Source organism: Variovorax sp. UMC13 (genome assembly GCF_014170375.1).
Classification (GTDB): Bacteria; Pseudomonadota; Gammaproteobacteria; order Burkholderiales; family Burkholderiaceae_C; genus Variovorax.
Genome location: NZ_LZZW01000025.1, coordinates 1 through 110164 on the forward strand (window position 1 = coordinate 1; position 110164 = coordinate 110164).

The window sequence follows — 110164 nt, forward strand, 5'->3', positions numbered from 1 at the left end:
TCCCCCATTGGGGGAAGGAGCCATCCCCCCTTTCCTTCCCATGCTCGTCACCCAAGACCTGACCATTCGTTTCGGCGGCCATGTGGCCGTCAACGCGGTGTCCTGCGCCTTCGCTCCCGGCACCCTGACGGCCATCGTCGGGCCCAACGGCGCGGGCAAGACCACCTACTTCAACCTGATCTCCGGCCAGCTCAAGGCCAGCGCCGGCACGGTGTCGCTCGATGGGCGCGAGCTGTCGGGCTTGTCGCCCTCGGCGCGCACGCACGCGGGCCTGGGACGCGCCTTCCAGCTGACCAACCTGTTTCCCAACCTCACGGTGCTGGAGAACGTACGGCTCGCGGTGCAGGCCACGCGCGCGGGCGCGCACCGGCGCGGGCTCAACCTCTGGAGCATCTGGAGCGACCACCGCGCGCTGACCGAGCGGGCCGACGAACTGCTGCGGGAGATCAACCTCAAGGCCAAGGAACACGCCACCGTGGCCAGCCTGCCGCATGGCGACCAGCGCAAGCTCGAAGTCGCGCTGCTGATGGCGCTCGAGCCGCAGGTCTTCATGTTCGACGAACCCACGGCCGGCATGAACGCCGCCGAGGCGCCGGTGATCCTCGACCTGATCCGCCGGCTCAAGCAGGACAAGACCAAGACCATCCTGCTGGTCGAGCACAAGATGGACGTGGTGCGCGAACTGGCTGACCGGATCATCGTGCTGCACAACGGCACGCTGGTGGCCGACGGCGAGCCGGCCGAGGTCATCGCCTCGCCGATCGTGCAAGAGGCCTACCTGGGCGTGGCGAAGGAGGCCGCATGACGATCCCCATGAATCTCTCCCTCCCCCCACGGGGGAGGGCAGGGGTGGGGGCCGCCGGCCTCCGGACCCTCGCGGCTTCACGACCGCCGCTGGCCCCCATCCCGACCTTCCCCCAGCGGGGGAAGGAGCAAAACCGATGACCACTTCCAACCCTCTCCTGACGCTCGAAGGCGTGCAGACGCACATCGGGGCGTACCACATCCTCCACGGCGTCGACCTCGTGGTGCCCAAGGGCCAGCTCACCATGCTGCTCGGGCGCAACGGCGCGGGCAAGACCACCACGCTGCGGACCATCATGGGCCTGTGGCACGCGTCGAAGGGCAAGGTGCACTTCGCCGGCAAGGACATCACCGCGCTGCGCACGCCCGAGATCGCCGCGCTGGGCATCGCCTACGTGCCGGAAACGATGGGCATCTTCGCGGACCTCACGGTCAAGGAGAACATGCTCTTGGCCGCGCGCGCCGCGAAGAACGCCGACGCGATCGACGACACGCGGCTGAAGTGGATCTTCCAGCTGTTCCCGGCGGTCCAGAAGTTCTGGAACCACCCGGCGGGCAAGCTGTCGGGCGGGCAGAAGCAGATGCTGGCCGTCTCGCGCGCCATCGTCGAGCCGCGCGAACTGCTGATCATCGACGAGCCCAGCAAGGGCCTGGCGCCCGTGATGATCAACAACATGATCGACGCCTTCGCCGAGCTCAAGCGCAGCGGCGTGACGCTGCTGCTGGTCGAACAGAACATCCACTTCGCCCAGCGCCTGGGCGACAGCGTGGCGGTGATGGACAACGGCCGCGTGGTGCACAGCGGTGCGATGGCCGCGTTCTCCGCCGACACGCAACTGCAGCAATCGCTGCTGGGACTCGCGCTATGAAGTACTCCACGTATGGCTCCCTCCCCCTCTGGGGGAGGGTTGGGGTGGGGGCTCGCAGCCTTCGATATAGGGCGGCCTTGCAAGTGCCGTCGGCCCCCATCCCATCCTTCCCCCGGAGGGGGAAGGTGCAAGAAAAGGGCGTGCAGCCATGAAAGCATCCGATCTCGACTGGAAACCCCTGCTGCTGGTCCCCGTGCTCGCGCTGGTCGCGCTGCCGCTGACCGGCTCGCTCTCGACCTGGCTCACGCTCACGGTCGCGGGCCTGGCGATGGGCATGATCATCTTCATCATCGCCTCGGGCCTGACGCTGATCTTCGGGCTGATGGACGTGCTGAACTTCGGCCACGGCGTGTTCATCGCGCTGGGCGCCTTCGTCGCCAGCAGCGTGCTGGGCCTGATGGGCGACTGGACCGGCTCGGGCGAACTCTGGCGCAACCTGGTCGCGGTGTTCCCGGCCATGCTGGTCGCGATGCTGGTGGCCGGCGCGGTCGGCCTGGCCTTCGAGCGCTTCATCGTGCGGCCGGTCTATGGCCAGCACCTGAAGCAGATCCTGATCACCATGGGCGGCATGATCATCGGCGAGGAGCTGATCAAGGTGATCTGGGGCCCGGCGCAGATCCCGCTGCCGCTGCCCGAGGCGCTGCGCGGCTCGGTCTTCGTGGCCGAGGCGGCGATCAGCAAGTACCGGCTGCTGGCGGTGGCGGTGGGCCTGGTGGTGTTCGGCCTGCTGGCCTGGACGCTGGGCCGCACCAAGATCGGCCTCCTGATCCGCGCCGGCGTGCAGGATCGCGAGATGGTCGAGTCGCTGGGCTACCGCATCGGCCGGCTGTTCGTCGGCGTGTTCGTGGTCGGCAGCGCCTTGGCCGGCCTGGGCGGCGTGATGTGGGGCCTGTTCCAGCAGAACCTGATCCCGCAGATGGGCGCGCAGGTCAACGTGCTGATCTTCATCGTGATCATCATCGGCGGCCTGGGCTCGACCGGCGGGGCGCTGATCGGCGCGCTGCTGGTCGGCCTGATGACCAACTACATCGGCTTCCTGGTGCCCACGCTCACGCAGTTCGCGAGCATCTTCCTGATGGTCGCCGTGCTCCTGTGGCGGCCGCAGGGTGTGTATCCGGTGGCCAGCAGTCGCTGAGGAAGAAGCCATGTTGAAACGTCTCCTCTCCAACGACATGCCGCGCAGCCGCGTGCTCGCCGTGCTGCTGCTCGCGGTGCTGCTGGGCCTGGCCTTCGCGCCCTTCGCGTTCCCGGGCGTCAAGGCGCTCAGCGTCGCGGCCAAGATCCTGGTCTTCGTGGTGCTGGTCGCCAGCTTCGACCTGCTGCTGGGCTACACCGGCATCGTGAGCTTCGCGCACACCATGTTCTTCGGCATCGGTGCCTACGGCATCGCGATCGCGGCCAGCCGCATGGGCCCGAGCTGGGGCGCGGTGGCCACCGGCCTGGGCGGCGCGCTGGCGCTGTCGCTGGTGTTGGCCCTGGCCATCGGCCTGTTCTCGCTGCGGGTGCGCGCGATCTTCTTCGCGATGATCACGCTGGCGGTGGCCGCGGCCTTCCAGACGCTGGCCTCGCAGCTGTCGGAGTTCACCGGCGGCGAAGACGGCCTGACCTTCAAGCTGCCCGAGCTGATCTCGCCCAGCTTCGAGTTCGCCGAGGAACCCTTCTTCGGCGTCTCGCTCGACGGCCGGCTGCTGTGCTACTACCTGCTGTTCGTGGTGGCGGTGGTGCTGGTGCTGGCGCTGCTGCGCATCGTGAACTCGCCCTTCGGCCGCGTGCTGCAGGCGATCCGCGAGAACGAGTTCCGCGCCGAGGCCATCGGCTACCGCGTGGTGGTCTACCGCACCACGGCTGCGGTGCTGTCGGCGCTGTTCGCCACGCTGGCCGGCGCGATGCTCGCGATCTGGCTGCGCTACAACGGGCCCGACACCTCGCTGAGCTTCGAGATCATGGTCGACGTGCTGCTGATCGTGGTGATCGGCGGCATGGGCACCATCTACGGCGCGGCCATCGGCGCGGTGCTGTTCGTGATCGCGCAGAGCTACCTGCAGGACCTGCTGCGCCTGGGCAACGAGGCCGCGAGCGGCCTGCCCTGGCTGGCGGCGCTGCTGTCGCCCGACCGCTGGCTGCTCTGGCTGGGCGTGCTGTTCGTGCTGTCGGTCTATTATTTCCCGACGGGCATCGTCGGCAAACTGCGTACGCGTGCTGCACGATGAACCCGACTTCCCACTACGCACAACTTCTCGGCCGCGAGATCCACTGGATGGACTGGGGCCCGAAGGAGGGCGCCGCCGTGATCGCCTGGCACGGCCTGGCACGCACCGGCCGCGACATGGACGAGCTGGCCGCGCACCTCGCGGGCCAGGGCTTTCGCGTGATCTGCCCCGACACCCTCGGCCGCGGCCTGAGCCAGTGGAGCCCGCTGCCCGACGAGGAGTACCAGCTCTCCTTCTACGCCCGGCTGGCCGAGGCGCTGTGCGACCACCTGCAGCTCGCGCGCGTGCACTGGATCGGCACCTCGATGGGCGGCGCGATCGGCACGGTCTGCGCATCGGGCCTCTTCGCGCCGCGCATGAAGCAGCGCATCGCGAGCCTGGTGCTCAACGACAACGCACCCGAGCTGGCCTCGGCCGCGATCGAACGCATCAAGTCCTATGCGGGCAACCCGCCGGCCTTCGACACCGTGGCCGAGCTCGAGGCCTTCTTCCGCACCGTCTACAAGCCCTACGGCTGGCTCAGCGACGCCCAATGGCGCCGGCTCACCGAGACCTCGACCCGCCGCCTGCCCGACGGCCGCGTCACGCCGCACTACGACCCGAAGATGGTGCGCCAGTTCACCGCGCACGACGACGACTACGGCATCTGGCCGCACTGGGACGCGATCGAAGCGCCGGTGCTGTGCCTGCGCGGCGTCGACTCCGACCTGGTGCTGCCCGAGACGGTGGTCCAGATGCGCGGACGCGGTCCCGGCGCGGCCGGCCGGCTGCAGGTGATCGAAGTGCCGGATTGCGGCCATGCGCCGGCGCTCAACGTGCCGGCGCACCTCGATCCGATCGAGGCCTTCTTCCGGGCCGCGCAGCTCTGACTCGAGGGATGTGCGCACGGTCGGCCCGGCCGTGCACGCGGCGGGTCTTTGTGCGACAAGGCACAGTGCTGCCTTTTCGCAGAAAGGATTCGCACGCATGACCTGGCTCTACCTTGCCTTCGCGATCGTGGCCGAAGTGGCCGCAACCTCGGCGCTCAAGGCCTCCGAAGGTTTCACCCGCCTCGGCCCCTCGGTGCTGGTGGTCGTGGGCTACGGCATCGCCTTCTTCCTGCTCTCGCTGACGCTGCGCACCATCAGCGTGGGCGTGGCCTATGCGATCTGGTCGGGCGCCGGCATCGTGCTGGTGTCGGTGGTCGGCCTGGTGCTGTTCAAGCAGCGGCTCGACGGCCCGGCGATGCTGGGCATGGGCCTGATCGTCGCGGGGGTGGCGGTGATCCAGCTGTTCTCCAAGACGGCCTCGCACTGAGGCCGAAGCGCCGGCCGCCCGGCCGGCCCCGGCACTTTCGACGGCGGGCGCTCAGGCCGTGCGCGTCGCCGTGCGCTTCTTCGCGGCGGCGGCAGGTGCGGCCGCCGTCGCCGCGGGCCGCGGACCGAGCCCGTGCCGCAGGAAATTCATGTAGGTGGCAATCACCGATTCGGGAATGCCCGTCTGCGTCGTGGCACGGTGCAGGTGGTACAGGTAGAGGTAGTCGCGCGCCGCGATGAGCAGGTAGGCCAGCGTGTCCAGCTCGCTCTCGGCGTAGCCTGAGATCTCCTCGTCGCCGCGCGCGCGCTGGAGGAACTTCGTGTAGCGCCGCGTCACTTCGGTGTGGTGGCGGCTGAAGGCGGCCGGGGCCTCGACCTCGGCCTCGTTGAGCACGCGCCAGAACCACGGGTTCTCCTGCAGGTACTCGAACACCGCCCGGGCACCGATCTCCTCGATCTCGAAGAAGCCTTTGGCGCCGTGGGCGCGCTCCTTGACCCGCGCGAGCATGTGCAGGCCGAAGTGCGGCAGCAGTTCATCGAACAGCGCCTGGCGCGATTCGAAGTACAGATAGAAGGTCCCTTGCGCCATGCCGGCATCGGCGGTGATGCGCTGGATCGATGCATCGCGGTAGCCGAACTCGCCGACCACGCGTGCCGCGGAGATGAGCAGCGCCTCGCGCGTCTTGGCGGTTCGCTCCTCGCGCGTCAGTTGCGCGCCGGTCGAAACCTTTCGTGTCTTGCGGGTCGTCGAGGCATTTGCCAAGGGCCATTCCTTTGGCGCTTTGCGCCGGATCGTGATCGGTTGAACTCTTCGTTTTTCAGTCTAGCGGAAAGCTTTCGCTCGGCTGCTCTGCGCGTTTACACCTAGCGCCAAAGACCGGGAAATCACAGAAACTGAATGGTGATTCAGTAATCATTTTATTCCCTTCGGCGCTTCGGCGACCGCCAAATCCGAAACGAAGTCCCATGGACAACCCTCCCTCCACGAGCCGCGCCGGGCTGGCGCCGGCCCTCGATGCGGAAGAAGACTTCCGCCGCCAGGTGCGCGACTACTGCCGCGACGAGCTGCCGCCGGCCGTTCGCCGCAAGGTGCTCGGCAACCTGTTCCTGAGCAAGGAAGACAACCTCGCGTTCCTGCGTTCGCTGGCACCGCGCGGCTGGGTCGCGGGGCATTGGCCGCGCGTCTACGGCGGCTCGGAATGGACGCCGCTGCAGCGCTTCGTCTTCGAGGAAGAGAGCATGCTGGGCGGCGCGCCCTGGCTCATTCCCTTCGGCGTGAACTACGTCGGGCCGGTGATCTACACCTTCGGCTCCGAGGCGCAGAAGCGGCGCTTCCTGCCGCCGATCCTGGCGTCCGAGGAGTGGTGGGCGCAGGGCTATTCCGAGCCCGGCGCGGGCTCCGACCTGGCGGGCCTCAAGACCCGTGCACTCCGAGAGGGCGACCACTACCGCGTGAGCGGCCAGAAGATCTGGACCAGCTACGTGCAGTGGGCCGACTGGATGTTCTGCCTGGTGCGCACCAGCGAGGAAGCGCGGCCGCAGCAGGGCATCTCCTTCCTGCTGATCGACATGCGCTCGCCCGGCGTCACGGTGCGTCCGATCCGCACCATGGACGGCTGCCACCATGTGAACGAGGTCTTCCTCGACGACGTGCGCGTGCCGGCCGAGAACCTCGTGGGCGAGGAGGGCCGCGGCTGGACCTACGCCAAGTTCCTGCTCAGCAACGAGCGCATCCTGTCGGCCGAGACCGGGCGCGCGATGCGCCAGCTTGCACACCTGAAGGCTTTGGTGGCGAGCACGCCCAGCGACGGCATCGGCGACCGCGCGGCCTTCGATCGCCGCATCGTGCAGATGGAGCTCAAGCTGCACACCTTGCGCGCCTTCTGCCTGAACTACGCGCGCAGCATGGACCCGAGCCAGCCGCCCGGCGTCGAGGCCTCGATCATGAAGATCCGCGGCACCGAGCTGCAGCAGCTGATCTCCGAGGCCACGCTCGACTGGCTGGGCAGCAGCGCCATCGCCTACGACCCGGCCGACGTGAACGGCGAGGAGGCCGTGTCGCCCGCGGGCCCGCCCGACACCAGCGGCGCGATCCGCGAGTACCTGCACGGCCGCGCCTCCACCATCTATGGCGGATCGAACGAGATCCAGCGCAACATCATCAGCAAAGCGGAGCTCGGCCTGTGAAAACAAGAACCTGGTCCGACGACACCGACGCCGCTCTGGCCGACGCCGCCGCGCGCTACCTCGGAGAGCGCTACCGCTTCGACACGCGCCAGCGCCTCGGCGCGGCCGCGCACCGCTTCAGCCCGGCGTGCTGGCGCGACCTGGCCGACATGGGCTGGTTCAGCGTCGCCACGCCCGAAGCGGCGGGCGGGCTCGGCCTGCGACTGTCGTCGATCTGCCTGCTGGCCGAGGCGGCCGGGCGCAGCCTGCTGACCGAGCCCTTCGTCTCGGCAGGCGTGGTGGCGCCCTTCATCGTCGCGCAGCACGGCAGTGCGGCGCAGCGCGACCTGCTGCTGCCCGCCATCCACGGTGGCGAGAAGCGCGTGGTCCCGGTGCTGGGGCAGGGCGGCGCCACGGCCCTGCGCGAGGAGGGCGGTGCGCTGCATGGCCGCCAGGCCATGGCCATCGACGTGGACATCGCCGACCTGCTCATCGTGCGCACCGGCGACAGCCCATCGCAAGCGGCGTTCTGGATCGTCGACCCCCAGGCCGCCGGTTGCCGCCTCGCGCGCTATCCGCTGCTCGACGGGCGCGGCGCGGCCACGCTGGACCTCGATGGCGCAGCGGCGGTGCGCCTGGGCGACGGCGCTGTCGATGCCGGCGCGGCGCTGCGACTGGGTGCGCTTGCCACCGCCGCCGATTCGCTGGGCGCGATGTCGGCCGCGTTCGAGCTCACGCTCGACTACCTGAAGACGCGGCGCCAGTTCGGCGCGCCGCTGGGCACCTACCAGGCGCTGCAGCACCGCGCGGTCGACATGTACATCGCCCTCGGCGAGAGCCGCGCGCTGCTCGACCAGGCGATCGCCTCGGTGCAGGCAGGCGCGCCCCAGGCGGCGCGCGACGTGCATGCGGCCAAGAGCGTGATCGGCGAGGCGGCGCGGCGCGTCACGCAGGAGGCGATCCAGCTGCATGGCGGCATCGGCGTCACCGAGGAATACGCCGCCAGCCACTTTCTGCGACGCGCCCGCGTCAACGAACAGCTGTACGGCTCGGCCGAGCATCACTTCCAGGCCTTCGCGGCCCTGGCGAGCGACGCCCCCTGACTCTCTTTCCGATCAAGGACATCCCATGGACTTCTCTTCCTACGAATGCATCGAGTTCTCGCGCGCGGGCCGGGTGCTGGTGCTCTCGCTTAACCGGCCGGCGCAGCGCAATGCGGTCAACGCGCGGCTGCACCATGAGCTGTCGCGCGTGTTCACCGATGCCCAGCGCGATGCCGACTCCGACGTGGTGTTGCTCACCGGCAACGGCGCGGCCTTCTGCGCCGGCGGCGACATCGACTGGATGCAGCTGTCGGTCGACGAGCCCGAGGAATTCGAGAAGACCGCGCGCGAGGCCAAGGACATCGTCTACAGCCAGCTCGACCTCGAGAAGCCGCTGATCTGCCGCCTGAACGGCCATGCCACCGGCCTGGGCGCGAGCCTGGCGCTGCTGTGCGACGTGATCATCGCGTCGGACGAAGCGAAGATCGGCGACCCGCACGTGAGCGTCGGCCTGGTCGCGGGCGACGGCGGCGCGCTGATCTGGCCACAGCTGGTCGGCTATGCCAAGGCCAAGAAGTACCTGCTGACCGGCGAGCTCATGACGGCCACCGAAGCCGAGCGCATCGGGCTGATCACCGACGTGGTGGCGCGCGCCGAACTCGACGCCGCGGTCGATGCGCTGGCGCAGCGCCTGGCCGCGGGCGCCACCAAGGCGATCCGCTGGAGCAAGGTCACGACCAACCTGCCGCTGCGCCAGCTCTTCCACAGCTACTTCGACGCGGGCGTGGCCTACGAGTGCCTGTCGAACCGCACCGCCGACCACGCCGAGGCGGTGGCCGCCTTCCGCGAGAAGCGCAAGCCGGTGTTCAGCGGCCGCTGATTTTTTCGCGCAGACAACAAACCAACGAAGGAGACACATCCCATGACCCATCTCGATCGCAGAAGCGTCCTCAAGTACTCGGCCGCCGCCGCCGCCGTGGCCGCCGTGGCCGGCGTGCCGGGCCTGGTGCGCGCGCAGTCCGGCCCTCTGAAGATCGGCCTGATCACGCCGCTGAGCGGGCCGCAGGAGTTCATCGGTTCCTATGTGCGCAACGGTGCCGAGATCGCGGTCGAGCAGATCAACAAGGCCGGCGGCATCCTGGGCCGCCAGGTGGCGCTGGAGATCCGCGACGACAAGGCGAACCCGGCCGCGGCGCTGGCCGCGGCGCGCGAACTGCTGGGCGCGGGCATCAACCTCCACACCGGCGGCATCTCCAGCGCGGTGGTGCTGGCGCTGGGCCCGGTGATGCAGCAGGAGAACGGCGTGTTCATGACCTGCGGTGCGGGCACCGAGAAGATGAATCACGAGAACTACTCGCCGAACCTGTTCCGCCCGGGCGATGCGCCGGACGCGCGCACCCGCGCGCAAGCGCGGCTGATGGCCGAGAAGTATCCTGACGTCACGCGCTGGACCGGCCTGGTGCCCGACCACGAGTACGGCCGCACGACCTGGAGCATCTTCGTCGACGCCTTGCTCGAGTACTACCCGGCGATCGCCAAGAAGAAACCCGTGATCCTCGAGCCGGTGCTGATGCCCTACGGCGTGGCCGACTACCGCAACGGCATCACACAGGCGCTGCGCCAGCAGGCCGACGGCGTCTTCAACTGCACCTACGGCGGCGACGCGATCACCATGTTCCAGCAAGCGCGCGGCTTCGGCCTGATGCAGCGCTACAAGGTGGTGTGCGATGCGGCAAACGAATTCCTGATCGCGCGCGGCATGAAGCAGCAACTGCCGCCGCACTGGACCGGCATGCACTACTACGCCGAGGCCAACAAGGGCAACCCGATGAGCGACCGCTTCGTGGCCGACTACCTGGCCAAGACCAAGGACGCCGAGCCGCTGGGCTGGGCCGCCGAGGCGCATGCGAGCCTCTATGCATTCAAGCAAGCGATCGAGAAAGGCAAGTCGAGCGAGACCCAGGCGGTGATCGCCAACCTCAAGGGCCTGACCTGGGCCACTGCGACTGGCCCGCGCACCATGCGCGCCGAGGACAACCAGGCGATCAAGGATGTGGAATTGGTCTACATCGAACCGGCCGCGACCGACAAGGGCTACAAGGTCTCGCAGTACACCAAGGTCGACGGCAAGTCCGTGATCTTCCCGCCATCGCCGGGCAAGAAGCTCAGCCTCAAGACGGCCTGAGCCGCCGCAACGAAAGCACCTCGTCGATGCAAGCTGCCGACATCGTCACGTTGCTGGTCAACAGCCTGACCTGGGCCATGGCGACCTTCCTGGTCGCGGCCGGTCTCACGCTGGTGTTCGGCACGCTGCACATCCTCAATTTCTCACACGGCGGCTTCTTCATGATCGGCGCCTACGCGGCCTACTCGATCGCCGACGCGCTGGGCGGCAGCGGCTCGATGGCCGTCTACCTGTTCGGCTCGCTGGCCGCTGGCGTGCTGGTGGCGCTGCTGGGCTTGGTGGTCGACCGGCTGGTGCTGCGCCGGCTCGCGGGGGTGGAGGACGCCTATGTGCTGATCGCCACCTACGCGCTGCTGCTGGTCTGCGAGGGCTCGACCAAGCTGCTGTGGGGCCTGAACTACCACAGCGTGATGCCGCCCGCGGTGCTCGACGGTGCATGGATCGCCGGCAACGCGGTGCTGCCCAAGCTGTCGCTGTTCATCGTCGCGGCCGGCGTGGTGGTGTTCGTCGGGCTCGAGTATTTCCTCAACCGCACCGGCCCCGGGCGGCTGGTGAAGGCGATCGCCGCCGACCCCTGGATGGCGCGGCTGCTGGGCGTCAACGTGCGGCTGGTCTACACCGCCACGGTCGCCCTCGGCTTCGCGCTGGCCGGGCTGGCCGGCGGGCTGCTGGTGTCGAACCAGACGCTGTCGCCGACGCTGGCCAGCGCCTTCGTGATCCAGGCCTTCGGCGTGATCATCATCGGCGGCATGGGCAGCATCAGCGGCGCCTTCTTAGGTGCGATCCTGCTCGGCGTGATCGACGCCTTCGGCCAGTGGGTGCTGCCGGGCCTGCCGGGCCTTCCTTTCTTCGTGGCCATGACCCTGATCCTGCTGCTGCGTCCCCAAGGCCTCATGGGCAAGGCGAAACACTGATGCACACCACGCGTTTTCTCGGCGGCGGCCAGCGCCGCGACCACCTGATCCTGCTGGTCTTGATGCTGGTGGCCCTGTGCGTGCCCGGCGTGCTCAACCGCGGGCTGGTGTTCATCGCCGGCATGGTCTGGATCAACGCGGTGTTCGGGCTGTCGTTCAACCTGCTGTTCGGACTCTCCGGCGTGCTGAGCTTCGGTCAGGCGATGTTCTTTGCAGCCGGCGCATACGCGGCCGCGGTGTTTACGCAGCAGATGGCCGTGCCCTTCGTGGCGGCGCTGCTGCTCGCGGCGCTCGTGGGCGGGGTGCTGGCCGCGCTGGTGGGCGTGGTCGCATTGCGGCGCAGCGAGGGCGTGTATTTCGCGATCCTCACGCTGGCCTTCGCGGAACTGCTGCACCTGCTGATCGCCAACACGGCCTTCCTCGGGCGCAACGACGGCCTGGCCGGCCTGGCGCGGCCGAGCCTGGGCTTCGGCAGCTGGCGGATCGACCTGGCCGCGGGCGACAACTTCTACTACTTCATCGTGCTGGCCTGCGGGCTGCTGATCGCCTTCATCCGCTGGATCATCGACACGCCCTTCGGCCGTGCGCTGCAGGCGATCAAGCAGGACCCGGAGCGCGCCGAGTTCCTGGGCATCCCGGTGCGGCTGCACCGGCTGGTGATCTTCGTGCTCGCGGGCGCGACCACGGCCGCGGCCGGCGCGCTGATCGCGCCCTGGGCGCAGATCGTCACGCCGGAACTCGCCCACTGGTCCAACTCGACCAACCCGATCCTCTACACGCTGCTGGGCGGCAGCGCGTACTTCTGGGGGCCGGTGCTGGGCGCGGTGGTGCTGTCGGCGGTGTTCTACCTCACGCGCACGCTGGTGGGCATGTCGGACATGGTGACCGGCCTGCTGCTGCTGGTCGTGGTGGTGTCCTTGCCCGGCGGCATCCTCGGCCTGCTCGCGCGCTGGACGCGGCCGGCGCCCGCCGTCCGCGCGCCGGTGGCGATCGAGACGGAGGGCTCGCGATGAGCACGACGACCACGCTGCTCGAAGCGCGCGCGCTCGACAAGTCCTATGGCCGCATCCGCGTGCTGCGCGACGTGAGCCTGACCATCGGCACCGGTGAATCGCATGTGGTGATCGGGCCCAACGGCGCGGGCAAGACCACGCTGTTCAAGGTGCTGACGGGCGAGCTCTACGCCGACCGCGGCACGGTGCACTTCGGTGCCACCGACGTGACGCGCATGAGCGCGCACCAGCGCATCCACCGCGGCTTCGGCCGCACCTTCCAGGTGGCCAAGGTGTTCCCCAAGCTCAGCGTGCAGGACAACCTGCAGATCGCGCTCGAGGCCCGCGTTCGCCGTGGCAACCCGATCGGCCGGGTGACCGGCGCCGATGCGGCCGGCTTCGCCGAGAAGGCCGAGCGCCTGCTGGCCGACACCGGCCTCGCGGCGCAACGCGACGCGGTGTCCGGCGCGCTGGCCTACGGTGACCGCAAGCGGCTCGAGATGGCGATGGTGCTGGCGCTCGAGCCGGCGGTGCTGTTCCTGGACGAACCCACGGCCGGCATGTCGGCCGCCGAGCGGCAGGCGACGGTGCGGCTGCTGCAGGAGGTCAAGCGCCAGCGCAGCCTCTCGATGCTGATGACCGAGCACGACATGGACGTGGTGTTTGGCCTGGCCGACCGCATCTCCGTGCTGCACTATGGCCAGCTGATCGCGTCCGGCACGCCGGAGCAGATCCGCAACGACGAACGTGTGAAAGAGGTCTACCTCGGCGACGGAGACGAGCATGCTTGAGATCCGCAACCTCCAGGCCCGCTACGGCGACAGCCAGGCGCTGTTCGGCATCGACATCGACGTGAAGGCGCAGGGCGGCGTGGCGCTGCTCGGGCGCAACGGCGCCGGCAAGTCGACGCTGCTCAAGTCGCTGCTCGACGCGGGGCCGCAGAGCAGCGGCCAGATCCGCCTCGACGGCCGCGCGCTCGACGGGCTGAGCACCGAGGCCCGCGCACGGCTCGGCCTGGCGCTGGTGCCGGAAGACCGCCGCATCTTCACCACGCTCACGGTGCGCCAGAACCTCGAACTCGCGTGGCATGCCGGCACGCCGGGCAGCGCGCGCATGAGCGTCGACCATGTGTGTGCGTTGTTCCCGCTGCTCAAGGACCTGCTCGACCGGCTGGGCTACCAGCTCTCGGGCGGCCAGCAGCAACTGGTGGCGGTGGCGCGTGGATTGATGGCGTCCCCGCGGCTGCTGCTGCTCGACGAGCCCGCCGAGGGGCTGGCGCCCAAGGTCGCGCAGGACTTGGCGCGGCAGGTCGGCGAGGCCCGTCACAAGCTGGGGCTGACCGTGCTGGTGGCCGAGCAGAGCATCGCCTATGCACGCCAGTGCACCGAGTACGTCTACCTGCTCGACAGCGGCGTGCTGGTGTTCCAGGGCGACTGGGCCGCATTCGACGCGCAACCCGCGCTGAAGACGCGTTACCTCGCGGTCTGACCGCAAGCAAGGAGTTCCAAAGTGAGACAGGACATCAGTGGCTGGCAGGTGCAGTGGGACGACGCCCGGTCGGCGCAATGGGTGCGCGAGGGCCGCTGGCGCAACCTCACGGTGGCCGACGCCGCGCGTGCACTGGCCGAACGCGAGCCCGGCCGCGTGACGCAGGTCTGCGGCGGCCGCGACGTCACCGCCGGTGAGGTGTGGGAACAGTCGGTGCGGCTGGCGGCGGCGCTGCAGGCCCAGGGCTTCCGGGCGGGCGACGTGCTGGCCTTCCAGGCGCCCAACTGGCACGAATGCGTGTTCATCGACATCGCGGCCTGCATGCTGGGCGTGATCGTGTGCCCGATCGTCACGATCTACCGCGAGCGCGAGGTCGAACTCATTCTTTCCGACAGCCGTGCCAAGGGCATCTTCATCGCCGAGAGCTTCCGCGGCTTCGACTTCACGGCGATGCTCGCGCGCCTGCGCCCGGCGCTGCCGAATCTCGCCCATGTCTGGACCGTGCGCAGCAGCGCGCCGGGTCGCGCCGACGGCGACCTGCGCGACCTCATCGCGCACGCCCCCGCGCTGCCAGCGCTGCCGGCCGTGTCGCCCGACGCCATCAAGCTGGTGCTCTATACCTCGGGCACCACCGGCCGGCCCAAGGCGGTGCTGCATTCGCACAACTCGCTGATCCGCGCGACGCTGCTGTGCGCCACGCATTGGGGCATCCGGCCGGGCGACACCACGCTGATGCCGTCGCCTGTCACCCACGTGACCGGATTCAGCCACGGCATCGAGATGCCCTTCTACGGCGAGACGCGCTGCGTGCTGATGGAGAAGTGGGATGCGGCGCAGGCCGCCGACATCATCGAGCGCGAGCAGGTGTCCTTCACCATCGGCGCCACGCCCTTCCTGCAGGAGCTGATGGACGTGGCCGAGCGCAGCAGCCGCAGCTTGCCTTCGCTGCGGTTGTTCCCCTGCGGCGGTGCGGCCGTCGCGCCCGAAATCATCTATCGCGTGGCGCGCGTGCTGCCCAACTGCCGGTCGTTCCGCGTCTACGGCTCGAGCGAGGCGCCGATGATCACCATGGGCTTCTGCGGGCCCGGCCAGGAAAGGCTGGCCGCCGAGACCGACGGCGAGGTGCTCGACTACGAGGTGCGCATCGTCGATGCCGAGGGCAGGGCGCTGGCGCCGGGCGAGGAGGGCGAGATCTGCGCGCGTGGCCCGGCGATGTGCATCGGCTATGCCGACGCCGGCCATTCGGCCGAAGCCTTCGATGCCGACGGTTTCTTCCACACCGGCGACATCGGCTACCTGACGCCGGAGCACGCGATCGTGTTCACCGGCCGGATCAAGGACCTGATCAACCGCGGCGGCGAGAAGATCAGCGCCAAGGAAGTCGAAGACTTGCTGCATCAGCACCCCGACGTGCTGGCCGCGGCGGTCGTCGCGATGCCGCATGCGCGGCTCGGGGAGACCGTCTGCGCCTATGTGATCGCGCGTCCGGGCAGCGATCCGCAGGCGGCCGACATCACGGCGCTGCTCGATGCGGCCGGCGTCGCGCGCCAGAAGTACCCGGAGCGCATCGTGTTCGTGGACCAGTTCCCGACCACCGCCTCGGGCAAGGTCAAGAAGGATCTGCTGCGCGCCGACGTGCAGCAACGCGCGCGCGAAGGCCGTTGAGGTCCAGCCCACCGACAACCCCAAGGAGACACACGTGCACGACATGAACAGACGCCAGACCCTGGGCGCGCTCGCCGCGAGCGCCGCCACCGGCATTCTTCCCTTCACGGCACACGCGCAGGGCGGTGGCTGGCCACAGAAGCCGATCCGGCTGATCGTCGGCTTCACGCCCGGCGGCTCCACCGATCTGGCGGCCCGCATCCTGGCGCAGGCCCTCGGCGAGCGGCTGGGGCAACCGGTGGTGGTGGAGAACAAGCCGGGCGCCAGCGGCAACATCGCCACCGACTTCGTCGCGAAGTCGGCGCCCGACGGCTACACGCTGATGCTGTGCACCATCCCCACGCATGCGATCAATCCGCACCTGTACCGGAACCTGCCCTTCGACCACCTCAAGGACTTCGCGCCGGTCTCGCTGGTGGCGATGCTGCCGAACATCATCGCGGCGAACCCCCAGTTCCCCGCCAGCAACGTGAAGGAGCTGGTGGCGCTGCTCAAGAAGGATCCGGGCAAGTACAACTTCGCGGCCGTGCCCGGCGGCTCGCCGCACCTGACGGCCGAGGTGTTCAAGGAGACGGCCGGCGTCCAGATGCAGCTGATCTCGTACAAGGGCGCGAGCCCCGCCATCACCGACGTGATCGCCGGCCATGTGCCGCTGGTGTTCGAGAACGTCGCGCCCACCATGGCGTTCCTCAAGAGTGGGCAGCTCAAGGCCATCGCCGTGACCTCGCCGACGCGGCTGCCGGGACTGGAATCGGTGCCGACAGTGGCCGAATCGGGCTTCCCGGATTTCGCGATCGAGGGCTGGAGCGGCGTCGTGGCGCCGGCCGGCACGCCGGCGGCCGTGGTGGCGCGGCTGAACGCCGAGGTGCGGCACGTGCTCGACACCCCGGAGCTGCGCGCAAAGTTCGAGCAGTTGAACCTGCGAACCCGCTCGAGCACGCCGCAGGAGTTCGGTGCCTTCATGAAGGCGCAGACCGACTTCTGGGGCAACGTGATCCGCCGCATCGGCCTGAAGCTGGACTGAGGCCATGGCACGCATCCCCCCTGTCGCCCGCGAGGCCATGCCGGCCGAACTGCAAGACCTGCTGGCCACCCGCCCGCCGTACACGATCTACGGCATCCTGGCGAACGCGCCTACGGTGCTGCCCGGCTTCGTGCAGATGGCTGGCGCGCTGCTCACGCGGACCGAACTCGACCCGCAACTGCGCGAGATGGTGATCCTGCGCGTCGGCGCGCATTGCGAATCGGCCTATGAACTGCACCAGCACCTGCGCCTGGCGCGGCACGTCGGCGTGAGCGAGGCGCGCATCCGCCTGGCCACCGATCTGGGCACACCGCTCGCCGCCGACGGCGGCGCCGATGAGGTGCTGCTGGCCTTCACCGACAGCGTGGTGCGCTCGGTCAAGGCGCCGGTGGAACAGTTCGAGGCGGCACTGGCCCTGTTGTCGCCGCGCGGCATGACGGAACTGCTGCTGACCATCGGCACCTACATGATGGTCTCGCGCGTGCTGGAAAACCTCGAGGTGGAGATCGAGGCCGACGGCGTCGACATCACCAGCCGGCGCTACTACCCCGAGGCGCCGAAGTAGGCCGCGGCGATCGCGCGGCTCAGCGCTTCTTGGCGCCGAAGATGCTGCCCAGCACGCCGCGCAGGATCTCCTTGCCCAGGCCCGTGCCCGCGGTGCGCACGGCCGACTTGGCCATGGTCTGCACCAGGCCGTCGCGCTTGCCGCCGCGCGGGCCGGTGGAGCCGAACAGCAGGTCGTTCAGGCCACCCATCATGCCGCCGGCCTCGGCCGCCGCGGTGCCGGGCTTGCCGCCGGCGGCGACCGGTGCATCGGGCGCGGTGGCGGTGCGTTGCTTGAGCTTTTCGTAGGCCGATTCGCGGTCGACCACCTTCTCGTAGACGCCCGCGACCAGCGAGTTGGCGATCAGCTGCTGGCGCTGCGCCGCGGTGATCGGGCCGAGCTGGCTGGCCGGCGGCAGCACGAACACGCGCTCGGTCACGCTGGGCCGGCCTTTCTCGTCCAGCAGGCTCACCAGCGCCTCGCCCACGGCCAGCTCGGTGATCGCGGCCTCGATGTCCAGGCCCGGCTTCGGGCGCATGGTGGTGGCCGTGGCCTTCACCGCCTTCTGGTCGCGCGGCGTGAAGGCGCGCAGCGCGTGCTGCACCCGGTTGCCCAGTTGCGCCAGCACGGTGTCGGGGATGTCCAGCGGGTTCTGCGTGACGAAGAACACGCCCACGCCCTTGGAACGCACCAGCCGCACCACCAACTCGATGCGTTCGACCAGCGCCTTGGGCGCGTCCTTGAACAACAGGTGGGCCTCGTCGAAGAAGAACACCAGCTTGGGCTGCTCGGGGTCGCCGATCTCGGGCAGCTGCTCGAACAGTTCCGACAGCAGCCACAGCAGGAAGGTGGCATAGAGCCGCGGCGCGTTCATGAGCTTGTCGGCGGCCAGTACGTTGACCACGCCCTTGCCGCCGACGGTCTGCATGAAGTCCTGGATGTTGAGCATCGGCTCGCCGAAGAACTTGTCGCCGCCCTGGCTCTCGATCTGCACCAGGCCGCGCTGGATCGCACCCACGCTGGCCGCGCTGATGTTGCCGTAGGCGGTGGTGAACTGGCTCGCGTTGTCGCCCACGTGCTGCAGCATCGCGCGCAGGTCTTTCAGGTCGAGCAGCAGCAGGCCGTTGTCGTCGGCGATCTTGAACACCAGGTTGAGCACGCCGGACTGGGTCTCGTTGAGGTCGAGCATGCGGCCCAGCAGCAGCGGCCCCATGTCGGAGATGGTGGCGCGCACCGGGTGGCCCTGCTCGCCGAACACGTCCCACAGCGTGACCGGGCAGGCCAGCGGGGCCGGCGGCTCGATGCCGCGTTCCTTGAGCGTGGCGGCGAGCTTCGCGCCGATGCTGCCGGGCTGGCTGATGCCGCTCAAGTCGCCCTTCACGTCTGCCATGAACACCGGCACGCCGATGCCCGACAGCTGCTCGGCCAGGGTCTGCAGCGTGACCGTCTTGCCGGTGCCTGTCGCGCCGGTGACGAGGCCGTGGCGGTTGGTCAGGCCGGGCAACAGGAAGCACTCGGTGCTGTCGTGGCGGGCAATCAGAAGCGGTTCGGCCATGGGGGCTCCGGTCGGGTCGAAAACGGCCAGTCTATCCAAGGCGCCCTCCTATAATTCGCCGATTAACGCCTTTGTTTCGTGAAATCGTTCAGGAGTCTCCGTGTCATCGACCCCAACCCCCTCCGTTCAGACGCCGCTCGAGCTCGAGCTGGCGACCTTGCTGGTCGAATCCCTGAACCTCGAGGTCGCTCCGGCCGAAGTGGACCCTGAGGCCCCGCTGTACGGCGAAGGCCTGGGCCTGGACTCCATCGACATCCTGGAAGTGGCGCTCGAAGTGTCGCGCCGATACGGCTTCCAGCTGCGCTCCGACGACGAGCGCAACCAGCAGATCTTCACGTCGCTGCGCACGCTGGCCACGCACGTGGAACAGAACAAGACCACCGCCTGATGACAGGGCAGGGCGCCGCGGCTTTCGAGGGCGGTCCGCCGACGGATCGCCACACGGCGCGGGCCTGAGCGATGTCGCGTTGGCGCCTGGCGCTCCTGCTGACCGCAGGCGCGGCGTATGCCGGCCTGTCGCACTGGCTGATGCTGTTCCATCCGCATGCGCCCTGGGCCATGGCGGTGCTGCTCGGGCCCCTGTGGCTCACCGCCCTGGGCCTGGGCGGTTCGCGTTTCGGCGGCTGGGGCCTGGCGGGCGCGACCGTCATCGGCGCCCTGGTCTTCGTGCTGCTGTGGCAGGGCGGCGCGGGCGATCCCAATCGCCTCTACGTGTTGCAGCATGTGGGCATCAACGCGGTGCTGGGCTGCTGGTTCGGCGGCACGCTGCGCGGCGGCGGGCTGTCGCTGATCGGCCAGTTCGCGCAGCGCGTCCACACGCTGGGGCCGGGCATGCCCGAGTACACGCGCCAGGTCACCTTGGTCTGGACTGTCTACTTCGCGCTCACCGCCGCCCTCTCGATCCCGGTCTACCTGTGGCTGCCGTTCTCCGTCTGGTCGCTGCTGGCCAACGTGCTGAGCCCGGTGATGGTGGTGGGGCTGTTCGTCGGTGAACACCTGCTGCGCTACCGCCTGCATCCCGAATTCGAGCGCACCCGCATGATCGATGCGGTGCGCGCCTTCTATGGCACCCACGCGCCTGCGGCCGATCCGGCCGCCAAGCACTGAAGCCGTTGCCCACCGGACCGCGCATGTCGAAGAACGATTCCTCCTTCCTGGCGCTGCTGGCGCCGCGTGACCTTGCCGCGCCGCTGGCCTGGCGGGCCGGTGTGCCGGTCTCGGGTCATGCCTTCCTGGCCGACGTCGCGCGGCAGGCCGAGCGCATGCCCGCCACCGGCCCGGTGGTCAACCTGTGCAACGACCGCTACGCCTTCTCGGTGGCGCTGGGCGCGGCGCTGCTGCGCGGCCAGGCCAGCCTGCTGCCGCCCGATGCGCGGCCCGAGACCATGGCGCGGCTGGTCGAGACGCACGGCGCGCTCACGGCCGTGACCGACGAGCCCTCGCTGTCCACCCCGGGCATGCCCAAGGTGCTGGTCGAGGTCGGCGGCGATGCGCCGCGCGAGGGCGACGGCATCACCGTGCCCGCCATCGATGGCGGCCTGCACGCGGTGAGCCTGCTGACCTCGGGCTCCACCGGCACGCCGCAGCCGCATGCCAAGCGCTGGGACACGCTGGTCGGCGACGTGGCGGCCGCGGTGGGCCGGCTGGCCGACTTCCTGCAACGGCCCTCGCTGGCCGGCGTGACGGTGGTGGCCACGGTGCCGGTGCAGCACAGCTATGGCCTCGAGTCCTCGGCGCTGCTCGCGCTGCTGGGCGGCGCGGCCTTCGACGCGGGCCGGCCCTTCTTCCCGGCCGACATCGTGGCCGCGCTGGCGGCGGTGCCGCGTCCGCGCGCGCTGGTCACCACGCCTTTCCATTTGAAGACGCTGCTGCTGTCGGGCCTGGAGATTCCGCCGGTGGACCTGATCCTTTCGGCCACCGCGCCGCTGTCGCCGCAGCTGGCCGCGCAGGCCGAGCAGGCGACCGGTGGCGTGCTGGTCGAGATCTACGGCTGCACCGAGTCGGGCCAGGTCGCGACGCGCCGGCCCACGCAGAGCGAGGTCTGGGAGACCTTCGGCCAGATCCGCGTGACGGCGCAGGCCGGGGCCGACGGCGCCGAGCAGTTCGTCTTCGACGGCGATTTCATCCCCGAGCCCACGCCCATGGCCGACGTGCTCGAGCTGCTGGACGACCGGCGGTTCCGCCTGTTCGGCCGGGCCAACGACCTGATCCACGTGGCCGGCAAGCGCAGCTCGCTGGGCCACCTCAACTACCACCTCAACAGCATCCCCGGCATCGAGGACGGCGCCTTCTGGCTGCCCGACGAGGTCAGCGATGGCGTGGTGCGGCCCGTGGCCTTCGTGGTCGCGCCCGGGCTGTCGAGCGCGGAGGTCATTGCGGCCCTGCGCCATCGGCTGGAATCGGTCTTCGTGCCGCGCCGCGTGGTGCACGTGGCCGCGCTGCCGCGCGAGGGCACGGGCAAGCTCACGGTGCGTTCGCTGCGCGAGTTCGCGCTGTCGCAGCTGGCGTCCGACGACACACCGGTGCAGGTCGGCCACGAGGTGCCGGCCGACCACCCGGTGTTCGCCGGCCATTTCCCGGGCCAGCCGCTGGTGCCCGGCGCGCTGCTGGTGTCGGAGGTGCTGGAGGCCCTGCGGCGCGTGCCCGCGATGGCCGCGCGCCTGGGCCCGCATCCGACCCTGGCGGCGGTCAAGTTCCTGTCGCCGGTGCGGCCCGGCGCGCGCATCGAGATCGCGCTGCAACCCGAGACGGGCGCGGCGCGCGGCGTGAAGTTCGAAGTCCGCTGCGGCGACGTGGTCGCGGCCAGCGGACGCTGGACCGCGTCGGACCCGGCCTGATGGCGGGCGAAGACATCGGCGTGAAGAAGCCGGAGGCCGGCGGCTGGGCCCACCGGCCCGAGCGCAGCAACATGCTCGCGCTGCGCTTCATCTGCTGGCTGGCGCTGACCTGCGGGCGCCGGCTCACGCGGCTGATCCTGCCGCCGATCTGCCTCTACTTCCTGCTCCTCGACCCGACGCCGCGGCGCCACATCAAGCGCTATTTGTTCCGCGCCATCGGCCCGAAGGCGGGCTGGGCCGACGGCTACCGGTTGCTCCACACCTTCGCCTCGACCGTGCTCGACCGGGTCTACTTCCTGCGCGGGCGCATGGACCTGTTTGAGGTGCGGATCAGCGGGCAGCAGGCGGTGCATGCCGAGATCGACGCCGGCCGGGGCGCCTTCATGCTCGGCGCCCACATGGGCAGCTTCGAAGCCATGGGTGCCTGCCGCCAGCACAGCGACGACCAGTCGCAGCTACGGCTGGCGATGCTGATGTTCACCGACAACGCGCAGCGCATCTCGGCCATCCTCGAAGCCATCAGCCTGCCGGAACTGCGCCCGCACATCATCGCGCTGGGGCGCCCGCATTCCATGCTCGACCTGCGCGACTGGCTCGACGGCGGCGGACTGGGCGGCCTGCTGGCCGACCGCACGCTGCCGGCCGGCGAGGAAGCGGCACAGCGCAGCAACGACATCGTGCTGCCTTTCCTGGGCCAGCCCGCGACCTTCAGCGACGGGCCGTTCCGGCTGGCCGCGCTGCTGCGCCGCAAGGTCTTCTTCATGGCCGGGCTGTACCTGGGGGGCGCAAGCTACGATGTCCGCTTCGAGCCCTTGGCCGATTTCAGCGAACGCCTGGCCGACCCGGCCGAACGGGAACGCCGCATCCGCGCCGCCGTCGAAGCCTATGTGCTGCGACTCGAGGCCCTGTGCCGCGAGCACCCCTACAACTGGTTCAACTTCCATGATTTCTGGCTTGAAGATGCGCATTGACGGCGGCCTGCGCCGCGCCCGCTGGGCCGTGGCGCTGTTGCTGTGCGCGGCCGCGCCGGCCTGGGCCTTCGACTTCAACGAGCTGATGGGCCTGCTGGCCCGCCAGAAGCAGGGCGAGGCCACCTTCACCGAACAGCGCTACGTGCGGGGTGTCGACGGCCCGCTGGCGGCCAGCGGCACCCTGAGCTTCACCGCGCCCGACCAGCTGGTGCGGCGCACGCTCACGCCGCGGCCCGAGACCATGGCGGTCGACGGCAACAACCTGGTGCTGTCGCGCAGCGGCCGCACCCGCAACATGACGCTCGACAGCGTGCCCGAGATCCAGGGCCTGGTCGAGGCCATGCGCGCCACGCTGGCCGGCAACCCGCAGGTGCTGCAGCGCTACTTCAAGCCCACCGTGAGCGGCAACGCCGACGCCTGGGCGCTCGACCTGGCGCCGCTCGATGCGCGCCTGTCGTCGCAGATCGCGGCGCTGCGCCTGAGCGGCAAGGCCGGCGAGGTGCTGGGCGTGGAGATGGAATTCCGCGGTGGCGACCGGTCGATCATGACCATCTCGCCCAAGCGATGAACGCCGGCCCGAGCCGCACGCGTCGCATCGGGGTGCTGCTGCTGTGGCTGGCGGCGGTGCTGGCCGGCGTGGCCGTGATCTCGCGCACGCATTTCAGCGCCGACCTCTCGGCCTTCCTGCCCGCCAGCCCCGATGCGCGCCAGCGCGTGCTGATCGAGCAGCTGCAGAGCGGCGTGGCCTCGCGCACGCTGATGGTCGGGCTCGAAGGCGGCAAGGACGCGGCGCAGCGCGCCGACGTGTCGCGCGCGCTGGGCAAGGGCATGCGGGCCAGCGGGCTGTTCGAGCAGGTGCAGAACGGCGACCACAGCGAGTGGAAGGAGGCCGGCACCTTCGTCTTCGACCGCCGCTACCAGCTCTCGCCCGCGGTCTCGCCCGAACGCTTCGGCGTCGAAGGCCTGCGCGACGCGATCAACGACTCGCTGTCGCTGCTGGGCACGCCGGCCGGCAACATGGTGCGGCCGCTGTTCGAGCGCGACCCGACCGGCGAGACCCAGCGCATCGCCGAGGAGATGATCCCGGCGACCTCGCCGCGCACGGAGGAGGGCGTGTGGGTGTCGCGCAGCGCGCCGCGCGCCATGCTGCTGGCCACCACCACCGCTTCGGGCAGCGACCTCGACGCGCAGGCCGCGGGCATCGCGGCGATCGAGGCCGAGTACGCGAAGGCCACCCAGGGCATGGGCGCCGAGGCGCCGAAGCTGCAGTTGAGCGGCGCGCCGGTGTTCTCGGTCCAGAGCCGTGACAAGATCAAGGGCGAAGCGATCCACCTCGCGATCGTGGGCGCCATCGTCATGGGCTGCCTGCTGCTCGCGGCCTTCGCGTCGCCCAAGGCGCTGGTGATCGCGCTGCTGCCGGTGCTGACCGGCGTGGTGGCCGGCACGGCCGCCGTGGCGCTGGTGTTCGGCTCGGTGCACGGGCTCACCATGGGCTTCGGCAGCACGCTGATCGGCGAGACCGTCGACTACGCGATCTACTACCTGATCCAGGCGCGTGGCGCGGCCGTGCGCGGCACCGGCTGGCAGCGCTGGCGCGACCTCAACTGGCCGACGGTGCGGCTGGGCCTGCTGACCTCGGTCTGCGGCTTCGCGGCCTTGCTGTTCTCGGGCTTCCCGGGCCTGGCGCAACTGGGCGTGTTCTCGATCGCCGGCCTGGTGGCCGCGGCCCTGGTCACGCGCCACGGCCTGCCGATGCTCGCGCCCGACGGCGCCACCGGCATGGGCATGCGCCGCCAGATGGCGCGGCTGGCCGGCGGCATCGTCGATGCCCTGCCGCGGCTGCGCATGACCTTCATCGTGCTGGGCATCGCGGCCGTGGCCCTGATGGCCTGGCAGGGCGGCGAGCTGTGGCGCGCCAGCCTGTCGTCGATGAGCCCGATCTCCAAGGCTTCGCAGGAGCTCGATGCGTCCCTGCGCGCCGACATCGGCGCCAGCGACGGCGGCACGCTGGTGGTGATCCAGGCGGCCGACGAGCAGGCCGCACTGCGCGCCACCGAAGCCGCCGGCGCGAAGCTCGACACCCTGGTGAGCGAAGGCCAGTTGAGCGGTTTCGAGACCGTGACCCGCATGCTGCCCAGCATCGCCACGCAACAGGCACGCCTCGCGAGCCTGCCCGACACCGCCACCTTGCGCACGCGCCTGAACGAGGCCGTCACCGGCCTGCCGCTGAAGCCCGAGCGTTTCGAACCCTTCATCGCCGCGGTCGACACGGCGCGCGCGCTCGCGCCGATCACGCGCGCCGACCTGGCCCAGGGGCCGATGGCACCGGTGGTGCGCGCGCTGCTGTTCGAGCGCCCGGGGGGAGGATGGTCGGCGCTGATCGCGCTGCACCCGACCGATCGCTTCGACAAGCGCAAGCTCGCCGCCGCGCTCGCGCCGCTGCCCGAGGTGCAGGTGGTCGACATCGGCGACGAGCTGGGCAGCCTCTATGCGCGCTACCTGCACGAGGCCTTCGTGCAGGTGCTGCTGGGCGCGCTTGCGGTGGTGGTGCTGCTGGGCCTCTACTTGCGCTCGCTGCGCCGGCTGGTGGCGGTGTGCCAGCCGCTGCTGCTGGCGGTGGTGCTCACCCTGGGCGGCATGGCCGTGCTGCAGGTGCCGCTAGGCATCCTGCACCTGGTCGGCCTGCTGCTGATCGTCGCGGTGGGCTCCAACTACGCGCTGTTCTTCGACCAGCTGCAGGAAACCGGCCGCGCCGACGAGGACACGCTGGCCTCGCTGATGCTGGCCAACCTGACGACCGTGGTGTCCTTCGGGCTGATCGCGATCTCCGACATTCCCGCGCTCTCGGCGATCGGCCGGGTGGTGGCGCCGGGCGCGCTCTTGGCCTTGCTCCTGTCGGCGGCATTCGGCAAACGGCGCGCGCGCTGAGGTACAAAGGCGCGTCATGTCCTTCGCCACCGACCCGCCCCCCGCACCGCTGCCGCCCGTGTTCACGGCCAGCGCGGTGGTCCACCTGGCCGCGCTGGGCGCGGGCCTGTGGGTGCCGGGTGCCTGGCCATGGGCCATCGGCGCGGTGGTGCTCAACCATGCGCTGGTCACGGGCGCCGGCCTCACGCCGCGCAGCCGACTGCTGGGGCCCAACGTCACGCGGCTGCCGGCCGCGGCGGTGGCGCGCCGCGAAGTCGCGCTGACCATCGACGACGGCCCCGACCCCGAGGTCACGCCGCAGGTGCTGGACCTGCTCGATGTGCACGGCCAGCGCGCCACCTTCTTCTGCATCGCCGAACGCGTCGCGGCCCATCCCGCACTGGCGCGCGAGATCGTCGCGCGCGGCCACGGCATCGAGAACCACACGGCGCGGCATCGGCACAACTTCTCGCTGCTCGGACCGCGCGGCTATGCGGCCGAAATTTCACGCGCGCAGGATCTGCTGACCGAGGTCACGGGCCGGCGCCCGCAGTGCTTTCGCGCGCCGGCCGGCCTGCGCAACCCTTTTCTCGCGCCGGTGCTGCGCCGGCTCGGCCTGTCGCTGGTGAGCTGGACCCGGCGCGGCTTCGACACCCGCGAGCACGATCCGGCCAAGGTGCTGGCCCGTCTCACGCGCGGTCTGGCGGCCGGCGACATCCTGCTGCTGCACGACGGCAACGCCGCGCGCACCGCAGCCGGCCGGCCGGTGCTGCTGGAGGTGCTGCCCCCGCTGCTGGCGCGCTTCGAGGCCCAGGGCCTGCGCGCCGTCACGCTGGCCGAAGGACTGGCCGAATGAGCGGGGCCTCGACCGACGCGGCCTGGCGCCGCCTGCACGAAACCGCCTCGGCACCGTACCGCCAGTCCGGCCGCTTCGCCTGGCATTTCGCGCGCGGCAAGCTAGGCCGCGACCCGATCTTCCGCGGCGTGATCGAACGCGGCCTGCTCGACGCCACGCGTGCGCGCGTGGTCGACATCGGCAGCGGCCAGAGCCTGCTCGCGAGCCTGCTGTCGGCCATGGCGGGCATGCAGGCGCAAGGGCACTGGCCCGCGCACTGGGCCGCCACGCCCGCGCGTGCCGAGTACACCGGCATCGAACTCATGCCCAACGACGTGGCGCGTGCGCGCGCGTCGATCGCGCACCTGGAGCCAGCGCCGACCTTGCTGTGCGCCGACATGCGCACCGCCACGCTGCCGGCCTGCGACCTGGTCGCGATCTTCGACGTGCTGCACTATGTCGACCTGCACGCGCAGGAGGCTCTGCTGCACCGTGTGCGCGATGCGCTGGCGCCCGGCGGGCGGCTGCTGCTGCGCGTGTGCGATGCCGCGAGCGGGCGCGCCTTCGCGTTCACGCAGTGGGTGGACCGCGCCGTGCTGTTCGTGCGCGGCCACGGCACCGCGCGCACCTGGGGCAGGCCGCTGGCCGAGTGGACCGCGCTGCTGTCCCGGCTGGGCTTCAGCGTGCAGATTGTTCCCATGAGCCAGGGCACGCCGTTCGCGAACGTGCTGCTGGTGGCCGACCTTCCGACCGTCCCTCCATGACCCCTCAGACCCTCGACCGCGCCGGCATCGCCCGGCGCATTCCCCACAGCGGCAGCATGTGCCTGCTCGACCGACTCGACGCCTGGGACGCGGAAGCGATCCACTGCAGCACCGAGAGCCACCGCTTGCCCGACAACCCGCTGCGCACCGCCAGCGGCCTGATGGCGCCCAACCTGATCGAGTACGCCGCGCAGGCCATGGCGCTGCACGGCGGGCTGCTGGCCCCGGAGGGTGCCGAACCCTCGGCCGGCTTCCTGGCCAGCGCGCGCGGTGTGCGCTTCGCGGTCGATCGCTTCGACGACGTCGATGGCGCGCTGCGGGTGCAGGCGCGCCGGCTGTCGGGCGACGCGCGCCAGGTGCTCTACGAATTCGCGGTGAAGGATGCGGCCGACCGCCTGCTGGCCGAAGGCCGCGCCGTCGTCGTGCTCAACACGCCGCTCGCTCCCGCCCCCAACGAATGACCCCCATGAGCCTTTCCGGAAAACGTGCATTGATCACCGGCGCCAGCGGCGCCCTGGGCGCGGCCATCGCGCAACGCCTGGCGCGCGACGGCGCCACCGTGCTGCTGCATGCGAGCTCGCGTCCGCAGGCCATCGAGGAGCTGGCCGCCACCATCACCGCGGCCGGCGGCAGCGCCGAATGCCATGTGTTCGACCTGCGCAGCGACGAGGGCACGGCCGCTGGCTGCGCCGCGATGCTCGCGGGCGGCCCGGTTCAGATCGTCGTGAACAACGCCGGCGTGCACGACGACGCGGTGCTGCCGGGCATGCGGCCCGAGCAATGGCACAAGGTGATCGACGTCTCGCTCAACGGCTTCTTCCGCGTGACCCAGCCGCTGCTGCTGCCCATGCTGCGCACGCGCTGGGGCCGGATCCTCAACATCTCCTCGGTCGCCTCGCTGACCGGCAACCGCGGCCAGGTCAACTACGCCGCCGCCAAGGGCGCGCTCAACAGCGCGACCAAGGCCCTGTCGTTGGAGGTCGCGGCACGCGGCGTGACGGTCAACGCCATCGCGCCCGGCATCATCGCCTCGCCGATGGCCGACGCGGTGTTCGACCCGGCGCTGATCCAGCAGATGGTGCCGGCCAAGCGCGCGGGCACGCCCGAGGAGGTGGCTTCGCTTGCGGGCTTCCTGGCAAGTTCCGAGGCGGCCTACATCACGGGCCAGGTCATTTCGATCAACGGCGGGATGATCTAACGCGTGAAGACCAGCGCCGAGTTCGTGCCGCCGAAGGCGAAGGAACTGCTGATCGCCGCTTCGAGCGCCGGCGCCTGAACGTCGGCTTCGCGCACCAGGTTCAGCGCACAGGCCGGGTCGGGCGATGCGCAATGCGCATTCGGCGGCAGCTGCCGCTCGCGCAGCGCCATCACCGTGATCACGGCTTCGAGCGCGCCGGCGGCACCCAGCAGGTGGCCGTGCAGCGCCTTGGTCGAACTCACGCGCAACCCGTCCAGCTGCTCGCCCCAGACGAGTGCCAGTGCCTCGCGCTCCACCACGTCGCCGATGCGCGTGGCGGTGCCATGGGCATTGCAGTAGCCCACGTCGCCCGGCTTCAGGTCCGCCTGTTTCAGCGCCTGGCGCAGCGCGCGGGCCTGGCCTTCGGCGTCGGGCTTGGTGAGGTGGGTCGCATCGCAGCTGCTGCCCCAGCCGGCCAAGGTGGCATAGACCCGGGTGCCGCGCCGGCGCGCATGCTCGGCCGATTCCAACACCAGGAAGGCCGCGCCTTCGCCCAGCGCGAAGCCGCTGCGATCAGCAGCGAAGGGACGCACCGCCGTGGCGGCTTCGCCAGGCTCGAAGCCCGCAAGGGTCTGCATGGCCTGCCAGGCCAGCACCACGCCGGGCACGATCAGCGCTTCGCTGCCGCCCGCGATCGCGATGTCGACCTCGCCGCGCTGCACCGCCTTGGCGGCCTCGGCGATGGCCAGCGACGACGAGGCACAGGCCACCGAATAGGTCAGCACCGGCCCCTGGGCGCGCTGGCGCATCGCGACGTGCGAGGCCGGCGCGTTCGGCATGAAGGCGGGGATGGTCAGTGGCGGCACGCGGCCGTTGCCGCGGTAGGCGGCGTCGAGTGCGGCCGCGCCGCCCATGCCGCAACCGGCGAAGACGCCGATGCGCTCCGGATCGACGGCGCCCGCTTCGAGGCCGGCATCGCGCATCGCCAGGTCGGCGGCCGCCACGGCCAGCTGGCTCACCCGGTCGACGCCCGCGAGCTGCAGCTTGGTGAACCAGCGCGCGGCGTCGAAGTCGACGGTCGCGGCGGCCGCGGGCTTGGGCAGTTCGGGGAAGACCGGGTGGATCGCGGATTCGGCGCGCAGCAGCGCGGCGAACAGGGTCTCGGGCGTGTCGCCGTGCGGCGCCACCACGCCGAGGCCGGTGACGGCCACGGAATGCATGTTCACGCGACCTTCGCGGCCCGGACCTTGTCCACGAGGGCCGCGAGCTCGGCCAGCGTGTCGATGTTCGGGTTGTCGTCGGGCACTTCGATGCCGAACTTGTCCTCGATCTCGAAGATGAACTCGGCCAGGGCCAGGGAGTCGAGGCCCTTCTCGCGCATGGAGGCCTGCGGATCGAGTTCGGACGACGGGATGCCGTATTTCTCCTGGATCAGATCCTGCAATTCCTTCAACGAACTCATGGTGATAGGGGCCCCCCAGTGCGATGCTTGTTCGATGATGATAGCGGCTGCGGCGCGGGTCTCCAGCGCAGCGAGGGCAGGGCAAACGCGAGGCCCAGCAGCGCGCCGGCCAGCGCGTCGAGCGCCACATGCTGCTTGACGGCCAGCGTCGACCAGGCGATAGCGAGGAACCACAGCAGGTTGAAGGCGCGCAGCCAGCGCGGGGCCGCGGCGTCGCGCAGCACCTGCTCGACCCGGATCACGGTGAACATCGCGGTCGCCACATGCAGCGAGGGGCAGGCATTGTCCGCCGCGTCCACGCCCTGGAGCATCGCGAAGCCGGGGTAGCCCGAGACGTCGAAGCCCAGCGGCGGCACGGCGGTCGGCCAGAAATGGAAGAAGCCGAGGCCCGCGAGGCACATCGCGCCAAGCCACAGGCCGTAGACGTTGAGCTCGGCGAAGCTGCGCTGCAGCCCCGGCCCGACCCCGATGTAGAGCCACAGCGTGAGGTAGATGAACAGCGCCTCGGGCTGGAAGCCGATCCAGCGGTCGAGCGCGGTCAGCGGCATCTCGAACACCGGGTAGGCCGGGTTGCGCAGCACGTGGAAGTAGCCGACGAAGAACAGCGTGGTGATCGCGGTGGTGCCGACCAGCTTGAGCCAGAACAGCTTGCGCATGCGCAGGCCGATCTCGGCGGTCCAGGGGGAAAGGGCGTAGGGCGGCATCGGCGGGGGGTGAGGGTCAGGGGCCCGCGCACGCGCGAGCGCGGACAGGGGAGACGAGGGCGAAACCGGGCCGCATCACGGCTGGAAGGGTGGCAGGCGGCGCAGCCGCTTCCAGGCCAGCCAGGGCAGCCGCAGCACGAATTCGGCCATCAGCCGCGTGTGCATCCACGACAGCAGGATGTTGTCGCGCACGTAGTTGAAGTGCGAGACGCCGCCTTCGGCCGCGCTCAGGTACTTCACCGGCGCGTCGATGTTGATCGGCTTGACGCCGCCCCAGGCCAGGCGCACCACGGCCTCGGTGTCGAAGTCGAAGCGGCGCATCCAGGGCTGGCGCTCCATCACCGCGATCAGCGGCGCGACGGGGTAGATCCGGAAGCCGTAGAGCGAATCGCCCACGCCCGCGCACAGCGTCTCGATGTGGGTCCAGCCGTTGGACAGCTTGCGCCCGCGCACCCGCAGCAGCGGCGCGCTGGCGTCGAAGATCGGGCGGCCCAGCACCATGGTGTCGGGCCGGGCCTGGGAGGCCTGCATGAAGGACGGGATCAGGTCGGCCGGGTGCTGGCCGTCGGAATCCATGGTCAGCGCGTGCGTGAAGCCGGCCTGCTGCGCCACCTTCAGGCCATGCAGCACGGCCGCGCCCTTGCCCTGGTTTTGCGGCAGCACCCAGACCCGCAGGCCCGGGTCCTCGGCCGCCATGCGTTGCATGCGCTCGCCGGTGCCGTCGGTGCTGCCGTCGATCACGACCCAGACCGGGTTCCATTGGGCGCGTGCCGCGCTGACGGTGGAGAAGAGCCGTTCTCCGGTGTTGTAGCTCGGGATCAGGACGAGATGGGTGCGCGAAGGGTCTGACATGCGGGCGGCGCATCGGAGGCGCTCTGTTCCAGGGAATGGCGGAAGTACTGTTCTAACTGCAGCAGCAGCGCGGCGCTGTCGGGCGAAGGCGCAAAGCGCTCGCCCAGGCGCAGCGTGAAGACCAGCGGCAGTGGCGGCACGCGCCACAGGGGCCATCCTTTTCCGAGATAGGGGGAGTCGGTGTCGATGAAGACGGTCTGGATCGGCGCCGGCGCGAGCTTGGCGATCAGCGTGACGCCGGGCCGGAAGCTGTTGAGCGGCGGCTCGACGGTGCGCGTGCCCTCGGGGAAGATCACCAGCTGCCCGCCGCGGCGCAGGTCCTGCACCGCCAGCCGCACCATGGTGTGGGCCGAGTCGTTGCGGATGTAGTGCGCGAGCCGGGCGCCGGCGCCCAGGAACACGTTCTTCATCAGCCCGGCCTTCATGATGCAGGCGCTGCGCGGCAGCCGGGCCACCAGCAGCAGCGCGTCGAGCATGCTGGGGTGGTTGGCGGCGAAGATCAGCCCGGGCTCGTCGCGCAGCGCGTCGAGGCAGCGCGCGTCGATGCGCATCATCCCGCTCAGCGAGGCGATCGTCCAGAAGGCCCGGTAGGCCCCCGCGATCACGCGCCGGCCCAGCGGACGCCCGACGTGGGGCGGCAGCAGGGGCTGCAGCAGCATCGCGGCCAGGTTCCAGCCCAGCGAGATCAGGCCCAGGCCCAGCAGCAGGCTGTAGAGCGGCAGCGCGAGGGCGACCGAGCGGCCCTGGCGCAGCACCTTCCTCATCGGCCCGTCCTGTCGCTCATCGGCGGATGGAACCCGTGGCCACGGCATGCGCCTCGATCTCCACCAGCAGGTCCTGGCGGCAGATGTCGGCCTCGAGGTACACCGCGTGGCGCACGGTCGGGGCCTGCGCGCCCAGCACCGACTCGAGCACCTCGCGCACCACCGGCGCGTCGGCCACGTGGCGCACGTAGACCACGGCTTCCAGTTGGGGCAGGGCGAAGCCGGCGTCGGTGCGCTCGTTGGCGGCGCCGATCACCGCCGCCAGGTTGCGCAGCGTCTCCTCGGTCTGCGCGCGCACGTCGCCCAGGTGCACGGTCTCGTGCCCGACGATGCTGGCCGTGCCCGAGATGAACAGCGCCACCTGGCCGTCGCCCAGATCGGCCAGGGCCGCGCGCGAGAAGGTCGGGGAGCGCGGACCGTAGGTCTCGGGGTAGCGGTAGGCCGAGACCTGGCGCGGGTTCTCGACCGGCAGCGGCGCGATCTGGCCGGCCAGGAAGCGGATGCACAGCGCGCCCTGGCGGATGCCCAGCGCGCAGGCGGCCGGCGCCCCTTCGAAGGCCGCCTGGCCCGCGTCGAGGAAGGCCTGCTGGCGGCCCATGTTGAACTGGCGGTAGCGCTCCAGGCCGCCGCCGTCGCCGTTGATCTGGGGCAGGTAGTTCCAGATGCGCTGCAGGTGCGGGCAGCCGCTCTGCCGCAGGGCGACGAACAGGTCGGTGTAGGCGCGCTCGGCCAGCCGGGCCACGCCCTGCTGCTCGGCCGCCTCGTCGAGGTCGATCGCGCCCAGCAGCCAGTGGCCGTCGGTGCGCCAGCGCACCACGCCGGTGGTGCCGGAGCGCACCTCGCCGCGCGCATGCCAGACGTCGGCCATCGGGCCGCCGTCGGACAGCACGCGCGCATCGACCTTGGGCATCCAGGGCAGGTTCTCGTGCAGGCCGTAGCCCAGGCCGCCGAAGGGCGGATGGCCGCTGTCGGCCATGGCCAGGCCCTGGGCGAGCGACAGTCGCTCGAGCCGCAGCGGCGGCACCTTGACGGGTTCACGTGCGCTCATCGTGTGGGGTCCTTTTCGGGGGAGTTTTCTTGCAGGGTCATCCGGGCTTGACCGCGGTGTATTCGGAGAAGACGCCGAGCTCGACATGGCGCTGCACGTCGTGGAAGCCGGCGGCGCGCAGGGCGTCCATCACCTGCGCGGGCGGGATGCAGGCCTCGATCGTGTCCCAGTAGTAGCGCCAGAGCTCGGCCGTGTCGCTGCGCTTGCCGATGAAGCGGGCGATCAGCGGCACCACGGCGCGCATGTAGCCCTTGAGCAGTTGGGTGCCGAGCCGGCTCTCGGGCTTGCTGATCTCGAGCACGACAACCCGGCCGCCCGGACGCAGCACCCGATGGAACTCGCCGAAAGCGGCCGCAACGTCGCTGATGTGGCGCAGCGCGTAGCCCATGCTGAGGAAATCGCTGCTGGCGTCGGGCCGCGGCAGCGCCTCGGCCTTGCCCTCGACCAGTTCGACACCGGGCAGGTCGATCTGCTTCATCATGCCGGCGCTGGGGTCGACCCCGACCAGCCGGCCCGTCGGGCCGATCAGCGTCAGCGCCTCGCGGGCCACCAGGCCGGTGCCGATGCCCACGTCGAGCACCTGCGCGCCGGCGACCAGGCCGGCGCGTTTCAGGGCGCTGCGGCGGTACCAGGGGCCCGAGCCGAAGGCCAGCACGCGCTCGATGCGGTCGTAGTCGGGTGCGGTGTCATCGAAGATGCGACGCAGGAAGGCTTGATGCTCATCCTCGTCTCCGTAGTAGAGCGGCAGCGGTGCATGCGGGGGCAGCAGGGCCGCGTCGGCGGGCGCAGGGGAGGGCGAGGGCGTCATCGGCGGATTATGACCAAAAGCGTTTCGCGCACCGTCGCATGTGCGGCAGGGGCGCGGACAGTAAACTCGCAGCTGCTTTGACAACACACGACAGCGAGAGAGAAAGCCATGGCCGGACACAGCAAATGGGCGAATATTCAGCATCGGAAAGGCCGGCAGGACGAGAAACGGGGCAAGCTCTGGACCCGTGCCATCCGTGAAATCACCGTGGCCGCACGCGCCGGCGGCGGCGACCTGAGCGCCAACCCGCGGCTGCGGCTGGCGGTCGAGAAGGCCAAGGCGGTCAACCTGCCGATCGACACCATCAAGCGCAACATCGACAAGGCCACCGGCAACCTCGAAGGCGTGAACTACGAGGAAATCCGCTACGAGGGCTACGGCATCGGCGGCGCGGCGATCATCGTCGACACCATGACCGACAACCGCGTGCGCACCGTGGCCGAAGTCCGCCACGCCTTTTCCAAGTACGGCGGCAACATGGGCACCGAGAACTCGGTGTCCTTCCAGTTCAAGCATTGCGGCCAGTTCGTGTTCGGGCCCGGCACCGACGAGGACAAGGTCATGGAAGTGGCGCTCGAAGCCGGCGCCGAGGACGTGCTGACCGACGAGGACGGCGCCATCGAGGTGCTGACCGCGGTCGCCAATTTCGAAGCCGTGAAGAACGCGCTCGAGGCCGCCGGCCTGAAGCCCGAGATCGCCGAAGTGACGATGCGGGCCGAAAACACCATCGAACTGGCGGGCGAGGAGGGCGCGAAGATGCAGAAACTGCTGGACGTGCTCGAGGACCTGGACGATGTCCAGGACGTGTTCCACAACGCGGCCATTTCAGAATGAAAGTTCTAGTCATCGGCGGCGGCGGCCGCGAACATGCACTCGCCTGGCGTCTCGCGCATTCGGAGCGCGTGTCCAAGCTCTACGTGGCACCGGGCAATGGCGGCACCGCCACCGACCGGCGTTTCGAAACCATCGACATCACCGACCCGGTGGCGCTGCGCCAGTGGGCCCAGCAGGAAAAGATCGCGCTGACCGTGGTCGGCCCCGAGGGCCCGCTGGCGGCCGGCGTGGTCGACGAGTTCCGCGCGCACGGCCTGCGCATCTTCGGCCCGACCAAGGCCGCGGCCCAGCTCGAGAGTTCCAAGGCCTTCTCCAAGGCCTTCATGCAGCGCCACAAGATCCCGACGGCCGAGTACCAGGCCTTCACCGATGCCGCGCTGGCCCATGCCTACATCGACGCCAAGGGCGCGCCGATCGTGGTCAAGGCCGACGGCCTGGCCGCGGGCAAGGGCGTGGTGGTGGCCATGACGGCGGCCGAGGCGCACGAGGCGGTCGACTTCATGCTGGTCGACAACAAGTTCGGCGTGGCCCACAACGACGGCGGCGCGCGCGTCGTGATCGAGGAATTCCTGCAGGGCGAGGAAGCCAGCTTCATCGTGCTGTGCGACGGCAGGAACGTCACGGCCCTGGCCACCAGCCAGGACCACAAGCGCCTGCTCGACGGCGACGAGGGCCCGAACACCGGCGGCATGGGCGCCTATTCGCCCGCGCCCGTGGTCACGGCCGAGGTGCATGCGCGCGCGATGCGCGAGATCATCCTGCCGACCATCCGCGGCATGGAAAAGGACGGCATCCCTTTCACCGGCTTCCTCTACGCCGGCCTGATGATCGACGGTGCGGGCCGGCCCAAGACGCTGGAATTCAACTGCCGCATGGGCGACCCGGAGACGCAGCCGATCATGATGCGGCTGAAGTCCGACCTGTTCGAGGTCTTCTGGCACGCCACCGACGGCACGCTCGACCAGGTCGAGCTGCAATGGGACCGCCGCGTGGCGCTGGGCGTGGTGCTCGCGGCCCACGGCTACCCGCTGTCGCCGCGCAAGGGCGACCGCATCGACGGCATCCCGGCCGAGGTGCCGGACGCCATGGTGTTCCATGCGGGCACCACGCTGGACAACGGCGAACTCAAGACCAGCGGCGGCCGTGTGCTCTGCGTGACGGTGCTGGCCGACAACGTGAAGCTGGCGCAGCAGCGCGTCTACGAGGTCGCGGCCCAGGTGCGCTTCGACGGCGTGCAGTACCGCCGGGACATCGGCTACCGCGCGCTGCAGGCGCGCAACAGCTGATGCAGGCCGATCCGGCGGCGGTCGGCGACTACCTGCGCGGGCTGCAGCAGCGCATCGTGGGCGCGGTCGAGGCCGCCGATGGCGGCGTGGCCGTGCGCGATGCCTGGGAAAAGGCGCCCGGCGAGCCCTTGCAGGGCCGGGGCCTGACCTGCATCCTCGAAGGCGGCGAACTGTTCGAGCGCGCGGGCTGCGGTTTTTCCGAAGTGCGCGGCCCGAAGCTGCCGCCCTCGGCCACGCAGCACCGGCCCGAGCTGGCCGGCGCGCCTTTCGAAGCCATGGGCGTGTCGCTGGTGTTCCATCCGCGCAACCCCTATGTGCCCACCGTGCACATGAACGTGCGCATGCTGGCCGCCTTGCCCGAAGGCGGCGCGCCGGTCTGCTGGTTCGGCGGCGGCATCGACCTGACGCCCTACTACGGCTTCGAGGACGACGCGGTGCACTTCCACCGCAGCTGCCGCGATGCACTCGCACCCTTCGGCGAGGACAAGTACCCGCGCTTCAAGACCTGGTGCGACGACTATTTCTTCCTGAAGCATCGCAACGAGCAGCGCGGCGTGGGCGGCATCTTCTTCGACGATTTCTCCGAACTGGGCTTCGAGGACAGCTTCGCGATGCTGCGCGCGGTGGGCGATGCCTTCCTGCCGGCCTACATGCCGATCGTCGAGCGCCGGCGCGGCACGGCCTACGGCGAGCGCGAGCGGGCCTTCCAGCTCTACCGCCGGGGCCGCTACGCCGAGTTCAACCTGGTGTGGGACCGCGGCACGCACTTCGGCCTGCAGTCGGGCGGCCGCACCGAGTCGATCCTGCTGTCGATGCCGCCGCTGGCGAGCTGGGCCTACCGCCAGGTGCCCGAGCCGGGCACGCCCGAGGCCACGCTCTACAGCAATTTCATCGTGCGGCGCGAATGGCTGTGACGGCCGCCCCGCGCATCGGCGTCTTCGGCGGGGCCTTCGATCCACCGCACAACACCCATGTGGCGCTGGCATCGGCGGCGCTGACGCAGCTGGGCCTGGCCGAACTGCGCGTCTTTCCCACCGGCGACGCCTGGCACAAGGCGCGTACGCTGAGCCCGGCGGCCGACCGCCTGGCGATGGCGCGCCTGGCCTTCGGCGGCCTGCCGGGCGTGGTGGTCGATGCGCGTGAAACGCGGCGCACCGGCCCCACCTACACCCTCGACACCTTGCGCGAGCTGCGGCGCGAATTCCCGGGCGCGCAGCCCGTGCTGATCATGGGCAGCGACCAGGCCGCGGCCTTGCCGCAATGGCACGGCTGGCAGGAGATCCTGGCCATTGCTATTGTTTCCATAGCTGAGCGGTTAGAATCCGCCGGCTCCGATGGATCGGCAACCCGCTTCGATCCACGGACGCTGCCCGGCCTTCCGGCCGCTGCGCGCTTCGAAACCCTCGAATTGCCCCCGGCCGACACCAGTGCCACCGACATCCGCGCCCGTGCCGCACGCGGCGAGGACATCGGCCCGCTGGTTCCCGCCGCCGTTGCGCGCTATATTGACCAACACCACCTCTACGCCCCTGCCTGATGACCACTGAAGCCGCCGCCAAGAAAGACACCCAGAAACTCCAGCGAGCCATCGTCGACGGGCTCGAAGACGTCAAGGCGCAGGACATCCAGGTTTTCGACACCGAGCATCTGTCACCGCTGTTCGAGCGCGTGATCGTCGCCTCGGGCACCTCGAACCGCCAGACCAAGGCGCTGGCCGCCAGCGTGCGCGACGCGGTGCGCGAGGCGGGCTTCCCCAAGCCGCGCGTCGAGGGTGAAGGCAACGGCGAGTGGATCATCGTGGACTGCGGCGCCGCGGTCGCGCACATCATGCAGCCGGCGATCCGCCAGTACTACCACCTCGAGGAAATCTGGGGCGACAAGCCGGTGCGCACCAAGCTGGGCGCCGCCAAGCCCGCCGCCGCGGTGAGCGAGGAGGCCGAGGAAAAGAAGAAGCCCGCGCCCGCCAAGACGCTGCGCCGCGCGAGCGCCGCCAAGACCGCGATCCGCGCGGCCGAGCAGGCGGCCAAGGCCGAGAAGGAAAAGGCCAAGCCCGCACGCAAGACCGCGAGCCGCAAGACGACCGGCGCCGCCGCGGCCCCGGCCAAGAAGATCCCGGTGAAGAAGATCGGCAAGCCGCCGGCGAAGAAGGCCGCCGCCAAGAAGGCACCGGCCAAGAAGGCGCCCGCGCGCAAGACCGCTCCGCGCAGCAAATGAAGCTGCTGGTGGTCGCGGTCGGGCAACGCATGCCCGACTGGGCGCAGACCGCCTGGGACGACTACGCCAAGCGCTTCCCGCCCGAGATCAAGCTCGAGCTGCGCGCCGTCAAGACCGAGCCGCGCGGTTCCAAGACCCTCGAGACGCTCTACGCCGCCGAGCGCGAGCGCATCGAGGCCGCCATCGCGCGCGGCATGCGCATCGTGGTGCTCGACGAACGCGGCACCGCGCTCACCACCAAGGCTCTGGCCACGCGGCTGCGCACCTGGCAGGAGGAGAGCGACGACGTCGCGCTGGTGATCGGCGGCCCCGACGGGCTCGACCCGGCCTTCAAGGCCGCGGCCCACGAACGCATCCGGCTGTCCGACCTGACGCTGCCGCACGCCATGGCGCGCGTGCTGCTGGTCGAGCAGCTCTACCGTGCCTGGTCGGTCAACGCCGGCCATCCCTACCATCGCGAATGAGCGCGGCGCCCGACGTGCTTCCGGCACGCCCGCCGCGCCGTGCGGAAGTGATCGAATGAGCGACGCCTTTCTCTACCTCGCCTCCCAAAGCCCGCGCCGCGCCCAGTTGCTGGGCCAGCTCGGCGTGCGCCATGAACTGCTGCTGGCCGCGCCCGACGAAGACGCCGAAGCGCTCGAAGCCGTGCGGCCGGGCGAATCGCCCACCGCCTATGTGCAGCGCGTGACCGCCCTCAAGCTCGACGCCGCCGTGGCACGCCACCGCCGCCTGGGCCTGCCGGCCGCGCCCATCCTGTGCGCCGACACCACGGTCGCGCTGGGCCGCGACATCCTGGGCAAGCCCGCGGACGCCAGGGATGCCGAGCGCATGCTGGCCCGCCTGGCCGGCACCACCCACCGCGTGCTCACGGCCGTGGCCGTACAGAAGGGCCGCAGCCGGCATGCGGCGCTCAACGTGTCGCGGGTGCGTTTCGCGCCCATGACCCGCGCGCAGATCGCACGCTACGTCGCCAGCGGCGAGCCGCTGGGCAAGGCCGGGGCCTATGGCATCCAGGGCGCGGCCGCGGCCTTCGTCGAACACATCGGCGGCTCCTATTCGGGCATCATGGGACTGCCCATGTTCGAGACCGCCGCGCTGCTGCGCAGCGTCGGCCTGCTCAAAAGCTAACCATGACGCTGCCTTTGTCCATCTCCATCTTCATGCCAGGGCCGCCGCAGATCCGGCTCTGCCGGTCTGCCAGCGGCGCCCCCGGGAGGGGGAGGGCGAAGCGACACGCAGTGCGCGAAGCCTGGGGGAGAGTCTGACATGCAGGATATTTTGATCAACTGGTCGCCGCAGGAGACCCGCGTCGCGCTGGTCGAGCACGGCGCGGTGCAGGAACTGCACATCGAACGCACGCTGGAGCGTGGCCTGGTCGGCAACGTCTACCTGGGCAAGGTCTCGCGCGTGCTGCCCGGCATGCAGTCGGCCTTCATCGACATCGGCCTGGAGCGCACCGCCTTCCTGCACGTGGCCGACATCGTGGCGCCGTTCACGCCCGGCTCGCGGCCCAGCGCGCAGCTGCCCGAACGCGACCACCGCGGCAGCGCGATCGTGCCGATAGAGAAGCAGGTCTTCGAAGGCCAGTCGTTGCTGGTCCAGGTCATCAAGGACCCGATCGGCACCAAGGGCGCGCGGCTGTCGACGCAGATCAGCATCGCCGGGCGCCTGCTGGTCTTCCTGCCGCAGGACAACCATGTGGGCGTGTCGCAGAAGATCCCGGTCGACCAGCGCGAGAAGCTGCGCGCTCGCATGCAGGCCCTGATCGACGCCGCGGCCGCGGCCGACAGCGGCGGCGTGGTGCCGGCCAACACCGGCGGCTTCATCCTGCGCACCAACGGCGAGGACTCGAGCGACGCCGAACTGGCCGAGGACATCGCCTACCTGCGCAAGACCTGGTCGCGCATCCGCGAGCTGTCGGGCAAGCTGCCCGCGATGTCGCTGCTGCACCAGGACCTGAGCCTGCTGCAGCGCGTGCTGCGCGACATGACGGGCGAGGACACCCAGACCATCCGCATCGATTCGCGCGAGCAGTTCGAGTCGATGCGCAAGTTCGGCCTCGAGTTCATGCCCCAGGCCGCGGACAAGCTGCAGCACTACAAGGGCGAGCGGCCGATCTTCGACCTGTATTCGGTCGACGAGGAGATCGCCAAGGCCCTGGGCCGGCGCGTGGACCTCAAGTCGGGCGGCTACCTGGTGGTCGACCAGACCGAGGCGCTGACCACGGTCGACGTGAACACCGGCGGCTTCGTCGGCGCGCGCAACTTCGACGACACCATCTTCAAGACCAACCTCGAGGCGGCCCAGGCGATCGCGCGGCAGTTGCGACTGCGCAACCTGGGCGGCATCGTGATCGTGGACTTCATCGACATGGGGCGCGACGAGCACCGCGAGCAGGTGCTGGCCGAATTCCGCAAGCAGCTGGCACGCGACCGCGTGAAGACCAGCGCGGGCGGCTTCTCGCCGCTGGGCCTGGTCGAGATGACGCGCAAGCGCACGCGCGAGTCGCTGGCCCACATGCTGTGCGAACCCTGCGTGGCCTGCGGCGGCCAGGGCATCGTGAAGACGGCCCGCAGCGCGGCCTACGACGTGATGCGCGAGATCCTGCGCGAGGCGCGCCAGTTCACGCCACGCGAGTTCCGCATCGTGGCCGCGCCGCAGGTGATCGAGCTGCTGCTCGACGAGGAAAGCCAGCACCTGGCCAGCCTCAGCGACTTCATCGGCAAGACGATCTCGCTGCAGTCGGAGCCGGCGATGGGGCAGGGGCAGTTCGATATCGTCTTGCTGTGACCACCCCGGTGGCGGCTCACTTCGTGTAGCCGCCATCCCCTCAAGGGGCCACACTGGCGGCCCGGCAAAGCCGGTTCCGCGGCGTTTCACGAACGGGCGTGGCTTCGCCCGCCTGGGGTCAGATCGTCGGGGTTTGACCGGGCGGGGTCGTGCTGACTGCGCGCGTCTGCAGTCGCGCATACAGGCCATCGAGCGCCATGAGCTGCGCGTGGCTGCCCTGTTCGGCGATGCGCCCCTGCTCCATCACGACGATGCGGTCGGCGTGCTGGATGGTCGACAAGCGGTGGGCGACGATCAGCGTGGTGCGGCCCTGCATCAGGCGCTGCAGGGCCTCCTGCACCAGGCGCTCGGAGCCGGTGTCGAGCGCGGAAGTCGCTTCGTCCAGCAGCAGGATGGGCGCGTCCTTGTAGAGCGCGCGGGCGATGGCCAGGCGCTGGCGCTGCCCGCCCGAGAGCTGGGTCGCGTTGTGGCCCAGCACGGTGTCGATGCCGTTCGGCAGTCCCGCGACATGCTCGCTCAGGTTGGCCGCGGCCACGCAATGGGCCACGCGCTCTCGGTCGATCTCGCCGCCCAGCGCCACGTTGGCGGCCAGCGTGTCGTTGAACATCACCACGTCCTGGCTCACCATCGCGAACTGCGTGCGCAGGCTGCCCAGTTGCCAGGCGTCGAGCGGCTGGCCGTCGAGCAGCACCTGGCCGCTGGTGGGGAGCACGAACCGCGGCAGCAGGTTGACCAGCGTGGTCTTGCCCGAGCCCGAGGGGCCGACGAAGGCCACGATCTCGCCCGGCGCGATCGACAGGTCGATGCCGTCGAGCGCGGCGGCTTCCTCCTCGCCGCGGTAGCGCACCTGCACCTTGCGCAGCTCGATCCGGCCTTCGGCGCGCGGCACGGCATGGCTGCCACCGGTCTCGGAGGCCACCTCGTCGATCAGGGTCACGCCGCGCTCCAGCGCCGCCAGGCCGCGCGTGATCGGGTTGGCCATGTCGGCCAGCCGGCGGATCGGCGCGATCAGCATCAGCATGGCGGTGATGTAGGCCACGAAGCCGCCCACGGTCAGCGCCTGTTCGTTGCTCTGCCACAGCGCGATCATCACCACCACCGACAGCGCCACCGAGGCCAGCAGCTGGGTCAGCGGCGTCATCGCGGCCGAGGCGATGGTCGATTTCACGGCCAGCCGGTTCAAGGTGCGGCTCAGGTGCTCGAAACGCGTGGTCTGGTGGGTCTGGGCGCCGTGCAGCCGCACCATGCGGTGCGCGAGCACGTTCTCCTCCACCACGTAGGCCAGGTCGTCGGTGGCGGTCTGGCCCAGGCGCGTGAGGTGATAGAGCCGTTTGGACAGCACCTTCATGATCCAGGCCACGCCGGGCACCAGCACACCCACGATCAGCGTGAGCTTCCAGTTGAGGTAGACCAGGTAGAAGAGCAGGGCGATCAAGGTGAAGCCGTCCCGCGTGAGGCCCAGCAGCGCCTGCACCAGCAGCATCGAGCCGGTCTGCACCTCGTAGACCACGGTGTTCGACAGCGCGCTGGCCGACTGGCGCGAGAACAGCGCCAGCTCGGCCGTGAGCAGGCGCTCGAACAGCACGCGGCGCAGGCGCTGCATGCCGTCGTTGGCGATGCGCGCGAGCGCATATTGCGAGACGAACTGGGCCAGTCCGCGCACTGCGAACAGCAGGATGATCGCGGCCGGCACCGTCCACAGCGCCAGCTGGCCGCGGCTGAAGCCCCGGTCGAGCAGGGGCTTGAGAAGGGCCGGCATCAGGGGTTCGGTGAGGGCGGCCAGGATGGCGGCCCCGATGGCCAGGGACCACCAGCGGCGCGAGCCCCCGAACCAGCTCATCAGTCGGGCGAGGCGTCGCGTCAAGGGGGGACGCACGGTGTCACCGGTAGGGGAAGGCTGCATGGCGGCGGATTCTACGGGCGCGCTCCATGGCAATTTTTTTGTAGGCGCAAGCAGATGGCTTGGCACGATTCCCGAGGAATCGCCGCGCAATGTGTACCATCGCGGTTTGCCGACGCCCGGTAGAAACCCTCGGTGAAACTTTGTCGCCGAAAACCTCTCCGAACTGCATGAAAAAGCTGCTGCCCGTTCCCGCCTTGCCTCCTTCTTCATCATTCAACGCCCGTCGCACCCTGGTTGCGGCCCTGGCTGCCTCTCCCCTGATCCCCGCCCTGGCCCAGTTCCGGGTCGAGGTGTCGGGCGTGGGCCTGACGCAGTTGCCGATCGCGCTGGTGCCCTTCAAGGGCCAGGACGCCTCGCCGCAGAAGATCTCGGCCATCGTGCAGGCCGACCTGGAGCGCAGCGGCCAGTTCCGTGGCGTCGATGCGTCGGGCCAGGCGCTCGACGAAGCCTCGCGCCCGGACCTGACGCTGTGGCGTCAGCGCACCGCCGATTCGCTGGTGGTGGGCAGCGTGAGCAAGCTGGCCGACGGCCGCTTCGATGTGCGCTTCCGCCTCTGGGACGTGGTGCGCGGCCAGGACCTGGGCGGCCAGAGCTACACCGTGCCCCAGGGCGACCTGCGGCTCGCATCGCACCGCATCGCCGACTACGTCTATGAAAAGCTGACCGGCGAGAAGGGCATCTTCTCGACCCGCATCGCCTACGTGACCAAGAGCGGCAGCCGCTACAACCTGTGGGTGGCCGATGCCGACGGCGAAAACTCGCAGGCCGCGCTGGCCAGCCCCGAACCCATCATCTCGCCCGTCTGGTCGTCCAACGGTACGCAACTGGCCTACGTGTCCTTCGAGTCGCGCAAGCCGGTGGTCTACGTGCACAACGTCTCGAGCGGCCAACGCCGCCTGCTGGCCAACTTCCGCGGCTCCAACAGCGCGCCGGCCTGGGCGCCCGACGGCAACTCGCTGGCCGTCACGCTGAGCCGCGACGGCGGTTCGCAGCTCTACACGATCCCGGCCAGCGGCGGCGAGCCACGCCGGCTCACCCAGAGCAACAGCATCGACACCGAGCCGGTGTTCTCGGCCGACGGCAGCACGATCTACTTCGTGAGCGACCGCGGCGGTGCACCGCAGATCTACAAGATGGGTGCCAGCGGAGGCGCGCCGACGCGCGTCACCTTCAGCGGCACTTACAACATTTCACCTTCTGTCAGCGGGGATGGCCGGTGGTTGGCCTACATTTCCCGCGTAGGCGGCGCCTTCAAACTCCACGTGATGGAGTTGGCGACCGGCAACGTGACCGCCATCACCGACACCTCGGCCGACGAGAGCCCGAGCTTTGCCCCCAACAGCAAACTCATCGTCTATGCAACGCAGCTGCAAGGCCGCGAAGCGCTGATGACGACCACGCTGGACGGGAAGATCAAGGCGCGGCTCGCCGGCCAGGCAGGCGACATCCGGGAACCGGACTGGGGTCCGTTCCAAAAGCAATGATTCACTTGAGGAGTTCGAAATGTTGAAACGTACGCTCTATTCGCTGGCCATCGTGGCCCTCATCGCTGGCTGCTCTTCGGGCACGAAGCTGAACGACACCCCCGTGGTGGACAGCACCGGTGGCACCGGCCAAGGCTCCGGCAGTGGCGGCGCGGCCAGCGGTGTGGCGCCTGTCACCATCGATCCGAACGCGCAAAACGCGGCCGGCCCGGTCGGTGTCGCTCGCATCGTCTACTTCGATTACGACAGCTACACGGTCAAGCCCGACTACCAGGCGGTGATCGACGGCCACGCCCGTTTCCTGAAGGCCAACGCGCAGCGCCGCATCTCGATCGAAGGTCATACCGACGAACGTGGCGGCCGCGAATACAACCTGGCCCTGGGCCAGAAGCGTTCGGAAGCCGTGCGTCGTGCGCTGACCCTGCTGGGTGTCAACGACAACCAGATCGAAGCCGTGAGCTTCGGCAAGGAAAAGCCCGCTGCCCAAGGTTCCGGTGAGTCGGTGTGGGCGCAGAACCGCCGCGCCGAGATCACCTACCGTTGATGATGCGCAGTCGTCTTGGCTTGCGCAGCGCGGCACTGGCGGCCGCGCTGGTCTGCATGTCCGTTGGCGCCAACGCGGCCTTGTTCGAGGATGACGAGGCGCGCCGCGCCATCCTCGACCTGCGCCAGCGGGTGGAAGCCATGCGCACGCAGACCGATCAGCGGCTCACCGAGGACAACGCGCAGTTGCGCCGCAGCCTGCTCGACCTGCAGAACCAGATCGAAGCCATGCGCGGCGACATGCAGCGCATGACCGGGCAGAACGAGCAGCTGGCGCGCACCGTGTCCGAACTCCAGCAACGCCAGACCGATATCGACGATCGCATCAAGAAGAGCGAACCGTCGAAAGTCGCGGTCGACGGGCGCGAGTTCACGGCCGATCCGCGCGAGAAGGCCGACTTCGATGCGGCGCTGGGCGTGTTCCGCGGCGGGCAGTTCGCCCAGGCGCAGACCGCCTTCGCAGAGTTCGTGAAGCGCTATCCGCAGAGCGGCTACAACCCCTCGGCGCTGTTCTGGCTGGGCAACGCCCAGTATGCGACCCGCAACTACAACGAAGCGATCGCCAATTTCCGTTCGATGCTGTCGCTGGCACCCGACCATGCGAAGGCCCCCGAGGCCGTGCTGTCGATCGCCAATTGCCAGATCGAGCTGAAGGACACGCGCGCCGCACGGCGCACGCTGGAAGACCTCACCAAGGCCTACCCGCAGTCCGAAGCCGCACAAGCGGGCCGTGAGCGGCTGTCGCGCCTGAAGTAGGGCGGACGGCTGCGCATGGACCACGCCGAGCCCGTGCTCGCCCCGGTGGACGAGGTCGATGCGGCACGCCGCTTCGGCGGGCTCGAGCGCCTCTATGGCGTGCCGGGCGCGCGCCGCATCCGTGAGGCCCATGTGCTGGTGGCCGGCATCGGCGGCGTGGGGTCCTGGACCGTCGAGGCTTTGGCCCGCAGCGGTGTCGGGCGACTGACGCTGGTCGACCTCGACCACATCGCCGAGTCCAACATCAATCGCCAGATCCACGCGCTGGCCTCGACCGTGGGCCAGGCCAAGGTGACGGCGATGCGCGAGCGCATCGCGCAGATCAACCCGGCCTGCGAGGTGCTGGCGATCGACGATTTCGTCGAGCCCGACAACTGGCTCCGGCTGGTGGCGGCCGCCGAACAGGCCGGTGGCCCCTTGAGCGCGGTCATCGACGCCTGCGACCAGGTGCGCGCCAAGGTGGCGATGGCCGCCTGGGCACGTGTCACGCGCACGCCCTTCGTCACGGTCGGTGCGGCCGGCGGCAAGCGCCACGCGCACCGGGTCGAGATCGAGGACCTGTCGCTGACCACGCACGACCCCTTGCTGGCACAGTTGCGCAATCGTCTGCGCAAGGAGCACGGCGCGCCGCGGGACGGCAAGAAGATCGGCGTGGCGTGCGTCTTCAGCCGCGAGAGCGTGGCGCCCCCCGATGCCTCCTGCGCGATCGTCGATGGCGACGGTTCGCTCAACTGCCACGGCTACGGTTCGGTGGTCAGCGTGACCGCCACCTTCGGTCAATGTGCAGCCGGTTGGGTGATGGACAAAATCGCCTCAAAGCTCGCGCTATAATCGCAGGCTTTGCTGGATACGAAGCCGGCAAAAACACCAAGATCGATGCGAATCGATCCGGGACGTTAGCTCAGTTGGTAGAGCAGCGGACTTTTAATCCGTTTGTCGTGGGTTCGACCCCCGCACGTCCCACCATCATTTTCTCGTTGCGCTGCAAGAGCGCAACGTGCCTCGGAACCTTGCGGAACAGACTTCCCGCGATTCCCGGCTCCTGGCGCAACGGCCGGACTTTCTTCCCCACCTTGTGACGAATGCAGTGCGCTGTCGTGCCTTCGGTCGCACGATTGAGCAGTGATTGCGTGTCGCGTGTTCCGCGCCATCGTCAAGGTCGGCCGCGGCCTTGTTCGCCAAGACACTGCCGCACGCGGAGCCCGACGGTCCCGACGTCCGGATCCATAACCGCGCTTTCAAACTGGACACCCCCTTTCGCGGGACGCCCATGACTCGAAGCCACTTGGATCTCACGCCCAAAGGGCTCCTGGCCGGAGTGACTAAAGTCATCCAGGCCCTTTCCCCGCACCCCTAGAATTTTCGTAGAGCGTCGCACCTGCGATGACAACCACAGCCCTACGGAATATTCCCGAAACATGCATCCGATCCCTCGCCTCATCCTCTTGGCCTGTGCGGCCCACGCATTGCTCGCCAGCCCGTTGGCGGCCGCGGCGGACGTGGCCGGCGCAAAGGATCATCCCTTGCTCACCCGCTTCAAGGGGGCAGCGATCGTGGATTACAAGGTCAGCGCGTTCGATGCGGCCGTCTTGCCCGTCAAGCCGATCGCGGTAGCCGACAAGATCGGCGCGGGCGAGCTCGCGAAGGTCGAGGGGAAGATCACCCGCATCGGCTACGCCATCGAGGGCGAGAAGACCGCGCTGGAGGTGATGCGCAACTACGAGCAGGCGTTGAGCCGCGGCGGCTTCAATGTCGTGTTCCAGTGCGCAGCGGAAGCATGCGGACGGGACATGGGCGGATATCTCGCCAACAGCGGCAGGGTGATGCCGACGGGGTTCACAGCGAGCTTCGACGAGAAGATCCGCTACCTGCTCACCCGGCGGTCGGGTCCCGATGGCGATGTGCATGTACTGCTGTGGGTGGTGGAAGACCCCGCCAACAAGCGCACACTGGCCTATCAGCAGATCGTCGAGGGTCGGCCCATGGCCACTGGGCAGGTCAGCGTGCTCAGCGCGTCGGAGCTGAAGAAGGGCCTCGATGCCGACGGCCGGGTCGCCATCTACGGCGTCTACTTCGACACGGCCAAGGCCGACGTGAAGCCGGAGTCCCGGCCATCGCTGGACGAGATGGCCCGGCTGCTGGCGGCGAACCCGGCGCTTCGCGTCTACGTTGTAGGCCACACGGACAACCATGGCGTGCTCGGCGCCAACCTCGAACTCTCGCAACGGCGCGCCGAGGCGGTGGTCAAGGCGCTGGCTGCGCTGAAGATCGATCCACAGCGCATGGTGGCCAAGGGCGTCGCATCGCTTGCCCCGCTTGGCAGCAACATGAACGATGCCGGGCGCGCACGCAATCGACGGGTCGAATTGGTGCAGCAATAGACGCCGCGGTGGAGGGCGTCTGGCGAGAGTGCCGTCGGGCCCATGGCTTCAGTTGAGAAAAGAATCAAACCGTTTTCAAGGTGACTGCGTACAGCTGGGTTCAGGAAAACCAGATGACCTACACCCAAATTTTCGCAACCTTGGCCTTGGTTGCCTTGTTCGTTGCAGGCGTTCGCCTGCGACGGCGGCAGGCCAAGCGCCTGAACGCCAGACTGTCCGAGCGCGTCGAGCTCACCCAATCGGTGCTCGACGCTTTGAATCAAAGCCCGCCATCTGGGCGGCGAAGGCGCTGACGACTTCCTTCACGCGGCCAACGGCCCGGCGTGCGCAATGAACGGCTGGCTCGCTCAGAATGCCACCAGGGGAAATCGCCCAAGGATGGCCGACAGCCGCATCACGCCGGCCGGCCCCGGCCGCACGCTCATTCGATGCTTTCGGTCCTGCTCCTGGAGCCACGCCGCCGCCGTCGGTTGCCGCGTACCTTCCTCCAAGGACAGGGCTTGAATGCGGGCAATCGTCTCCAGGCGGCATGACATCTGCGCAGTGTGTTGGAAGAAGACACGCGTCGACGTAAGGGAAAGGCCCCAGCTCAAGAGGCCCGGTGGCGACGCTCTCATGGTCGCTGCCCCGGCGGCTTGAGCCGGAACACAGAACCCATCACCAGCGTGGCGAGTCAATGAGCCTCTTCCCACCTCCAGGAACCGCATCCCATATCCCCCTCTGATGCGGGAGCCTGCATCAGGGTGCGGCAGTCGGATGCCGGCGCTCTTCCAGCGGGCCCGTCCTGCTGTCGCAAGCAATGTGTCGCTGGCCGCAGCGATACTATGGCCCATGCCCACTTCCTCAACGCCCTCGACCGCGCCTACGACACCTGCCCCGCTGAGCCCCGAAGCGCGCGCGGCATTCGCTGATTTTGTGGTCACGCTGAGGAGCGATGGCCTGCGTCCAGCGCTCGCGAAGCTGGCAAGTCGCTCCGACTTTCGCTTCATCGGCATTTGGCGTTTCCAGGACGGCAAGGCCAATGCAGCCGTGCACTATGACCGCGAGGACCCGTCGGTCGAGAGGGCGTCCGAGGTTGCGGACACCGCGACGTACTGCTGCTACGTCCGCGAAAGCGGTGAGCCGTTCAAGACCCCCAACGCAATGGTGGACGAGCGCCTCGCTCGGCATCCTGCTCGGCAGGCTGTGCTGAGCTACTCAGGGGTTCCGGTGCTGGACAACGCGGGGCAGGTGCTTGGCACGCTCTGCCACTACGACCTGGTTCCCCGTGACACCAGCCAGGTCGACATCCCCCTGATGCTGAGCGTTGCGAGCTATCTCTCGTTGGGTGGACACGTGCCGCCCTATCCCGAGGGCTGAGTCCCTGGAAGTGCTGCGCGCAAGGTGCCGGCATGAACCAGGCACAAACGATTTCGCCAATCCCCGGGGTGGACGCAATCGGGGACATCGTTGATCCAGCGACGGCACGGGCGCCCTCAGACCCGCGAAGGGCAGATGCGCCAGGCCTGCGTCCAGAGGGCCAATCCATCCAGCACCTCGTCGAGGACACCCTCGGCGTCCCGCCCGCTCCGCTTGAGCACGTGGAAAGTGTGGTCTGCCTCCGCAATGTCGAAGCGGGAAGCCATGTCGCCCAGATGCGCGATCACGGGGTCGAAGTGAGGCGCCTCTGCGAGCGCATCCCGGGTGCCACGGATGAAGAGCATCGGAACGTCGATCGAGGCCAGGTGCTGCGCACGTACCGTGTCGGGCTTGCCTGAGGAGTGCAGCGGGAAGCCGAGAAAGATCAGGCCTGCGACGCCAGGCAAGGGCTCGATCGCCTGCGCTTGCGAGGTCATGCGACCGCCGTACGACTTGCCACCGGCAGACAACGGCAATGACCCCCAGAGAGACGCTGCAGTGGCAACGGCTGCGCGCACGGTGGCCTGCGCGACAGGTGCGGCGTCGACGCGCCGCCGTCCTGCCTGCATGTAGGGAAACTGGTATCTGAGGCAAGCGATGTTCCGCGCCGCGAGGCCATCCGCCACGGCCTTCATGAAAGGATGGCCCATGCCCGCGCCGGCGCCGTGTGCGAACACGAAGACCGCCTCGACCTCCTGCGGCAATGTCGCCTCCGCTGACACGGTGTCACCGGCGTCGGTGGTGATTTTCAGTGGCTGAATTCTGCTTGTCTGGGCCTGCATGCCGCTCCTGTCTGCTCACGCGTTCTTTGCATCGGAAGGCTCGGAAGCGGTTGCCGCGGCTTCGATCTCGGCCTCTGCGGCGAGCCAATCCTCGACATCATGGCCGCTCTCCGCGCCACGCTTCTCGTAGCGCGCATACGCGGCCAACCGGACCCGTGCTTCCCGAGCGGCCGATTCGCTCGCGGGCGGGGGCGCGGTGGGCAGGTCATCGACGGGGGCGGCGGCTTCCACATCACCCGACACGCTGCGTCTTTCGCTCATGAGATTCTCCTGGAGTTGAATCCAGACCCTATGCCTGCGGCGCAAAGATGCAAGAGGAGGGCGCGCCGCCTTGATCGGCGCATGACGACGGGTCGTATGACGTGGCAGGCGCGCGCAATTCCTACAGGTTCCGTGCAGTCGGCCGATGTAGCGTGAGCCTTCCACAAGGAGACAGACACCATGCCATTGACGACACAGCTGGACGAGAGCGCCGTGAACGACGACTTGTTGGCGCACGCACGCGCGGCCGGCACGATCGAATCGGTCGCGTCCACCGTCACCGCCCCGAGGGTGCATTGATGCCCACCGCCGACAAATTGACCGAAGCCTACGAGGCCTGGAAGCGGGCCAACGACGAACACGCCGAGATGATGCGCAGCGTCAGTTCTGGTGCCAAGCTCGACGCCGAAGCCATGACGCAAAAGGTCGGTGAACTTGACGTGCTGCACGCGACCTGGATGGACATGGTGATGCGGCGAGACGGGAGTCCCTGATGGACACGCCTGACCCAGGAGGCCACCCCTTCGACGCCATGGATGAATTTCGGCACGAAGGATGGGTGTTCCTGTGCAGTGCCGAACAGTTGCCCGACGGAAGCTTTCATGCCACGGTCCGCTATCGCGTCCAGCCCACGAATGAGATCCGGACGCTCCAACTCGATCACCAGCGATTCGCGGTGGCTGCGGAAGCGGTGTTTCGGGCCAGGGAGATGGCGGTGCTGTGGGTCGCCGACCGCGCCGGTGACGGGCGGGGCGACGGCTAGGCTGCGCGTAGCCCGCCAACAAATGGGCGCATGAAGAAGGCGAGCCGGGGTTGTGTGCGCAGGCCATCGGCTTTCTCCCACACCGAAGCCGCTTCGGGCTGACACGCGCGGCGCGCGCTCCGGCGCAAAGTCGCGCTTTTCACATCGCCCCGGAGTCCCCCCATGCAGCGTTTCACGGACAAGGTCGTCATCGTCACAGGCGCCGGCAGCGGCATCGGTGAAGCCACCGCCAGGCGCTTCTCGCAGGAGGGCGCCAGCGTGGTGCTGGCCGGCGACGAACGCGCCAAGCTCGATCGCGTGGCGCAGGAGCTCCCGCCCGAGCGCACGCTGGTCAAGGTCACGGACGTGTCCAAGTACCGCCAGGTGCGGGCGCTGGTGGAGGCCACCGTCAAACGCTTCGGCGCGCTGCATGTGCTGTTCAACAACGCCGGCATCGCGATCGACGGCAGCGTCACCGAGGCGCCGCTGGATGGCTGGGACCGGATCATGGGCGTCAACGCGGGCGGCGTGTTCCACGGCTGCCGCGCGGCGATGCCGCACCTGATCGAAAGCAAGGGCTGCATCGTCAACACCGGCTCGGTCTCGGGCCTGGGTGGCGACTGGGGCCTGGCGCTCTACAACGCCTCCAAGGGCGCGATCGTGAACCTCACCAAGGCGCTGGCGCTCGACCATGGGAAGGATGGCGTGCGCGTCAACGCCGTCTGCCCCAGCCTCACCTTCACGCCCATGACGGCGGACATGAAGAAGGACCGCAAGCTGATGGCGAAATTCCGCGAGCGCATTCCGCTGGGCCGCGGCGCCGACCCGTCGGAGATCGCGGCCGTGGTGGCCTTCCTGGCCAGCGACGACGCGAGCTTCGTCTCCGGCGTGGCCTTGCCGGTCGATGGCGGCCTGAGCGCCTCCAACGGCCAGCCGAACATGGCCTGAGCCGGCGTCGACATACCCCCAGATCCCAAGGAAAGCCCCATGGCCCATCGCAAAGTCGCCGACCTCGTCATCGAAACCCTGCAGCACGCCGGCGTCAAGCGCTGTTACGGCATCGTCGGCGACACCCTCAACCACGTCACCGATGCGATCCGGCGCAGCGAGATCGAGTGGGTGCATGTGCGCCACGAGGAGGCCGCGGCCCTCGCCGCCGGCGCGGAGTCCTACCTGTCGGGCGAACTCACGGCCTGTGCGGGTTCCTGCGGGCCCGGCGGGCTGCACTTCATCAACGGCGTGTTCGAGGCCAACCGCAACCGCGCGCCGATGGTGCTGATTGCCAGCCAGATCGTGACCACCGAACTGGGCATGGACTTTCCGCAGGAGGTGGACTTCAAGTCGCTGTACGCGGGCTGCAGCGTGTTCTGCGCGCAGGTGCATTCGGCCGACCAGGCGCAGCGCGTCACGGCCCTGGCGGCGCAGGCCGCGCTGTCGCGCCGCGGCGTGGCGGTGGTGATCCTGCCCAGCGACATCGCGCAGACGGAGGTCAAGGAAGGGCTGAGCTTCGCCGTGCACCGCACCGCGCCCGTGGTGCGGCCCAACGACGCCGAACTCGCGCAACTGGCCGAGTTGCTCGGCAAGGGAAAGAAGATCGCCATCTACGCCGGCCATGGCTGCGAGGGCGCGCACCGGATGCTGCTGGCGTTGGGTCAGTGCCTGAAGGCGCCGATCGCCCACACCTCGCGCGCCAAGGATTTCGTGGAGTACGACAACCCCTTCAACATGGGCATGACCGGCATCTTCGGTGTGGAATCGGGCTACCGCGCGCTGCAGGAGTGCGACACTTTGCTGCTGCTCGGTGCCGATTTCGCGTGGAGCCAGTTCTATCCCTCGAAGGCCACGATCCTGCAGATCGACACCGACGGCAGCCACCTGGGGCGGCGCCATCCGGTGACGCTGGGGCTGGTGGGCGACGTGGCCCACACCATCGAGGCGCTGATCCCGCTGCTCGAGGAACGCAGCGACCGCAGCTTCCTCGACGCGTGCCTGCGCCACCGCCAGGACGCGGTCGACACCTTGCGGCGCGACGAGCGGCCGGGCAAGGAAGGGCTGATCCATCCGCAGCACCTGACCCACATCCTCGACGAACTGGCGTCCGACGACGCGATCTTCACCGCCGACGGCGGCAGCCCCATGGTGTGGTCGCTGCGCCACCTGCACATGAACGGCCGGCGCCGCACGCTGGTCAGCCTGCTGCACGGCACCATGGCCAACGCGATGCCGCAGGCGCTGGGCGCGCAGAAGGCCTACCCGGGCCGGCAGGTGATCTCGCTCTCGGGCGACGGCGGCATCGCGATGCTGCTGGGCGACCTGATGACCGCGGTGCAGGAGAAGCTGCCGATCAAGGTGGTGGTCTACAACAACGCCAGCCTCAACTTCGTCGAGCTCGAGCAGAAGGTCGAGGGCCTGCTCGACAACTACACCGACCTGCTGAACCCGGACTTCGCACGCCTGGCCGAGGTGATCGGCTTCTACGGCCAGAAGGTGGAACGCGCGGAGCTGCTGCCCGACGCGGTGCGCGCCTTCCTGGCCCATCCGGGCCCGGCGCTGCTGGACGTGAAGGTCAACCGCACCGAACTGGTGATGCCGCCCAAGGTGGAGTTCAGCCAGGTCGCGGGCACGATGCTGTACTCGGCCAAGGCGGTGCTGAGCGGCCGCGCGGGCGACGTGGTCGACCTGCTGAAGGACAACTTCGCGGAATGAGCCGGCGCGAAAGCACCACGGAGACCGGCGCATGCCCTTCGATCTGGAACGCTTCGTGACGGCCCAGGCGCCGGTGTACGGCGCCGTCCTCGAGGAGCTCGCGGCCGGCCGCAAGACCCGCCACTGGATGTGGTTCGTCTTTCCGCAGCTGCGCGCGCTGGGACGCAGCGCGACAGCAAAGTTCTATGGCATCGAAGGCCTGGCGGAGGCCCGGGCCTATGCGGCGCACCCGGTCCTCGGCCCACGACTGCGCGAGTGTGGCCGTCTGGTGCTCGTGGCGCTGGAGCGCCCGGGGCTGAACGTGCACCGGATCTTCGGCGCGCCCGACGACCTGAAGCTGTGTTCCTGCATGACGCTGTTCAGGGCCGCGGCGCCGGAAGAGGCGATCTTTGCGCAGGTGCTCCAGCAAGGCTGCGAAGGGGGAGGGGACCCGGCCACCCTGGCCTTGCTGGGCGCGGAAACCTAGGCTCCTGCCGGCCGGGCGCTCAGCCCGCGCGCTTCTCGACCTCTTTGGCCAGCGCCTCGTTGACCTTGGTCAGCTCCTGCGCCGACTGCGCCAGCTGCTTCTCGAGCTGGTTGGCGTGTTCGATGGCCTGCGCCACGTCGCCGACCTGCACATGGTCGGGCAATTCCTGCTCGAGCACGGTCGCGACCACGGCCAGATCCTCCGACGCGCTCTGGACCTCGGCGGCGATCGCCTGGTTCTTCTTGAGCGTGCGGTCAAGGGGCGCTGGGCCTGTGGACTGGGCCTGGGATGGGGAGGACATGGGTACTATGGTAGCAACTCGGCCGCCGGCGGGGGAAAGCCAGTTCCGAGCAGGGCAAAAAAAAGGCCCCGTGAGGGGCCTTCATGAACTGGCTGTGTCCAGATGGAAGGTCTGGACATCGATTTTTTGGCGGAGCAGGCGGGATTCGAACCCGCGGAGGGTTTTACCCCTCACACGCTTTCCAGGCGTGCGACTTAAACCGCTCATCCACCGCTCCGCGAAGCCTCAGATTGTAGCAGTTTGAAAGGGCGTCTCAGCTCGAAGCCGCCGGTTTGCCTGCCTGGACCATGCGCATCGCCGATGCGATCAGTGCCGCCGTCTCGCTCATGTTGCTCGGCACGATCAGCGTGGTGGTCGCGTCGGCCGCCACCTTGCCGTAGGCGTCGACGGCCCGTTCGGCCACCTTGAGCTGCACCGCCTGCTCGCCGCCGGGCTGGCGGATGGCGGCGGCCACGCGTTCGATCGCACCGGCAGTGGCCTCGGCCACCGCGGTGATGGCCGCGGCCTCGCCCTGGGCGTTGTTGATCTGGGCCTGCTTCTCGCCTTCGGAGCGGGCGATGAAGGCCTCGCGTTCACCGGTGGCGATGTTGATCTGTTCCTGGCGGCGGCCCTCCGAGGCGGCGATCAGCGCGCGCTTGCCGCGCTCGGCGGTGATCTGCGCCTGCATGGCCAGCAGGATTTCCTTGGGCGGCGTCAGGTCCTTGATTTCGTAGCGCAGCACCTTCACGCCCCAGTTGAGCGCGGCCTCGTCGATGGCGGCCACGACCTGGGCGTTGATGATGTCGCGTTCCTCGAAGGTCTTGTCGAGTTCCAGCTTGCCCACCACGCTGCGCAGCGAGGTCTGGGCCAGCTGCGTCACGGCCACGATGTAGTTCGACGAGCCGTAGCTCGCGCGCATCGGGTCTGTCACCTGGAAGTACAGGATGCCGTCGACCTGCAGCTGCGTGTTGTCGCGCGTGATGCAGATCTGGCTGGGCACGTCGAGCGGGATTTCCTTCAGGCTGTGCTTGTAGGCCACCTTGTCGATGAAGGGGATCAGGAAATTGGCGCCGGGCGTCATGGTGCTGTGGTACTTGCCGAGGCGCTCGCGCACCCAGGCGTTCTGCTGCGGCACGAACTTGACCGACTGGCTGATGAACAGAATGGCGATGACCAGAATAACCAGGGGAACTGCGAAATCCATAGGGATGCTCCTTTTGAGGGTTTCTTGCTAAATCTTGGTGACGACGAGGCGGCTGCCCACCACTTCGACCACCCGGTGTTCGCCGGTCTGCAGATCGGCGCCGGCCTTGGCCACGGCCGTCCACTGCGCGCCGCGGTAGCGCACGGAGGCGGTGCCGTCCGGGTTCCAGGCCTCCACGTGCACGCTCTGCCCGATGTCGAGGTTGCCGCCGCGATTGGCCTGCGCGGGCAGGCGCGCCGCGCGCCGGCGCTTGATCAGGTACCAGCCGAGGACCGCGCCCACACCGACCGCCGAAGCCACGATGAGTTGCGTGATCACGCCGGCGCCCAGATGGCCCGAAAGGGCCGCGGCGGCGAAGCCGGTGGCCAACAGCAGCAGGTAGACGGTGCCCGACAGCAGCTCGACCACGATGGTCGCCCCCGCGATCAACCACCAGATGGTGGAACTCTCCATACAGCCTCCTTTGTGTCGTATCCACCCCATTCTGCGACACCTGTATCAGCACTTGTCTTTTGAATTCCTTACACTTCGCGCCTCTTCTCCCTGTCCGAGCCCCTGCACATGAAATTTCGCTTCCCGATCGTCATCATCGACGAGGACTTCCGCGCCGAGAACACCTCGGGTCTGGGCATTCGCGCGCTGGCGCAGGCCATCGAGAGCGAGGGTCTCGAGGTGCTGGGCGTGACCAGCTACGGCGACCTGTCGCAGTTCGCGCAGCAGCAGAGCCGCGCCAGCGCCTTCATCCTGTCGATCGACGACGAGGAATTCACGCCTGGCCCGGACCTCGATCCGGCCGTGCTGAGCCTGCGCAGCTTCATCGAACAGGTGCGGCGCAAGAACGCCGAGGTGCCGATCTACATCTACGGCGAGACGCGCACCTCGCGCCACATCCCGAACGACATCCTGCGCGAGCTGCACGGCTTCATCCACATGTTCGAGGACACCCCCGAATTCGTGGCGCGCCACATCATCCGCGAGGCCAAGAGCTACCTCGAGGGCGTGCAGCCGCCGTTCTTCAAGGCGCTGATCGACTACGCCGAAGACGGCTCCTACTCGTGGCACTGCCCGGGCCACTCGGGTGGCGTGGCCTTCCTCAAGAGCCCGGTCGGCCAGATGTTCCACCAGTTCTTCGGCGAGAACATGCTGCGCGCCGACGTGTGCAACGCCGTGGAAGAACTGGGCCAGCTGCTCGACCACACCGGCCCGGTGGCGGCCAGCGAGCGCAACGCGGCGCGCATCTTCAACGCCGACCACTGCTTCTTCGTGACCAACGGCACCAGCACCAGCAACAAGATGGTCTGGCACCACACGGTGGCGCCCGACGACGTGGTGGTGGTGGACCGCAACTGCCACAAGTCGATCCTGCACGCGATCATCATGACCGGCGCGATTCCGGTCTTCATGAAGCCCACGCGCAACCACTTCGGCATCATCGGCCCGATCCCCAAGAGCGAGTTCGAGCAGAGCGCGATCAAGGCCAAGATCAAGGCCAACCCGCTGCTGGCCGGCGTCGATGCCGACAAGGTGAAGCCGCGCGTGATGACGCTCACGCAGTCGACCTACGACGGCGTGATCTACAACACCGAGACCATCAAGAACATGCTCGACGGCTACGTCGACACCTTGCACTTCGACGAGGCCTGGCTGCCGCACGCCGCCTTCCACCCGTTCTACGGCGCCTATCACGCGATGGGCAAGAACCGGGTCCGACCCAAGGAGTCCCTGGTGTTCTCGACCCAGTCGACCCACAAGCTGCTGGCCGGCATCAGCCAGGCCAGCCACGTGCTGGTGCAGGACTCGCAGAACCGCGCGCTCGACCGCGACCTGTTCAACGAGGCCTACCTGATGCACTCGTCGACCAGCCCGCAGTACGCGATCATCGCCAGCTGCGACGTGGCCGCGGCCATGATGGAGCCGCCCGGCGGCACCGCGCTGGTGGAGGAAAGCATCCTGGAGGCGCTGGACTTCCGCCGCGCCATGCGCAAGGTCGAGGCCGAGTTCGGCAAGGACGAGTGGTGGTTCAAGGTCTGGGGTCCGGAGAAGCTGGTCGACGAAGGCATCGGCCGCGCCGAAGACTGGATCATGAAGGGCGAGGGCAGCACCGACAGCAAGGCCAAGAGCGCGAAGCGCAACTGGCACGGCTTCGGCAAGCTGGCCGACGGCTTCAACATGCTCGACCCGATCAAGTCGACCATCGTGACCCCCGGCCTGGACCTGCAGGGCAAGTTCGCCGAGACCGGCATCCCCGCCAGCGTGGTGACCAAGTTCCTGGCCGAGCACGGCGTGATCGTGGAGAAGACCGGCCTGTACAGCTTCTTCATCATGTTCACCATCGGCATCACCAAGGGCCGCTGGAACACGCTGCTCACGGCGCTGCAGCAGTTCAAGGACGACTACGCGCGCAACCAGCCGATGTGGCGCATCCTGCCGGAGTTCTGCCAGCAGCACCCGGGCTACGAGAAGCTGGGCCTGCGCGACCTCTGCCAGCACATCCACAAGCTCTATGCGCGCTACGACGTGGCGCGCCTCACGACCGAGATGTACCTGAGCGACCTGACGCCGGCCATGAAGCCCAGCGACGCCTTCGCCCACATCGCGCACCGCAAGACCGAGCGCGTGGAGATCGACCAGCTCGAGGGTCGCATCACCACCAGCCTGATCACGCCGTACCCACCGGGCATCCCGCTGCTGATCCCGGGCGAGGTCTTCAACAAGAAGATCGTCGACTACCTCAAGTTCGCGCGCGAGTTCAACAAGGAATGCCCGGGCTTCGAGACCGACATCCACGGGTTGGTGGCGCGCATCGACGAGAACGGCAAGAAGCGCTACTACGCGGACTGCGTGCGCCAGCAGGCCTGAGGCCGGGACCTCAGCGCCCCAGGTCGCCGCGCACGCGCAGGAAACGCGCGAAGCGCGGCAGGCCCTTGGCGGTGGTGCCGTTGAAGCGGTAGCTGACCCAGCTGCCGACGGCCGGCGGATCGTCGCGCTGCGCATCGGAAAAACCGCCGCCCAGCTTGAAGCGGCGGCCGTCGGGCATCTGGACCATCAGCGCGCCCATGCGGCCCTCGTGCCGGCCCTTCCCGGGCAGGTGCGCGAGCACGCGCGCATCGGCGTCCTCGTAGGGCTTGAGCTTGAGCAGGTCCTGGTTGCGCTCGGCGCGGTAGAGCGAGGCGCCGCGGTGCAGCACCAGGCCTTCGCCGCCCATCCGCACGACTTCCTTCATCTGCGCCATCAGCGCGGCATGGGTGGTGGCGCGCTGCTGGGCCACCGGCAGCACCCAGGGCGCGGCAGGCAGCGGCAGCAGGCGGCGCAGGGCCGCCAGGCGCGTCGTGAAATCGCCCGGCTCGGCGGGCAGGTCGAAGACCATGAAGCGCATCTCGCGCCAGGCGGCATCGACCGGTACCTGGCTGCGCACGGTCGAGGTGGCGAATTCGAAGCGGCCGCGGCCGGCCCAGAGCTCGCCGTCCATGGGCACGGCCGGCAGCGGGGCGGTGAACCAGATCGGCGCCATCACGCGTTCACCGCCGCGGGTCCAGAGCTGGCGGCCGTCCCAGTAGCCGCGCAGGCCGTCGTACTTCTCGCTGACCCAGTAATCGTCGAGCGCGATGCCCTGCCGGTAGACCTCGGCCAGCATCAGCGCGGGCGCCGCGGCGAACACCAGCGAAGCGCAGCCCGCCCAGGCCAGCAGGCCCGTCAGCAGGAGGCTTCGGCGATCCGGCATCGCGCCGCGCGGCGTCGTCGGACGCTATTCCTGGATGCCGCCGACGACCTGGCTGAAGCCGCCGTCGACGTAGGTGATCTCGGCCGAGACACCGCTGGCCAGGTCGCTCAGCAGGAAGGCCGCGACGTTGCCGACCTCTTCGATGGTCACGTTGCGACCGATGGGCGACACCTCGGCGACCGCCGACAGGATCTTGCTGAAGCCCTTGATGCCGCTGGCCGCCAGGGTCTTGATCGGACCGGCGCTGATGCCGTTCACGCGCATGCCCTTGGTGCCCAGCGACTGTGCCAGGTAGCGCACCGAGGCCTCGAGGCTGGCCTTGGCCAGGCCCATGGTGTTGTAGTTGGGCATGGCGCGCTCGGAGCCCAGGTAGGTCAGGGTCAGCAGCGCCGACTTCTCGCGCAGGAAGGGCAGGGCGGCCTTGGCCATGGCGGGGAAGCTGTAGGCGCTGATGTCGTGCGCGATGCGGAAGCCTTCGCGCGACAGGCCCTCGAGGAAGTCGCCGGCAATGGCTTCGCGCGGGGCGAAGCCGATGCTGTGCACGAAGCCGTCGAATTGCGGCCAGGTCTGCGACAGGTCGGCGAACAGTTTCTCGATCTGCGCGTCGTCGCCCACGTCGCAATCGAAAATCAGCTTCGAGTCGAAATCCGCGGCGAATTCGGTGATACGGTCCTTGAATCGCTCGCCGACATAGCTGAAGGCGAGTTCGGCGCCTTGTTCGTGACAGGCCTTGGCGATGCCATAGGCAATCGAGCGATTGCTCAACACGCCGGTGATCAACAGTTTTTTGCCGGAAAGAAAGCCCATGAAGTTGCCTTGTGAAAATCTTGGGCAGAATTCTCGCATGCGAGGTTGGCTGCTCCTTCTATTGGCTTTCTTGGCGCTGCCTTCATGGGCGGCGCACGGTCTGGGCATGGGCTATGAACCCAAATACCCGGCCTCGTTCACGCACTTCGACTACGTGAACCCCGATGCGCCCAAGGGCGGCGATCTCACGCTCTCGGCCAGTGGCAGCTTCGACAAGCTCAACCCCTTCACCCTGCGCGGCCGCCCGCCGGTCGGCATGGGCTACAGCGCGAACGGCTTCGTGTTCTCGGAGTACGGCCTCGTCTTCGACTCGCTGATGACGCCCAGCGAGGACGAACCCTTCTCCAACTACGGCCTGCTCGCGCAGGATGCGGCGCTCGCGCCCGACCGCCTGAGCATCACCTTCAAGCTCAATCCCAAGGCCCGCTTCTCCGACGGCAGCCCGGTGCTGGCGCAGGACGTGAAGCACTCCTTCGACACCCTGATGAGCAAGCAGGCCGGGCCGACCTTCCGCTCGTACTGGGTTGACATCAAGGACGCGGTGGTGGTCGACGAGCGCACGGTGCGCTTCGACTTCAAGCGCCGCAACTCCGAGCTGCACATGATCATCGGCCAGTTGCCTGTGTTCTCGCGCGCCTGGGGCAAGGGCAAGCCCTTCGACCAGGTCGTGACCGAGCCGCCGATCGCCAGCGGCCCCTACGCGATCGAGAAGGTCGACTTCGGCAAGTCCATCACCTACCGCCGGCGCGCCGACTACTGGGCGGCCGACCTGCCGGTGCGCAAGGGCATGTTCAACTACGGCAGCGTCAACTACCAGTACTTCAAGGACCGCTTGGGCGAAGAGGAGTCGCTCAAGGCCGGCTCGCTCGACGCGCTGGAAGAGGTCTCCATCATCGCCTGGGTGCGCCGCTACAAGGGCCGGCGCTTCGATTCGGGCGAGCTCATGAAGGAAGAGATCTCGCACCGGCGCTTCACCGGGATGCAGGGCCTGGCGGTCAACCTGCGGCAGCCCCGCTTCGCCGATATCCGCGTGCGCCAGGCCCTGGCGCTGGCCTTCGACTTCGACTGGCTCAACGCGCACCTGTTCTACGGCCGCCGTGCGCGCACCCAGAGCTACTTCCAGAACAGCGACGACCTGATGGCGCAGGCCGAGATCAGCCCGCAGGAGCAGGCGCTCCTCGACGGGCTCAAGACCAGGCAGCGCTATCTCGACAACACCCAGGGCGAGCTGCCCCGGCCCGCCACCACCGGCGACACCGCCGAAGGCCTTCGCCGCAACCTGGTGCGCGCCCAGGCGCTGCTGCGCGAAGCCGGCTGGACCTACCGCGACGGCGCCTTGCGCGACGCGGCCGGCACGCCGCTGGCGATCGACATCGACATCGCCGACCGCAGCTCCGAGACCGTGCTCGCGCCCTATGCGCGCAACCTGGGCAAGCTGGGCATCAAGCTGCAGTACCGGCTGCGCGATGCCAGCCTGATCAAGAAAAAGCTCGACGATTTCGATTTCGACATGGCGATCAGCCTGCAGGGCGGCTCCTCGAGCCCCGGCAACGAGCTCTACGACGACTTCGGCTCCAAGTCCGCGGCCGAGAAGGGCAGCCAGAACCTGAGCGGCATCAGCGACCCGGTGATCGACGAGATCCTCGAGCTCATCGTCGACAGCCCCGACCGCGCCGCGCTGGCGGCGGCCGCGCGCCTGCTGGACCGCTACCTGCTGCACCAGCACTACGTGACGCCCATGTACTACGGCAAGCAGTACTTCATGGCCCACAAGCAGTACCTGCGCCATCCCGAGGCCGCGCTGCCGCAGCGCCTGCTGGCCGGCTCGGCGCTGCTGACGATGTGGTGGATCGACCCCGCGCAGAAGAAGTAGACCGAGACACCGACCCCACCGCATGGCCGCCTACATTCTCCGACGCCTTCTCCTCATCATTCCCACCTTGCTGGGCGTGCTGATCCTCAATTTCGTGGTGGTGCAGTTCGTGCCCGGCGGGCCGGCCGAGCAGCTGCTCTCGCAGCTCACCGACAAGGAAAGCCGCATCTCCGGCGGCCCCGCGGGCCGCACGCTGGACCCGAAGCAGGTGGCCGAGATCAAGGCGCTCTACGGCTTCGACAAGCCCGCGCCCGAGCGCTTCTGGCAGATGCTGACCCAGTTCGCGCGCTTCGACCTGGGCAAGAGCTTCTTTCAGAGCAAGGACGTCTGGGAGCTGATCAAGGAGAAGCTGCCGGTCTCGATCAGCCTGGGCCTGTGGACCTTCTTCATCAGCTACCTGATCGCGGTGCCGCTGGGCGTGGCGAAGGCGGTGCGGGCCGGCTCGAGCTTCGACTTCTTCACCACGCTGATCGTGCTGATCGGCTATGCGATCCCGGGCTTCGTGCTGGGCGTGGCGCTGCTTGTGATCTTCGGCGGGCAGCTGCAGTGGTTCCCGCTGCGCGGCCTGACCTCGCCCAACTGGGAGTCCCTGAGCTGGGGCGCGCGCATCACCGACTACCTCTGGCACATCACGCTGCCGGTGACGGCGATGGTGCTCGGCAGCTTCGCCGTCACAGCCATGCTGACCAAGAACTCCTTCCTCGAGGAGATCCGCAAGCAGTACGTGCTGACCGCGCGCGCCAAGGGGCTTTCGGAGCGGGCGGTGTTGTGGAAGCACGTGTTCCGCAACGCGCTGATCCCGATCATCACGGGCTTCCCGGCGGCCTTCATCGGCGCCTTCTTCACCGGCGCGCTGCTGATCGAGACCCTGTTCTCGCTCGACGGCCTGGGCCTCCTGAGCTACGAGAGCGTGATCCGGCGCGACTACCCGGTGTTCCTGGGCACGCTCTACATCTTCACGCTCATCGGCCTGCTGACCAAGCTGATTTCCGATCTCTGCTACGTATGGGTGGACCCGCGTGTCAAGTTTGATTGAGACCCCCATGACGCCAGCGGCGCCCGCCGCGGCGAGCGCGCCGAGCACCTCGCTGAGCCCGGGCCGGCGCGCTTGGCTGCGCTTCAAGCGCAACCGGCTGGGCTTCTGGAGCCTCACGGTGTTCAGCGTGCTGGTGGTGCTGAGCCTGTTCGCCGAGGTGCTGTCGACCGACCGGCCGCTGCTGCTGCGCTACGAGGGGCAGACCTATTTCCCGGTGCTGCGCGACTACCCCGAGACCACCTTCGGCGGCAACTTCGAGACACCGACCGACTTCCTCGACCCCTTCATCCAGGAGCGCATCACCCGCGGCGACAACTGGGCGATCCACGCCCCCAACCGCTACGGCCCGCGCACGCTCAACTACTTCGCCAAGCAGCCGAACCCGGCGCCGCCCTCGAGCGAGAACCTGTTCGGCACCGACGACCGCGGCCGCGACCTGCTGGCCCAGTTGATCTACGGCTTTCGCGTGAGCGTGCTGTTCGCGCTGGCCCTGACCGTCATCGGCGTGCTGCTGGGCGTCATCACCGGCGCGCTGCAGGGCTTCTTCGGCGGCAAGACCGACCTGGCCTTCCAGCGCTTCATCGAGATCTGGGGCGCGATGCCCGAGCTCTACCTGCTGATCATCTTCAGCGCCATCTTCAACCCCAGCGTGGCGCTGCTGCTGATCCTGTTGAGCCTGTTCGGCTGGATGGGCCTGTCGGACTACGTGCGCGCCGAATTCCTGCGCAACCGCCAGATGGACTACGTGCGCGCCGCGCGCGCGCTGGGCGTGTCGAACCTGCAGATCATGCGGCGCCACATCCTGCCCAACAGCATGACGCCGGTCGTGACCTTCCTGCCCTTCCGCATGAGCGCGGCCATCCTGGCGCTGACCTCGCTCGACTTCCTCGGCCTGGGCGTGCCGCCCGGCACGCCCTCGCTGGGCGAACTGCTGAGCCAGGGCAAGGCCAACATCGATGCCTGGTGGATCTCGCTGTCGACCTTCATGGTGCTGGTCGTGACCCTGATGCTGCTGACCTTCATGGGCGACGCACTGCGCGACGCCCTCGACCCCCGAAAGCTGGACCGATGAGCGCATTGCTGGATGTTCAGGGCCTCCACGTGGCCTTCGGCGGCAAGCCGGTGGTGCACGGCATCGATTTCTCGATCGCGCCCGGCGAGAAGCTCGCGCTGGTGGGCGAGTCCGGCTCGGGCAAGACCGTCACCGCGCTGAGCCTGCTGCGCCTGGCGCAGAACGCCGACCTCACCGGCACCGCGCGCTTCGCGGGCACGGGGCAGGGCGCCACACGCGACCTGCTCTCGATGCCCGAGCAGGCGCTGCGCGGCGTGCGCGGCAAGGAGATCGCGATGATCTTCCAGGAGCCCATGACCGCGCTCAACGCGCTCTACACCGTGGGCGACCAGGTGGCCGAGGTGCTGGAGCTGCACGAGGGGCTGTCCAAACGCGCGGCACAGGAGGCGGCCGTGCAGCTGCTCGCCGACACCGGCATCGCCGAGCCGGCCCGGCGCGCGCGCGCCTTCCCGCACCAGCTCTCGGGCGGTCAGCGCCAACGCGCCATGATCGCCATGGCGCTGGCCTGCAAGCCGCGGCTGCTGCTGGCCGACGAGCCGACCACGGCGCTGGACGTCACGGTGCGCGCGCAGATCCTCGAGCTGCTGAGCGAACTGCAGCGCAAGCACGGCATGGCGGTGCTGCTGATCACCCACGACCTGAACCTGGTGCGGCGCTTCGCCGACCGGGTGGCCGTGATGGAGCGCGGCCGCATCGTGGAACAGGGTGCCGTGGCCGAGGTCTTCGGCGCGCCACAGCACACCTACACCCGCCGGCTGATCGACAGCCGGCCGGTGCGCGACGTGGCGCCGGCGCAGGCGGATGCCGCCCCCGTGCTGGCGGCCCAGGCGCTGCGCGTGGGCTATCCCGTGTCGCTGCCGGGCGTGCGCGGCTGGTTCCGCAAGGGCGAGTTCGTGGCGGTGCAGGGCGCCGACTTCGCCATCGCGCCGGGGCAGACGCTGGGCGTGGTGGGCGAGTCGGGCTCGGGCAAATCGACACTCGCATTGGCCGCGCTGGGCCTGCTGCCGCACGGCGGCACCGTGGCGGTGGGCGGGCAGCGCTGGGGCCGGGGCGGCGCCGAAGACCGGGCGCTGCGGCGCACCATGCAGGTGGTGTTCCAAGACCCGTTCTCCTCGCTGTCGCCGCGCATGACGGTCGAGCAGATCGTCGGCGAAGGGCTCACGGTCCACGCGCCCGAGCTCGATGCGGCGCAACGCCGCTTGCGGGTGCTGGCGGCGCTGGAGGACGTGGGCCTGACCGAGGTGCAGTTCCCCGCGCTGCTCGACCGCTACCCGCACGAGTTCTCCGGCGGGCAGCGCCAGCGGCTGGCGGTGGCGCGCGCGCTGGTGGTCGATCCGCAGTTACTGGTGCTCGACGAGCCGACCAGCGCGCTCGACGTGACGATCCAGAAGCAGGTGCTGGGCCTGCTGCAGCGGCTGCAGCGCGAGCGCGGCCTGGGCTACCTCCTGATCACCCACGACGTCGAGGTGATCCGCGCCATGGCGCACCAGGTGATCGTGATGAAGGACGGCGCCATCCTCGAACACGGCCCGGTCGACCGGGTGCTCGACCAGCCCGAACACCCCTACACGCGCAAGCTGGTCGCGGCCGCCCTGGCCGATTGAAGACATTTTTCAGCCCACCCATGTCGAATATCGGATACGACCGCCGCGGCGCCTGGCGCGCCGCCCTTGCGTGCATGGTCACGCTGGCGGTGGCCATGGGCCTGGGGCGTTTCGCCTTCACGCCCATGCTTCCGATCATGCTGCACGAGGGCAAGCTGGACCTGCAGAGCGGCGGCGTGCTGGCCTCGCTCAACTACCTGGGCTATTTCCTGGGGGCGGTGTCCTGCGCCGCGATCCGGCTGCGGCCCGCCTTCATGGTGCGCAGCGGCCTGGTCGCGACCGCGGTGCTGCTGCTGGGCATGGGCCTGCTCAACGGCTTCACGCTGTGGGGCGCGCTGCGCGGCGCGGCGGGCGTGGTGAGCGCCTGGACCTTCGTCTTCGCTTCCGGCTGGGGCCTGCGCCGGCTGGCCGAGACCGGCGCCCCGGCGCTGGGCGGCGTGATCTACAGCGGCCCGGGCCTGGGTATCGCCGCCACCGGCCTGCTGGGCGGCCTGACCGGCCGCTGGGGCTCCGACTGGGCCTGGATCGGCTACGGGCTGGTGGCGATCGTGCTGATCGCCGTGATCTGGCGGATCTTCGACGACGGCGCACCGGTCGCGACCACCGCACCGGCGGCGCCACCCCCGGCGGTGGCGCCGGCCGAGCACCAGAGCGATGCGCGCTGGCTGGTGGCGCTGTACGGCCTGGCCGGCTTCGGCTACATCATCACCGCCACCTTCCTGCCGGTGATCGCGCGCCAGGCGCTGCCGGGCTCGCCCTGGCCGGATTTCTTCTGGCCGCTGTTCGGCCTGGCGATCGTCCCCGGCGCGCTGATCGGTGCGCGCGCGCCGCCCGAATGGGACAACCGCTTGCTATTGGCCGTCGCCTATGCGCTGCAGGCGATGGGCGTGGTGCTGTCGGTGGCCTGGCCGACCATCGCCGGCTTTGCATTGGGCAGCCTGCTGCTGGGCATGCCCTTTACCGCCATCACGCTGTTCGCGGTGCGCGACGCGCGCCGTTTGCGCGGGAATTCGGCGGCTGGATTGATCGGTTACGCCACCGCGTCCTATGGGGTCGGCCAGATTCTCGGGCCGCTGTTTGCCGCGCCGCTGGCGCAACGCACCGGCTCCTTCGCCGTGCCCCTGCTGGTCGCAGCCGCGGTGCTGGCGGTCGGTTCGGTGCTTTTTGCCTTCGTCTGGTGGCAGGCCCGGGCAAGGGCGCAGGCTTTGGCGGGTTAAAGCCCCACACTTTTGAGCACTTTTGAGCATATAATCCAAGGCTCACGACCAAACGGGCGGGTACCAACCGCCCGTTTTTTATTGGGCGAAGCATTTCTTTCGACGATTGGCGGGTGTACGGCGCAAGAAGCGGCCAGCATCGCAATTCAGAGAGCAACACCAAAGGCGCATTCAGACACGTGGCATTGCAGCAAACAGTGGAACAAACCGTAGCCGGACTCGGCTACGACCTGGTCGAGATCGAGCGGTCGGCCGGTGGCCTGCTGCGCGTCACGATTGATTTGCCCTGGACCGCCCCCACCTCGGAAGAGGTCGCAGCCGGCGTTCCCGAGCCCTATGTGACGGTGGAAGACTGCGAGAAGGTGACGCGCCAACTGCAGTTTGCGCTCGAGGTGGACGGTGCGGAATACAAGCGGCTCGAGGTGTCCTCGCCGGGTATTGACCGCCCCTTGCGCAACGAACAGGATTTCGAACGTTTCGTCGGCGACGTGATCGACCTGACGCTGAAGGCGCCCATGGGCGCGGCGGCGGGCGGCCAGGTGTCGGCCAGCCGCAAGAAGTTTCGCGGCACGCTGGAGCGTGCCGATGGTGGTGGCTGGCAGATCGTCTGGAGCGATGCCCCCGAACCCAAACCTGGACAAAGAGTGAGCAAGAAGCGCGCGCCTGCACCGTTGCATGCGCTGGGCTTCACGCTGGACGAATTGCGCGAAGCGCGGCTTGCGCCGATCGTGGATTTCAAGGGGCGCAGGCCCAGAACCCTAGAGGGTTCGCTGGACAAGGCCCCCGAGGGCCTTTCGGACATTGGCGGCACGGAAGTGTCGGACTGACAAGAGGAGCGTAGTGGCATGAATCGCGAAATGTTGATGTTGGTGGATGCGATATCGCGGGAGAAGAACGTCGAGCGCGACGTCGTCTTCGGCGCGGTCGAGTCCGCACTGGCGCAGGCTACCAAGAAGCTCCATCAGGGCGACGTGGACATCCGCGTCGCGGTCGACCGCGACAGCGGCGACTACGAAACCTTCCGCCGCTGGCACGTGGTCCCGGATGAAGCCGGCCTGCAACTGCCGGACCAGGAAATCCTGCTGTTCGAGGCCAAGGAAGAGATGCCCGACATCGAGGTGGACGAGTACATCGAGGAAGCGGTGGACTCGGTGCCGATCGGCCGCATCGGCGCCATGGCCGCCAAGCAGGTGATCCTGCAGAAGATCCGTGACGCCGAGCGCGAGATGCTGCTCAACGACTTCATGTCGCGCGGCGACAAGATCTTCGTGGGCACCGTCAAGCGCCTGGACAAGGGCGACATCATCGTGGAAGCCGGGCGTGTCGAAGGCCGCCTGCGCCGCAGCGAGATGATCGCCAAGGAGAACCTGCGCAACGGCGACCGCGTGCGGGCCATGATCATGGAGGTCGACCTGACGCTGCGCGGCGCGCCGATCATCCTGTCGCGTTCGGCCCCCGAATTCATGATCGAGCTGTTCCGCCAGGAAGTGCCCGAGATCGAACAGGGCCTGCTGGAGATCAAGAGCTGCGCCCGTGACCCGGGTTCGCGCGCCAAGATCGCGGTGCTCTCGCACGACAAGCGTGTCGACCCGATCGGCACCTGCGTCGGCGTGCGCGGCACCCGTGTCAATGCCGTGACCAACGAGCTGGCCGGCGAGCGCGTCGACATCGTGCTGTGGAGCGAGGATCCGGCCCAGTTCGTGATCGGCGCCCTGGCACCCGCCAACGTGTCCTCGATCGTGGTCGACGAAGAGAAGCACGCCATGGACGTGGTGGTCGACGAGGAGAATCTCGCGATCGCCATCGGCCGCGGCGGGCAGAACGTGCGGCTGGCTTCCGACCTCACCGGTTGGAAGATCAACATCATGGATGCCAGCGAGTCGGCTCAGAAGCAGGCGCTCGAGACCGACTCGAGCCGCAAGCTCTTCATGGAAAAGCTCGATGTGGACGAGGAAATCGCCGACATCCTGATCAACGAAGGTTTCACCAGCCTGGAAGAAGTGGCCTACGTGCCCATCTCCGAGCTGCTGGAGATCGAGAGCTTCGACGAAGACACGATCAACGAGCTGCGCACGCGTGCCAAGGATGCGTTGCTCACGATGGAAATCGCCAAGGAAGAAAGCGCCGAAGGCATCTCGCAGAATCTGCGTGATCTCGAAGGCCTCGACGCCGAACTCATTCCGAAATTGGCCGAGGCGGGTGTCCACACCCGTGACGACCTGGCCGACCTCGCGGTCGACGAACTCACCGAGATCACCGGTCACAGCGCCGATGACGCCAAAGCCCTCATCTTGAAAGCCCGTGAACATTGGTTCTCGGGCCAAGAGTGACGGTCATGGGAGCACGAAGCACATATGTCCAGCACCACAGTCGCCGAGTTCGCGAACGAACTCAAGAAGACCCCCGAAACCTTGCTTGATCAGCTCAAGAGCGCAGGCGTGGCGAAAGCCTCGCCAACCGACGCACTCACCGAGACCGACAAGCAACGCCTGCTCGGCTTTCTGAAGGCCAGCCACGGCACGGCCGAAACCGAGCGCAAGAAGATCACCCTGGTCAAGAAATCGACCAGCGAGATCAAGCAGGCGGATGCCACCGGGCGCGCCCGCACGATCCAGGTGGAAGTGCGCAAGAAGCGCACCTTCATCCAGCGCGACGAAGGTCCTGCCGCCGAACCGGTGCAGGCCCCAGCCCCCGTCGCCGAACCCGCGGCCCCCAAGGTCGACGAAGCCGAATTGGCGCGTCGCGAGGAGGATGCACGCCGCCAAGCCGAACTGATCCGCCGCCAGGAAGAAGAATTGGTCGAAAAACGTCGCCAACGCGAAGCGGCTGAAGCCGTCGAACGCGAGAAGGCCGAGCGCGCCGAACGGGCCGAACAGCAAGCCAAGGCTGCTGCGCTCCAGAAGGAAAAAGAAGCCGCCGCCGCGCGTCCTCCGGCCCCCGCAGCGCCCAAGGCGCCGGTGGTCGAGACGCAGGCCGCGAACGATGCCGCCACCGGCAAGGCTGCGGCCGAAGCCGCCGCCAACCAGGCCAAGGAAGATGCCAAGGCCAAGGTGGCTGCCGAATCGAAGGCCCGCGCCGACGAGGAAGCCGCACGCGCCAAGGATCTGGACGAACGCCGCCGCAAGGCGCTGGCCGAAGCCGAAGCCATCCGCGCGATGATGAACGCACCGGCCCGCGTGCTGGTGCCGCACAAGGCGCCCGAGAAGGAAGTGCCGAAGCCGGCCGTCAAGGGCACGCTGCACAAGCCGGTCGCTCCCGCGGCCCGCCCGGGTGCGCCCGCCGCTGCCGGTGCCGCCGCAGCACCTGGCGCGAGCAAGGACGTCAAGTCGGCCAAGCTCTCGTCGAGCTGGGCAGGCGATCCGGCCAAGAAGAAGGAAATCAAGACCCGCGGCGATGCCAACGGCGGTGTCAACCGCGGCAACTGGCGCGGAGGCCCGCGTGGGCGTCGCGGCAGCAACGACCGTGGCGGCCATGAAGAACATGTGCAGGCCGCACCGGTGGAAGCGCGTGTGCTCGAAGTGCACGTGCCTGAAACCATCACCGTGGCCGAGCTGGCGCACAAGATGGCCGTCAAGGCGCAAGAGGTCATCAAGCAGTTGATGAAGCTCGGCATGATGGCGACCATCAACCAGTCGCTCGACCAGGACACCGCGATGATCATCGTGGAGGACATGGGCCACACGGCCGTGGTCGCCGCGCTGGACGATCCGGAAGCCTTCACCGACGAGGACGTCGGCGCACAGGCCGGCGAATCGCTGCCGCGCGCTCCGGTGGTCACCGTCATGGGTCACGTCGACCACGGCAAGACCTCGCTGCTGGACTACATCCGCCGCGCCAAGGTCGCCGCGGGCGAAGCCGGCGGCATCACGCAGCACATCGGCGCCTACCACGTCGAAACGCCGCGCGGCATGGTGTCCTTCCTCGACACCCCGGGTCACGAGGCGTTCACCGCCATGCGTGCCCGCGGTGCGCAGGCCACCGACATCGTCATCCTGGTGGTGGCGGCCGACGACGGCGTCATGCCGCAGACCAAGGAAGCCATCAAGCACGCGAAAGCGGCCGGTGTGCCGATCGTGGTCGCGATCAACAAGATCGACAAGCCCGACGCCAACCTGGACCGCGTGAAGCAGGAGCTGGTGGCCGAAGAGGTGGTGCCTGAAGAGTACGGCGGCGAAGTGCCCTTCGTGCCGGTGTCCGCGAAGACCGGGCAGGGCGTGGACGACCTGCTCGAACAGGTGCTGCTGCAGGCCGAAGTGCTGGAACTCAAGGCGCCGGTGCAAGCCGCCGCGAAGGGCCTGGTCATCGAAGCCCAGCTCGACAAGGGCCGCGGCCCGGTCGCGACCGTGCTGGTCCAGTCCGGCACGCTCAAGACCGGCGACGTGGTGCTGGCCGGCTCGACCTATGGCCGCGTGCGCGCCATGCTGGACGAAGACGGCAAGTCGACCAAGTCGGCGGGTCCGTCGATCCCGGTGGAAATCCAGGGCCTGACCGAAGTGCCGCAGGCGGGCGACGAGTTCATGGTGATGGCCGACGAGCGCCGGGCGCGCGAAATCGCGACCTACCGCGCGGGCAAGTTCCGCAACACCAAGCTGGCCAAGCAACAGGCTTCGAACCTGCAAAGCATGTTCACCGACCTGTCGGCAGGCGAAGTGCAGACGCTGCGACTCATCATCAAGGCCGACGTGCAAGGCTCGCAGGAAGCCCTGGCGCAGTCGCTGCTCAAGCTGGCGACCGAAGAGGTCAAGGTCCAGATCGTGTACGCCGGTGTCGGCGGCATCAGCGAGAACGACATCAACCTCGCGATCGCTTCGAAGGCAGTGGTCATCGGCTTCAACGTGCGTGCCGATTCGGGCGCACGCAAGCTGGCCGAAGGCAACGGCGTGCAGCTGAACTACTACAGCATCATCTACGACGCCGTCGATGAAGTGAAGGTGGCGATGTCCGGCATGCTGGCCCCCGAGCGGCGCGAAGAGATCATCGGCCAGGCCGAGATCCGCACGGTGTTCGTGGCGTCGAAGATCGGTACCGTTGCCGGTTCGTACATCACCGCGGGTTCGGTCAACCGCAGCGCGCATTTCCGCCTGCTGCGCGACAACGTGGTGGTCTACACGGGCGAGGTCGACTCGATCAAGCGCATGAAGGACGACGTGCGCGAAGTCCGCGAAGGCTTCGAGTGCGGTATCAAGCTCAAGAACTACAACGACATCAAAGAAGGCGATCAGCTCGAATTCTTCGAAATCAAGGAGATTGCGCGGACGCTGTAATACGGACATCCGGATCCCGAGGACGCAAAGATCACGCGAAGGACGCGAAAGAGAACCTTGAAAGTTTTCTTTCCGCATCCTTTGCGCCTTTTGCCAAACCTTCGCGTCCGGTGCGTCAGTGATCGATCCCGCATTTCATCCATGCCTAAAAGAAAAGCAGCCGCCCCCAACCGCGCCTTCAAGGTCGCCGATCAGATCCAGCGGGATCTGACGGAACTGATCGCGCGCGAGTTGAAGGACCCGCGCGTGGGCATGGTCACGATCCAGGCGGTCGAGGTCACGCCCGACTACGCGCACGCCAAGATCTATTTCAGCCTGCTGGTCGGCGACCCCGTCGTCACCACCGAGGCGCTGAACCAGGGCGCGGGCTTCCTGCGCAACGGCCTGTTCAAGCGCCTGCAGATCCACACCGTGCCGACGCTGCACTTCCTGTTCGACCGCACCACCGAGCGTGCGGCCGACATGAACGCGCTGATCGCCCAGGCCGTCGCATCCCGCTCGAAAGAAGAGTAGGCATGAACGCGCCACGCACCAGGGTGCAACGGCGCCCTGTGCATGGGGTGTTGTTGCTCGACAAGCCGCTGGGTCTCTCCAGCAACCAGGCCTTGCAGAAGGCCAAGTGGTTGCTGCGCGCCGAAAAAGCGGGCCACACCGGCACGCTGGATCCGCTCGCGACCGGCGTGCTGCCGCTGTGCTTCGGCGCGGCCACCAAGTTCAGCCAGCTGCACCTGGACGCCGACAAGACCTATGTCGCGACGGCGCGCCTGGGCGTGAAGACCTCGACCGGCGATGCCGAGGGCGAGGTGATCGCCGAGCGTGCGGTGCAGGTCACGGCCGAGGACCTGGCGCGCGTGGCGGCGCAGTTCACCGGCCCGATCCGCCAGGTGCCGCCGATGCACAGCGCGCTCAAGAAGGACGGCAAGGCGCTCTACGAGTACGCCCGCGAGGGCATCGAGGTCGAGCGCGCGCCGCGCGACGTCGTGATCCACGAACTCTCGCTGACCGCCATCGAACCGGATCTGGTGCGCATCGTCGCCCGGGTCAGCAAGGGCACCTACATCCGCACGCTGGGCGAGGACATCGGCGAGGCCCTGGGCTGCGGCGCGCACCTGCGCTCGCTGCGGCGCACCGCGACCGGCGATTTCGCCGAGGCGCAGTGCGTCACGCTCGAGGCGCTCGAAGCCCTGGGCGAGGCAGAGCGCCTGGCCCGGCTGCTGCCCGCGGAATCGCTGGTGGCCGGCCACGAACGCGTCACGCTCGGCACCGAAGATGCGGCACGTTTCCTGTCGGGCCTGCGCCGGCGTGGCGACTGGGCCGATGCCGGGGAGGTGGCCGTGTTCGGCCGCGACCCGCCCGCCTTCCTGGGCTCGGCCCATGTGAAGGCCCATGAATTGATCCCGGGGCGCTTGCTGAACCCCATCGAAATCCAGCAAATCCTTTTGAACGCATCCATCTGCGAAACGACACCATGAGTACCCAAAAGCAAATTCGCAATATCGCCATCATTGCCCACGTGGACCATGGCAAGACCACCATGGTGGACCAGCTGCTGCGCCAGTCCGGCACCTTCGCCGAGCACGAGAAGGTCGTCGACACGGTGATGGACAACAACGCCATCGAAAAGGAACGTGGCATCACGATCCTGGCCAAGAACTGCGCCGTGACCTGGGAAGGCACGCACATCAACATCGTCGACACCCCCGGTCACGCGGACTTCGGCGGTGAAGTCGAACGCGCCCTGTCGATGGTCGACGGCGTGGTGCTGCTGATCGACGCGCAGGAAGGCCCGATGCCGCAGACGCGCTTCGTGACCAAGAAGGCGCTGGCCCTGGGCCTGAAGCCGATCCTGGTGGTGAACAAGGTCGACAAGCCGGGTGCCAACCCCGACAAGGTGGTCAATGCCGCCTTCGACCTGTTCGACAAGCTCGGCGCGACCGACGAACAGCTCGACTTCCCGGTGGTGTATGCCTCCGGCATCAACGGCTGGTCGTCGCTCGAAGAGGGTGCCGCCGGCGAGCAGTGGGGCCCCGACATGTCGGCCCTGTTCAACACCATCCTGAAGCATGTGCCGTCGCAGAAGGGTGATCCCGCCGCGCCGCTGCAGCTGCAGATCTCCGCGCTGGACTTCTCGACCTTCGTCGGCCGCATCGGCGTGGGCCGCATCAGCCAGGGCACGCTCAAGCCCATGACGGACGTGGTCGTGATGGAAGGCCCGGACGGCAAGGCCATCAAGGGCCGGGTCAACCAGGTGCTGACCTTCCAGGGCCTGGACCGCGTGCAGTCGACCGAAGCCGGCCCCGGCGAGATCGTGCTGATCAACGGCATCGCCGACATCGGCATCGGCGTCACCGTGACCGACAAGGACACGCCCGCGCCGCTGCCCATGCTCAAGGTCGACGAACCGACCCTGACCATGAACTTCTGCGTCAACACCAGCCCGCTGGCCGGCCGCGAAGGCAAGTTCGTGACCAGCCGCCAGATCTGGGACCGCCTGCAGAAGGAACTGCAGCACAACGTGGCGCTGCGCGTGAACGAGACCGACGAAGAAGGCATCTTCGAAGTCATGGGCCGCGGCGAACTGCACCTGACCATCCTGCTGGAAAACATGCGTCGCGAAGGCTATGAAATGGCCGTGTCGAAGCCGCGCGTGGTGTTCCGCGACGTCGACGGTGAAAAGCACGAGCCGATCGAGCTGGTCACGGCCGACATCGAGGAAGGCCACCAGGGCGGCGTGATGCAGGCACTGGGCGAGCGCAAGGGCGAACTGGTCAACATGGAACCGGACGGCCGTGGCCGCGTGCGCCTCGAGTACCGCATTCCGGCGCGGGGCCTGATCGGCTTCACCAACGAATTCCTGAACCTGACGCGCGGCTCGGGCCTGATCAGCAACATCTTCGACAGCTACGAGCCGCACAAGGGCGACATCGGCGGCCGCAAGCAGGGCGTGCTGATCTCGATGGACGACGGTGAAATCTTCACCTACGCCCTGGGCAAGCTGGACGACCGCGGCCGCATGTTCGTCAAGGCGAACGATCCGGTGTACGAAGGCATGATCGTCGGCATCCACAGCCGCGACAACGACCTGGTGGTCAACGCCACCCGCACCAAGCAGCTGACCAACTTCCGAGTCTCGGGCAAGGAAGACGCGATCAAGATCACGCCCCCGATCGAACTCACGCTGGAATATGGCGTGGAATTCATCGAGGACGACGAACTGGTCGAAATCACGCCCAAGAGCGTGCGCCTGCGCAAGCGCCACCTCAAGGAAAGCGACCGCAAGCGCGCCAGCCGCTGATCGGCCAGCCCGTCACCAGGGTCCACCTTGCTGCGGCTCACCCACGGGTTGGCGGTCTGGCTCATGGTCGGCGTGACCCTGATGTGGGCCACGGCCGGCGTGGTGACGCGCCACCTCGAGCATGCGCGCAGCTTCGAGGTGACCTTCTGGCGCAGCGCCTTCATGGCGCTCGCCCTGCTGGTGATCCTGCCGCTGTGGCGCGGGCGCGCCGTGCTCTCCACGGTCCGCCACGGCGGGCGCGCGCTGTGGGCCTCGGGCCTGTGCTGGAGCATCATGTTCACCGCCTTCATGATGGCGCTGACGCTCACCAGCACGGCCGACGTGCTGGTCACCATGGCGGTCGGGCCGCTGCTCACCGCGCTGGCCGCACGGCTCTTCATCGGGCATCGCCTGCCTGAGCGCACCTGGTGGGCGATCGCGGTGGCCGGCTTGGGCATCGCCTGGATGTACGGCAGCCAGATGGGCGCGGGCCAGTGGCTCGGCACGCTGGTCGCGCTCTGCGTGCCGGTGGCGGCCGCGGCCAACTGGACCGTGGTGCAGCATGCCCACGCCCAGGGTCACGACGTCGACCTGGTGCCCGCGGTGCTGATCGGTGCCCTGATCTCGGCGCTGGTCACGCTGCCGCTGGCCTGGCCCCTGCGCGCTTCGCTGCACGACCTCGGTCTGCTGGCCTTCCTGGGGCTGTTCCAGCTCGCGATCCCCTGCGTGCTGTCGCTGGCCTGCGCGCGTGCGCTGACGGCGCCGGAGATGGCCTTGCTGGGGCTGCTCGAGGTGATCTTCGGCATCGCGCTGGCGTGGATCGGCGCCGGCGAGGAGCCCGCGGCCAGCGTGCTGTTCGGCGGCCTGCTCGTGATCGGCGCGCTGGTGGCCAACGAGCTGCTCGGGTTGCGCGAGCGACAGGCGAGATGGCGCCCTCTGCGTCCATAAAAAAAGCCGGCGGATGCCGGCTTTCTCATTGGCGATCGCGTGCCGCTCAGGGGCGCGCGAGCTTCCAGACGCCGCCGACGCCGTCGCCCGTGCGATCACCGGCCTTGCCGTCCTTCGACCAGTAGTAGAGCGGGGCACCCTTGTAGGCCCATTGCTTCTTGCCGTCGTCACGCACCACCACGCTGTAGTCGCCCATGGGACGGGCCGCCTCCGGGGCATCCAGCGCGGGCCAGTTGGTGATGCAGGGGCCGTTGCAGGCCGACTTGCCGCTGCCCACGGTGTCACGCGAGAAGGTGTAGAGGCTCATGCCGTTCGGTCCGACCAGCACGCCATCCGCGGTGCGCGTGGGCGTGTCGGCCGCCATCTTGGGGGCCATGCCGCCGCAGCCGGCGAGCAGGGCCGCGGCCAGAAGGGATGCGCTGAACAGTTTCATGGAGTTTTCTCCTTGGGTTAAAAAAACGTGTGACGGATCGGGCCAGGCGTCGGCATCACAGCTGACGGTACACCACCGTTGCCAGACGCAGCAAGGATTCGCGCGGCAAGGGGCCCGCCAGGGCATAGCCGAAGCCGCCTTCGATCCAATAGAAACTGGGCACGGGGCCCTCGGCCGAGAAGCGGAAGGCCGATTCGCCGGCCTGGGCCACGGCAGCGCCATCGGTCCTCGCGCCGAGGTACAGCGTGATGCGCTGGCCGGCCCCGTCTTCGAACATGAACTGTGCACGCGGGCCGGCGTCGCCGGGCAGCAGCCGACCGCCCACCAGCGTGTAGCCCTCGGCCGACAGGTCGGGCACCTTCAGCGGGCGGTCGAGCCGCCGCGACAGCCACTGCACCAGGTGCTGCTGCTCGGCCGCGGCCACCTCGACCGGATGTCGCTTCTCCGGCGCGTAGACCGCATGCGCGACGGCGGCCGCGTGGACAAACTCGGGGCCCCGCGGGCCGTGCGCCATGAGCCCGCCATGTGCGCCCGGCGACCATTGCCCGCTGGCCAGCCAGCCGGCCCCGAAGGCCAGCAGCAGGCCGGCGGCCATGCCGCCCCAGCGCAGCCAGCGCGCCTGGTCGTTGCGCCGGCGGTCGGCCCGCTCGGCCGCGGCCAGCAGCGCGGGCGGAATGGGCTCGTCGAGCACGTCGCGGTGCAGCGCGCGCAGCGCGTCGCGCTGCTGGGCCCAGTGCTTGTCGTCGGAAGGCTTGGCGTGGTTCATGGGATCGCAGGAGCCCTCATTTGAGTCGGCGCAGCCCGGGGCGGGCCGCGGCCGGCGCGGCGCCTTCCATCAGCTCGTGCAGACGGGCACGCGCGCGCGACAGCCGCGACATTACCGTGCCGACGGGGATGTCGAGCACCAGCGCCACCTGGGCGTACGACAGGTCTTCGAGCGCGATCAGCAGCAGCACGGCCCGCTGGTCCTCGGGCAGCCGCAGCAGGCAGCGCTGCAGGTCGAGCGTCTTGTCCTGGCTGGTGTCGGCACCGGCCAGGTCGTGGGCCATCTCGTCGATGTCCAGCGCGCGCGGCGGTGCCCACCGCAGCTGGTTGGCGAACACGTTGTGCATCAGCGTGAACAGCCAGGCCCGCAGGTCGGTGCCGACGGTCCAGAGCCGCCACTTGAGGCAGGCGCGCTCCAGCGTGTCCTGCACCAGGTCGTCGGCGGCCCAGGCATCGCCCGTCAGCGCGCGCGCGTAGCGGCGCAGGCTCGGGATGTGGGCGACGAGGGGGCGGGTGTCCATGACTACGGGATGAACACCGGCGGCCCCCGGTTTATTCCATCGTGGCGATCAACGGTTGTGCGTTTTCATCGCGCGCTCGACTTCGCGCTTGCCTTCACGGTCCTTGATGGTGTCGCGCTTGTCGTGTTCGGCCTTGCCCTTGGCCAATGCGACCTCGCACTTCACCTTGCCGGCCTTCCAGTGCAGGTTGATCGGCACCAGGGTGTAGCCCTTCTGCTCGATCTTGCCGGTCAGGCGGCGGATCTGTTCCTTGTGCAGCAGCAGCTTCTTGGTGCGCACCGAATCCGGCGTGGTGTGGGTCGAGGCGCTGCGCAGCGGGTTGATCTGCAGGCCGACGATGAACATCTCGCCGTCGCGGATCACCACGTAGCCGTCGGTCAGCTGGACCTTGCCTTCGCGCAGGGACTTGACTTCCCAGCCCTCGAGCACGAGGCCGGCTTCGAAGCGCTCTTCGAAGAAATAGTTGTAGGCGGCCTTCTTGTTGTCGGCGATGCGGGAGGAGGTGTCTTGTTTCTTGGTGGCCATGGCGGTCTCATTTGGGGTCGCATGGCCTCAATACAATCGAAACGCACACACCCTCGATTCTATGAAAACCGTTCACAAGTCCGTCCTCATCTGGTACAGCGCCGAGGAGATGTATGCCCTGGTCACCGATGTGGCGAAGTATCCCGAGTTTTTGCCCTGGTGCGACCGCTCGCGGATCGTCGAGGAAGACGAGGCCGGCATGACCGCCGAAGTCGGCCTGGCCTTCGGCGGCATGCACCAGCACTTCACGACGCGCAACACCCATGTGCCCGGCCGCGAGGTACGGCTGAAGCTGGTCGACGGCCCTTTCTCCAACCTCGACGGCACCTGGAAATTCAACCCCGTGGGCGCCCAGGGCGAGCGCGCCTGCCGCGTCGAACTGGACCTGAGCTACGGCTTCAGCAACTTCGCGCTGCAGGCGCTGGTCGGCCCGGTGTTCGACAAGGTCGCCTCCACCCTGGTCGAGGCCTTCGTCAAGCGCGCCGAACAGGTCTACGGCAAGGCCTGAAGATGCAGATCACGCTGGTGTGCGCCACCGCGCCGCGCGCCGCGATCGAGCAGGTGCTGACGCTGCCCGAGGGCACCACTGTCGACGACGCCATGGCCACCGGCGCGCTGCCGGGCCTCGATCGCAACCGCTTCACGCCCGGCGTCTGGGGCCGCGCGGTCGAGGGTGGGCATGTGCTGAAGGACGGCGACCGCCTCGAGTGGTGCCGCGCCCTGACGGTCGACCCCAAGGTGGCGCGGCGCGAACGCTTCCAGCAGCAGGGCGCCCGCGGCACCGGGTTGTTCGCGCGCCGTCGCGAGGGCGGCAAGCAGGGCTATTGAGCCTGGCGCGCGGCCACCTCGGCTATTTGCAATCGCTGTCGATAACCGACTGCAGGCGCTGCTGCTCCGCCGCACGGGCCTTGTCGTCCATGATCTCGCGCTCGCCCTGGGCATTGACGCGCGCGACGCGGATGCCGCTGTCCATGGTGGCCTTGCCCTGACGGGCGCGGCCGCAGTTGTCGGCCCGGGTCTTGGCGAGTTTCTGCGCTTCAGCCGCCTGCTTGGCCTTCTCTGCCTCCTCGGCCTTGCGGGCCTTCTCCTCGAGCTCCTTGTCGACGCCCGAGGGCTTGGGGCCGCTGGCCGTCGACGGGGGGAGTGGGGAGGGCGCGGCGTCGGGCGTCTCGGCTGCCGGCGACGCCGCGTGGCGCGCCACCGGTGCGCCGGGGCGGCGCACGATGTTCTTGTCGGGGATCTCAGGCGGCGGGGCCTGGTCGCTGAAAACCTTCCGGCCGTCCTTGTCGACCCACTGCCATTGCGCCGCCGCCGCCAGCGGCATGGCACACAGACACCCCAGAACCAGCCATTGCACGATTTTCATGAGCGGCAGTTTAGCGCCGCCTTACGTTTTGCAATACCTTGGCGCCGGGCGGGGGGTCAGCGGCCCTTGGCGCGGCCGGAGAGGAAGTCCAGGAAGGCCAGCCCGAGCGCGGCCACGAGCAGCAGCAGGCTGGCGTGGAAGGTGCCGAAGGGATGGGCGTGAAGGCGTCCGTCGGCCGTCGAGGCGCTCATGTCGAGCAGCCCGAAGACCGCCAGGAAGCCCAGCCCCAGCGCCAGGGCAAAGGCCCACCCCCAATGAAAATGCCACCGTCTCGCGGCGCGACCCGTGCGGCGCCGCGCGCTCGTTTCCTGCTTCTTCATGATGATTCCATCCCTGTACGGATCGATGCGGCCGGTGCCGCCAAGGGCGGCCGGAGCCTGCGCTTCTTCCAGCCGCCGAAGCGGCATGTCTGGCGCACCGGGCACCAGCGTCGGATTCACTTGCTGGCGACGGGCGTCGGCACCAGGTCGAAGTGGTCGTTCTGGTACTGGAACAGCACGCAGTTGGCGCCCGGCTCGCAGCCGCTGAAGTGCGGCAGCTTGCCCGGGATGTAGTAGTACGACCCGGCCGGGTACTGCACCTTCTTGCCGTCCTCGAAGATCGCGTAGAACACGCCGCTCAGCACCACCGTGGGCAAGGCCTGGGTGTGGAAATGGTGCGGGTTGTTCGCGCCGGCCGGGAATTCGACGAAGGCTTCGTAGGGCCCCTTGCCGATGATGTCGCCGCGCACGTTGGCCGCACGGACGCCGCCCGTGCCGGGGACTTCGCGCCACTTCAGGTCCTTGGCGGGCAGCGACACCAGCGCTTCGGACGCGGCCGCCTTGCCGGCCTCCTTCTTCGCTGCGGGCGTGGTGGCCCAGGCCGATGCGGTGACGCCGGCGACAGCGGCGAGCGACAGGGCGCCGATCAGGTACTTGAATTGCTTCTTCATGGTTTCTCCTTGGTGTGACAGCAAAAAAACGGGGCGGCCGGGCGGCCCGGCCGGCATGCGAAGGCTCAGGCCTCGATGGGCAGGCCCAGGATGTCGGCGGTGGTGCGGATCTCGGCCACCACGTCCGACACGCCGCGCAGCGCCGCGCGGTGCAGGTCCTGGTGCCGGAGCACGCCGCCGTCCTCGAGGTCCAGGTCGCGGGTCGCGCAGGCGTCGCTGACGATGATGCTGTGGTAGCCGCGCGGCGCCGCGTCGAAGGCGGTGGCGGACACGCACATGTGCGTCATGAGGCCGGTGATGAGCAGGGTCTTGATGCCGCGCGCCTCCAGGTGCGCCTGCAGGTCGGTGCCCGCGAAGGCACTGGGCGTGGGCTTCTGCAGCACCACATGGTGCGGGGCAGGGCGGATCAGCGGATGGATCTCGAAGCCGGGACTGCCCTCGGCGAAGATCGGGCTGTCCGCCGGCGCGATGTGCTGGGCATGGAGCACCGGGATGCCGTGTTCGTCCGCCAGGTCCACCAGGCGCGTGGCCTGGCGCAGGGCGGCCATGCCGTCGGGGATGGGCATCCGGCCCTCGAAATATTCGTTCTGGAAGTCGATGACGACCAGGGCCGTCGTGGTGGGATCGAGCCGCGTGGTGGCGGTGGCGCCAGTGATCTGGCGGATGCTGGGGTGCTTCATGAGCGGGTGCCTTGTGCTGAATGTGTGACGGGTTGAAGCGTAAAAGAGCCCGGCGCCGCGCGATAGCCGTCCAGCGGCACAAGATTTGTGCAGATCGCGCACCGCAGTGACCTTTCGCGCGCTTCGCGGGGTTCGTTGCCGCAGGGACACTGCAACGGCGCGAGCGGTGTAGGCCGATGCCTCGCTACAATTCGTCTTTTGGAGCCTTCCCCATGCGCCTTCTCGGCAAAGCGCTCACCTTCGACGACGTGTTGTTGGTGCCAGCGTTCTCCCAGGTCCTGCCCAAGGACACCTCCCTCGCCACCCGACTTTCCCGCAACATCACGCTGAACCTGCCCCTGGTTTCCGCGGCGATGGACACCGTGACCGAGGCCCGCCTGGCCATCGCGATCGCGCAGGAAGGCGGCATGGGCATCGTGCACAAGAACCTCACGGCGCAGCAGCAGGCGGCCGAAGTGGCGCGTGTGAAGCGCTACGAATCGGGCGTGCTGCGCGATCCGGTGGTGATCACGCCCACGCACTCGGTGCGCCAGGTGATGGCGCTGTCCGACCAGCTCGGCATCTCCGGCTTCCCGGTGGTCGACGGCGGCAAGGTCGTCGGCATCGTGACCGGCCGCGACCTGCGCTTCGAGACCCGCTACGACGTGCCCGTCAGCGAAATCATGACGCAGCGCGACAAGCTCATCACGGTGCCCGACGGCACCACCTTGGCCGACGCCAAGGCGCTGCTCAACAAGTACAAGCTCGAGCGCCTGCTGGTCATCAACAGCGACTGGGAGCTCAAGGGCCTGATCACCGTCAAGGACATCACCAAGCAGACCACCTTCCCCAACGCCGCACGCGACGCCAACGGCCGCCTGCGCGTGGGCGCGGCGGTGGGCGTGGGCGATGGCACCGAGGAGCGCGTCGAGGCGCTGGTCGCGGCCGGCGTCGACGCCATCGTGGTCGACACCGCGCACGGCCACAGCGCTGGCGTGATCGAGCGCGTGCGCTGGGTCAAGAAGAACTATCCGCAGGTCGACGTGATTGGCGGCAACATCGCCACCGGCGACGCCGCGCGCGCGCTGGCCGACGTCGGCGCCGATGCGGTCAAGGTCGGCATCGGCCCCGGCTCCATCTGCACCACCCGCATCGTGGCCGGCGTGGGCGTGCCGCAGATCATGGCGGTCGACAGCGTGGCCACCGCGCTGCAGGGCACCGGCATCCCGCTGATCTCCGACGGCGGCGTGCGCTACTCGGGTGACATCGCCAAGGCCATCGCGGCCGGCGCCAGCACCGTCATGATGGGCAGCATGTTCGCGGGCACCGAAGAGGCACCGGGCGAGATCGTGCTGTACCAGGGCCGCAGCTACAAGAGCTACCGCGGCATGGGCTCGATCGGCGCGATGCAGCAGGGCAGTGCCGACCGCTACTTCCAGGAATCGACCACCGGCAACCCCAACACCGACAAGCTGGTGCCCGAAGGCATCGAAGGCCGCGTGCCCTACAAGGGCTCGATCGTCTCGATCGTCTACCAGATGGCCGGCGGCGTGCGCGCCAGCATGGGCTACTGCGGTTGCGCGACCATCGCCGACATGCAGAACAAGGCCGAGTTCGTCGAGATCACCACGGCGGGCATCCGTGAGAGCCACGTCCATGACGTGCAAATCACGAAGGAAGCGCCGAACTACCGGGCGGAGTAAGCAACATCTGGCCAGACTTTTGAGTTCTGGCCAGATTTGCTAGAATCCGGACCAGATTCCATTTTCTGGTCCTCATGCAATCCATCGGCATCGCTGAAGCCAAGAACAACTTCTCGGCCCTGATCGATTCGGTCGAGAAGGGCGAGGAAGTTCGCATCACCCGTCACGGCAAGGAAGTCGTGCGCATGCTGCCGGTGCGCCGCAAACCGGTGATCACCGACGAGCAGATCCAGCGCGAGCTGGGCCAGATCGACGCGCTGCACGCCACCATCCAGGCCGGTCCTTCAGCGCGCGCCCTGCGCGAGCAAGGGCGCCAGCCATGACCGCCTTCGTCATGGACGCCTCGGTCACCGCCGCCTGGCTCTTGCCCGAGCACGCCACCGAACACACCCGCAGGCTCTACGCCGCCATCCGCCGCGACGAGGTCGAGCCGCAGGCGCCCAATGCCTGGCAATGGGAGTGCGCCAACATCATTGCCAACGGTGTGCGCAGCGGCCGCATTCCCACCGCCGCGGTCGAAGGCCTGTGGAGCGTGCTCGACGCGATCCGCCACCGGGTCGAACTGCACGAGCTCGCGCCCGCGCAACACAAGGCCGTGCTGGCCGTGGCCATCGATGCCGGCGTGTCGCAGTACGACGCGGGCTATCTGTGGCTCGCCAAATCGCTCAATCTTCCGCTCGCCACCTTCGACGAGCACCTCCTCCAGGCCGCGCCCAAGGCGGGCGTGAAGCTGTTCGACATTTCAACGCTCTGAGTCCAACGCCATGCAACACGACAAGATCCTCATCCTCGATTTCGGCTCGCAGGTCACGCAACTGATCGCGCGCCGCGTGCGCGACGCCCATGTGCTGAGCGAAGTGCACCCCTGCGACGTGAGCGACCAATGGGTGCGCGACTACGCCGCCGATGGCCACCTCAAGGGCGTGATCCTCTCCGGCAGCCACGCCAGCGTGTACGAAGACACCACCGACAAGTGCCCGCAGGCTGTGTTCGACCTGGGCGTGCCCGTGCTGGGCATCTGCTACGGCATGCAGACCATGGCGCACCAGCTGGGCGGCAAGGTCGAGAGCGGCCACAAGCGCGAGTTCGGCTTCGCGGCCGTGCGCGCCCATGGCCACACCGCGCTGCTCAAGGACATCGCCGACCGCACCACGGCCGAAGGCCACGGCATGCTCGACGTCTGGATGAGCCACGGCGACAAGGTCACCGAACTGCCGCCGGGCTTCAAGCTCATGGCCAGCACCGACAGCTGCCCGATCGCCGGCATGGCCGACGAGGCGCGCCGTTACTACGGCGTGCAGTTCCACCCCGAAGTCACGCACACCGTGCAGGGCCAGGCGCTGCTCAACCGCTTCGTGCTCGACATCTGCCAGGCCAAGCCCGACTGGGTCATGCGCGACCACATCGCCGAAGCCGTCGCGAAGATCCGCGAGCAGGTGGGTGACGAAGAGGTCATCCTGGGCCTGTCGGGCGGCGTCGATTCGAGCGTGGCCGCCGCGCTGATCCACCGCGCCATCGGCGACCAGCTGACCTGCGTCTTCGTCGACCACGGCCTGCTGCGCCTCAACGAGGGCGACATGGTGATGGAGATGTTCGAAGGCAAGCTGCACGCGAAGGTGATCCGCGTCGACGCCAGCGACCTGTTCCTGGGCAAGCTGGCCGGCGTGAGCGACCCCGAAGCCAAGCGCAAGATCATCGGCGGCGAGTTCGTCACCGTGTTCAAGCAGGAAGCGGCCAAGCTCAAGGCCGGTGATGGAGGCCACAAGGGCGCGACCTTCCTGGCGCAGGGCACGATCTACCCCGACGTGATCGAGTCGGGCGGTGCCAAGAGCAAGAAGGCCGTCACCATCAAGAGCCACCACAACGTGGGCGGCCTGCCCGAGCAGCTCGGCCTCAAGCTGCTCGAGCCGCTGCGCGACCTGTTCAAGGACGAGGTGCGTGAACTGGGCGTGGCGCTCGGCCTGCCGCCCGAGATGGTCTACCGCCACCCGTTCCCCGGCCCGGGCCTGGGCGTGCGCATCCTGGGCGAAGTGAAGAAGGAATACGCCGACCTGCTGCGCCGTGCCGACGCCATCTTCATCGAGGAGCTGCGCAACTTCAAGGATGAGAACGGCAAGACCTGGTACGAGCTCACGAGCCAGGCCTTCACCGTGTTCCTGCCGGTCAAGAGCGTGGGCGTGATGGGCGACGGCCGCACCTACGACTACGTGGTGGCGCTGCGCGCCGTGCAGACCAGCGACTTCATGACGGCCGACTGGGCCGAGCTGCCGTACGCGCTGCTCAAGAAGGTGTCGGGGCGGATCATCAACGAGGTGCGTGGGATCAACCGCGTGACTTACGACGTGTCGAGCAAGCCGCCGGCGACGATTGAGTGGGAGTGAGGGGTACCACAGCGTTTTTGAGCGAAGCGGGGCGTAGTCGAAGCGGGAACACAATCTGCATTCCGAGCCTTTAGGTCATGCCAGCGCACTTTCATCCACTCGTGGCGATTGGTATCAAGAGATTCACAGATGTCTCCGGCGTTGCCACTACCGCAGCGGCCCGCGAGGCGCAGATGCTGCCAGTGCCACGGCCGATGCGCTCCGCCATCGTCCGAAGCGGTTGCGGACGCGAAGTGCGCGTCATCTGTCACAGTCGTGGGGTTCGATGAAAGCGAACTCCGATAACGATGACCGATACCGTCCGCGACATTTTGCTGGCCTCGGTGGAGCTGCCCACGCGTTGCAGCGATTTAAGCGCGAGCGGGTTGGGCTGTTGGTTTTTGCGCGGATTGCTGCCAGCGGAGAAGTCGTGGAATGGGTCGCCGGACCGTGGTGCGCGGTCTGGCGCTCTCGCGTGATGACCTGCTGCGCCGCACGGTGGTCATGGCGCTCATGTGCCGTGGTCACATCGAGTTCGACGCGATCGGCGAGGCCTACGCGATCGATTTCCGCCGCTACTTCGCGACCCAGTTCGCAGCCCTTGGGTCGCCGGTCGCACAGGGGCTCGTGCGCTTGAGCGACCACGACCTAGCGGTTACAGAGCAAGGCTGTTTCCTAGTGCGCGCTGTCGCCATGGTCTTCGACCACTACTGCAGCGCGAACCGCGCGCGCTTTTCGCGGGTGGTCTGAGCATGCAGTTCGCGCTGGCCGGCCCGCCTTGCTGATGGGCCTTGCCGGCGGTCCGCATTGCGTGGCGATGTGAGGTGCGACGTTGGCGGCGGTAATTCGGATCATGCCGCTTGCACCCGCCGGGCATGGCACCACCGCGGCGGTCGCGATCCTGGCCGCATTCCATCTCGGCCGCATCGCCAGCTATGCGATAGCGGGCGCTGTCGCCGCCGCGGGCGTCGACGGCCTGGTGCAGACCAACACCCCCGTGGCTGCGCTACGGCTGTTCTGGGTGCTGCTACACGTCTTCGTGTTCGCCTGGGCGCGATATTCACCGTCACGGGGCGGCAGCCGCTCTGGGCGCAGCGCGTCGGCCGTGGCCTCGAAGCGCGTCTTCGCCTGATGGCCGGCCGCACACGGCAGGGTGCGCTGGCCACCGGCATGTTGTGGGTTGCGCTGCCCTGTGGATTGCTTTATTCGGCGCTGAAGATGGCCAGCATCGGCAATGGGCCGCTTCAGGGCACGATGCTGCGGACGCTGTTTACGCTCGGCAACGGCGTTTCCCTGTTGCTCGGCCCGCGGCTCTGGCAGCGGTTTCGCCGCGCCGGCGGCGTGCATCAGGCGTGGGGCGCCCGGCTGGCCGGCCTGTTGCTGGCGGGCGTTGCGGCGCACGCGGTGGGTTGGATCTCATTCACCAGTTCGCTGCCTGGTGCCGATGAGCCAGCCGGCGATCCCGGCGAGTTTCAAGCGTCACGGCTGCGGCAATGAAAGCGGGGAAGCCTTTTCGCCGGGTGCGCCCATTCTCAGGGACTTCCATCCCGCGGGGAGGATCTCGAGGACGGTGGCCGCATCCTGGCGCAGGCAGTCATCGCAGTCAAAGTGGGCAGGGGGGATCAGCACCCTGATGTGGCCGGCGGCTTCGAGCACGCGCAGCCTGTCGATCACCTTGGGGTCGGCCTCGATCAGGGGCAACTCCGATGTGGCAAGCCTTCCGAGAAGTTCCATGTCCATCGGGCGGTCTCCTGCGTGCCTCAGTCCAGGGTGACCCACATGACCCAAAGTCGCAATAAGAGCCACAGAACCGCAGCGCCCAGCGTCACGCAGAGCACGAAGATTAACAATGGGTAGCCCGACATCGCATGCCTTGCGTGGTGGCCATGCAGACACATCCGGAACTCAGTTCCCGCGGCGCGGACAGGTGCTGACGCCGAACAGGGAGTAGGCCGGGCAACTGCCGACCACGCCCGTCAGCAGCGGTACCACGCCGAGGTAGCCCCAGTAACCGATGGTTCCTGCGGCCGCCAGCGCGACAAGCAGCAGGCCTGCGCCGACGCGCAGCGCTCGGTCAAGGACTCCGACATTGTTCGAGAGGAAGGACATGGGGCGTTCTCCATGGGATGGGAAGAAGAATCTTGCGCGCAACCCCCTCGCCCGATGTTGAGAAGGATCAAGCCGCGGCCTCTTCGGCCAGTTGCGCCGCACGCTGCCTGCCAGGCGGGCATAGAAGAACCGCTTCGCTATCTCGGCCAGCGCCAGATAGCCCGCCAGCATGCCGGCCAGCCACGCGAAGAAGAGTGCGGGCGGCGGCCCGATTTCGAAATAACGACGGAGCGGCGTAGCGACAGCAGCAGGGCGGTCGCCAGCACTGCCAGCGAGGCCGCCGTGAGCGCGGCGCCGGGCCGGTTGGCCCAGGGCCTTGCGCGCGTGCGGATCACGAAGATCATTAGCACCTGCGTGGCCAGCGACTCGATGAACCACGCCGTGCGAAACAACGTTGCATCGGCGTGCAGCACCTAGAGCAGCCGCCAGACGGTCAGCGCATCGAAGGGCCGAGCTGAGGGCGCCGAACAGCCACATGTAGCGGCGGATGAACTTCAGCTCGAGCGCGCGCGGCCGGCGCAGGTCGCTGTTGTCTACCCGGCCCAGCGGAATGGCCGTCTGCGACAGGTCGTAGAGCACGTTGTTGAGCAGGATCAGCGCCGGCGCGTCGTTGATATCGTCGCCCGTGTAGCCCACCACGTGGCCGCGTGAGCGCAGCGCCAGAACGATGCGGTTCTTCTGCGCCGGATCGACGCGGCAGTAGAGCGTGGTGCGGCCAACGCGTGCGCGCAGCGCAGTGTCGTCCATCGCCGCGATCTCGTGGCCGGTCCGCACGCCCGCCACGGGAATGCGCAGCAGCGTGCACAGGTGTTGGGCCACGAGTTCGCTGTCCCCGCTCACGATCCTCACGCTCACGCCCCTCCTGGCGAGCGCGGCCAGGGCCTCGCCGGCGCCGGCCTTCGGCGGATCGATGAAGGCATAGGCCGCGAAGACCAGCGCGTTCCCGTCGCGTACGTCGGCGTGGGATGGTCCGCGGGCACGTCGCGCCAGGCCACCCCCAGCACCCGCAGTCCCTGGCGTTCGAGCGCGTGGCAGCGGTCGCGCAGCAGGGCCATGGCGTCGGCGTCCAGCACCGCAACCGATGTCGCTATCGTCCCGCTGGAAGCGGTCGCACAGCGCGAGCATGTCGTCCGGCGCACCCTTCACCACCAGCCAGCGCGCATCGCCCCCGGTCCAGCAGCGCCGACGCACCGCCGCTCGAAGTCGAAGGGCACGTCGTCGATCTTCGTCCAGGCGCCGGTGTCCATCGCATGCGCGAGCACTGCCTCGTCCAGCGGGCTCCTCAGGCCGCTCTCGGAGCGGCTGTTGAGGTGGGACAGCATCAGCACCCGCGGGCTGTCGCGGCCGTCCGCATCGGCGCACTGCGCCAGGCGGAGCCTCGGTGAGGGTACCGGTCTTGTCGGTACACAGCACGTCCATCGCGCCCAGGTTCTTGGGCTAGGCATGCGTGCGCGGACCAGCCTTGCGCCCGCTCAAGCTTTGGGCCGCGGGTTCGGGATCGCGTCAGTTGACGCAGCGCAAGGCTGTGCGGGATGGCCAGACCTAAGGTCGGCGCGTCACATCCATCCGTACCGAGGAGCCCTCATGCAAACCCCGAAGTCCATCCTGCTTCACCTCGACAGCACGGCCCGTACCGGAGAGCGCATCCAACTGGCCTGCCAACTTGCCGAGACTTTCGATGCTGAGATCACCGGCCTGCCGTGCACGTTGTCGGCGCTGATGCTCTATCCGTTTTCCGTCGAGGCGGCGGCCGAAGTCGTCGCGATCATGCAGCGACTCGACAAGGCCGCCCGCGACAGGATGCACGCCGCATTCGTCGCCCACAGCGCGGGCTCGCCGCGCATGCACTGGGCTGAGCCGGAGCCCGACGGGCATTGGGGCTTCGCGCGGCGCGCGCTCTATGCCGACCTGATGGTTCTCGGCCAGCGCGACCGGAGCGACCCGCTGGACAGCGAGCTTCCCGGCGACTTCCTACCCAACGTGCTGGTGGACAGCGCCCGGCCCGCGTTGGTCCTGCCCTATGCCGGGCCGCTCGGCTCCGTCGGCCGCAACGTGCTGGTGGCGTGGAAGGAGACGCGCGAGTCCGCCCGCGCCGTGACCGCCGCACTGCCGTGGCTGCGCAAGGCGGCCGAGGTGCATGCCGTGGCCTATGGCGAGGATGCGGAGGCTTCGCTCAAGTGCCTACAGGGCTACCTGCGCGTGCAGGGCGTCCATGCCGTCAAGCTGCACCCCGGCGGCAACAGGGACGAAGACGTCGGCAACAAGCTGCTCTCGTTCGCGGCCGACGTCGGCGCCGATCTGCTGGTGATGGGCTGCTATGGCCACAGCCGGGCGCGCGAGTGGGTGCTGGGCGGTGCCACGCTGTCGGTGTTGCAGTCGATGACGCTGCCCGTGTTGATGTCGCACTGAGACCCGTCATGCGCATCGACTTCCTCGGCGGCACGGGCACCGTCACCGGTTCGAAATACCTGCTGACGCATGAAGGGCGGCGGCTGCTGGTCGATTGCGGCCTGTTCCAGGGCTTGAAGCAACTGCGCCTTCGCAACTGGGATGCGCTGCCGGTCGACCCCGCCAGCATCGACGCCGTGTTTTTGACGCACGCGCACATGGACCACAGCGGCTTCGTGCCGCGGCTGTTGCAGCTCGGCTTCAAGGGGAAGGTGTACTGCTCGGCGGCCACGCGCGAACTCTGCGCGCTGCTGCTGCCCGACTCGGGCCGCCTGCAGGAGGAAGACGCCGACTTCGCCAACCGCCATGACCATTCGAAGCACAAGCCCGCGTTGCCGCTCTACACCGAGCAGGACGCACGTGTCGCCCTCAAGCGCTTCGAGGTCGTAAAGTTCGGCCAGGAATGCGCGCCGTGGCCCGGCTGGTCGTGGCAGTTGCAGCGGGCCGGCCACATCCTGGGCGCCGGCAGCCTGCGCGTAGGCTGGGGCGGCGCGAGCATCCTTTTCTCGGGCGATCTGGGGCGCAGCGACGACCTGGTGATGCGCCCGCCCGAAGTCGCCGCGCCGGCCGACTACGTGGTGGTCGAATCCACCTACGGCGACCGCAAGCATCCGCCGGCGGACACGCTCACCGAACTGGCGAGCGTGATCAACCGCACCGCCGCGCGCGCCGGCGTCGTGCTGATCCCGGCCTTTGCCGTCGGTCGCGCGCAGACGCTGCTGCACTGCGTTCAGCTGCTGAAGCAGGCACGGCGCATTCCCGATCTGCCGGTGTACCTCAACAGCCCGATGGCGGCGGACGCCACACGCATCTACCGCAAGCACCTGGACGAACATCGCCTGAGCGCGGAACAGTGCGCCCGCATGCAGGGCGAGACCATCATCGTTAACACCATCGAGGAGTCACGGCGGCTCAACACGCTGGGCTTTCCGTCGATCATCGTGTCGGCCAGCGGCATGGCCACCGGCGGGCGGGTGCTGCACCACCTGAAGGCGTATGCGCCGAATGCGAAGAACACCATCCTGTTCGCCGGCTTCCAGGCGGGCGGCACGCGCGGCGCAGCGATGGTGGCCGGCGTCGACGCGATCAAGATCCATGGCGCCTATGTGCCGGTGCGCGCCGAGGTCGCGAACCTGGAAACCCTGTCGTCCCATGCCGACCGCGACGAGTTGCTGGCCTGGCTCGGCGCGCAGCGCGCGCCGCGGCGCGTGTTCGTGACGCACGGGGAGCCGGTAGCGGCCGACGCGTTGCGGCTGGCCATCGAGGAGCGCCATGGCTGGCCCTGCACGGTGCCCGACTACCGCGAATCGCGCGAGCTTTGAACCCGCGGGCGAAAGCGTTCAGGGCAGCAGGACCGCGGCGCCTTCGATGCGGCCCGCGCGCAGGTCGGCCAGCGCGTCGTTGGCCTCGGCGAGCGGGTAAGTCCTGACGTGGAGCTGCAGCGGGTGCGCCTGCGCGAAGGCAAGGAACGCCGTGGCATCGGCACGCGTGAGGTTCGCGACGGAAGCCACGCTGCGCTCCTCCCACAAGCCGATAGGGAAGGGCCGGGATATCGCTCATGTGGATGCCCCCGCACACCACGCGCGCGCCCTTGCGCACCACGCGCAGGGCGGCTGGTACCGGTTCGCCGACGGGTGCGAAGAGGATGGCCGCGTCCAGCGCCCAGGGCGGCTGCGCGTCGGAGCCCCCGGCCCAGGCGGCGCCCAGGCTGCGCGCGAAGGCCTGCGCGGCGAGGTCGCCGGGACGGGTGAACGCGGAAACCTCGCGTCCTTGCGCGATGGCCACTTGTGCGACCAGGTGTGCCGCGGCGCCGAAGCCGTACAGGCCCAGCCGGCGCGCGCCTTCGCCGGCCGCCTTCAGGCTGCGCCAGCCGATCGGGCCGGCGCACATCATGGGCGCAATGCGGGCGGCATCGAGGCTGGCATCGGTCGTGGGCATCGCGAGCGGCAGGCAGAAGGCGGTCTCGGCGATCACGTGGCTCGCGAAGCCGCCGTCGCGGTGGTAGCCGGTAAAGCGCGGCGTGTCGCACAGGTTCTCGTGGCCTTCCAGGCAGAACGCGCAACAGCCGCAGTTGTGGCCCAGCCAGGGCACGCCGACCAGGTCGCCCACGCACAAGCCTGCGTTACCCGGACCGGCTTGCTCCACCACGCCCACGATCTCGTGCCCCGGCACGATCGGCAGCACGGGCAGCGGCAGCTCGCCGTCGACAATGTGCAGGTCGGTGCGGCACACCGCGCAGGCCAGCACTCGCAGGCGCAACTCGCCGGGGCCAGGCTCGGGCATGTTGCGCTGCTCCAGTTCGAGCGGCAGCCGTGCAGCGCGCAGCACCATGGCGCGCATGGCCGGAACGTCGGGAGAGAAAAGAGAGGAAGGCCCGGACATCGTCGCCTCAGGCCATGTACTTGCCGCCGTTGATCGACAGCGTGATGCCGTTGATGAAGGCGGACTCGTCGGTGACAAGGAACACGACGCCGCGCGCGATCTCGGCCGGCGTGGCGAGGCGCCCGCCCGGTATGGCCGCCAGGATGCGCGCCATCACCTCGGGCGCGACCGCCTCCACCATGGCGGTGTCGGTGTAGCCCGGCGCCACCACGTTGGCCGTGATGTTGCGGGAGGCGCCTTCGAGCGCCAGCGACTTGGTGAAGCCGACAAGGCCCGCCTACGTGGCCGCATAGTTCGTCTGCCCGACCTGTCCCGACAGGCCATTGACCGAGCCCATGTTCACGATCCGGCCGAAACGCCGCTCGCGCATGCCGCCGATGGTCGCGCGGCACATGTTGAAGCAGCCGCCCAGGTTCACGTCCAGTACCTCGCGCCACTGCTCGAGGCTCATCTTGTGCAGCACGGCGTCGCGGGTGATGCCTGCGTTGTTGACCAGCACTTCGATGGGGCCGAGTTCGGCCTCGACGCGCGCCACACCGGCCTGGCAGGCGGCGAAGTCCGCCACGTTCCAGCGGAAGGTCGGAATGCCGGTGCGCGCGGTGAAAGCCTGGGCCACCGTCGCGTTGCGCGCGAAGTTCGCCGCCACGCGGTAGCCGGCGGCGAGCAGTGCCTCCGCCGTGGCGGCGCCGATGCCGGCGCTGCCGCCGGTGACGAGCGCGACGCGCATGCTCAGGCGTCCACGAGCAGGTCGTTCACCACCACCGACACGCCGGGCGTGGCCCACGCGGCGCCCTGCACCGCATTGCGCTCGGTCCAGGAATGAACCGTGCCGCGCAGCGTGACCTGCGAGCCGTCGACCGTGATGGCGAGCCGGTTGGCTTCGCGATCGGCCTGGCGCGCGAGCGCCTCGTGGATCTTCTTCTCGACGTCGGCCGGGCTCACCTTGGGCTTGACCTTCACCAGATTCGACACGCCGGTCACGCCCATCAGGTCGCGCACGGCGCTCTCGGCGGCGCTGCGCTGGTAGTCCCACTCGACTTCGCCGTTCAGCGTAAGCCAGCCCTTTTCCACCATGGGGCGGATCTTGTCGTTGGGCACCAGCACATTCCATTCGAGCGCGCGCTCCGCCGCCAGGGCGATGTCGGCATCGGTGCGCTGGTTGTCGAAGGGCAGCTTCACCGTCAGTTCGACGGCCAGCGCCTTGACGCCCTGCACGCGCTGCACGGCGCGCTCGATGGCGTACTTTTCGGCATGGCTCACGAGGTGGCCGGTGAGGGTCACGACGCCGTCCTTGACGATCACGCCCACGTCGGACGTCTTGACCTCGGGTGTCCAGTTCAGTTCGGCCTGGACGTCGTTGCGCAGCTGGGTATCGCTTTTCATGGGAGTTCCTTGAAGTGGATGAGTGACGAAGAAGGCGGCCGTCGCAAAGCATTCGAGAGGGCCGTCGCATTCACTGTAGGAACCGCACGCCCCGGGGGTGTTGCGCTGGATCAAGCGCGCGTGCGGTGCACCTCGGCTCAGGCGATGGCTTCCAGCAGCAGGGCCTGGAGCAGGAAGCGCCGGTTGTCTGCCAGCGGGGTGCTGTCGCCGAGCAGTTCGGCAAGCTGGTCGACGGGATGGTCTTTCGTGGCGACGCCGTCGAACACCGGAATGCCGGCGTGCCGGCCGATGGACTTCACGAGCGCGGGTTCCAGCCCCTGGCATTCCACGGCCTCGTAGAGACGCCCGAGCATGCGCGCAGTGTTCTGCACGTCCTGCGCCGTGCTCGCAAGCGACAGGCCCGAGCGCATGACGGCCACGCGTGCGCCGAGTTGCTCGGCGGCGCTGCGGAACAAGGCCTGCGCCTCGTCTGGCTGCGTTTCGCACAGCAGCCCAAGGTTCTTGCCGCGCAGCAACAGCGGGGTGTTCCCGTCCATTGCGGCGTGCTGCAACAGCCGCGCGCGGGACAGCAGGTTCGCCACCTTCAGCGGCTGGAGCTGCGGTGGGGCGTCGGGCGCACGGATCGGTTGTGAAGAGGGCATGGCGATGATGAATGTGCGACCTGCGAAGGGTAGAGACGCACGGCGAGCCCCATTTGATTCAGGTCAAGTCACAGGCCCCTGTGCCTGCGACTTGCTGCATGCAAACGGTCCTTGATACACGCCGGTCACATTGCATTCACCGAGCGTTACCGACCGATTTCGTCCGTTGTCATGGCGTTGTCGATGGCTTCCTAGCATCCATCCACCGACACGCGACAAGACCTCCAAGGAGTCCACCGATGCTGAACACCGTCCCCCCCCCGAAGACCGCACCGGTCCTGCCTATCGCCGGCAACACTTGCGCAGGCCAGCAGACCGCGGACACCTTGAAGCTGCTCTGCGAGCAGCTCGGGCCGCAGCGCCGCGTGGTGCACACGGGCGACGTGATCTACCAGGCCGGCGAGTGCTTCAGCAATCTCTACATCCTGAACTCCGGCTTCTTCAAGATCGTGAATCTCACGGCCGACGGGCGCGAGCAGGTGGTGGGCCTGAAGTTCCGCGGCGACTGGCTCGGCTTCGACGGCATCGCAGGCAGCCACTACGCATGCGACGCGGTGGCCATGGACACCGGCGAGATCTGGATGGTGTCTTACGAAGCGCTGCTGGCCGCCTGCGCCGTGCATCCCGCGCTGCTGCAGGTGCTGCACAGTGCGATGAGCCGCGAGATCGCGCACGACCGCGACTCGCTGATGTCCGTCTGCACGCTGCCGGCCGATGCGCGCGTGGCCGAGTTCCTTCGCCACTGGGCCGATTCGCTGGCCGAGCGCGGCATGCGCACCGACGAGATCACGCTGCGCATGACGCGCGCGGAGATCGGCAACTACCTGGGCATGACGCTGGAGAGCGTGAGCCGCGCGCTCTCGCGCCTGGCACGCGACAAGGTCATCGGCTTTGCCTCGAAGGGGCGGCGCGACGTGCAGATTCCCGACGTGGGCGCGCTGTCGGCCTTTGTGCAACGCTGCCTGGCCCCCCCGCCCGCCATGCTCCAGTAGGGAGCGCCGACGCGCTCAGGCGCGGCCGGCCAGCACCTTGGCCATGGCCTGCGCCAGTTCGGAGCGCGTGCAGGGCTTGCGCAGCAGCTCCCAGCTCGGCGGCACTTCGCGGTCGGCATCGAGCAGCTCCGACGAGAAGCCCGACATCAGCAGCACCGACAACTGCGGAAAGCGCCGCTGCACTTCGGTGGCGAGCCGCGTGCCGCGCATGCCGGCACCCAGCGCGATGTCGCTCAGCAGCAGGTCGAACGGCCCCGCGCCCGCGTCCAGCGCCGTCAGCGCCTGCTCGGCCGTGGCCACCGCAGTCACCTCGCAGCCCAGCGTGGCCAGGAAGATCTCGATCACCTTGCGCACTTCGGCGTCGTCTTCCACCAGCATCACGCGCAGCCCGGGTGGGATCGTTTCGTCGGCGCGCTCTTCCACGGCGACGGGAAGGTGGGCTTGCGCCTGCTGCGGAAGATAGAGCGTCACCGTCGTGCCGTGGCCCACCTTACTGTCGATCGCCACCGCGCCGCGCGACTGGTTGATGAAACCGTACACCGTGCTCAGGCCGAGGCCCGTGCCGCGGCCTGTTTCCTTGGTGGTGAAGAAGGGCTCGAAAGCGCGTTCCTTCACCTCGTCCGACATGCCCGTGCCGCTGTCGGTGATGGAAATGGCGACGAAGCGCGCGGCGGCATCGCTGTTCGGAGCGCTTCGCATGGCGGGCGGCAAGCTCCCGCACACCTCGGTGCGGAAACGAAGCGTGCCGCCCTCGGGCATGGCATCGCGCGCATTGATGGCGATGTTGAGCAGCGCCGACTCCAGTTGCCCCGGGTCCGCCATCACAGGCGGGCAACCGGGTGCGGTGTCGATCTCGATGCGGATGCGCTGGTCCAGCGTGCGGCGCAGCATGTCGGCCAGCGAATGCAGCAGCGCCCGGGTGTCGACGGCGCTCGGCTGCAGCATCTGCCGCCGCGAAAAGGCCAGCAGCTTGCCGGTCAATTCGGCGCCGCGACGCGAGGCGCGCGCGGCCGCGCTCAGCAACTGCTGCGCAAAGGAATCCTGCGCCAGCGCGGGCAACTCCTCGAGCACCTGAAGGTTGCCTTGGATCACGGTCAGCAGGTTGTTGAAGTCGTGCGCGATGCCGCCTGTGAGCTGGCCGACGCTCTCCAGGCGCTGCGCGTGGTTGAGCGCCTCCTCGGTCTGCACGCGCTGCAGGCTGGTCGTGAGCAGGCTGGACAGCGATTCGAGAAAGCGCACTTCCTCGTCGCCAAAGCGCTTGGACTCTTTCGAGCGGACCGACAGCATGCCGATCACGCGACCCAGATCCGTCAGCGGCACGGCGAGTGCGCTGACCAGGCCGGCGTCGAGGTAGGCCTGGGGCACGGAAAACCGGTCTTCCTTGCGGTAGTCCGGCACCACGACCGGCCGGCCCTGGGACAACACGAAGCCTGGCGGCGTGTCGTGACGGTTTGCGATGCGCGCACCGATGTCCTCGCCGGCGACCAGGCCGACACCGCTGGCCACGCGAAACTCCAGGCGGTTGCTGTCGAGCAGCCACAACACGGCGACCTCGACCTGCAGGGCCGTGGCGATGATCTCAGGCACATGCTGCAACACCACCTGCAGGTCGCGCGTGTCCACCGCGAGGCGGCCCAGCTGCGCCAGGTGCTCGCTGTAGCGGGCGCGCTGCAGCGCCTGCTTCACGCGCGGGTAGGCGCCGATGTCGCGGATGGCGGCCACCACGAAAGGAAGCCCGTGGTTCTGCAGCGGGCTGAGCGCGACCTCGACCATCACCTCGCTGCCGTCCTTGCGCCTGGCCACCAGCTCCATTTGCGTGCCCATGGGGCGCGGACGGGGCGCGCGGCCATAGGCTTCGCGGTACGAGGCATGGCGCGGACGGATGCTGTCGGGGACCAGCACGTCGACGTTCAGGCCCAGCAGTTCGTCGACCGTGTAGCCCAGCAATGCGGCAACCGAGGGGTTGGCCAGCACGATGCGGCCCGACTGGTCCACCAGCAGCAGCGAATCGGGATAGGCCAGGAAGAGCGAGCGGAAGACGCTGCCTTCCTCGATGTCCGAGGGCAAGCCGCGGATGGGCACCTCAGCCATGGGACACCGGCGGTACCAGGATGTAGCCCGCGCCGCGCACCGACTTGATGAGCTGGGGATCCTCCGGGTCTGCTTCGATCTTCTTGCGCAGGCGCCCGACCTGCACGTCGATCGTGCGGTCGAAGGGCGCGGCTTCGCGTCCGCGCGTCTGTTCGAGAAGGAAGTCGCGCGACAGCACGCGGCCGGGGTGGCGCGCGAAAGCCTGAAGCAGATCGAACTCGCCACCGGTCAGCGTGACTTCATCACCGTGCGGGTTCCGCAGGCTGCGTGCCGCGGTGTCGAGTTGCCAGCCTGCGAAGCGCAGCCTGTCCGCGGGCGCCGCGGCAAGCGCTGCTGGGGCAGAGGCGATGGGCAGCTCCGGCGTCAGGCGACGCAGCACGGCTTTCACGCGCGCGACCAGCTCGCGCAGGTCGAAGGGTTTGGTCACGTAGTCGTCGGCACCGACCTCCAGGCCCACCACCTTGTCGACCGCGTCGCCGCGTCCGGTGACGATGACCAGACCGCAGCGCCAGCTTTCGCGCATGCGGCGCGCTATCGCGAAGCCGTCTTCGCCGGGCAGGCCGAGGTCCAGCAGCACGAGGTCCGCGGGATCGGTCTCCATCAGCGCCATCAGCGCGCGGCCGTTGTGCACCTGGGTGACGCGAAAGCCGTGGCCCTGCAGGTAGGTGGCCAGCAGCAGCGTGATGTCGACCTCGTCGTCGAGCACCGCAATGTGAGAGGCAGGGTTCATGCGTGGGCCAGGAAAGGGGAGCACGGTTGCCGCAGGCATCCGTGTCGGCGCGAGCGTAGCACGCACGAACCCCTTGCGGATGCGCTGCCCGCCCTGTTGCCGTCCGTGGCGTGCCGGGGGCGGGCTACTTCTTGTCGGTGCCCGCCGGGCGCGCTGCGCGCTTAATGGCTTCGAGCGTGCTTGCAGAGGCGTTTGCCGCGGCCCTGGCAGCCGAGCGCGCGGCTTGATCCGCCTTGTCGAGTGCTTCACGCGTGGCCTGGGCGGCTTTTTCGGCTTCTTCCTTGCTGGCCTGCGTCGCGCGGCTCACCGACTCCTCGGCCTTCGCCAGCGCTTCCCGCGAGGCTGTCGCGGCCTTGCGGCTTTCGTCCTGCGCCGCACGCGCCGCTTCCTTGCTTTCGTCGAGCGCCTTGCTTGCCGAAGCGGCGGTTTTTTCCTCCACCCGCGTTGCGGCCTGCGCTGCTTTGCGCGCAGCCTGCCGAATGCCTTCGGCCACGGCCTTCGAAACCTTGCCGGCGGTGAGCCGGCCCCTTTCTGCAGCGGCCTCGGCGGCATCGGCCGCCTTGCGTGCCACCTTCTCTGCGTCGCGCGCGGCCCGCACAGCGGCGTCATGTGTTTTCCGGGCCGCCCCTGGCGGCGGGCTCAGTTGCGCCGGCGCCGTGTAGTCCGCGGCAAAGGCGCAGGCACCGAACGCAAGGGCGGCCGATGCGGCGAGGGCACGGAAGGCGATGGCGTTCATATCGGTTCCAGTCTCATTCAAAAGAAGGCGGGAGAAGCTCGGCATCGCACCGCACCGCACCGCACCGCACCGCACCGTTCCGCTGCGTGCGATGCATGGCCGGATTTTTCTGCCGCGCCGGCGCGATGGTCTTGCGCTGCGTCAAGCCGCACGGATGCGACGCGAAGAGACTCGCGGTCTGCCGCCTGCTCTCACTTCACGACCACGACCGGTTGCTTCGCGCTCGCGAGCACGCGTTGTGCCACGGAGCCGAGCAGCAGGTCCGCCACAGCGCTACGGCCTTTCGAGCCCAACACGATCATGTCGAACTTGCCCTTGTCGGCGCAGTCGACGATCTCCTGCGCCACGTGGCCGGTGCGAATCTCCATGTCGTAGCCGATGCCGTCTTCCTTCAGCAGTTTTCGGGCGGGCTTGAGCTCCTTCTCGCTGAGCTCGCGCAGATAGTCCGCGACTTCCGACTTGCCGACGAAGGCGCGGGCATGGCGCAGGCCGACGTCGTCATGCACGCTGATCAGCGTGATCTTGTTCGAGGCGGTGCGCAACAGATGCGCAAGCCTGGCTGCGTATTTGACGGCGCGCAGCGCGTTTCTGGATCCATCGATTGCGACAAGTATTTTCATGATCCTGATTCACTGGATGTTGGGTCCGGAAAGTCTATGGCGGGCACTCGTGAGCGCGCGATGGCGGCCAGTGCGGCGCTTGATGCAGATCAAGGCATCGACAGGCGTATTCGCCCGGGCACCGCTTTGAGGAATCGCAAGCCTGCTTTCTGCATTCGAAGCACAGTTCATCGCAGGGACAGGTTCATCCAACGCGGCAGCAAAAAATTTTGGGCTCAGCATGCAACTCCCCGGATTCCTGAACATGCCGACCCGGCATCTTTTCTTCACGGGCAAGGGCGGCGTCGGCAAGACTTCGCTGTCCGCCGCGGCAGCCCTGGCGCTGGCGGACACGGGGAAAACGGTCTTGCTCGTCAGTACCGATGCCGCTTCCAACCTGGACGAGATGCTCGGCGTGATGCTGCGCAATGTCCCCGTGCCGGTGCTCGGCGCCCCCGGCTGAGCGTCCTGAACATCGATCCCGACAATGCCGCCGAGTCCTATCGGCGCCGTGTCCTGGCGCAGATCGACGTCGCGTCCACGGACGCCGAGCGCGCGAGCGTTCGCGAACAGCTGTCGGGTGCATGCACCACCGAAATCGCTTCCTTCGACGAGTTCGCCTCCCTGTTGTCCGACGGTGCCGCGGCGTTCGATCACATCGTCTTCGATACGGCACCAACCGGGCACACGCTGCGCCTGCTCAGCCTTCCAAAGGCGTGGAGCGTCTTCCTGCAGGACAACGATCGCGGTGCGTCGTGCCTCGGGCCGCACTCGGGATTGAAGATGCAGGAGGCGCGCTTCAAGGCCGCGCTCGACGCGCTGGGCGATCCGGCGCGAACGACGGTGATCCTGGTGGCGCCGCCCGACAAGGGTGCGCTGGCCGAAGCCGCAAGGACGTCGGAGGAATTGCGGGCGCTGGGTTTGGGCAACCAGCGTCTGGCGATCAACGGCGTCTTGCACGCCAGCGAGCCCACCGATGCCGTGGCCTGCGCCATCGAGGCACTCGGGGAGCAAGCACTGGCCGAGATGCCCGAGTCCCTGCGCAGCTTGCCCCGGGACAGTGTGCCGCTGCGCGCGTTCGACACGGTCGGCCTGCCGGCCTTGCGTGCCCTGCTCGGGGCCGCGGTGCCGCCGGCTTCATCCGAAGCGGCAGCATCGTCGGCGGCTGCACCGCCTTTGCAAGGGCTGGCTGCCCTGGCGGACGAATTGGCCGCGGCGGGCCGGGGCTTGATCATGGTGATGGGGAAGGGTGGCGTCGGCAAGACGACGGTCGCCGCCGCGCTGGCCCTCGGACTGGTTCAGCGCGGCAAGACCGTGCATCTGAGCACCACCGATCCGGCCGCGCACCTGGCCGGAACGCTGGATGGCGAGGTGCCGGGCCTGCGCGTGGACCGGATCGACCCGAAAGTCGAGACACAACGTTACGTCGAGAAGATCATGGCCGCCAGATCGCCCGGCCTCGACGCGCAGGAGCAGGCGCTGCTGCGGGAGGATCTGCGTTCTCCCTGCACGGAAGAAGTCGCGGTCTTCCATGCCTTCTCGCGCATCGTGAGCGAAGCGCGCAGTGCATTCGTTGTGCTCGACACCGCGCCCGCCGGACATTCCCTGTTGCTGATGGATGCCACGGGTGCCTACCACCGCCGGATGGTGCGGGAGTTCGAAGCGCAAGGCGGGCGCATCGTCACGCCGTTGATGAGGCTGCAGGACGCCGCGTACACGCGGATCATCCTGGTGACGCTGCCGGAGGTCACGCCGGTCTCACAAGCCGCCGCTTTGCAGGATGACCTGCGCCGTGCCGGCATCGACCCCTATGCGTGGGTGCTGAACAAGAGCGTGCTGGCGGCGGGCACGCACGACCCGTTGTTGGCGGCGCGGCTCGCTGGCGAGCGCCGGCAGATCGAGCGCATGTCCACCGGGTTGGCCAGACGCATGTTCACGCTGGCTTGGCGGGTACGCCCGCCGATCGGGGTCGCTGAATTGTCCAGGTTGGTCACACCTGAGGACGGGCGCTAGCCTTCAGGGCAAGACATCAGGCCGGCGTGCCGAACAGGGCTCCCACGCCGGCGGTGACGCCCATGGCCAGCGTGCCCCACAGCGCGACGCGCCAGACGCTGCGCGCCATCGGCGTGCCGCCGATCCTTGCCGCGACCGCGCCGAGCAGCGCCAGGAAGGCAATGGCGGTTGCGATGGTCCACGGCAGCAAGGATGCCTGCGGCGCCATCGCCACGACGGCGAGCGGCATCGCGGCACCCGCGGCGAAGCTGCCGGCCGATGCCATGGCCGCCTGCAGCGGCCGCGCGGCAAGCGTGTCCGAGATGCCGAGTTCGTCGCGCGCGTGGGCACCGAGCGCGTCATGCGCCATGAGCTGCGTGGCGACTTGGCTGGCCAGCTTGGGATCGAGGTCCCGGCGCATGTAGATGGCGGTCAGCTCGCGCTGTTCCGCCTCGGGGTCCGCTTTCAGCTCGATGCGCTCGCGCTCCAGGTCGGCCGCTTCCGTGTCCGCCTGGGAATATACCGAGACGAATTCGCCAGCCGCCATCGACATCGCGCCGGCCACGAGGCCGGCAACCGCTGTTGTCAGGATGGTCGCGTGACTGGCGTGCGCCGCCGCGACGCCGACGACCAGGCTGGCCGTGGAGACGATGCCGTCGTTGGCGCCAAGCACGGCGGCGCGCAGCCAGCCGATATGTTCGGTACGGTGGCGCTCGGGGTGGGCGCGGGCGTGGAAGGATTTCATTGTTGCGGGGAATTGTTCAAGGGCGACATCCACGGCAGGGTGCTGCCGCGCAGTCAGGTCGTCAAGTCCGGGTACCTGCGTTGGCGCTGGCGAACCGGTCGAAGCCGACCAGTACCGCGATCACGCCGAGCGCCGCCACGGGGCCGGCGGCCGGGTGGACGATGGCCGCGAGGACAGGGGCGACAAGAACAAGGTGTCGCAAACCCCAGCTGTAGAGGATCCCGGCCCGCCGCACATAACTTTTGCCGGCATCGTTCCAGCGATGGCGCGCTGGCGAATCGACGGGCATGCCGGCGATGAATCCGGCATGGTTGTGGTAGCGCACCGCCATGATGGACGCCAGCAGCGAGGCGAAGAGTTGCGCCATGAGCACGAACTCCAGCGCAAGACGGGCGGTGAACGCCGGTAGCCCCGGTGCCTCGCTCAGGGCCGAATGAAGCGACGGAAGCGCGAGGGTCGCCGTGCCCATCAACGCCAGCGCTGACGTCGACGCCGTCATCGTGGCGGACATCATCGAAATGCGCAGCGTCTGCACTGCAAGAAGCTCCAAGCCCTTTTGCGCGGAGACCGCGGCAAACCAGTCTTCGCGCAACGTGGCATGTGCGGTGCGCGCCAGGCGCCGTGCACTGCGGCGATGCGCGAGGGCGAGGGCGAGGGCGAGGGCGAGGGCGGCTTCGTACGTCAGGAGGATGCACGCTGTCGCGAGCGCTGCAAGCCAGGTCGCGGTGTGGGTCATCGGCGTTGCGTCAGGGGAAACGCCTGGGTCTCTCGAGCAGCTCGAAGACACCCATGCCCGCCAGCATCGCGGCCACAAAGACGAGGGCCTTGCCTTCGCCCATGCCGAGGGCGACCAGACCTGGCCCGGGGCAGAAGCCCGCGACGCCCCAGCCCACGCCGAAGAGCATGCTGCCCAGCACGAGGCGTCGGTCGATGTGGCGTGCGCCGGGCAGGCGCATCTCGGCACCAAGGAAGGACAGCGTGCGGCGCCTGGCCACCATGAACGCGACCATGCCGACGACGATGGCGCCGGCCATCACGAAGGCCAGCGAAGGGTCCCACGCACCGGCAAGGTCAAGAAAGCCGAGCACCTTGCCCGGGTCGGCCATGCCGGAGAGGATGAGGCCGAGCCCGAAGACCAGGCCAGCGAGCAATGAAGCGAGGGCGAGCATGGAAGTCTCCTCAAACGCCGAGCAGATGACGAATCACGAACACCGTGGCGAAGCCGGCGCCCATGAAGGCAAGCGTCGCCACAAGCGAGCGCGGCGACAGGCGCGAGAGCCCGCAGACGCCGTGGCCGCTGGTGCAGCCCGATCCATACCGTGTGCCGATGCCGACGAGCAAACCGGCTGCCACGAGCGCGCCGTATCCCGCGTTAATTTGCGGCCGAGGCAGCACTGCCACAAGCGCATAGATCGCGGGTGCGCAGACCAAACCGAGCAAGAAAGCCAGCCGCCACGCCAGGTCGCCAGGCGAGGACCGAAACAGCCCGCCGAGCACGCCGCTGATGCCCGCGATGCGGCCATTGAGCAGCACGAACATCGCCGCGGCGATGCCGATGAGCACACCGCCGGCCAGCGCGGCAAGCGGCGTGAAGTGGTTCCAGTCGATGGACATCATTTCTCCGTGGGACAGTAGAGGCGATAGAGCACCGCGAGAATTTCCAGCAGGGCCGGATCGGCCGCGCTGTAGAAGATGTTCTTGCCCTCGCGGCGGGTGTCGACCACGCCCTCGCTGCGCAGCACGCTCAGTTGCTGCGACAGCGTGGGCTGGCGAATGCCCAGCGTCTGCTCCAGGTCGCTCACGCACATCTCGCCTTGCGAGAGCTGGCACAGGAGCAGGAGCCGGTCTTCGTTGGCCAGCAGCTTGAGCGCCGCGACCGCCTTGCCGGCGGCGCCGCGCAGGACTTCAGGTTCGATCACCAGGGCAGAGATCTTCATGGTTTTGGTCTCGTCTTCGATTGACATAGTATATATAAAAATATAATGTATGTAGATCAACTGAACACCCGCCAAAGGAACAGCCATGACAGCCCGCACCACGATCCAAGGCTTCTTCGACCCCGCGACCTGGACGGTCTCCTATGTCGTGTGGGAGCACGCGACGCGGCATGCCGCCGTCATCGATCCGGTGCTGGACTTCGACTTCAAGTCGGGTCGCACCCACACCGCGTCGACCGACAAGCTGCTTGCCTATGCGCGGGAGCAGGGCCTGCAAGTCGACTGGATCCTGGAGACCCATGCGCACGCCGATCACCTGTCCGGCGCGCGCCACGTGCAGGCGCAGACCGGCGGCAAGATCGCCATCGGCGAGAACATCCGCGTGGTCCAGTCGACCTTCGGGAAGCTCTTCAACCTCGAACGCACTTTCTTGCCGGACGGCAGCCAGTTCGACCATCTGTTCAAGGATGGCGAAGTCTTTCGCATCGGCGAGGTCGAGGTCACCGCCTTGCTGGTCCCGGGGCACACCCCTGCCGACATGGCGTATCTCGTGGACGCCGCCGTGTTCGTCGGCGACACGCTCTTCATGCCGGACGTGGGCACGGCGCGGGCCGATTTCCCCGGCGGCGATGCACGGCAGCTCTACGACTCGGTGCGCCGGCTGCTCGACCTGCCGCCCGACACCGTCATGTACGTCTGCCACGACTACCCGCCGGCTTCGCGGCCGCCGCGCTGGCAGACCACGGTTGCAGACCAACGCGCGCACAACATCCATGTGCACGACGGCATCGGCGTCGACGAATTCGTGGCGATGCGCACCGCACGTGACGCGACCCTGGAGGTGCCGACGCTGATCCTTCCGTCGATCCAGGTGAACGTGCGCGCCGGGCGGTTTCCGCCGGCCGACGGCAACGGCGTCTCGTACCTGCGGATTCCGCTGAACGCGCTGCCTTGAGCCGGCACTGCCGGCCCGGCCTGGCCTGGCTCAGTGTGCCTCGGTGAGCTGGTCGAGGATCGCCGGATTCTCGAGCGTCGACACGTCCTGCGTGATCGCTTCGTCCTTGGCCACTGAGCGCAGCAGGCGGCGCATGATCTTTCCGCTGCGCGTCTTGGGCAGGTTGTCCGCGAAGCGGATCTCCTTCGGCTTGGCGATGGGGCCGATCTCCTTGCCGATCCAGGCGCGCAGCTCGGCTGCGAGGCGGTCGGCTTCGGCGCCCTGGGGGCGTGGCTGCTTGAGCACCACGAACGCGCAGATCGCCTCGCCCGTGGTCTCGTCGGGCCGGCCGACCACCGCGGCCTCGGCCACCAGCGCGGTGCAGGCCACGAGCGCCGATTCGATTTCCATCGTGCCCATGCGGTGGCCGCTCACGTTCAGCACGTCGTCGATGCGTCCGCCGATGGTGAAGTAGCCCGTGGCCGCATCGCGCGCCGCGCCGTCGCCCGCAAGGTAGTAGCCGCGCAGCTCCGGCGGGTAGTAGCTCGAACGGTAGCGCGCGTCGTCGCCCCAGACCGCGCGGATCATGCTCGGCCACGGCTTCTTGATGACCAGCAGGCCGCTCTCGCCGTTGGGCACGTCGTTGCCGGTCTCGTCGACGATGGCCGCGGCAATGCCGGGGAAGGGCAGGGTGCACGAGCCCGGCACCAGGTCGGTGGCGCCCGGCAGCGGCGTGATCATGTGGCCGCCGGTCTCGGTCTGCCACCAGGTGTCGAGCACCGGGCAGCGGCCGCCGCCTACATGCTTGCGATACCACTCCCATGCAGCGGGGTTGATCGGCTCGCCGACCGAACCCAGCACGCGCAGGCTGCGCAGGTCGTAGCGATCGGGGTGCACGGCCGGGTTGCCTTCGGCGGCCTTGATGAGCGAGCGGATGGCCGTGGGCGCGGTGTAGAAGACCGTCACGCCGTGCCGCTCGATCATCTGCCAGAAGCGGCCCGCATCGGGGAATGTCGGCACGCCCTCGAACACCACTTCGGTCGCGCCGATGGCCAGCGGCCCGTAGGCGATGTAGGTGTGGCCGGTGACCCAGCCGATGTCGGCCGTGCACCAGAACACGTCGTCGTCGTGCATGTCGAAGGTCCACTTCGTCGTGAGCGCCGCATGCAACAGATAGCCGCCGCTGCTGTGCTGGACGCCCTTGGGCTTGCCGGTGGAGCCCGAGGTGTAGAGCAGGAACAGCGGATGCTCGGCGCCCACCCATTCGGGCTCGCAGTTTTCGACTTGCGCGGCGGTGACTTCGTGCATCCACAGGTCGCGCGGCGTCCAGTCGATCGGCGCGCCGGTGCGGCGGTAGACGATGACCGACTGCACCGCCTCGCAGCCGCCCAGCGCGAGCGCCTCGTCGACCATTGCCTTCAGCGGTAGTTGCTTGCCCGCCCGCACCTGCTGGTCGGCCGTGATGACCACCGCGGCGCCGGTGTCCGCGATGCGGTCGCGCAGCGCATGTGCCGAGAAGCCGCCGAACACCACCGAATGGATCGCGCCCAGCCGCGCGCAGGCCTGCATGGCCACCACGCCTTCCACCGACATCGGCATGTAGATGACGACGCGGTCGCCTTTCTTCACGCCGCGCGCCTTCAGTGCGTTGGCCATGCGGCAGGTCAGCGCGAGCAGTTGCGAGTAGGTTGTGCGGGTGACCTTTCCGTCGTCCGACTCGAAAACGATCGCCACCTTGTCGCCCTTGCCGGCCGCCACCTGGCGGTCGAGACAGTTCCACGACACGTTGAGCGTGCCGTCCTCGAACCAGCGATAGTGCGGCGCATCGCTGCCGTCCAGCGTCTTAGTGAAGGGCGTTTTCCAGCCGATGAACTCGCGCGCCAGGCGGGCCCAGTAGCCCTCGTGGTCGGCGTCGGCTTCGGCCACCAGGGCGTCGTAGGCGGCGCGGCCGGCGACGTGGGCCGTGAGCGCAAGCGCTTGCGGCGGCGCGTAGACCGGAAGGCGGGACGGGAGGTTGGGTGCGTTCATGTCTCGTGCCTTTCGTGGGGGTGGCGCGATCTTGCCGATGGCGATGAAGAAGAACCTTGCGCCAGCGCAAGCCTCGGCGCGGTGCGGCCGTTCCTAATTCGATCGACCCCGATTTGATAGCCACAAGGAGACTTCATGCAAGACGATCTGGTCGCGCGCATTGCCGCGCATCCGCAATACATCCAGTTGAAGCGACGGCGAGACCGCTTCGGCTGGACGCTGGCCGTGCTGATGCTGGCGGTGTACTACGGCTTCGTGCTGCTGGTGGCCTTCGACAAGGAGTTGCTGGCGCGACGCCTTGGCGACGGCGTCATGACGCTGGGCATGCCGGTGGGTTTCGGCGTGATCGTCTTCACCATTGCGATCACCGGCTACTACGTGCGCCGCGCGAATGCGGAGTTCGACACGCTCTCCGACGCCGTGGTGAAGGCCGTTGGCAAGGAAATCAAGTCATGAACGCCCCTCTGCTGCAAATGCGCTCCGTTGCCATTCTTCTTGCGCTGGGGGCGATCTCGGCGAGCGCTCTCGCAGCGGGCGCCGATATGGGCCAGCTGCAGCGACAACCTACCAACTGGACCGCGATCGGCATGTTCTCGCTGTTCGTGGTGGGCACGCTCTTCATCACCAAGTGGGCCGCCGCACGCACCCGCTCGGCCTCGGACTTCTACACGGCCGGCGGCGGCATCACCGGCTTCCAGAACGGACTGGCCATTGCGGGCGACTACATGTCGGCGGCGTCGTTCCTCGGCATCTCTGCCGCGGTGATGGCGACGGGCTACGACGGGCTGATCTACTCGATCGGCTTTCTCGTCGGCTGGCCGGTCATCACCTTCCTCATGGCCGAGCGGCTGCGCAACCTGGGAAAGTTCACGTTTGCCGACGTGGCAGCCTTTCGCTTCAAGCAGACGCCGGTGCGCATCTTCGCGGCCTCGGGCACGCTGGTGGTGGTGGCGTTCTACCTGATCGCGCAGATGGTAGGCGCGGGGCAGCTCATCAAGCTGCTGTTCGGCCTAGAATACTGGATCGCGGTGGTCATCGTGGGCTCGCTCATGATGGTCTATGTGCTCTTCGGCGGCATGACGGCCACCACCTGGGTGCAGATCATCAAGGCCTGCCTGCTGCTGGGCGGCGCGAGCTTCATGGCCCTCTCGGTGCTGTGGCACTTCGGCTTCAGCCCCGAGGCCATGTTCGCGGGCGCGGTGAAGGTCAAGACCGACCTGGCGCTCAAGGACGGGAAGACCGCGCAGGTGGCGGCGAGCATCGGCCAGTCGATCATGGGCCCGGGCAACTTCGTGAAGGACCCGATCTCGGCCATCTCCTTCGGCATGGCGCTGATGTTCGGCACGGCCGGCCTGCCGCACATCCTGATGCGCTTCTTCACGGTGCCGAGCGCGAAGGAAGCGCGCAAGTCGGTCATGTGGGCCACGGGCTGGATCGGCTACTTCTACCTGTTGACCTTCATCATCGGCTTCGGCGCCATCACCTTCGTGCTGACCAACCCCGACTTCCTCGATGCCAAGGGCGTGCTCAAGGGCGGCGGCAACATGGCGGCGATCCACCTGGCCAATGCGGTGGGCGGCAACGTGTTCCTGGGCTTCATCTCGGCGGTGGCCTTCGCGACCATCCTCGCGGTGGTGGCGGGCCTCACGCTGTCGGGCGCCTCGGCGGTGTCGCATGACCTGTACGCCACCGTCATCAAGAAGGGCGATGCCGGCAGCGCGGCCGAGCTGCGCGTGTCCAAGATCACCACGCTGGCGCTCGGCGCGCTGGCGGTGGTGCTGGGCATCGTGTTTGAGAAGCAGAACATCGCCTTCATGGTGTCGCTCGCGTTCGCCATCGCGGCCTCGGCCAACTTTCCGGTGCTGTTCATGTCGGTGCTCTGGAAGGGCTGCACCACGCGCGGCGCGGTGATCGGCGGCTTCCTCGGGCTGGTGTCGTCGGTGGCGCTCACGGTGGTGTCGCCTTCGGTCTGGGAAGCGACCTTCGGCTATCCCGCGGGCTCGGCGCCGTTCCCGTACACCTCGCCCTGTCTGTTCTCGATGAGCATCGCGTTCGCGGGCATCTGGCTGTTCTCGGTGCTGGACCGCAGCGCCCGCGCGCGGGTCGATCGCAACGGCTTCCTCGCGCAGCAGGTCCGCTCGGAAACGGGCATCGGGGCGCACGGGGCGAGCGGGCACTGAGCCGTCCGGAAAGCCAGAAGCCCATGGAAGCGCGGTGCGCGGCCATGGGCTTGTCATCGTGCGGCAAGCCGTGCCGCGGCGCTGCTTACTGGATCTTCAGGACGTTGTGGGCGCCGTTCGCGCGCTTGGGCAGCGTCAGGCGCAGCACGCCGTCCTCGAGCTTCGCCACGGCGTGCTTGTCGTCGACTTCGCTGGCCAGCGAGAAGCCGCGCGAGACGCTGCCGCGGTAGGTCTCGCGAACGATG

The 110164-nt window shown here is 68.4% G+C and carries 115 protein-coding genes, 2 tRNA genes and 3 pseudogenes (1 of these 120 cut by a window edge); 77 read left to right on the forward strand and 43 right to left on the reverse strand.

Features of this window, described 5'->3' with window-relative positions; genetic code table 11:
- The first annotated feature begins 40 nt into the window (after window positions 1–40).
- The 6 genes from A9977_RS20730 (at window position 41) to A9977_RS20755 (ending at window position 5179) form a co-directional block, all read left to right on the forward strand.
- Window positions 41–805, forward strand: a complete 765-nt coding sequence (locus A9977_RS20730; protein WP_183026782.1) for an ABC transporter ATP-binding protein — start codon at window positions 41–43, stop codon at window positions 803–805.
- Between the two features lie 136 nt (window positions 806–941).
- Window positions 942–1673, forward strand: coding sequence for an ABC transporter ATP-binding protein (locus A9977_RS20735; RefSeq protein ID WP_183026783.1), 732 nt, complete (start codon window positions 942–944; stop codon window positions 1671–1673).
- A 148-nt stretch (window positions 1674–1821) separates the two neighbouring features.
- Entirely contained in the window at window positions 1822–2808 is a 987-nt protein-coding gene (locus A9977_RS20740; protein WP_183026784.1) for a branched-chain amino acid ABC transporter permease, read from the forward strand.
- A 10-nt stretch (window positions 2809–2818) separates the two neighbouring features.
- Complete coding sequence (locus tag A9977_RS20745; RefSeq protein ID WP_183026785.1) at window positions 2819–3883, forward strand: branched-chain amino acid ABC transporter permease; 1065 nt, start codon at window positions 2819–2821, stop codon at window positions 3881–3883.
- Entirely contained in the window at window positions 3880–4752 is an 873-nt protein-coding gene (locus tag A9977_RS20750) for an alpha/beta fold hydrolase (protein ID WP_183026786.1), read from the forward strand. Before A9977_RS20745 ends, A9977_RS20750 begins: the two co-directional genes overlap by 4 nt.
- A gap of 97 nt (window positions 4753–4849) precedes the next feature.
- Window positions 4850–5179 carry a multidrug efflux SMR transporter gene (locus A9977_RS20755; RefSeq protein ID WP_183026787.1) on the forward strand — a complete coding sequence of 110 codons (330 nt, stop codon included), beginning with the start codon at window positions 4850–4852 and terminating at the stop codon, window positions 5177–5179.
- Window positions 5180–5230: 51 nt separating this feature from the next.
- On the opposite strand, the gene A9977_RS20760 is transcribed toward A9977_RS20755, so the two are convergent.
- Window positions 5231–5941 (reverse strand): TetR/AcrR family transcriptional regulator, encoded by a 711-nt coding sequence (locus A9977_RS20760; protein WP_183026788.1) that lies wholly within the window; start codon window positions 5939–5941, stop codon window positions 5231–5233.
- Between the two features lie 203 nt (window positions 5942–6144).
- Between A9977_RS20760 and A9977_RS20765 the strand changes: the two genes are divergently transcribed.
- The 11 genes from A9977_RS20765 to A9977_RS20815 are packed head-to-tail and all read left to right on the forward strand — an operon-like array spanning window position 6145 to window position 17220.
- On the forward strand, window positions 6145–7365 hold the full coding sequence (locus A9977_RS20765) for an acyl-CoA dehydrogenase family protein (RefSeq protein ID WP_183026789.1): 1221 nt from the start codon (window positions 6145–6147) through the stop codon (window positions 7363–7365).
- A complete protein-coding gene (locus tag A9977_RS20770) occupies window positions 7362–8447 on the forward strand; it encodes an acyl-CoA dehydrogenase family protein (RefSeq protein WP_183026790.1) in 1086 nt (361 codons plus the stop codon). Before A9977_RS20765 ends, A9977_RS20770 begins: the two co-directional genes overlap by 4 nt.
- Before the next feature lie 25 nt (window positions 8448–8472).
- Window positions 8473–9267, forward strand: a complete 795-nt coding sequence (locus A9977_RS20775; RefSeq protein WP_183026791.1) for an enoyl-CoA hydratase/isomerase family protein — start codon at window positions 8473–8475, stop codon at window positions 9265–9267.
- A gap of 42 nt (window positions 9268–9309) precedes the next feature.
- The gene (locus A9977_RS20780; protein WP_183026792.1) at window positions 9310–10572 is read left to right on the forward strand and encodes an ABC transporter substrate-binding protein; all 1263 of its coding nucleotides are present in this window, start codon (window positions 9310–9312) and stop codon (window positions 10570–10572) included.
- 26 nt (window positions 10573–10598) lie between these two features.
- On the forward strand, window positions 10599–11486 hold the full coding sequence (locus A9977_RS20785; protein WP_183026793.1) for a branched-chain amino acid ABC transporter permease: 888 nt from the start codon (window positions 10599–10601) through the stop codon (window positions 11484–11486).
- On the forward strand, window positions 11486–12499 hold the full coding sequence (locus A9977_RS20790) for a branched-chain amino acid ABC transporter permease (protein ID WP_220811970.1): 1014 nt from the start codon (window positions 11486–11488) through the stop codon (window positions 12497–12499). The genes A9977_RS20785 and A9977_RS20790 overlap by 1 nt, the downstream gene beginning before the upstream one ends.
- On the forward strand, window positions 12496–13269 hold the full coding sequence (locus A9977_RS20795) for an ABC transporter ATP-binding protein (RefSeq protein WP_183026794.1): 774 nt from the start codon (window positions 12496–12498) through the stop codon (window positions 13267–13269). Before A9977_RS20790 ends, A9977_RS20795 begins: the two co-directional genes overlap by 4 nt.
- Window positions 13262–13966 carry an ABC transporter ATP-binding protein gene (locus tag A9977_RS20800; protein ID WP_183026795.1) on the forward strand — a complete coding sequence of 235 codons (705 nt, stop codon included), beginning with the start codon at window positions 13262–13264 and terminating at the stop codon, window positions 13964–13966. The genes A9977_RS20795 and A9977_RS20800 overlap by 8 nt, the downstream gene beginning before the upstream one ends.
- 21 nt (window positions 13967–13987) lie before the next feature.
- Window positions 13988–15631 carry an AMP-binding protein gene (locus A9977_RS20805; protein WP_183026796.1) on the forward strand — a complete coding sequence of 548 codons (1644 nt, stop codon included), beginning with the start codon at window positions 13988–13990 and terminating at the stop codon, window positions 15629–15631.
- Window positions 15632–15674: 43 nt separating this feature from the next.
- Window positions 15675–16655 (forward strand): tripartite tricarboxylate transporter substrate binding protein, encoded by a 981-nt coding sequence (locus tag A9977_RS20810; RefSeq protein WP_183026797.1) that lies wholly within the window; start codon window positions 15675–15677, stop codon window positions 16653–16655.
- 4 nt (window positions 16656–16659) lie between these two features.
- Complete coding sequence (locus tag A9977_RS20815; protein WP_183026798.1) at window positions 16660–17220, forward strand: carboxymuconolactone decarboxylase family protein; 561 nt, start codon at window positions 16660–16662, stop codon at window positions 17218–17220.
- Between the two features lie 19 nt (window positions 17221–17239).
- On the opposite strand, the gene A9977_RS20820 is transcribed toward A9977_RS20815, so the two are convergent.
- Window positions 17240–18754, reverse strand: a complete 1515-nt coding sequence (locus tag A9977_RS20820) for a helicase HerA-like domain-containing protein (protein WP_183026799.1) — start codon at window positions 18752–18754, stop codon at window positions 17240–17242.
- Window positions 18755–18854: 100 nt separating this feature from the next.
- Here A9977_RS20820 and A9977_RS20825 point away from each other — a divergent pair, with 100 nt between their 5' ends.
- The 10 genes from A9977_RS20825 (at window position 18855) to fabG (ending at window position 28266) form a co-directional block, all read left to right on the forward strand.
- Window positions 18855–19142: a phosphopantetheine-binding protein gene (locus A9977_RS20825; RefSeq protein WP_183026800.1), complete on the forward strand. Its 288-nt coding sequence runs from the start codon at window positions 18855–18857 to the stop codon at window positions 19140–19142.
- Window positions 19143–19213: 71 nt separating this feature from the next.
- On the forward strand, window positions 19214–19861 hold the full coding sequence (locus A9977_RS20830; RefSeq protein ID WP_183026801.1) for a hypothetical protein: 648 nt from the start codon (window positions 19214–19216) through the stop codon (window positions 19859–19861).
- Between the two features lie 23 nt (window positions 19862–19884).
- Window positions 19885–21591 (forward strand): AMP-binding protein, encoded by a 1707-nt coding sequence (locus A9977_RS20835; protein ID WP_183026802.1) that lies wholly within the window; start codon window positions 19885–19887, stop codon window positions 21589–21591.
- Window positions 21591–22562, forward strand: coding sequence for an acyl-CoA synthetase (locus A9977_RS20840; protein WP_183026803.1), 972 nt, complete (start codon window positions 21591–21593; stop codon window positions 22560–22562). Before A9977_RS20835 ends, A9977_RS20840 begins: the two co-directional genes overlap by 1 nt.
- Window positions 22552–23130, forward strand: coding sequence for an outer membrane lipoprotein carrier protein LolA (locus tag A9977_RS20845; RefSeq protein WP_259652086.1), 579 nt, complete (start codon window positions 22552–22554; stop codon window positions 23128–23130). Before A9977_RS20840 ends, A9977_RS20845 begins: the two co-directional genes overlap by 11 nt.
- Window positions 23127–25490: an MMPL family transporter gene (locus A9977_RS20850; RefSeq protein ID WP_183026805.1), complete on the forward strand. Its 2364-nt coding sequence runs from the start codon at window positions 23127–23129 to the stop codon at window positions 25488–25490. Before A9977_RS20845 ends, A9977_RS20850 begins: the two co-directional genes overlap by 4 nt.
- A 16-nt stretch (window positions 25491–25506) precedes the next feature.
- Window positions 25507–26325 carry a polysaccharide deacetylase family protein gene (locus A9977_RS20855; protein ID WP_183026806.1) on the forward strand — a complete coding sequence of 273 codons (819 nt, stop codon included), beginning with the start codon at window positions 25507–25509 and terminating at the stop codon, window positions 26323–26325.
- Complete coding sequence (locus A9977_RS20860; protein WP_183026807.1) at window positions 26322–27068, forward strand: trans-aconitate 2-methyltransferase; 747 nt, start codon at window positions 26322–26324, stop codon at window positions 27066–27068. Before A9977_RS20855 ends, A9977_RS20860 begins: the two co-directional genes overlap by 4 nt.
- The gene (locus tag A9977_RS20865; RefSeq protein WP_183026808.1) at window positions 27065–27529 is read left to right on the forward strand and encodes a hydroxymyristoyl-ACP dehydratase; all 465 of its coding nucleotides are present in this window, start codon (window positions 27065–27067) and stop codon (window positions 27527–27529) included. The genes A9977_RS20860 and A9977_RS20865 overlap by 4 nt, the downstream gene beginning before the upstream one ends.
- Before the next feature lie 5 nt (window positions 27530–27534).
- A complete protein-coding gene (fabG, locus tag A9977_RS20870) occupies window positions 27535–28266 on the forward strand; it encodes a 3-oxoacyl-ACP reductase FabG (RefSeq protein WP_183026809.1) in 732 nt (243 codons plus the stop codon).
- Here the strand turns inward: fabG and A9977_RS20875 are convergent.
- The 7 genes from A9977_RS20875 to A9977_RS20905 form a co-directional block, all read right to left on the reverse strand.
- Complete coding sequence (locus tag A9977_RS20875; RefSeq protein WP_183026981.1) at window positions 28263–29465, reverse strand: beta-ketoacyl synthase; 1203 nt, start codon at window positions 29463–29465, stop codon at window positions 28263–28265. The genes fabG and A9977_RS20875 overlap by 4 nt on opposite strands.
- Window positions 29466–29467: 2 nt before the next feature.
- Window positions 29468–29707, reverse strand: a complete 240-nt coding sequence (locus A9977_RS20880) for an acyl carrier protein (protein ID WP_183026810.1) — start codon at window positions 29705–29707, stop codon at window positions 29468–29470.
- Entirely contained in the window at window positions 29704–30411 is a 708-nt protein-coding gene (locus A9977_RS20885; RefSeq protein WP_183026811.1) for a phosphatase PAP2 family protein, read from the reverse strand. Before A9977_RS20885 ends, A9977_RS20880 begins: the two co-directional genes overlap by 4 nt.
- Before the next feature lie 75 nt (window positions 30412–30486).
- Entirely contained in the window at window positions 30487–31263 is a 777-nt protein-coding gene (locus A9977_RS20890; protein WP_183026812.1) for a glycosyltransferase family 2 protein, read from the reverse strand.
- Entirely contained in the window at window positions 31230–32027 is a 798-nt protein-coding gene (locus A9977_RS20895; RefSeq protein ID WP_183026813.1) for a 1-acyl-sn-glycerol-3-phosphate acyltransferase, read from the reverse strand. Before A9977_RS20895 ends, A9977_RS20890 begins: the two co-directional genes overlap by 34 nt.
- 16 nt (window positions 32028–32043) lie before the next feature.
- Window positions 32044–33075, reverse strand: a complete 1032-nt coding sequence (locus A9977_RS20900) for a hypothetical protein (RefSeq protein WP_183026814.1) — start codon at window positions 33073–33075, stop codon at window positions 32044–32046.
- A 37-nt stretch (window positions 33076–33112) separates the two neighbouring features.
- The gene (locus A9977_RS20905; RefSeq protein ID WP_183026815.1) at window positions 33113–33883 is read right to left on the reverse strand and encodes a class I SAM-dependent methyltransferase; all 771 of its coding nucleotides are present in this window, start codon (window positions 33881–33883) and stop codon (window positions 33113–33115) included.
- A gap of 108 nt (window positions 33884–33991) precedes the next feature.
- On the opposite strand from A9977_RS20905, the gene A9977_RS20910 reads away from it, so the two are divergent.
- From A9977_RS20910 to rng, 8 genes are all read left to right on the forward strand, one after another.
- Window positions 33992–34717 carry a YebC/PmpR family DNA-binding transcriptional regulator gene (locus A9977_RS20910; protein ID WP_183026816.1) on the forward strand — a complete coding sequence of 242 codons (726 nt, stop codon included), beginning with the start codon at window positions 33992–33994 and terminating at the stop codon, window positions 34715–34717.
- Window positions 34714–36003: a phosphoribosylamine--glycine ligase gene (gene purD / locus A9977_RS20915; RefSeq protein ID WP_183026817.1), complete on the forward strand. Its 1290-nt coding sequence runs from the start codon at window positions 34714–34716 to the stop codon at window positions 36001–36003. Before A9977_RS20910 ends, purD begins: the two co-directional genes overlap by 4 nt.
- Entirely contained in the window at window positions 36000–36917 is a 918-nt protein-coding gene (hemF, locus tag A9977_RS20920; RefSeq protein ID WP_183026982.1) for an oxygen-dependent coproporphyrinogen oxidase, read from the forward strand. Before purD ends, hemF begins: the two co-directional genes overlap by 4 nt.
- A complete protein-coding gene (gene nadD, locus A9977_RS20925) occupies window positions 36908–37540 on the forward strand; it encodes a nicotinate (nicotinamide) nucleotide adenylyltransferase (RefSeq protein WP_183026818.1) in 633 nt (210 codons plus the stop codon). Before hemF ends, nadD begins: the two co-directional genes overlap by 10 nt.
- The gene (gene rsfS, locus A9977_RS20930) at window positions 37540–38217 is read left to right on the forward strand and encodes a ribosome silencing factor (protein WP_183026819.1); all 678 of its coding nucleotides are present in this window, start codon (window positions 37540–37542) and stop codon (window positions 38215–38217) included. Before nadD ends, rsfS begins: the two co-directional genes overlap by 1 nt.
- On the forward strand, window positions 38214–38681 hold the full coding sequence (gene rlmH / locus A9977_RS20935) for a 23S rRNA (pseudouridine(1915)-N(3))-methyltransferase RlmH (protein WP_183026820.1): 468 nt from the start codon (window positions 38214–38216) through the stop codon (window positions 38679–38681). Before rsfS ends, rlmH begins: the two co-directional genes overlap by 4 nt.
- 55 nt (window positions 38682–38736) lie before the next feature.
- A complete protein-coding gene (locus A9977_RS20940) occupies window positions 38737–39345 on the forward strand; it encodes a nucleoside triphosphate pyrophosphatase (protein ID WP_183026821.1) in 609 nt (202 codons plus the stop codon).
- 138 nt (window positions 39346–39483) lie between these two features.
- Entirely contained in the window at window positions 39484–41007 is a 1524-nt protein-coding gene (rng, locus tag A9977_RS20945; RefSeq protein WP_183026822.1) for a ribonuclease G, read from the forward strand.
- A gap of 118 nt (window positions 41008–41125) precedes the next feature.
- On the opposite strand, the gene msbA is transcribed toward rng, so the two are convergent.
- On the reverse strand, window positions 41126–42910 hold the full coding sequence (gene msbA / locus A9977_RS20950) for a lipid A export permease/ATP-binding protein MsbA (RefSeq protein ID WP_183026823.1): 1785 nt from the start codon (window positions 42908–42910) through the stop codon (window positions 41126–41128).
- 257 nt (window positions 42911–43167) lie between these two features.
- Here msbA and tolB point away from each other — a divergent pair, with 257 nt between their 5' ends.
- The 8 genes from tolB (at window position 43168) to A9977_RS20990 (ending at window position 49433) form a co-directional block, all read left to right on the forward strand.
- Window positions 43168–44394, forward strand: a complete 1227-nt coding sequence (tolB, locus tag A9977_RS20955) for a Tol-Pal system beta propeller repeat protein TolB (protein WP_220811981.1) — start codon at window positions 43168–43170, stop codon at window positions 44392–44394.
- Between the two features lie 19 nt (window positions 44395–44413).
- A complete protein-coding gene (gene pal, locus A9977_RS20960) occupies window positions 44414–44938 on the forward strand; it encodes a peptidoglycan-associated lipoprotein Pal (RefSeq protein ID WP_183026825.1) in 525 nt (174 codons plus the stop codon).
- Entirely contained in the window at window positions 44938–45693 is a 756-nt protein-coding gene (gene ybgF, locus A9977_RS20965) for a tol-pal system protein YbgF (protein WP_405054696.1), read from the forward strand. The genes pal and ybgF overlap by 1 nt, the downstream gene beginning before the upstream one ends.
- A gap of 15 nt (window positions 45694–45708) precedes the next feature.
- Window positions 45709–46524, forward strand: a complete 816-nt coding sequence (locus A9977_RS20970) for a ThiF family adenylyltransferase (RefSeq protein ID WP_183026827.1) — start codon at window positions 45709–45711, stop codon at window positions 46522–46524.
- 59 nt (window positions 46525–46583) lie between these two features.
- A tRNA-Lys gene (locus A9977_RS20975) sits at window positions 46584–46659 on the forward strand.
- Window positions 46660–47111: 452 nt separating this feature from the next.
- A complete protein-coding gene (locus A9977_RS20980) occupies window positions 47112–48074 on the forward strand; it encodes an OmpA family protein (RefSeq protein ID WP_183026828.1) in 963 nt (320 codons plus the stop codon).
- 113 nt (window positions 48075–48187) lie between these two features.
- Window positions 48188–48367, forward strand: coding sequence for a hypothetical protein (locus tag A9977_RS20985; protein WP_183026829.1), 180 nt, complete (start codon window positions 48188–48190; stop codon window positions 48365–48367).
- Between the two features lie 538 nt (window positions 48368–48905).
- Entirely contained in the window at window positions 48906–49433 is a 528-nt protein-coding gene (locus tag A9977_RS20990) for a GAF domain-containing protein (protein WP_183026830.1), read from the forward strand.
- A gap of 116 nt (window positions 49434–49549) precedes the next feature.
- Here the strand turns inward: A9977_RS20990 and A9977_RS20995 are convergent, their stop codons facing one another.
- Window positions 49550–50254 carry an alpha/beta family hydrolase gene (locus A9977_RS20995; RefSeq protein WP_183026831.1) on the reverse strand — a complete coding sequence of 235 codons (705 nt, stop codon included), beginning with the start codon at window positions 50252–50254 and terminating at the stop codon, window positions 49550–49552.
- A 15-nt stretch (window positions 50255–50269) separates the two neighbouring features.
- A complete protein-coding gene (locus A9977_RS21000; RefSeq protein ID WP_183026832.1) occupies window positions 50270–50515 on the reverse strand; it encodes a DUF2934 domain-containing protein in 246 nt (81 codons plus the stop codon).
- A gap of 299 nt (window positions 50516–50814) precedes the next feature.
- Here A9977_RS21000 and A9977_RS21005 point away from each other — a divergent pair, with 299 nt between their 5' ends.
- From A9977_RS21005 to A9977_RS21025, 5 genes are all read left to right on the forward strand, one after another.
- Window positions 50815–51009 carry a hypothetical protein gene (locus tag A9977_RS21005; protein WP_183026833.1) on the forward strand — a complete coding sequence of 65 codons (195 nt, stop codon included), beginning with the start codon at window positions 50815–50817 and terminating at the stop codon, window positions 51007–51009.
- Window positions 51009–51278, forward strand: a complete 270-nt coding sequence (locus tag A9977_RS21010; RefSeq protein ID WP_183026834.1) for a hypothetical protein — start codon at window positions 51009–51011, stop codon at window positions 51276–51278. Before A9977_RS21005 ends, A9977_RS21010 begins: the two co-directional genes overlap by 1 nt.
- A gap of 162 nt (window positions 51279–51440) precedes the next feature.
- Window positions 51441–52205 (forward strand): SDR family NAD(P)-dependent oxidoreductase, encoded by a 765-nt coding sequence (locus tag A9977_RS21015; protein WP_183026835.1) that lies wholly within the window; start codon window positions 51441–51443, stop codon window positions 52203–52205.
- A 39-nt stretch (window positions 52206–52244) separates the two neighbouring features.
- Entirely contained in the window at window positions 52245–53963 is a 1719-nt protein-coding gene (locus A9977_RS21020) for a thiamine pyrophosphate-dependent enzyme (RefSeq protein ID WP_183026836.1), read from the forward strand.
- A 31-nt stretch (window positions 53964–53994) separates the two neighbouring features.
- Window positions 53995–54429, forward strand: coding sequence for a DUF1810 domain-containing protein (locus A9977_RS21025; RefSeq protein WP_183026837.1), 435 nt, complete (start codon window positions 53995–53997; stop codon window positions 54427–54429).
- Between the two features lie 19 nt (window positions 54430–54448).
- Here A9977_RS21025 and A9977_RS21030 read toward each other — a convergent pair whose 3' ends face one another.
- The 4 genes from A9977_RS21030 to A9977_RS21045 form a co-directional block, all read right to left on the reverse strand.
- Complete coding sequence (locus tag A9977_RS21030; protein WP_183026838.1) at window positions 54449–54730, reverse strand: hypothetical protein; 282 nt, start codon at window positions 54728–54730, stop codon at window positions 54449–54451.
- A 127-nt stretch (window positions 54731–54857) separates the two neighbouring features.
- Window positions 54858–54947: transfer RNA gene (locus tag A9977_RS21035), tRNA-Ser, on the reverse strand.
- A 36-nt stretch (window positions 54948–54983) separates the two neighbouring features.
- Window positions 54984–55913: an SPFH domain-containing protein gene (locus tag A9977_RS21040; protein ID WP_183026839.1), complete on the reverse strand. Its 930-nt coding sequence runs from the start codon at window positions 55911–55913 to the stop codon at window positions 54984–54986.
- A gap of 27 nt (window positions 55914–55940) precedes the next feature.
- A complete protein-coding gene (locus A9977_RS21045; RefSeq protein WP_183026840.1) occupies window positions 55941–56366 on the reverse strand; it encodes an NfeD family protein in 426 nt (141 codons plus the stop codon).
- A 108-nt stretch (window positions 56367–56474) separates the two neighbouring features.
- Between A9977_RS21045 and A9977_RS21050 the strand changes: the two genes are divergently transcribed.
- Entirely contained in the window at window positions 56475–58772 is a 2298-nt protein-coding gene (locus A9977_RS21050) for an arginine/lysine/ornithine decarboxylase (RefSeq protein ID WP_183026841.1), read from the forward strand.
- A 10-nt stretch (window positions 58773–58782) separates the two neighbouring features.
- Here the strand turns inward: A9977_RS21050 and A9977_RS21055 are convergent, their stop codons facing one another.
- Together A9977_RS21055 and fabI are read right to left on the reverse strand one after the other, a co-directional pair.
- Window positions 58783–59634 (reverse strand): DNA ligase, encoded by an 852-nt coding sequence (locus tag A9977_RS21055; RefSeq protein ID WP_183026842.1) that lies wholly within the window; start codon window positions 59632–59634, stop codon window positions 58783–58785.
- Between the two features lie 24 nt (window positions 59635–59658).
- Window positions 59659–60441, reverse strand: a complete 783-nt coding sequence (gene fabI, locus A9977_RS21060) for an enoyl-ACP reductase FabI (protein ID WP_183026843.1) — start codon at window positions 60439–60441, stop codon at window positions 59659–59661.
- A gap of 106 nt (window positions 60442–60547) precedes the next feature.
- Here fabI and A9977_RS21065 point away from each other — a divergent pair, with 106 nt between their 5' ends.
- From A9977_RS21065 to A9977_RS21120, 12 genes are all read left to right on the forward strand, one after another.
- A complete protein-coding gene (locus tag A9977_RS21065; protein WP_259652076.1) occupies window positions 60548–62314 on the forward strand; it encodes an extracellular solute-binding protein in 1767 nt (588 codons plus the stop codon).
- A 22-nt stretch (window positions 62315–62336) separates the two neighbouring features.
- The gene (locus A9977_RS21070) at window positions 62337–63350 is read left to right on the forward strand and encodes a microcin C ABC transporter permease YejB (protein ID WP_183026845.1); all 1014 of its coding nucleotides are present in this window, start codon (window positions 62337–62339) and stop codon (window positions 63348–63350) included.
- Window positions 63351–63357: 7 nt separating this feature from the next.
- Window positions 63358–64422 (forward strand): ABC transporter permease, encoded by a 1065-nt coding sequence (locus tag A9977_RS21075; protein ID WP_183026846.1) that lies wholly within the window; start codon window positions 63358–63360, stop codon window positions 64420–64422.
- Window positions 64419–66026 carry an ABC transporter ATP-binding protein gene (locus tag A9977_RS21080; RefSeq protein WP_183026847.1) on the forward strand — a complete coding sequence of 536 codons (1608 nt, stop codon included), beginning with the start codon at window positions 64419–64421 and terminating at the stop codon, window positions 66024–66026. Before A9977_RS21075 ends, A9977_RS21080 begins: the two co-directional genes overlap by 4 nt.
- A 20-nt stretch (window positions 66027–66046) precedes the next feature.
- Window positions 66047–67243: a YbfB/YjiJ family MFS transporter gene (locus A9977_RS21085; RefSeq protein ID WP_183026848.1), complete on the forward strand. Its 1197-nt coding sequence runs from the start codon at window positions 66047–66049 to the stop codon at window positions 67241–67243.
- A 179-nt stretch (window positions 67244–67422) separates the two neighbouring features.
- Window positions 67423–68070: a ribosome maturation factor RimP gene (gene rimP, locus A9977_RS21090; protein WP_183026849.1), complete on the forward strand. Its 648-nt coding sequence runs from the start codon at window positions 67423–67425 to the stop codon at window positions 68068–68070.
- 18 nt (window positions 68071–68088) lie between these two features.
- Window positions 68089–69573 (forward strand): transcription termination factor NusA, encoded by a 1485-nt coding sequence (nusA, locus tag A9977_RS21095; RefSeq protein WP_183026850.1) that lies wholly within the window; start codon window positions 68089–68091, stop codon window positions 69571–69573.
- 24 nt (window positions 69574–69597) lie between these two features.
- Entirely contained in the window at window positions 69598–72507 is a 2910-nt protein-coding gene (gene infB / locus A9977_RS21100; protein ID WP_183026851.1) for a translation initiation factor IF-2, read from the forward strand.
- Window positions 72508–72648: 141 nt separating this feature from the next.
- A complete protein-coding gene (gene rbfA, locus A9977_RS21105) occupies window positions 72649–73020 on the forward strand; it encodes a 30S ribosome-binding factor RbfA (RefSeq protein WP_183026852.1) in 372 nt (123 codons plus the stop codon).
- Between the two features lie 2 nt (window positions 73021–73022).
- On the forward strand, window positions 73023–73979 hold the full coding sequence (gene truB / locus A9977_RS21110) for a tRNA pseudouridine(55) synthase TruB (RefSeq protein WP_183026853.1): 957 nt from the start codon (window positions 73023–73025) through the stop codon (window positions 73977–73979).
- Complete coding sequence (gene typA / locus A9977_RS21115) at window positions 73976–75802, forward strand: translational GTPase TypA (RefSeq protein WP_183026854.1); 1827 nt, start codon at window positions 73976–73978, stop codon at window positions 75800–75802. Before truB ends, typA begins: the two co-directional genes overlap by 4 nt.
- Before the next feature lie 30 nt (window positions 75803–75832).
- Window positions 75833–76729 (forward strand): DMT family transporter, encoded by an 897-nt coding sequence (locus tag A9977_RS21120; protein WP_405054698.1) that lies wholly within the window; start codon window positions 75833–75835, stop codon window positions 76727–76729.
- A 46-nt stretch (window positions 76730–76775) separates the two neighbouring features.
- On the opposite strand, the gene A9977_RS21125 is transcribed toward A9977_RS21120, so the two are convergent.
- From A9977_RS21125 to smpB, 4 genes are read right to left on the reverse strand one after another with little or no spacing between them, the layout of a single operon-like run.
- Window positions 76776–77162, reverse strand: coding sequence for an ATP-binding protein (locus A9977_RS21125; protein ID WP_183026855.1), 387 nt, complete (start codon window positions 77160–77162; stop codon window positions 76776–76778).
- 55 nt (window positions 77163–77217) lie between these two features.
- Window positions 77218–77928 (reverse strand): anti-sigma factor, encoded by a 711-nt coding sequence (locus tag A9977_RS21130; RefSeq protein ID WP_183026856.1) that lies wholly within the window; start codon window positions 77926–77928, stop codon window positions 77218–77220.
- Between the two features lie 16 nt (window positions 77929–77944).
- Entirely contained in the window at window positions 77945–78448 is a 504-nt protein-coding gene (locus A9977_RS21135) for a sigma-70 family RNA polymerase sigma factor (RefSeq protein WP_183026857.1), read from the reverse strand.
- A gap of 48 nt (window positions 78449–78496) precedes the next feature.
- A complete protein-coding gene (gene smpB / locus A9977_RS21140; RefSeq protein ID WP_183026858.1) occupies window positions 78497–78973 on the reverse strand; it encodes an SsrA-binding protein SmpB in 477 nt (158 codons plus the stop codon).
- Between the two features lie 61 nt (window positions 78974–79034).
- Here smpB and A9977_RS21145 point away from each other — a divergent pair, with 61 nt between their 5' ends.
- The gene (locus tag A9977_RS21145; protein WP_183026859.1) at window positions 79035–79481 is read left to right on the forward strand and encodes a type II toxin-antitoxin system RatA family toxin; all 447 of its coding nucleotides are present in this window, start codon (window positions 79035–79037) and stop codon (window positions 79479–79481) included.
- 2 nt (window positions 79482–79483) lie between these two features.
- On the forward strand, window positions 79484–79801 hold the full coding sequence (locus tag A9977_RS21150) for an RnfH family protein (protein WP_183026860.1): 318 nt from the start codon (window positions 79484–79486) through the stop codon (window positions 79799–79801).
- A gap of 22 nt (window positions 79802–79823) precedes the next feature.
- Here the strand turns inward: A9977_RS21150 and A9977_RS21155 are convergent, their stop codons facing one another.
- From A9977_RS21155 to A9977_RS21170, 4 genes are all read right to left on the reverse strand, one after another.
- The gene (locus tag A9977_RS21155) at window positions 79824–80339 is read right to left on the reverse strand and encodes a DUF4124 domain-containing protein (RefSeq protein WP_183026861.1); all 516 of its coding nucleotides are present in this window, start codon (window positions 80337–80339) and stop codon (window positions 79824–79826) included.
- A 56-nt stretch (window positions 80340–80395) separates the two neighbouring features.
- On the reverse strand, window positions 80396–80779 hold the full coding sequence (locus A9977_RS21160) for a hypothetical protein (protein WP_183026862.1): 384 nt from the start codon (window positions 80777–80779) through the stop codon (window positions 80396–80398).
- On the reverse strand, window positions 80776–81270 hold the full coding sequence (locus tag A9977_RS21165; protein ID WP_183026863.1) for a cupin domain-containing protein: 495 nt from the start codon (window positions 81268–81270) through the stop codon (window positions 80776–80778). Before A9977_RS21165 ends, A9977_RS21160 begins: the two co-directional genes overlap by 4 nt.
- A gap of 65 nt (window positions 81271–81335) precedes the next feature.
- Window positions 81336–81950 (reverse strand): cysteine hydrolase family protein, encoded by a 615-nt coding sequence (locus A9977_RS21170; protein ID WP_183026864.1) that lies wholly within the window; start codon window positions 81948–81950, stop codon window positions 81336–81338.
- A gap of 212 nt (window positions 81951–82162) precedes the next feature.
- On the opposite strand from A9977_RS21170, the gene guaB reads away from it, so the two are divergent.
- The 7 genes from guaB (at window position 82163) to A9977_RS34390 (ending at window position 87489) form a co-directional block, all read left to right on the forward strand.
- Window positions 82163–83632: an IMP dehydrogenase gene (gene guaB / locus A9977_RS21175; protein WP_183026865.1), complete on the forward strand. Its 1470-nt coding sequence runs from the start codon at window positions 82163–82165 to the stop codon at window positions 83630–83632.
- 74 nt (window positions 83633–83706) lie between these two features.
- The gene (locus tag A9977_RS21180) at window positions 83707–83955 is read left to right on the forward strand and encodes a type II toxin-antitoxin system Phd/YefM family antitoxin (protein WP_183026866.1); all 249 of its coding nucleotides are present in this window, start codon (window positions 83707–83709) and stop codon (window positions 83953–83955) included.
- A complete protein-coding gene (locus A9977_RS21185; RefSeq protein ID WP_183026867.1) occupies window positions 83952–84386 on the forward strand; it encodes a type II toxin-antitoxin system VapC family toxin in 435 nt (144 codons plus the stop codon). Before A9977_RS21180 ends, A9977_RS21185 begins: the two co-directional genes overlap by 4 nt.
- A 10-nt stretch (window positions 84387–84396) precedes the next feature.
- Complete coding sequence (gene guaA, locus A9977_RS21190) at window positions 84397–86013, forward strand: glutamine-hydrolyzing GMP synthase (RefSeq protein WP_183026868.1); 1617 nt, start codon at window positions 84397–84399, stop codon at window positions 86011–86013.
- Between the two features lie 414 nt (window positions 86014–86427).
- Window positions 86428–86742, forward strand: a complete 315-nt coding sequence (locus A9977_RS21195; RefSeq protein ID WP_259652077.1) for a hypothetical protein — start codon at window positions 86428–86430, stop codon at window positions 86740–86742.
- 103 nt (window positions 86743–86845) lie between these two features.
- A complete protein-coding gene (locus A9977_RS34385) occupies window positions 86846–87124 on the forward strand; it encodes a sulfite exporter TauE/SafE family protein (RefSeq protein WP_259652078.1) in 279 nt (92 codons plus the stop codon).
- Window positions 87121–87489 carry a sulfite exporter TauE/SafE family protein gene (locus A9977_RS34390; RefSeq protein WP_405054699.1) on the forward strand — a complete coding sequence of 123 codons (369 nt, stop codon included), beginning with the start codon at window positions 87121–87123 and terminating at the stop codon, window positions 87487–87489. Before A9977_RS34385 ends, A9977_RS34390 begins: the two co-directional genes overlap by 4 nt.
- On the opposite strand, the gene A9977_RS21205 is transcribed toward A9977_RS34390, so the two are convergent.
- Both A9977_RS21205 and A9977_RS21210 read right to left on the reverse strand, forming a co-directional pair.
- Entirely contained in the window at window positions 87472–87732 is a 261-nt protein-coding gene (locus A9977_RS21205; RefSeq protein ID WP_183026869.1) for a hypothetical protein, read from the reverse strand. The genes A9977_RS34390 and A9977_RS21205 overlap by 18 nt on opposite strands.
- 165 nt (window positions 87733–87897) lie before the next feature.
- Window positions 87898–89520: a YgaP-like transmembrane domain gene (locus tag A9977_RS21210; protein WP_183026870.1), complete on the reverse strand. Its 1623-nt coding sequence runs from the start codon at window positions 89518–89520 to the stop codon at window positions 87898–87900.
- A gap of 165 nt (window positions 89521–89685) precedes the next feature.
- Here A9977_RS21210 and A9977_RS21215 point away from each other — a divergent pair, with 165 nt between their 5' ends.
- Complete coding sequence (locus A9977_RS21215; protein WP_183026871.1) at window positions 89686–90510, forward strand: universal stress protein; 825 nt, start codon at window positions 89686–89688, stop codon at window positions 90508–90510.
- Between the two features lie 8 nt (window positions 90511–90518).
- Complete coding sequence (locus A9977_RS21220) at window positions 90519–91871, forward strand: MBL fold metallo-hydrolase (protein ID WP_183026872.1); 1353 nt, start codon at window positions 90519–90521, stop codon at window positions 91869–91871.
- A gap of 18 nt (window positions 91872–91889) precedes the next feature.
- On the opposite strand, the pseudogene A9977_RS21225 reads toward A9977_RS21220, so the two are convergent.
- The 4 genes and pseudogenes from A9977_RS21225 to A9977_RS21240 form a co-directional block, all read right to left on the reverse strand.
- Window positions 91890–92889 (reverse strand): annotated as a pseudogene (locus tag A9977_RS21225) (zinc-dependent alcohol dehydrogenase family protein).
- 49 nt (window positions 92890–92938) lie between these two features.
- Window positions 92939–93658: pseudogene (gene phbB, locus A9977_RS21230) on the reverse strand (acetoacetyl-CoA reductase).
- 2 nt (window positions 93659–93660) lie between these two features.
- Window positions 93661–94314, reverse strand: a complete 654-nt coding sequence (locus A9977_RS21235; RefSeq protein WP_183026873.1) for a BON domain-containing protein — start codon at window positions 94312–94314, stop codon at window positions 93661–93663.
- Between the two features lie 137 nt (window positions 94315–94451).
- Window positions 94452–94955 carry an ornithine carbamoyltransferase gene (locus A9977_RS21240; RefSeq protein WP_183026874.1) on the reverse strand — a complete coding sequence of 168 codons (504 nt, stop codon included), beginning with the start codon at window positions 94953–94955 and terminating at the stop codon, window positions 94452–94454.
- A gap of 239 nt (window positions 94956–95194) precedes the next feature.
- Here A9977_RS21240 and A9977_RS21245 point away from each other — a divergent pair, with 239 nt between their 5' ends.
- Window positions 95195–95947 (forward strand): Crp/Fnr family transcriptional regulator, encoded by a 753-nt coding sequence (locus A9977_RS21245; protein WP_183026875.1) that lies wholly within the window; start codon window positions 95195–95197, stop codon window positions 95945–95947.
- Between the two features lie 15 nt (window positions 95948–95962).
- Here the strand turns inward: A9977_RS21245 and A9977_RS21250 are convergent, their stop codons facing one another.
- The 4 genes from A9977_RS21250 to A9977_RS21265 form a co-directional block, all read right to left on the reverse strand.
- A complete protein-coding gene (locus A9977_RS21250; RefSeq protein ID WP_183026876.1) occupies window positions 95963–98038 on the reverse strand; it encodes a PAS domain S-box protein in 2076 nt (691 codons plus the stop codon).
- On the reverse strand, window positions 98031–98744 hold the full coding sequence (locus tag A9977_RS21255; RefSeq protein WP_310936175.1) for a response regulator transcription factor: 714 nt from the start codon (window positions 98742–98744) through the stop codon (window positions 98031–98033). The genes A9977_RS21250 and A9977_RS21255 overlap by 8 nt, the downstream gene beginning before the upstream one ends.
- Window positions 98745–98892: 148 nt before the next feature.
- The gene (locus tag A9977_RS21260; protein ID WP_183026878.1) at window positions 98893–99504 is read right to left on the reverse strand and encodes a hypothetical protein; all 612 of its coding nucleotides are present in this window, start codon (window positions 99502–99504) and stop codon (window positions 98893–98895) included.
- Between the two features lie 191 nt (window positions 99505–99695).
- Window positions 99696–100124, reverse strand: a complete 429-nt coding sequence (locus A9977_RS21265) for a universal stress protein (RefSeq protein WP_183026879.1) — start codon at window positions 100122–100124, stop codon at window positions 99696–99698.
- Window positions 100125–100344: 220 nt separating this feature from the next.
- On the opposite strand from A9977_RS21265, the pseudogene arsA reads away from it, so the two are divergent.
- Window positions 100345–102116, forward strand: a pseudogene (gene arsA, locus A9977_RS21270) (arsenical pump-driving ATPase).
- Window positions 102117–102132: 16 nt separating this feature from the next.
- Here the strand turns inward: arsA and A9977_RS21275 are convergent.
- The 5 genes from A9977_RS21275 to A9977_RS21295 form a co-directional block, all read right to left on the reverse strand.
- The gene (locus A9977_RS21275; protein WP_183026880.1) at window positions 102133–102840 is read right to left on the reverse strand and encodes a VIT family protein; all 708 of its coding nucleotides are present in this window, start codon (window positions 102838–102840) and stop codon (window positions 102133–102135) included.
- 61 nt (window positions 102841–102901) lie between these two features.
- A complete protein-coding gene (locus A9977_RS21280; protein ID WP_183026881.1) occupies window positions 102902–103576 on the reverse strand; it encodes a DUF599 domain-containing protein in 675 nt (224 codons plus the stop codon).
- A 10-nt stretch (window positions 103577–103586) separates the two neighbouring features.
- A complete protein-coding gene (locus A9977_RS21285; protein WP_183026882.1) occupies window positions 103587–104009 on the reverse strand; it encodes a DUF6691 family protein in 423 nt (140 codons plus the stop codon).
- Window positions 104010–104019: 10 nt separating this feature from the next.
- Window positions 104020–104454: a YeeE/YedE family protein gene (locus tag A9977_RS21290; RefSeq protein ID WP_183026883.1), complete on the reverse strand. Its 435-nt coding sequence runs from the start codon at window positions 104452–104454 to the stop codon at window positions 104020–104022.
- The gene (locus A9977_RS21295) at window positions 104454–104777 is read right to left on the reverse strand and encodes a helix-turn-helix transcriptional regulator (RefSeq protein ID WP_183026884.1); all 324 of its coding nucleotides are present in this window, start codon (window positions 104775–104777) and stop codon (window positions 104454–104456) included. Before A9977_RS21295 ends, A9977_RS21290 begins: the two co-directional genes overlap by 1 nt.
- Before the next feature lie 85 nt (window positions 104778–104862).
- Between A9977_RS21295 and A9977_RS21300 the strand changes: the two genes are divergently transcribed.
- Window positions 104863–105732 carry an MBL fold metallo-hydrolase gene (locus A9977_RS21300; RefSeq protein ID WP_183026885.1) on the forward strand — a complete coding sequence of 290 codons (870 nt, stop codon included), beginning with the start codon at window positions 104863–104865 and terminating at the stop codon, window positions 105730–105732.
- Between the two features lie 30 nt (window positions 105733–105762).
- Here the strand turns inward: A9977_RS21300 and acs are convergent, their stop codons facing one another.
- Window positions 105763–107739 (reverse strand): acetate--CoA ligase, encoded by a 1977-nt coding sequence (acs, locus tag A9977_RS21305; protein ID WP_183026886.1) that lies wholly within the window; start codon window positions 107737–107739, stop codon window positions 105763–105765.
- A gap of 135 nt (window positions 107740–107874) precedes the next feature.
- Here acs and A9977_RS21310 point away from each other — a divergent pair, with 135 nt between their 5' ends.
- Both A9977_RS21310 and A9977_RS21315 read left to right on the forward strand, forming a co-directional pair.
- Complete coding sequence (locus A9977_RS21310; RefSeq protein ID WP_183026887.1) at window positions 107875–108195, forward strand: DUF485 domain-containing protein; 321 nt, start codon at window positions 107875–107877, stop codon at window positions 108193–108195.
- Between the two features lie 17 nt (window positions 108196–108212).
- Window positions 108213–109919 (forward strand): cation acetate symporter, encoded by a 1707-nt coding sequence (locus A9977_RS21315; protein WP_220811985.1) that lies wholly within the window; start codon window positions 108213–108215, stop codon window positions 109917–109919.
- Window positions 109920–110004: 85 nt separating this feature from the next.
- Here A9977_RS21315 and A9977_RS21320 read toward each other — a convergent pair whose 3' ends face one another.
- Window positions 110005–110164 carry the 3' end of an Hsp20/alpha crystallin family protein gene (locus A9977_RS21320; RefSeq protein ID WP_183026889.1) on the reverse strand. 263 nt of this gene lie beyond the right edge of the window, so the window shows 160 of its 423 coding nt (coding positions 264–423); the start codon falls outside the window, past its right edge; the stop codon is at window positions 110005–110007.

What these genes read in the sequence shown, in the direction of transcription:
- A9977_RS20730 (WP_183026782.1), top strand. Translation starts at nt 41, where the DNA reads ATGCTCGTCACCCAAGACCTGACCATTCGTTTCGGCGGCCATGTGGCC.
- A9977_RS20735 (WP_183026783.1), top strand. Translation starts at nt 942, where the DNA reads ATGACCACTTCCAACCCTCTCCTGACGCTCGAAGGCGTGCAGACGCAC.
- A9977_RS20740 (WP_183026784.1), top strand. Translation starts at nt 1,822, where the DNA reads ATGAAAGCATCCGATCTCGACTGGAAACCCCTGCTGCTGGTCCCCGTG.
- A9977_RS20745 (WP_183026785.1), top strand. Translation starts at nt 2,819, where the DNA reads ATGTTGAAACGTCTCCTCTCCAACGACATGCCGCGCAGCCGCGTGCTC.
- A9977_RS20750 (WP_183026786.1), top strand. Translation starts at nt 3,880, where the DNA reads ATGAACCCGACTTCCCACTACGCACAACTTCTCGGCCGCGAGATCCAC.
- A9977_RS20755 (WP_183026787.1), top strand. Translation starts at nt 4,850, where the DNA reads ATGACCTGGCTCTACCTTGCCTTCGCGATCGTGGCCGAAGTGGCCGCA.
- A9977_RS20765 (WP_183026789.1), top strand. Translation starts at nt 6,145, where the DNA reads ATGGACAACCCTCCCTCCACGAGCCGCGCCGGGCTGGCGCCGGCCCTC.
- A9977_RS20775 (WP_183026791.1), top strand. Translation starts at nt 8,473, where the DNA reads ATGGACTTCTCTTCCTACGAATGCATCGAGTTCTCGCGCGCGGGCCGG.
- A9977_RS20780 (WP_183026792.1), top strand. Translation starts at nt 9,310, where the DNA reads ATGACCCATCTCGATCGCAGAAGCGTCCTCAAGTACTCGGCCGCCGCC.
- A9977_RS20785 (WP_183026793.1), top strand. Translation starts at nt 10,599, where the DNA reads ATGCAAGCTGCCGACATCGTCACGTTGCTGGTCAACAGCCTGACCTGG.
- A9977_RS20790 (WP_220811970.1), top strand. Translation starts at nt 11,486, where the DNA reads ATGCACACCACGCGTTTTCTCGGCGGCGGCCAGCGCCGCGACCACCTG.
- A9977_RS20795 (WP_183026794.1), top strand. Translation starts at nt 12,496, where the DNA reads ATGAGCACGACGACCACGCTGCTCGAAGCGCGCGCGCTCGACAAGTCC.
- A9977_RS20800 (WP_183026795.1), top strand. Translation starts at nt 13,262, where the DNA reads ATGCTTGAGATCCGCAACCTCCAGGCCCGCTACGGCGACAGCCAGGCG.
- A9977_RS20810 (WP_183026797.1), top strand. Translation starts at nt 15,675, where the DNA reads ATGAACAGACGCCAGACCCTGGGCGCGCTCGCCGCGAGCGCCGCCACC.
- A9977_RS20815 (WP_183026798.1), top strand. Translation starts at nt 16,660, where the DNA reads ATGGCACGCATCCCCCCTGTCGCCCGCGAGGCCATGCCGGCCGAACTG.
- A9977_RS20820 (WP_183026799.1), bottom strand. Translation starts at nt 18,754, where the DNA reads ATGGCCGAACCGCTTCTGATTGCCCGCCACGACAGCACCGAGTGCTTC.
- A9977_RS20830 (WP_183026801.1), top strand. Translation starts at nt 19,214, where the DNA reads ATGTCGCGTTGGCGCCTGGCGCTCCTGCTGACCGCAGGCGCGGCGTAT.
- A9977_RS20835 (WP_183026802.1), top strand. Translation starts at nt 19,885, where the DNA reads ATGTCGAAGAACGATTCCTCCTTCCTGGCGCTGCTGGCGCCGCGTGAC.
- A9977_RS20840 (WP_183026803.1), top strand. Translation starts at nt 21,591, where the DNA reads ATGGCGGGCGAAGACATCGGCGTGAAGAAGCCGGAGGCCGGCGGCTGG.
- A9977_RS20845 (WP_259652086.1), top strand. Translation starts at nt 22,552, where the DNA reads ATGCGCATTGACGGCGGCCTGCGCCGCGCCCGCTGGGCCGTGGCGCTG.
- A9977_RS20850 (WP_183026805.1), top strand. Translation starts at nt 23,127, where the DNA reads ATGAACGCCGGCCCGAGCCGCACGCGTCGCATCGGGGTGCTGCTGCTG.
- A9977_RS20855 (WP_183026806.1), top strand. Translation starts at nt 25,507, where the DNA reads ATGTCCTTCGCCACCGACCCGCCCCCCGCACCGCTGCCGCCCGTGTTC.
- A9977_RS20860 (WP_183026807.1), top strand. Translation starts at nt 26,322, where the DNA reads ATGAGCGGGGCCTCGACCGACGCGGCCTGGCGCCGCCTGCACGAAACC.
- A9977_RS20865 (WP_183026808.1), top strand. Translation starts at nt 27,065, where the DNA reads ATGACCCCTCAGACCCTCGACCGCGCCGGCATCGCCCGGCGCATTCCC.
- fabG (WP_183026809.1), top strand. Translation starts at nt 27,535, where the DNA reads ATGAGCCTTTCCGGAAAACGTGCATTGATCACCGGCGCCAGCGGCGCC.
- A9977_RS20875 (WP_183026981.1), bottom strand. Translation starts at nt 29,465, where the DNA reads ATGCATTCCGTGGCCGTCACCGGCCTCGGCGTGGTGGCGCCGCACGGC.
- A9977_RS20880 (WP_183026810.1), bottom strand. Translation starts at nt 29,707, where the DNA reads ATGAGTTCGTTGAAGGAATTGCAGGATCTGATCCAGGAGAAATACGGC.
- A9977_RS20885 (WP_183026811.1), bottom strand. Translation starts at nt 30,411, where the DNA reads ATGCCGCCCTACGCCCTTTCCCCCTGGACCGCCGAGATCGGCCTGCGC.
- A9977_RS20890 (WP_183026812.1), bottom strand. Translation starts at nt 31,263, where the DNA reads ATGTCAGACCCTTCGCGCACCCATCTCGTCCTGATCCCGAGCTACAAC.
- A9977_RS20895 (WP_183026813.1), bottom strand. Translation starts at nt 32,027, where the DNA reads ATGAGGAAGGTGCTGCGCCAGGGCCGCTCGGTCGCCCTCGCGCTGCCG.
- A9977_RS20900 (WP_183026814.1), bottom strand. Translation starts at nt 33,075, where the DNA reads ATGAGCGCACGTGAACCCGTCAAGGTGCCGCCGCTGCGGCTCGAGCGA.
- A9977_RS20905 (WP_183026815.1), bottom strand. Translation starts at nt 33,883, where the DNA reads ATGACGCCCTCGCCCTCCCCTGCGCCCGCCGACGCGGCCCTGCTGCCC.
- A9977_RS20910 (WP_183026816.1), top strand. Translation starts at nt 33,992, where the DNA reads ATGGCCGGACACAGCAAATGGGCGAATATTCAGCATCGGAAAGGCCGG.
- purD (WP_183026817.1), top strand. Translation starts at nt 34,714, where the DNA reads ATGAAAGTTCTAGTCATCGGCGGCGGCGGCCGCGAACATGCACTCGCC.
- nadD (WP_183026818.1), top strand. Translation starts at nt 36,908, where the DNA reads ATGGCTGTGACGGCCGCCCCGCGCATCGGCGTCTTCGGCGGGGCCTTC.
- rsfS (WP_183026819.1), top strand. Translation starts at nt 37,540, where the DNA reads ATGACCACTGAAGCCGCCGCCAAGAAAGACACCCAGAAACTCCAGCGA.
- rlmH (WP_183026820.1), top strand. Translation starts at nt 38,214, where the DNA reads ATGAAGCTGCTGGTGGTCGCGGTCGGGCAACGCATGCCCGACTGGGCG.
- A9977_RS20940 (WP_183026821.1), top strand. Translation starts at nt 38,737, where the DNA reads ATGAGCGACGCCTTTCTCTACCTCGCCTCCCAAAGCCCGCGCCGCGCC.
- rng (WP_183026822.1), top strand. Translation starts at nt 39,484, where the DNA reads ATGCAGGATATTTTGATCAACTGGTCGCCGCAGGAGACCCGCGTCGCG.
- msbA (WP_183026823.1), bottom strand. Translation starts at nt 42,910, where the DNA reads ATGCAGCCTTCCCCTACCGGTGACACCGTGCGTCCCCCCTTGACGCGA.
- pal (WP_183026825.1), top strand. Translation starts at nt 44,414, where the DNA reads ATGTTGAAACGTACGCTCTATTCGCTGGCCATCGTGGCCCTCATCGCT.
- ybgF (WP_405054696.1), top strand. Translation starts at nt 44,938, where the DNA reads ATGATGCGCAGTCGTCTTGGCTTGCGCAGCGCGGCACTGGCGGCCGCG.
- A9977_RS20970 (WP_183026827.1), top strand. Translation starts at nt 45,709, where the DNA reads ATGGACCACGCCGAGCCCGTGCTCGCCCCGGTGGACGAGGTCGATGCG.
- A9977_RS20980 (WP_183026828.1), top strand. Translation starts at nt 47,112, where the DNA reads ATGCATCCGATCCCTCGCCTCATCCTCTTGGCCTGTGCGGCCCACGCA.
- A9977_RS20985 (WP_183026829.1), top strand. Translation starts at nt 48,188, where the DNA reads ATGACCTACACCCAAATTTTCGCAACCTTGGCCTTGGTTGCCTTGTTC.
- A9977_RS20990 (WP_183026830.1), top strand. Translation starts at nt 48,906, where the DNA reads ATGCCCACTTCCTCAACGCCCTCGACCGCGCCTACGACACCTGCCCCG.
- A9977_RS20995 (WP_183026831.1), bottom strand. Translation starts at nt 50,254, where the DNA reads ATGCAGGCCCAGACAAGCAGAATTCAGCCACTGAAAATCACCACCGAC.
- A9977_RS21000 (WP_183026832.1), bottom strand. Translation starts at nt 50,515, where the DNA reads ATGAGCGAAAGACGCAGCGTGTCGGGTGATGTGGAAGCCGCCGCCCCC.
- A9977_RS21005 (WP_183026833.1), top strand. Translation starts at nt 50,815, where the DNA reads ATGCCCACCGCCGACAAATTGACCGAAGCCTACGAGGCCTGGAAGCGG.
- A9977_RS21010 (WP_183026834.1), top strand. Translation starts at nt 51,009, where the DNA reads ATGGACACGCCTGACCCAGGAGGCCACCCCTTCGACGCCATGGATGAA.
- A9977_RS21015 (WP_183026835.1), top strand. Translation starts at nt 51,441, where the DNA reads ATGCAGCGTTTCACGGACAAGGTCGTCATCGTCACAGGCGCCGGCAGC.
- A9977_RS21020 (WP_183026836.1), top strand. Translation starts at nt 52,245, where the DNA reads ATGGCCCATCGCAAAGTCGCCGACCTCGTCATCGAAACCCTGCAGCAC.
- A9977_RS21025 (WP_183026837.1), top strand. Translation starts at nt 53,995, where the DNA reads ATGCCCTTCGATCTGGAACGCTTCGTGACGGCCCAGGCGCCGGTGTAC.
- A9977_RS21030 (WP_183026838.1), bottom strand. Translation starts at nt 54,730, where the DNA reads ATGTCCTCCCCATCCCAGGCCCAGTCCACAGGCCCAGCGCCCCTTGAC.
- A9977_RS21040 (WP_183026839.1), bottom strand. Translation starts at nt 55,913, where the DNA reads ATGGATTTCGCAGTTCCCCTGGTTATTCTGGTCATCGCCATTCTGTTC.
- A9977_RS21045 (WP_183026840.1), bottom strand. Translation starts at nt 56,366, where the DNA reads ATGGAGAGTTCCACCATCTGGTGGTTGATCGCGGGGGCGACCATCGTG.
- A9977_RS21050 (WP_183026841.1), top strand. Translation starts at nt 56,475, where the DNA reads ATGAAATTTCGCTTCCCGATCGTCATCATCGACGAGGACTTCCGCGCC.
- A9977_RS21055 (WP_183026842.1), bottom strand. Translation starts at nt 59,634, where the DNA reads ATGCCGGATCGCCGAAGCCTCCTGCTGACGGGCCTGCTGGCCTGGGCG.
- fabI (WP_183026843.1), bottom strand. Translation starts at nt 60,441, where the DNA reads ATGGGCTTTCTTTCCGGCAAAAAACTGTTGATCACCGGCGTGTTGAGC.
- A9977_RS21065 (WP_259652076.1), top strand. Translation starts at nt 60,548, where the DNA reads ATGGGCTATGAACCCAAATACCCGGCCTCGTTCACGCACTTCGACTAC.
- A9977_RS21070 (WP_183026845.1), top strand. Translation starts at nt 62,337, where the DNA reads ATGGCCGCCTACATTCTCCGACGCCTTCTCCTCATCATTCCCACCTTG.
- A9977_RS21075 (WP_183026846.1), top strand. Translation starts at nt 63,358, where the DNA reads ATGACGCCAGCGGCGCCCGCCGCGGCGAGCGCGCCGAGCACCTCGCTG.
- A9977_RS21080 (WP_183026847.1), top strand. Translation starts at nt 64,419, where the DNA reads ATGAGCGCATTGCTGGATGTTCAGGGCCTCCACGTGGCCTTCGGCGGC.
- A9977_RS21085 (WP_183026848.1), top strand. Translation starts at nt 66,047, where the DNA reads ATGTCGAATATCGGATACGACCGCCGCGGCGCCTGGCGCGCCGCCCTT.
- nusA (WP_183026850.1), top strand. Translation starts at nt 68,089, where the DNA reads ATGAATCGCGAAATGTTGATGTTGGTGGATGCGATATCGCGGGAGAAG.
- infB (WP_183026851.1), top strand. Translation starts at nt 69,598, where the DNA reads ATGTCCAGCACCACAGTCGCCGAGTTCGCGAACGAACTCAAGAAGACC.
- rbfA (WP_183026852.1), top strand. Translation starts at nt 72,649, where the DNA reads ATGCCTAAAAGAAAAGCAGCCGCCCCCAACCGCGCCTTCAAGGTCGCC.
- truB (WP_183026853.1), top strand. Translation starts at nt 73,023, where the DNA reads ATGAACGCGCCACGCACCAGGGTGCAACGGCGCCCTGTGCATGGGGTG.
- typA (WP_183026854.1), top strand. Translation starts at nt 73,976, where the DNA reads ATGAGTACCCAAAAGCAAATTCGCAATATCGCCATCATTGCCCACGTG.
- A9977_RS21125 (WP_183026855.1), bottom strand. Translation starts at nt 77,162, where the DNA reads ATGAAACTGTTCAGCGCATCCCTTCTGGCCGCGGCCCTGCTCGCCGGC.
- A9977_RS21130 (WP_183026856.1), bottom strand. Translation starts at nt 77,928, where the DNA reads ATGAACCACGCCAAGCCTTCCGACGACAAGCACTGGGCCCAGCAGCGC.
- A9977_RS21135 (WP_183026857.1), bottom strand. Translation starts at nt 78,448, where the DNA reads ATGGACACCCGCCCCCTCGTCGCCCACATCCCGAGCCTGCGCCGCTAC.
- smpB (WP_183026858.1), bottom strand. Translation starts at nt 78,973, where the DNA reads ATGGCCACCAAGAAACAAGACACCTCCTCCCGCATCGCCGACAACAAG.
- A9977_RS21145 (WP_183026859.1), top strand. Translation starts at nt 79,035, where the DNA reads ATGAAAACCGTTCACAAGTCCGTCCTCATCTGGTACAGCGCCGAGGAG.
- A9977_RS21150 (WP_183026860.1), top strand. Translation starts at nt 79,484, where the DNA reads ATGCAGATCACGCTGGTGTGCGCCACCGCGCCGCGCGCCGCGATCGAG.
- A9977_RS21155 (WP_183026861.1), bottom strand. Translation starts at nt 80,339, where the DNA reads ATGAAAATCGTGCAATGGCTGGTTCTGGGGTGTCTGTGTGCCATGCCG.
- A9977_RS21165 (WP_183026863.1), bottom strand. Translation starts at nt 81,270, where the DNA reads ATGAAGAAGCAATTCAAGTACCTGATCGGCGCCCTGTCGCTCGCCGCT.
- A9977_RS21170 (WP_183026864.1), bottom strand. Translation starts at nt 81,950, where the DNA reads ATGAAGCACCCCAGCATCCGCCAGATCACTGGCGCCACCGCCACCACG.
- guaB (WP_183026865.1), top strand. Translation starts at nt 82,163, where the DNA reads ATGCGCCTTCTCGGCAAAGCGCTCACCTTCGACGACGTGTTGTTGGTG.
- A9977_RS21180 (WP_183026866.1), top strand. Translation starts at nt 83,707, where the DNA reads ATGCAATCCATCGGCATCGCTGAAGCCAAGAACAACTTCTCGGCCCTG.
- A9977_RS21185 (WP_183026867.1), top strand. Translation starts at nt 83,952, where the DNA reads ATGACCGCCTTCGTCATGGACGCCTCGGTCACCGCCGCCTGGCTCTTG.
- guaA (WP_183026868.1), top strand. Translation starts at nt 84,397, where the DNA reads ATGCAACACGACAAGATCCTCATCCTCGATTTCGGCTCGCAGGTCACG.
- A9977_RS21195 (WP_259652077.1), top strand. Translation starts at nt 86,428, where the DNA reads ATGGGTCGCCGGACCGTGGTGCGCGGTCTGGCGCTCTCGCGTGATGAC.
- A9977_RS34385 (WP_259652078.1), top strand. Translation starts at nt 86,846, where the DNA reads ATGCCGCTTGCACCCGCCGGGCATGGCACCACCGCGGCGGTCGCGATC.
- A9977_RS21205 (WP_183026869.1), bottom strand. Translation starts at nt 87,732, where the DNA reads ATGGACATGGAACTTCTCGGAAGGCTTGCCACATCGGAGTTGCCCCTG.
- A9977_RS21210 (WP_183026870.1), bottom strand. Translation starts at nt 89,520, where the DNA reads ATGGACGTGCTGTGTACCGACAAGACCGGTACCCTCACCGAGGCTCCG.
- A9977_RS21215 (WP_183026871.1), top strand. Translation starts at nt 89,686, where the DNA reads ATGCAAACCCCGAAGTCCATCCTGCTTCACCTCGACAGCACGGCCCGT.
- A9977_RS21220 (WP_183026872.1), top strand. Translation starts at nt 90,519, where the DNA reads ATGCGCATCGACTTCCTCGGCGGCACGGGCACCGTCACCGGTTCGAAA.
- A9977_RS21235 (WP_183026873.1), bottom strand. Translation starts at nt 94,314, where the DNA reads ATGAAAAGCGATACCCAGCTGCGCAACGACGTCCAGGCCGAACTGAAC.
- A9977_RS21240 (WP_183026874.1), bottom strand. Translation starts at nt 94,955, where the DNA reads ATGCCCTCTTCACAACCGATCCGTGCGCCCGACGCCCCACCGCAGCTC.
- A9977_RS21245 (WP_183026875.1), top strand. Translation starts at nt 95,195, where the DNA reads ATGCTGAACACCGTCCCCCCCCCGAAGACCGCACCGGTCCTGCCTATC.
- A9977_RS21250 (WP_183026876.1), bottom strand. Translation starts at nt 98,038, where the DNA reads ATGGCTGAGGTGCCCATCCGCGGCTTGCCCTCGGACATCGAGGAAGGC.
- A9977_RS21260 (WP_183026878.1), bottom strand. Translation starts at nt 99,504, where the DNA reads ATGAACGCCATCGCCTTCCGTGCCCTCGCCGCATCGGCCGCCCTTGCG.
- A9977_RS21265 (WP_183026879.1), bottom strand. Translation starts at nt 100,124, where the DNA reads ATGAAAATACTTGTCGCAATCGATGGATCCAGAAACGCGCTGCGCGCC.
- A9977_RS21275 (WP_183026880.1), bottom strand. Translation starts at nt 102,840, where the DNA reads ATGAAATCCTTCCACGCCCGCGCCCACCCCGAGCGCCACCGTACCGAA.
- A9977_RS21280 (WP_183026881.1), bottom strand. Translation starts at nt 103,576, where the DNA reads ATGACCCACACCGCGACCTGGCTTGCAGCGCTCGCGACAGCGTGCATC.
- A9977_RS21285 (WP_183026882.1), bottom strand. Translation starts at nt 104,009, where the DNA reads ATGCTCGCCCTCGCTTCATTGCTCGCTGGCCTGGTCTTCGGGCTCGGC.
- A9977_RS21290 (WP_183026883.1), bottom strand. Translation starts at nt 104,454, where the DNA reads ATGTCCATCGACTGGAACCACTTCACGCCGCTTGCCGCGCTGGCCGGC.
- A9977_RS21295 (WP_183026884.1), bottom strand. Translation starts at nt 104,777, where the DNA reads ATGAAGATCTCTGCCCTGGTGATCGAACCTGAAGTCCTGCGCGGCGCC.
- A9977_RS21300 (WP_183026885.1), top strand. Translation starts at nt 104,863, where the DNA reads ATGACAGCCCGCACCACGATCCAAGGCTTCTTCGACCCCGCGACCTGG.
- acs (WP_183026886.1), bottom strand. Translation starts at nt 107,739, where the DNA reads ATGAACGCACCCAACCTCCCGTCCCGCCTTCCGGTCTACGCGCCGCCG.
- A9977_RS21310 (WP_183026887.1), top strand. Translation starts at nt 107,875, where the DNA reads ATGCAAGACGATCTGGTCGCGCGCATTGCCGCGCATCCGCAATACATC.
- A9977_RS21315 (WP_220811985.1), top strand. Translation starts at nt 108,213, where the DNA reads ATGCGCTCCGTTGCCATTCTTCTTGCGCTGGGGGCGATCTCGGCGAGC.